This window comes from Acinetobacter yuyunsongii, assembly GCF_041021915.1.
Classification (GTDB): Bacteria; Pseudomonadota; Gammaproteobacteria; order Pseudomonadales; family Moraxellaceae; genus Acinetobacter.
This window is the reverse complement of record NZ_CP157435.1, coordinates 2018498-2133840: the sequence shown is the minus strand read 5'-3', so window position 1 is coordinate 2133840 and position 115343 is coordinate 2018498. Positions and strand designations below refer to the sequence as shown.

The window sequence follows — 115343 nt, the reverse complement described above, 5'->3', positions numbered from 1 at the left end:
CGCAAACAAAAATCAGGTCGGGTGGTATTTATTTCGAGTGTGGCAGGTCTTTTAGGAACCCAATATCGCGCGACTTATTCTGCGGCTAAGGCTGCAATTCACATGTGGGCCAATAGCTTACGTGCGGAAGTCGCCAAAGAGGGAATAGCAGTTTCAGTGGTTTTTCCTGGTTTTGTTAAAACCAATGTTTCATTTAATGCTTTAAATGGTGAGGGCAAACCACAAGGGCATCAAGATGAAGCGATTGAAAATGGTTTAGAAGCGGATGTATTTGCAGAACGTGTTGTTGAATCTTTGATGGCAGGTGAGGAATATGTGGTTGTCGGTGGGAAGAAAGAGCAACTGGGTGTATTGGTGTCCCGTTTGTCGCCAAGCCTGTTGTATAAAATGATTCGTAAAACCAAAGTGAAGTAAAAGGAGTTTTTGCTCCCTTTTACTCATTTAAAATAGCCGTGCCATAAGCAAATACTTCAACCATACCACCTTGCATACCTAATTCTGTGGTGCTGAGACGAACTCCCATAATATGATTTGCGCCTATTCGATCTGCTTCTTGCTTGAGGCGGAGCATGGCTTCACGCCGTGCACGTTCAACCACACTTTCATAACTGGTCAGGCGACCACCGAAAAAGTTTTGAATATTGGCAAGTACGTATTTAAAGTAATCATGTGAGATGACGACATTGCTACTCACCAATTGCCCCTTTGCTGATGTTTCAATAAATCGATTGGTATCAATTCGAATATGGGCAAATTGTTTTTCTTTTTCATCTAGTTCACGTAAATGTTTATGTTCGATATGACGACCAAATCCCCATCCGACTGAAAACAGAATCAAGAAAAGAATAACCTGAAAAATTAATCCACTCATAGACATACCTAAGCACTAAATGGATCAGGAAGTTTTGGTGTGATCGGCTGGACGACGACAGCTGTTCCATAGACAAAGAGTTCAGATGCACCTTGAGCGATATTTGAAGTCGAGAAGCGGATTCCGACAACAGCATTCGCACCCAAACTTCGCGCTTTATCAATCATACGTTGAGTTGCTTCTTGACGAGATTCTTCAAGTAATTCTGTATAACCTGTCAGTTCACCACCCACGATGTTTTTCAAACCAGCCATTAGGTCACGACCAACGTGTTTACTACGAACGGTGCTGCCATAAACAACATCTAACTGACGTAAAATAGTGTGCCCAGGCATAGATTCTAAACTGCTTAATAACATAGTATTTGTCTAAATCATTGATATGCTATCTTTGAAGATAAGAAAAATTTGCATGTGTTGCAATAAAAAAGCTCACCGAAGTGAGCTTTTAAACCGAAAATAATCAAAATTATTGAGCGGCGTGAATTTGTGCGCTAGATGGTTGTGGATTTACAGTTTCACTTGTATTGGCTTTTAAACCACCACCAAGCGTTTTATAGAGTTCCACTTGGCTATTTAAGTTCGCTTGTTGTAACAACAATAAACCTTGCTCAGCCGAATATGCTGAACGTTGCGCATCTAATACAGTTAAGTAACTATCAATACCTGCACGGAAGCGAGCATTAGAAAGTTTATAAGTCGTATTTGTTGCTTCAACTAAACGACGTTGAGCTGTTAAACGATCACCAATATTGGCACGCGTTGCAAGCGCATCATTCACTTCACGGAAAGCCGACTGTACTGACTTTTCATAGTTAGCAAGTGCAATTTTTTGATCCGTTTCAGAAATCTTCACATTCGCTTTGCGTGTACCCCAATCGAAGATTGGCATGTTAATACTTGGTCCAATAGACCATAACGCATTTCCAGACTTGAATAAATCACTCAAGTCAGTTGATGCATAACCTGCCGAACCAGTCAAACTAATGGTTGGGAATAATTGTGCTTTTGCTGCACCAATATTTGCACCAGCAGCACTCAGTTGATATTCGGCAGCTTTCACGTCTGGACGGTTATTTAACAAATCACTTGGTAAGCCTGCACTTAACGCATTTTGCTGGGTAATGCGAGTTACTTGTTGTTGAGGCAGCAAGTTCTGAGGAACAGGCTGACCAACAAGCAAGTTTAACAAGTTCTGCGCTTGAGCAATTTGTGTTTTGTAATTAGCAACGTCATTACGTGCAGTTTCAACTGAAATTTGCGCTTGACGCACAGGAATTTCACTATCAATTCCGACATCGAAACGCTTTTTGTTCAAGTTAAATGACTCTTGCTGTGCTTTGAGTGTTTGCTCTGCAAGTTTGAGTTGTGCACTAGCAAATGAATAATTCAACCAAGCTTGAGTGACTTGGCTGATTAAACTGATTTGCGTTGCATCACGTGAACTTTGAGTTGCTAGATAACTGTCTAATGCAGCATCTTTTAAGCTGCGTACGCGCCCCCAGAAATCAAGCTCATAAGAGGTGAGACCTAAACCAACTTGATAAGTTGAATAAGGATTATTCGGATCACGAGAAGGGCTGACTTGGCGCACAGCACTACCGCTTGCTCCGATTGTTGGCAATTGATTGTTTTCTGAGATTTGATATTGCTGTTGAGCTTTTTGGATATTCAATGCAGCAGTACGTAAATCGCGGTTATTAGCAAGAGCCAAATCAATGACCTGTAATAAACGTTGGTCAGCAAAAAAGTCTTTATAACCTTGTTCAGCAATCGATTTTCCAGAAGCATTACCATAAGACGCGTAGCTTTCAGGAGTATTTGTGCTCACAACAGGCTCTGGCCCGCGCATACTTTGGCAGGCAGCCAAAGAGAGCGCGAGTGCAGAGATTGCAATGCCACGACTGGAAATAGACCAAACAGTTTGCATCACGATCAATGCTCCTGAGTATTTAAAGTTTTAGGTTTGTACTTAAAGATACTACGAATCCACACGAAGAATACAGGGATGAAGAAGATACCTAAAAGTGTTGAAGAAATTACACCACCAAGTACACCATAACCGACTGAGTGCTGACTACCAGCACCTGCACCGCTTGCTAGGGCTAATGGTAAAACACCAAAACCAAAAGCAAGTGTAGTCATGATAATTGGACGTAAACGCATTTTTGCAGCATGTAAGGTTGCATCAAATAAATCTTCACCTTGCTCCTGCAATTCTTTAGCAAATTCTACAATTAAAATTGCATTTTTGGCAGAAAGACCTATGACTGCTACGATCGCGACTTGGAAGTAAATATTAAAGGACAGGTTTGGATCGCCTTTAATGACCATTCCCAACCATGTCAATGTAAAGGCACCGATAATACCTAAAGGTACAACCAATAATACAGAAATCGGAATTGCCCAACTTTCATATAATGCCGATAGACATAGGAATACAATCAATAACGAAAGAATCAGTAAAGGCAGGGTCTGATTACCAGAATCACGTTCTTCTAAAGATAATCCAGTCCATTCATAGTCGAAGCCTTGTAAGCCCATAGACGGTAACTTACCAATGATTTCTTCCATTGCCAACATCGCGTCACCAGAGCTAACACCCGGTGCAGGAGTACCTTGAATGTTGACAGATGATACGCCGTTATAACGTTCTAAACGTGGTGAACCATACGTCCATTCGCCTTTAGCAAATGCTGAGAATGGAACCATTTGACCTTTGTTATTGCGTACATACCATTTGTTGAGGTCTTCTGGCATCATGCGAGTATCCGCTTCACCTTGGACATAAACTTTTTTGACACGACCACGGTCAACGAAATCATTGATATAAGAGCCACCCCAAGCCATGCTCATGGTGCTGTTAATATCACTAATACTGACACCCATTGCACCAGCTTGCGCTTGATCAACAGTGATTTTGTATTGAGGTGTATCTTCTTGACCATTCGGACGAACACCTGCAAGACGTTTGTCTTGTGATGCCATACCTAAAATAGCGTTACGAGCAGCAATCAGTTTTTCATGACCTTGACCACTTACATCTTTCAACTGAATATTAAAACCAGACGATACGCCCAATTCTGGCATTGCAGGAAGCTGTAATGGCATGATGTAAGATGCATCTTTTACGATCATGTTCAATGCCATACCTCGTTGAATGATGGCACCAATTTGTGATTCAGGTGTTGTACGCTCGCTCCAGTCTTTCAATTTGATAAAAGCAAGACCAGCATTTTGACCAACCCCTGTAAATGAGAAGCCAGACACAGTAAAGATTGACTCTACATGTTCTTTTTCCTTATTTAAGAAGTAATCAGTCATAGTGGTGATGACTTTATCTGTTCTTTCAAGGCTTGCACTCGGTGGTAATTGAACAAGTGTCATAACTACACCTTGGTCTTCTTCAGGTAAGAAAGAAGAAGGCAACATCTTGTATAAACCAACTAAAGCAGCAATAACAACGATATAAATGACTCCAGAGAACAACTTATGATGGGTCATACGGTTGACACCACCTTGATATTTCTCTGAAAGTTTTTCGAACCCACTATTAAAACCACGGAAGAAACGCGCAAAGATACTGTTGCTTTGTTCTTTGTTTGGATCGTGTTGTTTTAATAACGTTGCACAAAGGGCAGGGGTAAACGTTAACGCAACGATCAAAGATAAAATCATTGCCGTTACTAAAGTGATAGAGAATTGACGGTAAATTACACCAGTTGTCCCCCCGAAGAAGGCCATTGGTACGAATACCGCCGTTAATACACTAGTGATACCAATCAAAGCACCAGAAATTTGACCCATCGACTTTTCAGTAGCAGGTACAGGTTCAAGGTGTTCTTCTTGCATAACACGTTCGACGTTCTCGACGACTACAATCGCATCATCGACCAACAGACCAATCGCAAGCACCATCGCAAACATGGTGAGCGTATTGATTGAGAAGCCGAAAATATTGATTACCGCAAAAGTTCCCAATACAACTACAGGGACTGCAAGTGTCGGAATGATCGTCGCACGCCAGTTCTGTAAGAACAGGAACATGACGATAAATACAAGAACAACAGCTTCAATCAGTGTGTGTACTACACTTTCAATCGAAAGCTTAATGAATGGTGTCGTATCGTAAGCAAGTTTATCTTTTAAACCACTTGGATAGTTAACACGTAATTCTGATAAACGTTTTTCAACTGCAGCAGCTGTATCTAGCGCATTTGCACCCGTCGCAAGTTTAATCGCGACACCACCTGCAGGATTACCATTGAACTTAGAGTCAAACTGATAGTTGTCTGAACCTAACTCAACACGTGCAACATCACTTAAACGCACTTGTGCGCCATTAGCAGCATTTTTTAGGAAAATGTTTTTAAACTGCTCTGGAGTCTGCAACATACTTTGTGCATTAACTGTCGCATTTAAAACTTGTCCCTGAACTGCTGGGGCACCACCTAATTGACCTACCGCAACTTGAGCATTTTGTGAACGTATAGCTGCTGCAACATCTGAAGGTGTGAGATTAAAACTAGTAAGTTTTGCTGGATCTAACCAAATACGCATTGCATAAGAACCACCAAAGACAGTCACTTCACCTACACCTGCAACACGACTTAGTGGCTCAGAGATGTTTGAATTGACGTAATCTTTAATATCTGATGCTGACAAGCTGCCGTCAGGTGAGTAGAAAGCAACGACCTGCATAAAGCTTGCACCAGACTTGGTCACTCTCACACCTTGACGTTGAACGTCTTCTGGTAAAAGAGCAGTTGCTGATTGCAATTTATTTTGAACCTGAACTTGAGCGATATCAGGATCAATGCCTTGTTCGAAGTTTAAGTTGATCGATGCTTGACCATTACCCGCACTGTTTGAAGAGATATAACGCAAACCATCCAAACCATTCATTTGCTGTTCAATGATTTGAGTAACCGTATTCTCAACAGTCTGAGCTGAAGCACCTGGATATGTTGCAGAAATTGTCACCGTGGGCGGTGCAATTGTTGGGTATTGCGCAACTGGCATTTTGGTGAGGGTGAGAATACCCGCCAACATAATGACCAGCGCAATCACCCATGCAAAAATTGGGCGATGGATAAAAAATTGAGCCATGCAATCTACCCCTTAAGCTTGTGAAGTAGCTTTTTGTTCAGCTTTTGGTGAATTGACTTGCTTTTGTTCGCTTGCCTGAGGAGCAGCATTCTGACCTTGTGGTTCTTTTGCTTGTGGTTGATAAGGCTTAGCAGAAACTTCTTGCCCTTCTTTGACCTTAGCAACGCCATCGACTACAACTTTATCACCAACTTTTAAGCCTTCAGTCACAATCCAATCTTGACCTTTTACGCCGACTGTTGTGATAGGGCGAGTTTCAATTGCACCTTTCGCATTTACGATCAGTGCGATTGCTTGACCTGTTGGTAAACGTGTTACAGCCGCTTGAGGAATCAAGTAAGCATTCGGTAAAACTGCTTGAGAAATTTTTGCAGTTGCATACATACCTGGTAATAACAGATGATTTGGGTTTGGGAATACCGCACGTAAAGTCACTGTACCAGTTTCTGGATTAACGCTAGCGCCAGAGAATGCAAGTTGTCCTTCTAATGGATAATCTGAACCATCTTCAAGTGTAATTTTGACCCGAGTATTGTTGCTATTGTCTAAACTACCTTTGCTGAGTTGCTGACGCAGACGTAATAGTTCAGCACTTGACTGATTGATATCAACATAGATTGGGTCAAGTTGTTGAATTGTCACTAATGGATCTGCTTGATTTGCTGTAACTAAAGCACCAGAGGTAACTGATGAACGACTCGATTGTCCTGAAATAGGTGCTCGAACAGTTGAGTAACCTAAATTAATTTCAGCATTTTTAAGCGCTGCTCGTGATGCTGCGACATCTGCTTCAGCGAGTTGGACTTGAGCATTGATATCATCATATTCTTGTTTAGAAACAGCATTAGTTCCAACCAATTGACGATAACGACCTTCTTTCACACGCAGCGCATTTAAATTTGCTTGCTGACGCAATAAGGTTGCACGAGCACTATCAGCAGTTGCACGATTTGTATTCGCATCAATTTCATAGAGTGCTTGACCTGCTTGTACATAACTGCCTTCAGCAAATAAACGCTTTAAAATGACGCCGCCTGTTTGTGGACGAACTTCTGAAATTTGATATGCAGACGTTCGACCCGAAAGTTCTACGTTTTGTTCAACGCTTTGTGGTTGTGCAACGATGACACCGACTTCTGGAGGTGGCATTTTTTGTGCAGCAGCGGTTTGCTGTGCATTTTTAGGATCTTTGCTACAACCAACAAGCGCAATGCTTGTTGCTAATGCGCAAGCAGTCAGGGCAGGTGCCCAAAGCTTAGCCGACATCATTATTCCACCTCAATTTAGATTTGTTATCTAAAAACAAATTGTTGCTGAAATTGCTTTGATACAGCCAAAACCAAAGCAATGAAGTCCAAATCAACCCAATTCCCCAACCTGTGAGTACGTCAGTCGGAAAGTGAACCCCTGCGTAAACTCTAGATATCCCCATGAAAATAAACCATAACGTAGATACTAAAATGACACTAATGCGATATTTATGTTGCTGAAGCAATAACATCATTAAACTCGCAAGGGTTGCTGCATAAAGGCTATGGGCACTTGGGAATGATGCGCCATAGCTTTTAACCAAGTGATAAAACTCCAAGGGTCTTGGTCGATGAATACTCCATTTCAGAAGCCAACCAATCACAATACTTCCACCCATACTCAAAGTGATAAAAATCACATTCTTATAGTTTTTAATCCAAGTTTGATAAAGACACAAAAAAGTGGTTAAAAATAATAAAAATGGCATCCCACCTAACAGAGAAAGTAGAATTGTCACCTGGTTAAGCGTCAATGAACGGTGTTCAAAAAAAGCTTGAACACTCAAAAGGTCTAAATTTGATGTGTTTGGAAAAATGAACCCAATCACACCCAATCCTAAAAAAAAGCAACCAATACAAAGCAGTACGTACGGCATGCGAACCTCATTTTTTGCTTAACCATTGTTCAGGGTTGTCGAGTGTTTTGAAGTGTACTTGCGAGTACACTTTTGGTCAAGTCTTGAAATTTTATGATAATTTCATTTTTATATTTTTATAAGATTCATTAAAAAAACATAACAAAATTCGATTAATGTCTCACTTTTTGCTCAGTTTTATTTTGTTCTTCTAACTGTAGAGGTTGGCTAGGGGGCCAAAAAAAGTCACTTGGTCGAGTTAAGAAATGAGTCATCACTAATTTTGCGAGTGGTTTCCATTGAGCGAAGCGGACGCGACGGGCACGAAGTGCAACAATAATTGTCAAGGTAAAGCTGACAAATAAGTTAGTCAGACCAATTAGCATAACCCCTAAAAAAGACACGATGATTAAACCAATATCAGGGCTACCGATGGTCATAAGACCTTGAATAAAATTGGCAGAGGCAAAGGCAATATGTCGAATATCTAAAGGTAAGCCAAGAATAAAACCAATCGTCCCCATACTTCCAAGCATGATGCCAAAAAGAAAATTACCAGCTAAAGCACCAAGATTCGTTTCAATATAATTGGCAAATTTATCTAAACGCTGTTGTCCCATCCAACGTTTCAAACGATGGTGTTGTTTTAAACGAGGACCAACCTTTCGGTAGACGGCCAAATTATCGAAGTAGCCTGCAAGTAGTCCTGAGAAAAATAAGCATATTCCAGCAATTGCAGCATGGGGTACAGCTAACGAAGTAAACGGATTTAGATCATGTAAGGTTTTGGTTGCTTTTGTTGATGAAAGCAAAGGTTCGTGTAGATTGTATTGCCATAAAAAAGTAATTAAAGCTGCTACTGGTATAGCAATCGAAATGTTACCGAGGATTGCAATAAATTGAGTTCGAATAATGTTGATAATCAGAGCAGCCAATTCAGCAATTTGAGCTGTTTTACTGCCTTTTTGATGTTGTACTGTTGCGGCAAGTGCTGCCGCTGTCATCGCAGGTTGTTTAGTCGCTACGGTAAAGTGTAAGACATGGATAAGCATGAAGCCTAATGCATAATTCATACTATATAAAAATGCATGTGTAAAAGGTGCGAGCACTAAACGAGCAGTCAAAATCTTTAAAGTGGCCATCGTTGCGATAATTGCACCAGCACCTGCTGCTGCTTTATACATACCAAAAAAGCCAGCTTTATCAGTGCTTACATAATGTTCACCTGTTTTACTCGCATTTTCAGTGACCTGTAATGCAATCAGCTCACTGGTTGAACTAAGTAAATGACGAACACTTTTTTCATCATAATGTGCCTTAGTTAGGTCGGTGAGTAATTCACCTAATGCAAGATAGCGTATCTCATTTTTACTTGCCAATAAGCTCAATAAAAGTTCAATACGATCAATTGCCTGCTCAAGTAAAGACAATAAATAGGTTAAGCTAACACTCACACCAATACGTTTAGTTGCACGGCGAATCTTTAGCACGACTTCACGGCATTGATCTAGCATCACGAATGCCTGAGATGCATCAGGTGGTGGCATTACAACAACAGCATCTTGATCATCAATTTGTTTTTTATATTTCTCGATGAATTCAACAATTTCTCGATTTTGAACTAAGAAGGGAGATTCATATTCAATAATATCTGGCTGAGCATTAATAAATTCAGGATATAAACCTATACCACTGATTCGATAAGACAAAACGGTAATCGCCTTGATGAGCTCATTTTTAGAAATTTGTTTTTCAACCGTATTACTTTGGCTTTCGGCTAACAGATTAAATAAAGTAATCCAGTCTTGATTCTCAATCAGATCAAGCCATTGGCTATCTGTTTCTTGGTAAAATACTTTTCCAATAAGAGTCTTTAACTGCTGACCGTCTTCAACCAATGGAAGAAAGTGTGCACCAAGGCGTTGACTCAGTTGATTCCAAAAACCATCTAATGAAAGAATACCACTATCAGCATATAAGCTAATCTGTTTGTACTGGCTAATCAGTTTGAGTAAGAAATTTTGTAATAGGAGCGCAGACGCCGGCGTCAATAATAATATTTTGATGAAGCCCTGAATCTGTTGTTTAACTTCGTCCGCGTCCTTTGGATTTTTTGGCCGTATGCGGTTAATTAATTCGATGATAATATTTTCATCTAAAACAGCTTGGTTTTGATCAAGCTGTTCCTGCATTTTTAAAAATAAATCAGATAAAGTTAAATGCATAGGCACTCATAAAGTTATTGAAGTCGATGTAAGGCCATTAAGGTCAAATTAATTAGTGCTTGGCGATATTCATTATCTGGTAGCGCTTTCAGCGCTTCTAAAGCTGCATCCGTTTCTTGTTTGGCACGTTTTTGACAGTAGTCTAAGCCGCCTGAGTTGTGAACAATTTCAATGACTTTGTCCAAATGCTCGATACCACCTGTCGCGATACTGCGACGAATAATCGCATGATCATCTCCAGTTGAATGAGCTAATGCTGAAATTAACGGTAAAGTCGGTTTACCTTCCATTAAATCATCACCAATATTTTTACCTAATGTGTCGGCATCAGAGGTGTAGTCCAAAATATCATCAATAATCTGAAAGGCATTGCCAAAATGGCCAGCAAAACGGCGTAGTGGCTCACGATATTCTTCTCTGCCCGCCAGAATTGCCGCGCCTTCAGTTGCCAGTTCAAACAGGCGTGAGGTTTTACCATGAATAATTCTGAGATAGGTTTCTTCAGTGGTGTCTGGCTGGTGCTGGGCCTGAAGCTGTAAAACCTCGCCTTCCGCAATCTCACAGGTTCCTGTTGAGAAGTCCTTGAGCAAAGTGATGTTGTTTAAATCCACCAGCAAATCAAAGGACCGTGCTATCAGGAAGTCACCCACCAGAACGGCGGTCTGATTGTTCCATGTTGCATTTGCGGTTGGACGACCACGGCGTAAGTTGGATTCATCAACGACATCATCATGCACCAATGTTGCAGTGTGTAGCATTTCGATAATTGCCGCTAAATGTTGGGCATGTTGCATGTTTGCGACGCCGCAAGCACGAGCAGCAAGTAAACACATGATTGGGCGCATACGTTTACCGCCAGCTTCAACAACATGTTTACTCACCGACATAACAAGACCAACTTTAGAACTTATACCTTCATTGATCAGGTGATCCATCGCAGCAAAATCTGTCGCAACAGGGGAGAGAATGTCTTGCTTGAAATCGATAACCATATGAAGGAAAACCTCGTATAGGTGGATAATGTTGCCAAGTGTATCAATTAATTTATTGCTAAACAGTTATACAAGTCATGTAATCTGTGATTTACAACAAGACGGTGAGTTTTTTGGTCTTAATTTAGTCAAATAAAGGCAATTCTCTATAAACCGATATCACTCTACTTATGACTTGATAAAAACACAGTTTGTTATTGTCGCAATTTGTTTTTAAAAATGTATTTCAAATTTTGATCAGAATCAATCAAAACAAGCCGACATCAATCTAATTGATTTCATTAAAAAATCCAAGCAACTTATCAATATCTCTGCATTTGTGCAAAATGACTTGTTGTTTGATCAATTTTCACTTAAAATTTGTCCCCTTGTATAACCCCAGTGGCGTTCGTTTTAAGCTCGGTATATCCCTTTATCGACACGACGACACGGGCATGTTGGAGTACATTATGTACGCAGTAATCCAAAGCGGTGGTAAACAGCACCGTGTTGTTGAGGGTGAAACCCTTAAAGTAGAATTGTTGAAAGCAGAAACTGGTTCAACTATTACGTTTGATGACGTATTAATGGTTGTTAACGGTGACAGCATTCAAATCGGTGCTCCAGTAGTAGCTGGCGCAAAAGTAACTGCAGAAGTAGTTGGCCATGGTCGTCACGACAAAATCCGCATCATCAAAATGCGTCGTCGTAAACACTACCGTAAGCAACAAGGTCACCGTCAATGGTTTACCGAGTTGAAAATTACTGGTATCGCAGGCTAACTCAGGAGTAAATAGACATGGCAACTAAAAAAGCCGGTGGATCGACGAAGAACGGTCGTGATTCGAATCCTAAGATGTTAGGTGTTAAAGTTTACGGTGGTCAAACTGTAACTGCTGGTAACATCATCGTTCGTCAACGTGGTACAGAATTCCACGCTGGTGCAAATGTTGGTATGGGTCGTGACCATACTTTATTTGCTACTGCTGACGGCGTAGTAAAATTTGAAGTGAAAGGTCAGTTTGGCCGTCGCTATGTAACTGTTGAAGCTTAAGCTTTAATGGTTCAGAAAAACCCGCTTTTAGCGGGTTTTTTTATATTTACAATTTCTACATAAAGGCTGTAACTTCATACATAATGTAGACCTTTGCGACACGAATTACACAAAACCAATGCTTTTCTTCATTTTTTAAATGATCAAAAACAGTAAGATGTCGTCATAACAGTAAAAATCTGATAGAAGGTTCATTTTATGAATTTCGTAAAAAAAATCGCTTATGCAACAACTTTAAGTGTAGCTACACTTGCTCCTGTTGTGAGTAGTCAGGTATTTGCTGCACCCGTGGCTGCATCGACTCAGCAGGCGACGAATAGTTTGGTTCAACAACTCTCTGGCTTACAAAGATTCACAGCAGATTTTGAACAAAGTACCAAAGTAGCTGCGAGTAATAAAGCAGTTCAGAAAAAAGGTTTAACTGCACAACATATGAACCAGACTTTTAAAGGTTCAATGAAAGTTGAACGACCTGGAAAGTTTTATTGGGAAACCACAAGTCCTGCTAAACAAACGATTGTGACTACAGGTAAAGTCGTCTGGATTTATGATCCTGATCTTCAACAAGCAGTACGTCAAAGCTTGGATGATCAAATTGCCAATACCCCAGCGCTTTTACTGTCAGGGAATACCAATCAGATTATGCAATCTTATCGCGTAACGCAGCCTAATCGTAGTAAGCTTTATTATACTTTGTATCCAAAACAAGAGGATGGAGCATTTCAAAGTTTAACGATTAGCTTTGGTGCAAATAAGGCACCTAACTTGATGGTCTTACAAGATTCTTTAGGTCAAACAACGAATGTTCGCTTTACTAATGTAAAAGTTAATCCAACTATTCCTGCATCAGTATTTAATTTCAAGCCACCGAAAGGTACGGATATTATTGATCAGTAATATTCTAAATACTCAAAGAGCTGCAATTACTGTGGCTCTTTGAGGTGAAATGTAGATACATTTCTTAATTTCATCTATAGGCAAGGCTTTGTATAGTGAAGAAAAACATCAGAGACTTGCATGACGATGAACTGTACACAATTATCAAAAATTATTCCGCTTCTTCCTATCCTGACAGTTATTGCATTAACAGGTTGCCAACCTAAAAAAGATACAACTAATGAAAAGGACAAAGTAGATATTCCACTCATTCAAGCGAAAGTTATTGCAGTCAAAATACCCAAACAAAAAGTCTGTTTAGAAGATGGTTGTACCAAGTATGATTTACAAAATGTTGAAACCAATCAAAAATGGATTGATGAATATTTTCTTAATCGTATGAAAAAAGCAGAGCCGAATGCCTTTGCCAATATCGCCGACCAGAAAGTCAAGCTGCCAGCCGATGAACCATCACTCAGTGAAAGTAGTACCTATGTACGTTTTGTAGGGCAAAATTATAATTTGGCGACTTTCGCAATTCAGACTTATTCATATTCAGCTGGTGCTGCGCATGGTATGTCACATCAAGAATTTGTGAATTTTGATTTGTCGAATAAGAAACATATTACTGTTGCAGAGTTGTTGAAACCCGAAATGAATCAAAAACTTCGTGATGAGTTATATGCTGCTAATCAAAACTGGTTAGATGATCACCAAATTAGGAAAGATCAATTGCAGGTCAGTGACAACTATTATTATGGAGTCAATGGGATCGTGTTCGTCTATCCATTGTATGAGTTGGCTTCTTATGCAGAAGGGATGAGCGAATTAATTTTACCGTATTATTCAGCCAAAAAATTTATCAAGTCTGAATATTTGCCAAGCTTACCTAAAGAGCCAAATTAGTTGTTAGTCAGCATCTAAACATTGTTTATAGATGTTGATAGTTTATTGCCAATCGCTGTATTTTTTTAGGTTAAAGCCTTACACTATAGCCAGTTTTTTCTCTATTCATGATTGATTATGATCGACCCAAAATTACTCAGAAATAATATTGAAGCAGTGAATGCTGCTTTAGCAAAACGTGGTATTCAGCTTAATGTACAAGAATGGGCTGACTTAGAAGTTCGCCGTAAAGATTTACAATCCAAAGCTGAAAATTTACAGGCTGAACGTAACGCTGGTGCAAAACAAGTTGGTCAAATCAAAAAATCGGGCGGAGATGCATCTGAAATTATGGCACGTATGGCTGCCATTGGTGATGAAATCAAAGCTGCTGAAGTTGCGCTTGCTGAGTTGCAAACTGAACTAGAGCAAAAATCACTGGCGATTCCTAACTTACCTGATGAATCTGTTCCAGAAGGGAAAGATGAAAGCGATAATGTTGAGATCTTAAAGTGGGGCACACCACGCCAATTTGATTTTGAGATCAAAGATCATACCGATCTTGGTGAGTGGATGGGTGGGCTTGAGTTTGAAACAGCAACCAAATTAACAGGTTCACGTTTCAGCGTACTCAAAGGTCCTTTGGCACGTCTACAACGCGCTTTGACGCAGTTTATGTTAGATACGCATACGCTCAAAAATGGTTATACCGAAGCGTATGTACCTTATTTAGTCAACGCAGATAGTTTGCGTGGTACAGGTCAGCTGCCTAAATTTGAAGAAGATTTATTCAAATTACAAGGTGAAAAAGAATATTACCTGATCCCGACCGCAGAAGTGCCAGTAACAAACTTTGTGCGTGATGAAATCTTAGATGCAGATCGTTTACCACTTAAATACGCAGCACATACACCATGTTTCCGTAGTGAAGCAGGTTCTTATGGTCGTGATACCCGTGGTTTGATTCGTCAACATCAGTTCGATAAGGTCGAAATGGTGCAAATTTCAAAACCAGAGCACTCAATGCAGGCGCTTGAAGAACTAACTGCACATGCAGAGGGCATTTTGCAAGCATTAGGCTTACCATATCGTAAAATTTTGCTCTGTGGTGGTGATATGGGTTTTGGTGCAACCAAAACTTATGATTTAGAAGTATGGGTGCCAAGCCAAAATACCTATCGTGAAATCTCAAGTTGCTCAAACATGGGCGATTTCCAAGCACGACGAATGAAAGCACGCTACCGCGTAGATCAGAAGAAGATCGAATTGGTGCATACGTTGAATGGTTCAGGTTTAGCCGTAGGTCGTACTTTGCTTGCAGTGATGGAAAACTATCAACGTGCGGATGGTTCGATTGAGATTCCTGAAGTTTTACGTCCATATATGGGCGGTATTAGTTATATAGACTAAAATGCATCGAATTTGTGCATAGTTTTTGCTTTAGCTCAATCAGATCTAAAAAATATAGAGGCGTATCGTGGAAATTTTCCCAATCTCTTTAAAGTTGCAGCAGCAACGTTGCCTGATTGTGGGTGGTGGGCATATTGCCTACCGCAAAGCAAACTTGTTAGTCAAAGCTGGTGCGATTGTTGATGTGATTGCACCAGAGATTGAGCCTGATTTGCAACAATTAGTTGAGAAGTCACAGGGTCAATATATCCAAGCCCCTTTTTCTGTAAATATTTTAGCAACGCCTTATCGCCTAGTGATTGCAGCGACAGATCAGCCTGATGTGAATAAAGCTGTCTTTGAGCAATGTGAGATACGTAATCTTCTCGTCAATAGCGTAGATGATATTCCAAATTGTCGTTTTATGGTGCCTGCAATTATTGATCGGTCACCACTCGTTATTTCTGTGGCTTCAAATGGAGCTTCGCCTGTTTTATCACGTCAAATTCGTACACAGTTAGAAAGTTCTATTCCACATGGTATGGGTAAATTAGCTGAGTTTTCTGGTCAATGGCGTAAACAGGTGAAAGAAAAAATTGCCAATCCAGATGAGCGTCGTATTTTTTGGGAAAACTTATACGCAAGTCCACTAAAAGAGCAAGTCTTTAATGACAATCTTGAGGTGGCAAATAATTTAATTGAACAAGCCTTAACAGAATGGACTGCACCGAAAGGTGAAGTCTATTTAGTGGGTGCGGGTCCTGGTGATCCAGAGTTGCTGACTTTAAAAGCATTACGCTTGATGCAACAAGCTGATGTGGTGATTTATGATCGTTTGGTCTCTGCACCAATCTTAGAATTGTGCCGCCGTGATGCTGAAAAGATTTATGTCGGTAAAGCACGTTCTAATCATTCAGTCCCACAAGATGGTATTAATGCTTTGTTGGTTGAATATGCACAAAAGGGTAAGCGTGTTTGCCGCTTAAAAGGCGGTGATCCATTTATTTTTGGGCGTGGTGGCGAAGAGATTCAAGAATTAGTTGAAGCTGATGTTACGTTTCAAGTTGTGCCAGGTATTACAGCGGCATCAGGGTGTTCTGCTTATGCAGGTATTCCACTCACGCATCGTGATTATGCGCAAAGTGTACGTTTTTTAACAGGACACCTTAAGGAGGGATCACCAGAACTTCCTTGGAATGAGCTAGTGTATGAAAACCAAACTTTGGTGTTATACATGGGCTTAGTCGGTTTAGAACGCATTTGTGAGCAATTGATTGCTCACGGCCAGCGTCCAAATATGCCAGTTGCACTTATTTCCAAAGGTACTACGCCAGATCAAAATGTGGTGGTTGGAACTTTAGCTGATATAGCGACCAAAGTATCTGAGCATCATATCGTAGCACCGACTTTAACCATTATTGGTGAAGTAGTCAGTCTGCGTGAACAGTTAAAATGGCAATAAAATTTCCTTTATGGCGTTGTCGTCATTCCAGATCTATTGAATAAATAGATCTGGAGAATTTGAATAGTAGAGAAAATTTGTGATTCATGTTGTCCTATACGAACCAGAAATACCTGCAAACACAGGTAATATTATTCGTTTGTGTGCTAATACAGGTGCTCAATTGCATTTAGTGAGACCTTTAGGTTTTGAACTAGATGATAAGAAATTGAAGCGAGCAGGTTTGGATTACCACGAATGGGCAAGAATGCAAATTTGGGACAATATTGAACTCTGTCTTGCCGATTTAAAAACCAAAGGTGTTGAGCATGTTTTTCCACTGACCACTAAAGGTACAGCGACACCGCATACAGTCGATCTTAATCGTCCAGTGGCTTTGTTGATGGGACCTGAAACAAGGGGTTTGCCTGAGCAAGTGCGTTTAATGTTCCCACAAGAGCAATGGATTCGTCTGCCAATGGCTGAAAATTCAAGAAGTTTAAACCTCTCTAACGCAACCGCCGTGATTGTCTATGAAGCGTGGAGACAACAGGGTTTTAAACAACTTTAGTTCCTTGGGTTAGAGATCACCATAGGGGCTTGCAACAACCAAGGTTATGGTTCACGCGTGGTTGGCAAGATAAAGTTTTTGCAGGCTTTACAAACAGTGCGAGTTTAAATGGTGATAAACAAGTGACGTTGATTCAATTACAAACCTTAGCTTCTCAGCATGGTGGTATTTGGGTGAGTTTAGGTTTACTTCCAGCCAATACCAAAGCCGCAAAACGCGAAGATGTGAATAATTTAGGCGGTTCTGTTGGTTTACTGGTTCAATCACCTTCTGATGCGAGTGTAGATGAGATTTCAACAGGGGACTTAGAAACAGCGAAGCTGTATGCGGAACGTGTTAAATCAATTGTTGAAAAACTGCATAGCTAAGTTTTTGAGTTAATAAAAAGGCGCATTTAGCGCCTTTTTAGATTTAGATGATTTTATTCGTGTTCATTGTGTTGAGGTGCATTATATTTAAAGCCTTTGGTTTTATAGCCTAAATATAAAATACCAAACATTGCCCACCATAAACCATATTTTAATGCTGTATCTTCAATTTCTAGCCACATAGCGAAGACGCTGAGGAAGCCACAAAGAGGAATGATGACAAAGTTTAAAATATCTTTGAAATTCTTTGTACGGCCATCACGTAAGGCATAACGTGAAATTACGGACAGGTTCACGAAAGTGAACGCAATCAGGGCACCAAAACTGATCATGGAAATCACCACATCCAGACTCATGAAACCTGCACTTAATGCCACCAATCCAACAATCAGAATGTTATAGGATGGCGTAAAGGTTTTCGGGCTGATATGGCCAAAGATTTTCTTGTTAATCACACCGTCCCGACCCATCACATACATCAGACGTGATACGCCTGCATGGGCAGAAATCCCTGATGCCATGACCGTCACAATCGCAAAGGCAAGCACATAGGACTGGAATAACGAACCACCCACCAGCAACAGGATGTCAGGCTGGGTTGCGGCGACGTCCTCAAAATAAGTTTTAGGATCATTCGGAAAGTAAATTTGCATAAAGTAGGTGCTGATAATAAAAATTACACCTGCGAATAATGCAGTCAAGAAAATCGCTTTTGGTAAGGTCTTTTCAGTATCTTTGGTTTCTTCTGCTAGAGAGCTTAGCGAGTCAAAACCTGTAAATGAAAAGCACAGTAAAGTCGCACCTGTAATTAACGCGCCAATAGAGGTTAGCTCATTCCAGAACGGTTGTAAGCTCCAAAGTTGATAGCGTGTTTCTGCAGTAATTGGACCTTCTGCGTTATACCCCATTTGTAGTTTGTTATAAACCAAATAGGTGAATACACCGATGACGATCAGTTGAACTAAAACAATCAAGCTATTAAAGTTTGCAACAAAACGAGCGCCACGCAGGTTGATGCCAGTCATAAAGGCAGTCAGGATAATCACCCAGACCCAGTGGTTTACATTTGGAAATAAGGCATCCAGATAGATTCCCGCCAAGATGATATTGACCATTGGTGATAGTAAATAATCGAGCCAAGAAGACCACCCCACCATAAAGCCAACATTTGGGTGGATTGATTTTTGAGCGTAAGTATAAGCCGATCCAGAAGATGGATAACGGCGAATCATGTGCCCATAGCTTAGCGATGTAAACAAAATCGCAATCAATGCCACAATGTAAGAGGTAGGAACGTGGTGATGACTTTCTTCTGATACCAGACCGAAGGTGTCAAACAAGGTCATCGGTTGAATATAAGCCAAACCAATAATGATAATGTGCCAGAGACCTAGCGTTTTTTGCAGTTTAGCTACCGATGGAGTCCCAGAAATATTTGTCAACGGCGTTATCCTCATAATCGTTGATCAAAGATCAGCTATGGTTTTAAGGGTCATTTGAGACAAAAATAACCCCTGCTACAAAAAAAAGAAGTGCGCCAATTTATCGTAATTTATTATAAATTGTCAGTACTTTTATGCTTCTTTTAGCAATTTTTTTGCCAATTCGCCAAAGAAATAGATGAATAAAGATTCATTTAAAATGGCAAAGCCCCGATAACGAGATTATATCGGGGCTTTGAAAGTTAAATTATTTATTTAACTTAATGAATTACCATGCTTTTTGCAATATTGCACGAAGATCTTCTAAATTCGCTTCTTTTGGGTTGTAAATGATTGAACCATCATTTAAGGCTTTTTCAGCAACTTCGTCTAACTGCGCTTCTGTCACTTTACCCGTTTCACGTAAAGTACGTGGAAGTTTAGTAAGCGTGAATAAACGATCACGCATGGTTAAAATAGTTGCAATGGCTTTTTCGGCTCGCAGATGAGCAGGTGTCTGTGCATAAATATCTGCACCTGCAAGTGGAAGCAATAATTCACCAATCTTAGCACCATTGACTTCTTTGTTGTATTCAAGCACATATGGCAAGAATAAGTTCATGCAAAGACCATGGGGTAGGTGAGCCACCGCACCCAGAGCATGGCCAAGTGAGTGAACCAGACCAACCATTGAATTAGAGAATGCGATTCCCGCCATAGTTGATGCTTGAGCAAGCTCTAAACGACCTTGTGCATCACTTGGATTGTCTAAAACTTTGAATAAGTTTTCACTAATTTTCTTGATGCCAGCACTTGCATAAGCATCGCTTAAAGGATTCGCTGCTAAGCATGTATAAGCTTCAACACAGTGAGTGAGTGCATCCATACCTGTCATTGCGGTTAGGTGTGGTGGCAATGTTTGTGTCATGCGCGGATCAAGAATCGCTGCATGTGGCATGAGATAGTAAGAAGCAAATGCAAGTTTGACATTTTTTTGCGTATCAGAAACGACAGCAACCATAGTTGCTTCAGAACCTGTACCAGACGTTGTCGGAATCACGAAGAATGGTTTTAATGGTTTTGGTAGGTTATGCGCACCTGAGTATTGCAATAAATCATCGCCACCTTCTGAAACTAAAATATTAGTTGCTTTCGATGTATCAATAACCGAACCACCGCCAATCGCAATAATCGCATCACATTTTTTTTCACGATACAGTTGTGCTGCTGCACGTACTACTTCCAAGCTTGAATCAGGTGGAACGTCATCAAAAATTGCACCAATTACAGCATCTGTTGTGCTAAAAGCAGCTTCAATTGGGCTGAGTAGACCATTTGCACGTACGCCTTTATCGGTAATGATCATTGGGCGTTTTGAACCAAGAGTCGCAAGTTCAAAAGGGATGTGCTCTAACGCAGCATTACCAGCAATTACCTTTACAGGACAAAAAAATTCGTAATAAGGCTTAGCCATGTTATACGCTCCGTTTGAAATATGATTGTGCGACTTTGAGGTAGATATTTTTTGCGCCAGTGAATTTTTCTTTGAATGTTAATTCAGCTGGATAACGTTTCACAGCAAGTGAAGCAATTAATTTAGGTAGAATTAACGCTTCCATTTTATTTAAACAACGCACTAAGCGAATGGCACTTGAAACATCACCATCAGCAATCATACGGTCATTGGCAAATGCTTGAGCAGTACTTTCTTGGAAAGAAAATACCAGAAAAGCATGAGTTAAATGTTTGAAGGTAATTGTTAAATCAGGTTTGCCTTTATAGTTGGATAAAAGCTCTAATTGTTTTTCTTCGGTCACTCGTGCAATAAATGCAGGACCATTTGGGAAAACATTCATTGAAAGTATAAAGCCAACTGGAAATTTAGAGACTTCCTGTTGTACTTCGTCATCCACTTGGCTTGCCATTACTAAACCACGACCGACGACATCCATCATGAGTTTTACGTAGGCAAATTGCAAAGTGGGCTTCACTGCTTTGGTCGAAATCACTCGCGTATCCCTTGTTAAAATTATGCAAAAGCAAATTTAGAGTAATTACTCTAATTTATTTCTTTGGAATTTAAAAGTAGTTTATTCAGATTTGACTACAAGGTCATAAAAGAAATTCGTATTTTGTAAATAGCGAATAAAATCATGACAAAGTTGCTCAAAGCTTGGGTAATCTTCAAGCAAGTCTTGCAAGCGTACCATTTCTAAACCTGCGTATCCACAAGGATTAATGGTTTGAAAGCCTGTTAAATCACAATCAATATTTAAGGCTAAACCGTGGTAACTACGACCACGGCGAATTTTAAAACCTAAAGACCCGATTTTACGACCATCAACATAGACTCCTGGCGCATCGGGCTTAGCGTAAGCGTCAATATTGTATTGTTTCAGCAAGTCAATCATGGCTTGTTCAGCAAAGCTGACTAGAGTTCGAACATGCCATTTCAAACGGTTTAAATCTAATAGGAAATAAGCAACGAGTTGACCCTTACCATGCCAAGTGACCTGTCCTCCGCGATCAGTATGGACAACTGGAAGGCTGCTGTGCGTAAGGATATGTTCAGCTTTGCCTGCTTGCCCTTGAGTCAAAACATCTTGATGTTGTAATAACCAAACTTCATCGGGTGTGGTTTCATCACGATGAGTTGTGAAGTCTTTCATTGCTTCAAAACGAGCTGTGTAGTCTTGTAGATCATTGAAACAACGAATGATTAAAGTAGGTTTTACAGAGCTCATTACAATAAAATTTCCTTTGCAGCTTTAAAGAGATAAGTAGTTGAATTATATAATTATTTAAGTCGGATAAATAGGGGCGATCTAAAAGTCGTACGTTATTTTTTATTAAAAAAAATCCAAAACACTTTCGTATTTTGGATTTCTTATTTAAAGCGCTGTCTTAATTAAAGGGCAGGCTGCAAGATCAGCATATAGCGCATGAACTTGTTCTAACTCTTCAAAGCGTAATTGTGCGGTTAAAGAGTGGTATTTACCTGTACGTGAAGGTTGTACTTTTACTGTACCACCATCGAATTCAGGGAAGTGCTTCTGCAAAATATCAACAACAGCCACTCGAAGTTCATCCCCTGCATTACCAATCAATTTGATTGGATAGTCCATCGGGAAAACCCAAAGATGTTCTTGTAATTCACGAGAAGGAGTGCGGTCTAACATGAGCAACCTCTTTAATTTGAAACGCCTGCATCAGTGCAGGCGCTTATGATCTAATCACTAGATGGGGATGAAGTGTTGAACTTCAAGTCCTGCGCTAAACCAATACCATGCATTGGTCTAGCACAAGATTTCTCAAAGATTAGTCGTTTTCCAAGAATGAACGTAAATGTTCAGAGCGAGAAGGGTGGCGAAGTTTACGTAACGCTTTCGCTTCAATCTGACGGATACGTTCACGTGTTACGTCAAACTGTTTACCCACTTCTTCTAAAGTATGGTCGGTTGGCATATCGATACCAAAACGCATTTTTAAGACTTTAGCTTCACGTTCTGTTAAGTTTTCAAGCACTTCACGTGTCGCTTCTTTTAAACCTTCTGAGGTCGCAGCATCGACTGGAGATGTGATGTTTGAGTCCTCAATGAAGTCACCAAGATGCGAATCTTCATCATCACCGATCGGTGTTTCCATCGAAATCGGTTCTTTTGCGATTTTAAGTACTTTACGAACTTTAACCTCGTCCATTTCAAGACGCTCACCTAATTCTTCAGGTGTCGGTTCACGTCCCATTTCTTGAAGAAGTTGACGTGATACACGATTGATCTTGTTAATCGTTTCAATCATGTGGACTGGGATACGAATAGTACGCGCTTGATCGGCAATTGAACGAGTAATCGCCTGACGAATCCACCAAGTTGCATACGTCGAGAATTTATAACCACGACGATATTCAAACTTGTCTACAGCCTTCATCAAACCGATGTTACCTTCTTGAATCAAATCAAGGAATTGTAAGCCACGGTTAGTGTATTTCTTCGCAATTGAAATAACCAAACGTAAGTTTGCTTCAACCATTTCTTTCTTGGCGCGGCGTGCTTTCGCTTCACCAACTGCCATACGTTTAGAGATATCTTTGATATCTTTTACGTTCAAACCAAGGTCTTTCTCAATATCGGCAATTTTCTGTTGGAATGCCAATACGTCAGGGCGCACTTTTTCTAAATGTGCTTTGGTTTGAGCAGGGGCTTTCGCGATTTGTTCATCTAACCAAGCTGGATTTGACTCTTGTTCAGGGAAGGTTGTACGGAATTGATTACGATCCATACGACCACGACGCACTGCATAACGCATGATTTCACGTTCGTTGGTACGAATTTGCTCATGTGTGCCACGAATCATTTCTGAAATGATGTCAAATAAACGTGGTGTGAATTTGAACATCATAAAGACAGCAGCTAAAGCTTCTAGTGCAGCTTTTGCTTCGTCACTATTGCGACCATGTTTTGCTACAATTGCTTTTGTATCATTCCAAGCAGCTTCTAGTTCAGAAAAACGAACTTTGGCAATTTCAGGGTCTGGACCTGAATCACCTTCAGAATCATCATCGCCCTCAGACTCTTCCTCTTCGTCATCATCATCAAGCTTGACTTCCTTGGTGGTGGAAGTCGCGCTTTCAGCTTCTTCAAGTTCTGCTTCTTCTTCCAGTACTTCTGGAATGTCATCATCAGTTTCTGGGTCTAAATAGCCAGAAAGAATATCGGCAAGACGACGCTCACCTGTTAAAAAGTCATTATATTCTTGTAAAACGACTTCAACAGCATTTGGCCAATAAGCAATTGAATGTAAAACGTCACGAATACCTTCTTCGATACGTTTTGCAATGCTAATTTCGCCTTCACGTGTTAAAAGTTCAACTGTCCCCATTTCACGCATGTACATACGTACAGGGTCAGTTGTACGACCAGGCTCACTTTCAACAGATGCTAATACGGCAGCAGCTTCTTCTTCAGCGACTTCGTCCGCAGCTTCAGTAGATTCACCAAACATGGTGTCATCAGTTTCTGGCGCACGTTCATGCACTGGAATACCAACGTCTTGAAGCATCTGGATGATGTCTTCAATCTGCTCACTTTCCGTAATTGAGTCTGGTAGATGATCGTTAACCTCAGCGTAAGTTAAGTAACCTTGTTCTTTGCCTCGGCTAATCAGAGCCGCTACTTGAGAAGTAGGGGAATTCATATCGCTCATCTTTGCTTACTCTTTTGTTGAATCTGTGGCGGTGAAAAACCGTGCATGATAGCACAATTCACGAGGAATGTTTTGGATTTGATCCGCTAACTTTAAATAAAAAATAGGTTGGATTGAACTGTAGTTCCTTAAATATGGGGGTGTGTCATAATTTTTCAAGCAGAGAATTCCTATTCAAGAATTTTTTCATTTGTACAATTGTGAGAATATAAATACACAAAAAAACGATGAAAAAAAGTACAAAACACCATTTTATAGTGAAAAAAACAAATAAAACTTGACAAGGTTTGATAAGACCGATAAATAGCGGCTAGACCCATTTATATTTTTTCATTTAGAGGTGCTGTTAGTGTCTTCTACAGATTTCGAATTAGATGATGATAACTACGGTGAGGATGATGTTGGTTTTGATGAGTCATCAGGCAAAATCAGTGCCAAAGAATCATTAGAAAAGCGCCGTTTGATTGATGATCTACTCGCTCAACGCCGTTTAGAACGAGAATTAAAAGATTTCGATTATGATTTCGACGACGATGATTTGGATGACTAAAGTGAAGCAAAATTGCTAAGACTTTATGTTTGAAAATGTTATGCTGTTGCCGTGTATTTAAAATTTGGATCATAAAATGAGCACATTAGATTTAGACTTATTGAGTAATTTTCTTGACGGTGATCAAAATGAGCACGGTTTAGATTTTGCAGCGACTCATGGCTTTTTGTGTGCTATTGCGGTTGGTCCAAAATTTGATCGTTGGTTGGATGAGCTTTTTGAGAGTAATCAAAAGAAAGTTCCTAGTGAAATCATTGAACAAATCAAAGCTTGGTTAGAGTCTATTCGCCAAGATTTAGCCAATGAAAACGGAATTGAATTCCCTTTTGAAATTGAAGAAGCAGATGTTGATTCAAGTTTAGGTGATTGGAGCGTTGGTTTTGTTGATGCAATGTTCTTAAATGAAGAGGCATGGTTTGCTCCAGAGTTTGAAGAACAATTGGTTGATTTAACTTTACCAATTATGGTGTTTAGTGGCATTGATGAAGAAGATCCACAAATGGAATCTTTCCGCCGCAACGGTCAATTGATGGATGAATTAGCAGAAGAAATTCCTGATAATTTGAACGAAATTTATCTTATGTATCACACGCCAGCGTGATGCTACATCTTATGTAGTTATAAAAGTAATGCATAATTTGACACCAAATTAAATAGAAAAACGTCCTTTAGAGGACGTTTTTTATATCTCCTTTGGGAGTTAATGTTTTTGTGATTGAGGAAGCATCAAGTGGAGATCACTATTCAATGCTTTTATATTTCTCTTCGCTATTTAATCTATTTGGGATGATTTGCCCAGAGACCAAACATTTTCATAGGCGATTACTTTACCCTTAAGATTCTCTGTTATCGTTTCCAATAATTTAATTTGATAATGCGTTGCATAATGCTCAGTTAATTCATGTTCAGGAACGGAGAATGGTGGTCCTTTAAGTGAGTTTTGATCATATTCAAGGCTGATTAATAGCTGAGGTGCTTGTTTTGTAATGTCTAACAAATGTTGTGTGTATTGGCTTCGCATTTGCGGTGGAAGAGCGATTAGGGCAGCTCGATCATAAACAGCATCTACATCACCAAGTTGTTGTGCTGTTAACTGGAAAAAATCACCAACGAATAATTCAATTTGAGGATGTTGATAGTGCGTCAATTCACCTGATTGTGTCTCTTTAAAGCTCAATCCTAAATTTGAAATAAGATCTTGGATTGCAATAGGGCTAAGATCAATACCAACTATTTGATAACCCTGATTTATTAGCCAGTTTATATCTAACTTTTACCACAAAGTGGAACAAAAATACGAGCATGAGGCTTTAAATCTAATGATCTAAAATATTGGGTGAGTAGGGTGTGAGGTTGGTCTTGATGAAAACCAATATTATTGTTTTGCCATTTGTCATGCCAAAAATCATGTTGCATTATTTGAACCTCGGTATCCATTTAAATAGAGTTGAAAATGTCATTTACTATTTTTTTGATAAATAGAATTTTTTGATTAAGAACCAAAGGACGTATGCTATTGCAATAGCTAAAATAATAGTGCCAATACGCTGTGTAATAGCACTCATCAATGCTGGATTTTCACTAAAATGATAACCAACATAGGCAAGTAGGGTGGTCCAAAGGATTGTACCTGCAGCACTGTAAGCTATGAACTTACTAAAAGGCATTTTGCTCATACCTGCTGGGATACTAATTAAAGAGCGAACTGCAGGTACCATACGACCAAAAAAAACGATCCTATGCCCATATTTTTCAAACCAAGCCAATGATTTTTCAAGATCAGCAACACTAATACGTAGGTATTTTCCGTAGCGTTCGACAAGAGTAAAAAGGTGGTGTTGCGGAATTTTTCTACCAATCCAATACAGTAATGCCGCGGCTAGGAGTGAGCCGATACTACCAGCAATAATAACGCCAATTAAGCTCAAGTCTCCCTTAGAAGCGGTATAACCCGCAGAGGGCATAATGATTTCGGATGGAATTGGTGGGAAAATATTATCAAGAAACATTAAAAATGCGATACCCAAGTATCCTAGTTTCTCCATGATGGATAATACCCAGCCTTCCAGTCCCATAGCGCCTAAATGTGATTTGTGAGTTAAGGTTTAGAATAATGCTTGTCTAAATAACTCTCAATGATGTATTGGTTAATAATTTTGATGATTAAAATAAAAAAGCCTTAGTTTGAGCTAAGGCTTTTTATTAAATCTTTATACTTATTTATAGGCGTTTGCGTTTTGCCGCTGCAATTTGTGACTGACGCATACGGAAGCCAGCTTTTTGTTTATCCGTAGTTTTATCAATACAGTAAACACAAGACACACCGTGTTCATAGCTTGGTAATTCAGCTTCAACCTTAGTAAGTGGCCATCCACAAGCGTGACACTTAATATTTTCACCTTCTTCAACGCCGTGAGTCACCGCAGTACGACCATCAAATACGAAGCATTCACCTTCCCACATACTTTCTTCGGCAGGGGTTTCTTCTAGATATTTTAAAATACCGCCTTTGAGATGATAAACTTCCTTAAAGCCTTCTTGAAGAAGGAGAGAAGTTGATTTCTCGCAACGAATACCACCCGTACAGAACATCGCAATTTTTTTGTCTTTATGTTGTTCAAGGTTTTGTTTTACATATTCAGGAAATTCACGGAATGTTTCCGTTTTGGGATCGATTGCACCCTTGAATGTACCAGCTTTGTATTCATAGTCATTACGAGTGTCGATCAGGATCACGTCATCACGGCTAATCAGCTCATTCCATTCCTTTGGATCAAGATAGTGGCCAACCAGGTCACGTGGCTTAACGTCGACACCTAAAGTGACAATTTCATTTTTAAGTTTAATTTTCATTTTACGGAATGGTTTTTCAGAGCTTTCAGACTCTTTATATTCCATTGCATTGAAACCTTCGTTTAAAAGGAATTGATGAACGCTATCAATCGCGGCACGGTCGCCAGCAACAGTTCCATTAATTCCTTCAGACGCTACAATCAGAGTTCCACATAAATTGATGCTCTTCACTAAGTTCAAAAGACGTTGTTGCAGGTCTGCTGCATCTGAAACTTCTTTAAATTGATATAGTGCCGCAACAACCCAATTATTGGTCGCTTGCTGTTCTACAGGTGCAAGCTGTTCTACAGTAGCGTTCATGGATAACTCCAAATGTATTAAGATAGAAAAATAAGGCGCACATTTTAGCGCGAAATCTGAAAATAAGCGAGAAAGCCATAAAACAAATATGGTTTTAAAGGAGTTGGTTTTGAGTAACGATCGTCGAATTCCATCATTGACCCCCTGTGCAGGACGTTGCTCAACGGTATTTGGTGATCTGGTTTGTCGTGGTTGTCGACGTTTTAATCATGAAGTGATTCAGTGGAACACCTATACGCCTGAACAGCGGTTGGTGGTCTGGAAGCGTTTGGATGCACAACTGGACCAGATTCTGGTGCCATTGCTGCCCAATGCCAGTCTCCAGCATGTCGAGGGCTTTATCCACGGCAAGCACATTCGTATTCTGGAAAGCGCAAGTGCTGGGCGTAAGCTGTATCATGCTTTAAAAGTCTGTGAGAAAAATAAGCATTTGGCACATGATAGTGGGCTTGGTATTACAGATTCACAGGTTAAACCAATTTGGGATGAGTTTGAGCGACGTGTGCTGGCTTTGGCGAAGGCGAGTTATGAATTGGCATGGTTACGTGCAGATGGTATCAGTGCAACCTTGTTACGCGCCTTAGAAGATGATGAGATCTAAAAAGCTTTTTTACGAAAAGTTCGCCAATAAATAACCATTTCAGCAATTAATACATTGATCGTCCAGCCCAGCCATGCTTCAAGCTGATAAATGTGGATTGGTGTAAGCCAATCCCAATAGGGTTGAATTTGGTAAAGTGCAAGTTTCCATGTTCTTAAGCTTAATGCAGATAATGTTAAAGCAAAACTTCGAATCATCCAGTTACGATGTGCAATCCATTTTTTTTGAAAAGCATAATAAAGTGCAAATAGGGTACTTGTTCCCCATAATAATCCAAGAATAACAAAGCAGATTTGAGTACTTAGACCTCCATTTGCTGAGATTGCAAGAATGAAGCCGCTAGGCAAGGCGGCTCCAAGTGTTGAAATAATATAAAGCCAGCCCGCATAGCGATGTAAACGTGGTGTGTTGTTACGAATTGAATGTGAGAATTGGGTAAAACCCGCCAATAATACCAAGCTGCTAGTGATAACATGAGTTTGAAATGCAAAGCGCCAAGGCTGAGAGTGTACGACATCTTGCTTAAGAACTAAAAAATTGGTGCTATCCGACCAAGGGAAATAATTCAGGCAGATTTTAAGCATTAACCAAGATAGATAGCCGAAAACTAATATGATGATCAATTGAGAGAATCGGTTGAGTATTTTCCACATAAATATTGATCACTGATATGCTGTGCAAGCAAAATAATTTAAATAGTCTTTTTAGATGAGAACATTAAAATGAATAAGCCTAAACAATTATTAATTGCGATTGCTATTTTATCAAGCACTCCGCTGACTTTAGCACAGCCCCCTCAAATAGCACCTTCATGGACAGGGTTATATAACGATGAACAAAAAATTTCTTTGTTTATGCAGCAAAAAGGTAATGATGTTAATGGTTATAGTGTTTTGAATGGTAAGAAACTAAATTTTAAAGGGAAAATTAAGCAAACTAATTCAAATTATACATTAACCTTGAATGAGGTTGGGCAAGGTGTGGATGTTGGTCGATTCGTATTGAATTATAAAGGGAATACTTCACCGATTGAAGCGCAATGGTTGTCTGTAAGTCAAACGGTAAAACCTAAATTTTTTAGTTTAAATGCACAGCAATGTAAATATGCAAAAGGGCAAGGTGAATTTCCTGATGCTTCGGTGCGTTTGTTGAAAGATGCTGATTTACAAGTGCCTTTAGGGCAGTTGCAATATATGCGTAATGAAATTTATGCACGTCATGGTTATGCTTTTCAGAATAAAAATTGGGCAACTACATTTTCGCAATATGATTGGTATATGCCTTGCTATACTAATGTGGATACACGTCTAACTCAACTTGAAAAAGAAAATATCAAGCGGATTAAAATGGTCGAACCTTATGCAAAAGATATAAATTGGGGGCGTTAAGATATTTCTATTTTTTGTGCATAAAAAAGCTGCCATTAGGCAGCTTTTTTAACATTAATTTTAAAAATAAAATTAACGTTTGATGTCGCGTTGAGTCGAGCCTGTGTAAAGCTGACGTGGACGACCGATCTTGTAAGGACCGCTGTGCATTTCTAACCAGTGGCTGATCCAACCAACAGTACGTGCAAGAGCGAAAATTACAGTAAACATTTCTGTTGGGATACCAATCGCTTTTAATATGATACCTGAGTAGAAGTCTACGTTCGGGTAAAGCTTACGCTCTACGAAGTACGGGTCGTTCAATGCAATACGCTCAAGTTCCATAGCAAGCTGCAATTGTGGATCGTTGATGCCTAATGCTTCAAGAACTTCGTCACAAGTTTGCTTCATTACTTTAGCGCGAGGGTCAAAGTTTTTGTAAACGCGGTGACCGAAGCCCATAAGCTTCACTTCTTTACGTTTTACTTTTTCCATGAATTCAGCAACGTTTTCAACGCTACCAATTTCATCTAACATTTTAAGTACAGCTTCGTTTGCACCACCGTGAGCAGGTCCCCAAAGTGCAGAGATACCAGCAGAGATACATGCATATGGGTTCGCACCAGTAGAACCAGCAAGACGAACTGTAGACGTAGATGCATTTTGCTCGTGGTCAGCATGAAGCGTAAAGATACGATCCATTGCACGTGCAAGAACAGGATTTACTTTGTAGTCACGATCAGCAGGAGTAGCAAACATCATGTGTAAGAAGTTTTCTGCATAACCTAAGTCATTACGTGGGTAAATGAATGGTTGACCTACAGTGTACTTGTAGCTCCACGCTGCAAGCGTAGGGATTTTCGCGATTAAGCGAATTGCAGTAATTTCACGATGGTTAACATCTTCGATGTCTAAACCGTTGTGATAAAACGCAGATAATGCACCTACTACACCAACCATGATTGCCATAGGGTGAGCATCACGACGGAAACCATTGAAGAAACGGCTTACTTGGTCATGAACCATAGTGTGGTTGCGAACTTTAGCATCAAATTCTGCTTTCTGTTCAGCATTTGGAAGCTCGCCATTTAATAATAAGTAGCAAGTTTCTAAATAGTCTGCTTGAGTCGCTAATTGATCAATCGGATAGCCACGGTGTAATAACACACCTTTGTCACCATCAATGAATGTGATCTTAGATTCGCAAGCAGCTGTCGCCATAAAACCAGGATCGAAAGTAAAATGACCAGATGCTAATACATCTTTAACGTCAATTACATCTGGGCCCAATGTGCCGCTGTAAATTGGTAATTCAATTTCTTTGCCATCAAGCTGTAATACGGCTTTTTTGCCAGTTGCTGCAGACATTCAATAGATCTCCTGTCCTGGTGAATGATTATCTGACTCGAAATCCTAATCTTGTCATGTGCGAATCAGACGGTGTCAAAATTTGCTATAAGATTAGTGGCTACTAAAATTTTGTCAATTATACTTAGGGATAAAAAATAACGTTATTGCAGTCAACTAGTCATTTAGTATCAAAGAAAAAATTGAGTAAAATCACAGCATCGGTCGAGTATAATATGTCAAATCAGGTTTGAGGTGCATAAAAAAAATGAAGCACCAGTACAATTGTAAGTAAATTTTTATCCGAGTTATATTTTGGTGCTTAAAAAATAAATACTTACCACAATTCAAAAGCCTATATATCTCAGGGTTTAGAATTAACTATCCATTAAAAAATAGATTAAAAGTTTTATATATTGAGTCATAATTGATTCATTATGGTGCGATTAACTGTATAAAAAATAGCTTATTTTTTGTGGCTAATTGGTGTGAGGAAACAGATTATTGATCCCTGATATTTAATATATAAATGAGGGGTATTATTTTCGCCTATATTTAAGATTGTATTTTTTGATTAATTTTTAGACATTAAGTGGAGTGTTATTGAAATATATTAGAAATAATTTTGACAAAAAATTTAGTAAACTAAAAAATAATAACTTATATTTTATTTTTATATAACAGTAATATATTGGGTTTTATTGCTGTTTCCAACGCAGCTTAAACACGCATTAAATGTGAATGATTCTTATTTCATTGGATTTTCGACTAAAGCGAAAACTGATTGTTTGTATTTTGATATTTCACGTTTTATAATTCGTTGTCGTTATATAGGTTAGGCGTGCATTATGCTTGCCTGACTATGCCAGCTTTCCTTTGAATTAATTCAAACAAACTCCAGATGGAGTTTCTACCTACAGGATGCCCGCTGTGAAAAGCAACAGACCTGTCAATTTGTCCATGGGTCAGGTGTTAGCGGTAAATTTACGCTCACCCGTGGCTATTGCATCAATTCTACACCGTTTATCAGGTGTAATCGTTTTCTTATTAGTCGCTGTTCTTTTGTGGATTTTGGATAAATCTTTATCTTCACCAGAAGGATTTGACTACGTTAAAAATGTCGTTTTCGGAAATATCATTGTACGTTTCATCGTATGGGTATTTGTAGCTGGGTTAATTTTCCACTTTATTGCAGGAATCAAGCACTTGCTTGCTGACATGGGTTTTGCGGAAGAATTACAAAGCGGTCGTATCGCAGCTACTATTTCATTGATCTTGTCTGCGCTTGGAATTATCGCAGCTTTCGTATGGATTATGTTCTGATGAAAAGTGCTACAGGTTTAACAGGTTCAGGTTCTCGCGATTGGTATATCCAGCGTGTGAGTGCGGTTGTATTGGCTGCCTATACTGTTGTTCTGTTTGGCTGGATTCTCTGCAACAGCGGATTTGGCTATGAACAGTGGGCTGGCTTTATGTTGACTCTGCCAATGAAGATTTTTTCTTTGCTGGCCGTATTATCGCTCGTTGCACATGCCTGGATTGGGATGTGGCAAGTCTTTACTGATTATGTAACGACTCGTCAAATGGGTTCTTCGGCTTCAGGTTTACGCCTTGTACTCACTACAGCTGTCATTATTTCAGTGTTCGTGTACGCAATCTGGGGTATCCAGATTTTCTGGGCAAATTGATAGGAAGAGATCATGGGCGCAATTAACCCTAAAGAAGATTATTCAAATATTCAAAACCTCACTTTCGATGCAGTTATTGTTGGTGGTGGTGGTTCTGGTATGCGTGCTTCTTACCAACTTGCTCAAGCTGGTTTAAAAGTTGCAGTATTGACCAAAGTATTCCCGACACGTTCGCATACTGTTGCTGCTCAAGGCGGTATTGGTGCATCGTTAGGTAACATGCAAGAAGATAACTGGCATTATCACTTCTATGACACGGTTAAAGGTTCGGATTGGTTAGGCGATCAGGACGCAATCGAGTTCATGACACGTGAAGCGCCAAAAGTTGTTTATGAGCTTGAACACTTAGGTATGCCGTTTGACCGTAACGAAGATGGTACGATCTATCAGCGTCCATTTGGTGGTCACTCTGCAAACTACGGTGAAAAAGCTGTACCACGTGCGTGTGCTGCTGCTGACCGTACAGGTCATGCATTACTTCATACTTTGTATCAAAGTAACGTAAAAATGGGTACTCAGTTTTACGTTGAATGGATTGCATTAGATTTAATCCGTAACGAAGCAGGTGATGTTCTTGGTGTAACCGCAATCGACCAAGAAACAGGTAATATTGCAGTATTCCAAGCGAAAGCGACTTTATTTGCTACTGGTGGTGCTGGTCGTGTTTATCGTGCATCAACCAATGCTTATATCAACACTGGTGATGGTCTTGGTATGGCTGCTCGTGCAGGTATTCCATTACAAGATATGGAATTCTGGCAATTCCACCCAACGGGTGTTGCGGGTGCGGGCGTATTGTTAACTGAAGGTTGTCGTGGTGAAGGTGGTATCCTTCGTAACAAAGACGGCGAACCATTCATGGAACGTTATGCTCCAACTTTAAAAGACTTGGCGCCACGTGACTTCGTATCACGCTCTATGGACCAAGAAATTAAAGAAGGCCGTGGTTGTGGTCCTAAGGCGGATTATATCTTATTAGATATGACGCATTTGGGTGCTGAAACGATTATGAAACGTCTACCATCTGTATTTGAGATTGGTAAGAAGTTCGCAAACGTTGACTGTACCAAAGAGCCAATTCCAGTTGTACCAACAATCCATTATCAAATGGGTGGTATTCCTACGAATATTCATGGTCAAGTGGTTGTACCACACGGTGTTGAAGAGGGTGAATTCTCTGCGCACTATGATAAAGATACCAAAGAGTATTCTTATAAAGGTACACGTGACTATGTGAAACCAGTAAAAGGTTTCTATGCGATCGGTGAATGTTCTTGCGTATCAGTACATGGTGCAAACCGTTTAGGTACAAACTCATTGCTTGACCTTGTAGTATTTGGTAAAGCAGCGGGTGAACACATCATTGACTACGTGACTAAACATCATGGTGATGAATATCAACCGCTTCCGACTGATGTGTTGGAAAACACATTAAAGCGTATTCGTAAGTTAGATGATTCAACGACGGGTGAAAACGCGCAAGAAGTTGCTGATGCAATCCGTGATATCGTACAAGATCACGCAGGTGTATTCCGTACTCAAGCATTGCTTGATAAAGGCGTAAAAGAAATTCTTGCGATTGAGCCACGTGTTCGTAACATTCATTTGAAAGACAAATCTAAAGTATTTAACACTGCACGTGTTGAAGCATTGGAAGTTGAAAACTTGTATGAAGTTGCGAAAGCGACTCTAATTTCTGCTGCTGCACGTAAAGAATGTCGTGGTGCGCATACAGTTGTTGACTATGAGTTAGCACCTGATCACCCAACTTATTCATACGGTCGCCGTGATGATGAGTGGATGAAGCATACTTTATGGTATTCATCAGACAACCGTCTTGAATACAAGCCGGTACGTTTCAGCCCATTAACGGTTGAAGCAATTGAACCTAAGCCACGTACATTCTAATCGGGAGAACAAAGATGAGTAGAGGTACTCGTACATTCGAAATCTACCGCTATGATCCTGATAAGGATAAAGCGCCGTACATGCAAACTTTCAAACTTGAGTTAACCGATAAGCACCGTATGTTGCTTGATGCGTTACTTGCGTTGAAAGTGCAAGATGAGTCATTAACATTCCGTCGCTCTTGCCGTGAAGGTATTTGTGGTTCGGATGGTGTCAACATCAATGGTAAAAATGGTTTAGCGTGCTTGTGGAACTTGAACGATTTACCAGAGAAGATTGTGATCCGTCCTTTACCTGGTTTACCAGTGGTAAAAGATTTGGTTGTAGACATGAACCAGTTCTATGATCAATATGACAAGATTCAACCGTTCTTGATTAACAATCAGCCTGCACCAGCAAAAGAGCGTTTACAGTCTCAAGCAGACCGTGAACACTTAGATGGTCTATATGAATGTATTCTTTGTGCATGTTGTTCAACATCATGCCCATCATTCTGGTGGAACCCTGATAAGTTCCTCGGACCATCTGCATTGTTAAATGCATATCGCTTTATCATTGACTCTCGTGATACGGCAACACAAGAGCGTTTGGCTCGTTTAGACGACCCATTCTCTTTGTTCCGTTGTAAAGGGATCATGAACTGTGTATCAGTTTGTCCTAAAGGTTTAAACCCGACGAAGGCAATTGGTCACATTCGTAATATGTTGTTAGACCAAGCTGGTTAATACAGTTTTCTGACATGTGAAAAGGGAACTTTTTAAAAGTTCCCTTTTTTATTTTGTTTAAATCCTTTTTTGTGTTGGGAGGTGCAAGGCTTATTATCGAGTCCTTAAAAAATATTATTGAGTGTTGAAATTTATAAATTTTGAGCTTAAGAAAAATGAATGATCTATTTTTAGGCGCTCTGCATAATGTTTGTGCAAGAATTGTAGAAAATCTTTAACTTTGGTCGATAAGGGTGCAACAATTATAAAAAGGGCGGTATATTAGAATATAATGAAGAATGTGTATTTCGCTGCTTTATAGATGGTATGTGTCAAAAAAATCAATTCGTACATGAGAACATGTTACGATTTCTGCCACGACCTGAAGCAAAAATTAAGCATATTCCTGATGTTATATCGCTCTAATGCTTACCAATTGTATGGATGTAGTTTGAGTTAAAGTCAATTTAGAAAAGTTAATATTTTTGTTAATTTTTCTAAAATGGTTTGCAAAAAATTGCTCGATTTCATCGAGTATAAGGATGAGTTATGTGCTTTGAATTGAAAGTGCATAGCTCATTTATTACATCAAAAGGAATACTCCTGATGTGTAGTGATAATGTCTCAAGGTTGGATGATCTTGAGTAGTAGTGTCATGTTACCAATTTGATACTATGAATCATGGGTGTGCTTAAAAGGCAACCTGTATTATTTTTTGCAATAGGAAATGGGTCCAAAAATGCAAGAAGTTGCTGACGCACTGCGTCTTGACACTGAACTTTCCGCTGATAGTGCAGCGTATATTGAAGAGCTTTACGAACAGTACCTAACTTCTCCAACCTCAGTGTCAGAGGATTGGCGTGAATATTTCGATAAATACCCTAAAGGTGATCAACCACACGGCAGTGTGCGCGAGCAATTCCTCCTTTTGGGTCGTAATTCAAACCGAGTTCAACCTGTTGTACAAAGCACTGTAAGTACAGAACATGAGCGTCGTCAAATTGGTGTATTACAACTGATTGCTGCTTATCGTAACCGTGGTCATCAAAAAGCCAAACTTGATCCATTAGGCCTTGCGAAACGCGAAGAAGTTCCAGATCTTGATTTATCTGCACACGGTTTAACCAAATCTGATTTAGATACTGTATTTAATACAGGTAACCTCGCGATTGGTAAAGCAGAAGCGACATTGTCTGAAATGGTTGAGTCCATGGAAGCAATTTACTGCTCTTCAATCGGTGCAGAATATATGCATATCGTTGATACCAAAGAAAAGCGTTGGATTCAACAACGTTTGGAAGGTGCTCGCGGTAAATTCAATTACACCAATGATCAGAAAAAAGGTTTTCTTGAGCGTTTAACCGCTGCGGAAGGCTTAGAGAAATATCTTGGTAATAAATTCGTTGGTGCGAAACGTTTTGGTGTAGAAGGCGGTGAGTCTTTTATTCCAATGATGAATGAAATCATTCAACGTGCAGGCAGCGTCGGTTGTAAAGAAGTTGTGATTGGGATGCCACACCGTGGTCGTCTCAACCTTCTTGTGAACATCATGGGTAAAAACCCAGCGGATCTTTTTGGTGAATTTGAAGGCAAGAGCCTACATAAAAAAGGTTCTGGTGACGTTAAGTATCACCAAGGTTTCTCTTCAAACGTAATGACTCCGGGTGGCGAAGTTCACTTAGCATTGGCGTTTAACCCATCGCACTTAGAGATCGTTGGTCCGGTTGTCGAAGGTTCGGTTCGTGCACGTCAAGTTCGTCGTAAAGATATTGGCGGCGATGACGTTCTTCCAGTGATTGTACATGGTGATGCTGCATTTGCGGGTCAAGGTGTAAACCAAGAAACCTTCCAAATGTCACAAACACGTGGTTACACAGTGGGCGGTACCGTTCACATCGTGATCAATAACCAAGTGGGCTTCACAACTTCTGATCCGCGTGATACACGTTCTACAGAGTATTGTACTGACGTTGCGAAGATGATTCAGGCGCCGATTTTCCATGTGAATGGTGATGATCCTGAAGCTGTGATTTTCGTAACTCAGCTTGCACATGATTTCCGTCATACTTTCCGTAAAGATGTCATCTTAGACTTGTTCTGCTACCGTCGTCGTGGTCATAACGAAGCAGATGAACCATCTGCAACTCAACCATTGATGTATCAAGTGATCAACAAGAAAGCAACAACACGTACGTTGTATGCTGATCAATTGGTTCAAGAAAAAGTGCTTGATCGTGCAAGTGCTGATGCTATGGTTGAAGGTTATCGCTCTGACTTAGAAGCAGGTAATCATGTTGCCAATGCTTTAGTTCGTGAACCAAACAAAAAAATGTTTGTAGATTGGTCGCCATATTTAGGTCATGAATACACAGATATTTGGGATACAACTTTTAGCATCGATCGTCTAAAAGAACTTGGTTTGAAAATGAATACATTACCAGAAGGTTTTGTATTACAACGTCAAGTTCAGAAAGTGATCGAAGATCGCGTGAAGATGCAAACAGGTGAAATGCCACTGAACTGGGGTGCCGCTGAAACTTTAGCTTATGCATCTTTGCTTGACGATGGCTTCCTTGTGCGTATCACGGGTGAAGATGTGGGTCGTGGTACATTCTCGCACCGTCATGCCAAATTACATAACCAAGTCGATGGTTCGGTTTATATTCCACTTTGTCATATCAAAGAAAATCAGCCACGTACTGCGGTCTATGACTCTTTGTTGTCAGAAGAAGCAGTGCTTGCATTTGAATATGGTTATTCAACGACATTGCCAAAAAGCTTAATCGTTTGGGAAGCACAATTTGGTGACTTCGCAAACTGTGCGCAAGTTGTTATTGACCAATTTATCGCTTCGGGTGAAACCAAGTGGGAGCGTGTGTGTGGTCTAACCATGTTGTTGCCACATGGTTATGAAGGCCAAGGTCCAGAACATTCATCTGCACGTTTAGAGCGTTTCTTACAGCTTTGCGCTGAAGATAATATGCAAGTGATGACACCGACAACACCAGCGCAGATTTTCCATGCATTGCGTCGTCAAGCGGTTCGTCCGATTCGTAAGCCAATGATTGTAATGTCACCAAAATCATTACTCCGTCATAAACTTGCGACTTCAACTTTAGATGAATTAGCAAACGGTTCATTCCAAACTGTGATTGATGAAGTTGATCAAATCAATAAAGCTGATGTGACTCGTTTAGTTCTTTGTGGTGGTAAGGTTTATTACGATTTACTCGAAAAACGTCGTGAGCTTGGTCTAAACCATATTGCGATCGTTCGTATCGAACAATTGTATCCATACCCAGAACAACGCTTAGCTGAGGTTATGGCTCAGTATCCAAACATTCAAGAACTTGTTTGGGCACAAGAAGAGCCGAAGAACCAAGGTGCTTGGTTATTTATCGTTCCTCGTTTATATGAAGACGTTCTTAAATCAGGTAAACAAATTCGTATTAGCTATGCTGGTCGTGACGCATCTGCCGCACCTGCTTGTGGCTCGCCATACTTGCATGCAAAACAACAAGCTCAGCTTATCAATGACGCACTTGCGATTGAAGTTGAACAATCAGGAGATTCTAAATAATGGCAACCGAAATTAAAGCACCGGTATTTCCAGAGTCAGTTGCTGACGGTACGATCGCAACTTGGCACAAGAAAGTAGGTGAACCTGTATCACGTGATGAAGTGATCTGTGACATTGAAACCGATAAAGTTGTTTTAGAAGTGGTTGCTCCAGCTGATGGTAGCTTAGTTGCAATCATCAAAGGTGAAGGCGATACAGTTCTTTCTGACGAAGTGATTGCTCAATTCGAAACTGGTGCTGTTGCTGCCGCTGCTCCTGAAGCTGCTGCACCAGCCGCGGCTGCTCCAGTTGCATCTGCGCCAGCAGCTGCATCAACTCAAGCAGTTGATCAAAACCAAGCGCCTGCAGTTCGTAAAGCATTATCTGAAACTGGTATCAATGCTGCTGACGTTCAAGGTACAGGCCGTGGTGGTCGCATCACTAAAGAAGATGTTGCTAGCCATCAAGCTAAACCTGCTGCATCAGTTCAACCATTAAGCGTTGCTGTCGGCGAGCGTATCGAGAAACGTGTTCCAATGACACGTTTACGTAAGCGTGTTGCTGAGCGTTTATTGGCTGCGACACAACAAACTGCAATGTTAACCACGTTCAACGAAGTGAACATGAAGCCAATCATGGAAATGCGTAAGCAATATAAAGATGCTTTCGAAAAACGTCACGGTGCACGTTTAGGCTTTATGTCTTTCTTCGTTAAAGCGGCAACTGAAGCGTTAAAACGCTACCCAGCTGTAAACGCTTCTATCGATGGCGACGATATCGTATATCACGGTTTCTATGACATTGGTGTAGCTGTTTCTTCTGACCGTGGTCTAGTTGTGCCAATCCTTCGTGATACAGATCGTATGAACTACGCTGAAGTTGAAGGTGGTATTGCTGCATATGCTGGTAAAGCACGTGAAGGCAAATTATCGATCGAAGAAATGACGGGTGGTACGTTCACGATCACGAACGGCGGTACTTTCGGTTCATTGCTTTCAACACCTATTTTAAACCAGCCACAAACTGCAATCTTGGGTATGCATAAAATCCAAGAACGTCCTATGGCGGTAAATGGTCAAGTTGAAATCTTGCCAATGATGTACTTAGCACTTTCTTATGACCACCGTTTAATCGATGGTAAAGAAGCTGTAGGTTTCCTTGTAACAATCAAAGAATTGTTAGAAGAGCCAGCTAAACTCATTCTTGATCTTTAACATATTTAAATCCCCCTAAATCCCCCTTTGATAAAGGGGGACTACCAGTCACGGTATTTCCCCTCTTTGCAAAGAGGGGGTTAGGGGGAGATTTAAGGAATAGAAAAATGTCTCAACAGTTTGATCTTGTTGTCATTGGCGGTGGTCCTGGTGGTTATGAAGCAGCGATTCGTGCAGCTCAACTTGGTTTCAAAGTCGCTTGTATCGAAAAACGTATTCACAACGGTAAGCCATCTTTGGGTGGTACATGTTTAAATGTGGGTTGTATCCCTTCTAAAGCATTGCTTGATTCTTCTCACCGTTACGAAGCAACAATTCATGAGCTTGCTGAACACGGTATCACGACTGGCGAAGTTAAATTTGATTTAGATACTTTGTTGGCACGTAAAGACAAAGTTGTAGATCAATTGACGGGTGGTGTTGCTCAATTACTGAAAGGTAATGGTATCGAGTGGTTACAAGGTACGGGTAAATTACTTGCAGGTAAAAAAGTAGAATTCACACCGTTTGAAGGTGAAGTACAGGTTTTAGAACCTAAATATGTCATTCTTGCGACTGGTTCTGTACCTGTAAATATTCCAGTCGCTCCAGTGGATGAAGACTTAATCGTTGATTCTACTGGTGCATTAAAATTCCCAGAAGTTCCTAAACGTCTTGGTGTGATTGGTGCAGGTGTTATTGGTTTAGAACTTGGTTCTGTATGGCGTCGCCTTGGTTCAGAAGTTGTTGTGTTTGAAGCATTAGATGCTTTCTTACCAATGGCAGACAAAGCATTGGCGAAGGAATATCAAAAAATCTTGAAAAAACAAGGTTTAGATATCCGTATCGGTGCAAAAGTTTCTAGTGCTGAAACCAATGGCCGCGAAGTAACGGTTAAATATAACCAAGCTGGCGAAGACAAAGAACAAGTTTTTGACAAGTTAATCGTATGTGTAGGTCGTAAGGCATATGCAGAAGGTTTATTGGCAGAAGATTCTGGCATTAAATTGACTGAACGTGGTTTGGTTGATGTGAATGATCAGTGCCAAACATCTGTTGAAGGTGTTTACGCGATTGGTGACTTGGTACGCGGTCCAATGCTTGCTCATAAAGCAATGGAAGAGGGCGTAATGGCAGTTGAACGTATACACGGTCATGCTGCTCAAGTGAACTATGACACGATCATTAGCGTTATTTACACACACCCAGAAGCAGCTTGGGTCGGTTTAACTGAAGAACAAGCCGCTGAAAAAGGTCACGAAGTTAAAGCAGGTCAATTCCCGTTTGCGGTGAATGGTCGTGCGTTGGCTGCTGGTGATACTGCTGGTTTTGTGAAGTTCGTTGCTGATGCAAAAACTGACCGTTTATTAGGTATGCACGTTGTGGGACCAAATGCATCTGATATCGTACATCAAGGTATGATCGCACTTGAGTTTGTATCTTCAATTGAAGACCTACAATTAATGACTTTTGGTCATCCAACTTTCTCAGAAGTTGTACATGAAGCCGCGCTTGCTGTTGATGGTCGTGCCATCCACGCGATTCAACGTAAACGTAAATAACAAAATAAGTGTGGTTCGCCACACTTTTTAATTAATGATGGTTGAAATAAAAACAATCATTTACTCAACTTGTAACAGTCTATAATTTATAATATATCTAGACTGTATGACAATAAACTACATAGTAGGTAACTGAATGAACTTACATGAATATCAAGCTAAAGCATTATTGAAAAAATATGGTATGCCAGTACAGGAAGGTATCTTGGCAACAAATGCAGATGAAGCCGTTGCTGCGTTTGAACAGCTTGGTGGTAAATTTGCTGTAATGAAAGCACAAGTTCATGCTGGTGGTCGTGGTAAGGCTGGCGGTGTAAAAGTTGCGAAATCAAAAGAAGATGTTATCGAATTTGCAAACAATATTATTGGTACGCGTCTTGTAACCTATCAAACAGATGCAAATGGCCAACCAGTAAATAGTATTATTGTTGCTGAAGATGTATATCCAGTTGAGCGTGAGCTTTATTTGGGTGCGGTTGTCGACCGTTCTAGCCGTCGTATTACTTTCATGGCTTCTACCGAAGGTGGTGTAGAAATCGAGAAAGTTGCAGAAGAAACACCTGAAAAAATTATTAAAGTTGAAGTCGATCCACTTGTTGGCTTACAACCATTCCAAGCACGTGAAGTTGCATTTAAATTAGCATTAAAAGATAAACAAGTTGGTCAATTTGTTAAAATCATGACAGCTGCATATCAAGCATTTGTAGAAAATGATTTTGCTTTATTTGAAATTAACCCACTTTCAGTACGTGAAAATGGTGAAATTTTGTGTGTTGATGCAAAAGTAGGCATTGACTCAAATGCGTTATACCGTTTACCAGAAGTTGCTGCTTTACGTGATAAATCTCAAGAAAATGAGCGTGAATTAAAAGCATCTGAATTTGATCTTAACTATGTTGCTCTAGAAGGTAATATCGGTTGTATGGTGAATGGTGCTGGTCTTGCAATGGCAACGATGGACATTATCAAACTTTATGGTGGTCAACCTGCAAACTTCCTTGACGTTGGTGGCGGTGCAACCAAAGAGCGCGTAATCGAAGCGTTCAAAATCATTCTTGCTGATACGTCTGTTCAAGGTGTTTTAATCAACATCTTCGGTGGAATCGTACGTTGTGACATGATTGCGGAAGCAATTATTGCAGCGGTTCAAGAAGTAAATGTCACTGTACCCGTTGTTGTTCGTTTAGAAGGTAACAACGCTGAGTTAGGTGCTAAATTACTTGATGAATCTGGTTTGAAATTAATTTCTGCGAATGGTTTATCCGATGCCGCAGAAAAAGTTGTAGCTGCAGTGAAAGCGTAAGGAGTATCAATCATGAGCGTATTAATTAATAAAGACACTAAAGTATTGGTACAAGGTTTTACTGGTAAAAACGGTACTTTCCACTCTGCACAAGCTTTAGACTACGGCACAAAAGTTGTTGGTGGTGTCACTCCGGGTAAGGGTGGTACAACTCATCTTGAACTGCCTGTATTCAACACGATGAAAGAAGCGGTACGTGAAACAAATGCGGATGCATCTGTTATTTATGTACCAGCACCATTCGTTTTAGACTCAATCGTTGAAGCGGTTGACTCAGGTGTTGGTTTAATCGTTGTGATCACTGAAGGTGTTCCAACCATCGACATGCTGAAAGCGAAACGCTACTTAGAAACTAACGGTAACGGTACTCGTTTAGTTGGTCCTAACTGCCCAGGCGTGATCACTCCGGGTGAATGTAAGATCGGTATTATGCCTGGTCACATCCACCAACCAGGTCGTATTGGTATTATTTCACGTTCAGGTACATTGACTTATGAAGCTGTTGCTCAAACAACTAAGCTTGGTTTAGGTCAGTCGACTTGTATCGGTATTGGTGGTGACCCAATTCCAGGTATGAACCAGATCGAAGCGCTTCAATTGTTCCAAGATGATCCAGATACTGATGCAATCATCATGATTGGTGAGATCGGTGGTACAGCGGAAGAAGAAGCTGCTGAATTCATCAAATCTAACGTGACTAAGCCTGTAGTCGGTTACATCGCTGGTGTAACTGCGCCTAAAGGTAAGCGTATGGGGCATGCTGGTGCGATCATTTCTGGTGGTCAAGGTACTGCTGAAGAGAAATTCGCTGCATTTGAACGTGCGGGAATGGCTTACACGCGTAGCCCAGCTGAGCTAGGTTCTACTATGTTGCAAGTGTTAAAAGAGAAAGGTTTGGCGTAATACGTTAGATTTTAATCTTGAAAAAAAACCCCAATAGAAATATTGGGGTTTTTTATTGATCAAGTTTTTGATTTTCATAAAAAAGAGCCTTATGGCTAAGACTCTTTTTAGATCAACAACACTTAGTCTGCTTTTGGTTTCAACCCTTGAGTTAAACCATTGATATCACCGCCTTGTAAACCCAATTCACTCATTAAGCTATCAATCAGTGGCGCTTGTGAACGGTAGCGTAGGGCGCTATTCACAACCTGATCAGACAAAGAGGTTTGGGTATTTTCAACTGTTTCACCTGATACAGAACCACCTGCGAAATTACTTAAACCATTTACTTGTAAAATCTTGATGTCATCAATGTTTTCCATTGGTTTAACACTTTCACGAATGATCTCTGGTAAATGCTTTAATAGTGCCAAACGAACTTGCATTTCCACTTGCTCAGCAGAAAGAGTATTGGCGGCTTCATTCACTGCACGAGCACCTTCTGCATCAACCTGATATTGTTTCTCTAAAGCTTGGGCAAGCAATATTTTAGCATCGGCTTCACCTTTCGCTTTTAAGCGAATTTTTTCAGCATCTGCTTCAGCAGCAATACGCACAGCTTCCGCTTCATCAGCAGCGGCTTTTTTACCTGCATCTGCTGCGACAGTGATAGCAATTGCTTCTTTTTCAGCAGTCTGTTTGGCTGCAACTAGTTCAACCGCTTTTTGACGTTCAGCACGTTGTGTTTCACGTACCGTTACAACTTCTTCTTCGGCTTTTACGGCTTCGGCACGGGCTTTATCTGCTTGGGCTTTGGCTTCTGATTCTGCACGAGATTTTTCAGCAATCGCAATGGCACGATCCTGTTCAGCCAATTCAATGGTTTTCTTTTGCTCAACTTGTGCTTTTTGAATCAATTGTGCTTTTTGAATATTTTCATTTTCTACATCACGAGCCGAAGCAATACGTTTGATTTCAACTTCACGTTCAGCAGCAATACGGGCTTCTTCTGCTTCACGCTTTTTAGCCGCTTCCTGAGCAGCAATTTCAGCACTTTGTTCGGCCTTACGAATTGAAATTTCACGTTCCTGCTGTAGCTTGGCATATTCCTCTTCACGAGAAATTTGTAGTCTTGCCTGTTCAGCTTGCAGATTTTTCGCACGAATCGCCAAGTCCGCATCTTGTTCAATATCGTTACGTTTTTTACGACGATCTTCGATGGTTTCAGTTAGTTTGGTTAAACCTTCTGCATCGAAGGCATTTTGTGGATTAAAAAATTTAAAACTGGTCTGGTCTAAACCAGTCAATGACACTGTTTCAAGTTCTAAACCATTTTTAGATAAATCTTCAGAAACGACTTGCTGAACTTTTTGTACAAAGTCCACACGTTTTTCATGCAGTTCTTCCATTGCCATCTCAGCAGCAACAGCACGTAAAGAGTCAACAAATTTGCCTTCAACCAAGTCTTTCAACTCTTGAGGTGACATGGTTTTTCGACCTAATGTTTGAGCTGCCGTTGCAATTGATTCACCAGTAGGTTTGACTCGAACATAGAATTCAGCCATGACATCGACACGCATACGATCACGAGTGATCAGTGCTTGATCTGCTGCCCGTTTAACTTCGAGGCGCAGCGTATTCATATTCACAGGAATAATTTCATGTAAAACAGGGAGGACAATTGCTCCTCCGTTCAGAATAACTTTTTCACCTCCAAAACCTGTTCGTACAAACGACACTTCTTTGCTGGAACGGGTATATAGGCGAGCAATCACAACACCGATAAAAATGAGTGCTGCAAAAATAATACCGGTGATGATTAAAATTTCAGTCAATGCTGAACTCAACATTTAAAATCCCTCATTAAATTAATATATAAATTAAGCAGTAATTGCTTGGAATCCAATTTTTGTTCTTTGGGTTAAAATCACATCTTGCCCTTGATAAAAAATAATATCTAACTCAGGTTCAACCAAGACATAATGGGTTTGACCGAATTGATCTTTTACTTTAGCTTGAGCAGGGGAGTTTTGTGTGGCTTGTCCTAAAATAATTTGTGCTGTACGACCAATCAGTTCATCACTATGAATGGCTGTGGTTTCATCTTTTGGAATAATTTTACTGATCAATGCTGCACTTGTTCTCACTAGTGGCATACATAAAAATAAACACATAGGAGCAATGATCCAAGCAGATAAATAATGCTCGGTTAAGTGGAAAAAAATATCCTGAATAATGAGACCTGTGAGTGAGTAGACCGTTAAAAAGATAATTAACCAAATGAGAAGAGGAACTTTTCCTAGATAAAGCCACTCTAAAAGCTGAGTAAAAATACCGTTAGTATGTTCAATAGAAATATCGGCATGATCAACATCAACTAGACTGTCTGGTAAAAATTGATCAATGAAACTACTACTACCGCCAAATAATAATAAAATTAATTCTAGAGAACCTATAAATAGGCATAGCATTAATGAAATGCTAAAAACAATATTTGATGGATGGATTAATAAGTCCCATATCATTTGCATTACTCTTATATCTTTTTGAGATAATTAATAAAATTTTTATAAAAATAAAACAGTTATAAGAGTAAAGCGAACGGGGGGGAATTTCAACTTAAATCGTTCTGATTGCTATGCTCTGGCAGATTAATAAAAGATGATTTTATAATCTGTTTGATCATTTTGGATGATCAAATATTGTCGACATTGTCACTATAAAAAAATCCCCAAACGGGGATTTTTAAAAGATAAAATCTTTTTATTCAACAAGGAAACTAATTTTTAAATTCACGCGATATTCATTAATTTTATTGTCTTTGATCACTACTTTCTGCTCGTTGATCCAAGCACCTTGAACATTTTTGACCGTTTCAGTGACTTTAGCAATCCCAGTTTGAATTGCATCTTCAAAGCTTTTGTTGCTGCTAGAATTAACTTCGACGACTTTAGCAATGGACATAATAATCTCTCAGTGTGTGGTAGTTATTGAAAAATTATCATAGATCAAAAAATCAGCTAGACCGCTATAATTAACTTTTTATTGCTAAAAACTTACATGTTTTCACAATCGAGAAATAGGCATAAAAAAACGCAATGATTGGGGTAGTCATTGCGTGAACAACGAATCTGCAGAAACAGTTTCGGTTGAAAGGAGAAATGTCATGAGATTAGTGTTTACTAATCTACTTGGCTACAGTACAAAAAAACCTGACAGAGTTCATCGGTATTCATGTAAATTAGTGTTAATGGATGTTAATATGTGACAAAAATTATTAGTTATCGGGTTGTTACCGAGGTCTAAAACTAAATTTAAATAAGATATTTACATGAAAAAAGCCTAAATATTAGGCTTTTTTGCGATAAAAGTAACGTAAATTAGAATTTAAATAAACCTAATCCACTTTTTACTTCATCTAATGTTTGCTGAGTAATGTCACGGCATTTATCTGTACCATGTTTTAAAATGTCCATAATATAATCAGGATCTTTTTCAAGTTCAGCTCTGCGTTCACGAATCGGCAGGATCAATTCTTTGAGTACACCTTCTAGGCGTTTTTTCACCGTACCATCACCTAAACCACCACGACGATAATGCGCTTTCAGTTCTTCGATTTCTTCTTTATTTGGATCAAAGGCATCAAGGTAAGTAAATACAATATTACCTTCGACTTGACCTGGATCCTCAATTCTTAAGTGATTTGGATCGGTATACATTGCGTTGACTGCTTTTTTAATGTCTTTATCAGAAGCATTCAGCACAATAGTATTGCCTAAAGATTTAGACATTTTTGCTTTACCATCAAAACCAGGTAAGCGTCCCATATTCGATAATAATGCTTTACACTCAGGTAATAAGTCATGACCAATTTGGCGGTTAACGCGACGTACAACCTCATTGGTTTGTTCAATCATTGGGATTTGATCTTCGCCAACAGGTACTACAGTCGCTTTAAATGCGGTAATGTCTGCTGCTTGAGCCACTGGATAACATAAAAAGCCAGCAGGAATATCTCGTTCAAAACCACGCATTTGAATTTCTGACTTAATGGTTGGATTGCGTTCTAAACGAGCAACCGTCACAAAATTCAGATAGAGCATGGTCAGTTCATTGAGAGCAGGCAAGCATGATTGGACACAGATCGTTGTTTTGGTTGGATCAATACCAACTGCCAAATAATCTAATGCAACTTGAAGAATATTGTTACGGACTTTATCTGGATTATCAGCATTATCAGTGAGTGCTTGAGCATCTGCTAATAAAAGGTGTTGATGATGACTGTCTTGTAAACCAACACGAGAGCGTAATGAGCCAACAAAGTGTCCAAGATGAAGTTGTCCAGTAGGGCGGTCGCCTGTCAAGATGATTGGACGTTGATCAGCATTACTCATGATATATTCCAAGATTCAGTAGTTTCATAAATATAAAGATTGATATTATTGTACGGGAAATAAAAATTTTTCGTCAGCGATTGCTTAAACTTTTTCTTAAAATAATGTTGTGAATTTATTGAGGAATTCTACAATAGCGAAATAAATACAAACTGGGAAATAAAAATGGCGAGTGGATTATTGTTATTACTCGATGATATTGCAACGATTTTAGATGATGTTGCGGTAATGAGTAAGATGGCTGCAAAAAAAACAGCAGGGGTGTTGGGTGATGATTTAGCCCTAAACGCGCAGCAAGTCAGTGGTGTACGCGCAGATCGAGAGTTGCCTGTGGTATGGGGGGTTGCTAAGGGTTCTTTCATTAATAAACTTATCTTGGTTCCATTAGCATTGCTGATTAGTGTAGTTGCACCTTGGTTAATCAATCCTTTATTAATGATTGGTGGTTTATTTCTATGTTATGAAGGAGTAGAAAAAGTTGTACACATGCTCCAGCATAAAAACGCAAAAACGGCTGAGGAAGCCAATGAAAGCTTGGAACAGATCGAAATAGATTTAGACAAGTTTGAAAAAGAAAAAGTAAAAGGTGCGATACGTACCGATTTTATTTTATCTGCTGAAATTGTTGTGATTTCGTTAGGTACAGTTGCAACAGCAGCATTTATGACTAAAGTGACTGTATTAAGTGTGATTGCAATCGTAATGACCGTAGGTGTTTACGGTTTTGTTGCAATGATTGTGAAAATTGATGATTTAGGCTTATATTTAACACAACAAGCATCTGCTTTTAAAAATAAAATAGGTCGTGGTCTACTCGCATTTGCTCCTATTCTAATGAAAACATTATCTATTGTTGGAACGGTTGCAATGTTTTTGGTAGGTGGTGGAATTATTTCACATACAGTTCCTTTATTACATCATTTTACTGAAGAAACCGTAGACCATTTAGAGCTGATTCCAAGTTTTGGTTCAATTATCGGTGCCTTTACACCAACTTTGATTAATCTAGGAATCGGCTTTATTGCAGGTGCTATTGTATTAATGGTTGTTATGCTTATTCAAAAATTTTGGTCAAAAGCATCTGCATAAATAAAATGCTCAATCACCATCATTATCATATGTGAGGTTAATATGCGTTGGAAAGGTCGTCGTGTCAGTACCAATGTTGAAGATCGTCGTGGTGGTGGCGGAGCAAAAGCAGGTGGTATCAGTATTATAGGTTTGATCGTTGCATTTGTTGCGTGGAAGTTTTTTGGAGTAGACCCACAACAAGCCTATCAAGCAACTCAAGCGGTTACCAGTGCTCAGTCTTCGCAAGAGGGTGTTGCACCACAAAATTTAACTGCTGAACAGAAAGAGGCAAGTGATTTTGTTGGAACTATTCTTGCGGATACAGAAGATACTTGGACTCCTATTTTTCAAAAACTTGGCATGACTTACACACCACCACGCTTAGTTTTGTTTAGCGGTGTCGATAAATCCGCTTGTGGTAGGGCACAAGCAGCAATGGGGCCGTTTTATTGTCCTGCGGATCAAAAAGTTTATATCGATACTGCTTTCTTTAAAGATATGCGGCAGCAAATGGGTATTTCTGGTGAGCAAAATCAGACAGAACTTTCTCGTCAAGATCAAGCAGGGGATTTTGCGCAGGCTTATGTCATTGCACATGAAGTTGGGCATCATATTCAAAATCTATTAGGCATCTCTGGTCAAGTACAGCAAGCACGTGCACAAGCTAGCCAAACACAAGGAAATCAGCTTTCTGTCCGTTTAGAATTACAGGCGGATTGTTTTGCTGGTATTTGGGCGCATCAGAATCAACAACGCACTCAATTTTTAGAACAGGGTGATATTGAAGAAGCAATGGATGCTGCCGAGAAAATTGGCGATGATTATTTGCAACGTAGAGCTACAGGTCAGGTTGTTCCCGATAGTTTTACACATGGCAGTAGTGAACAACGAATGCACTGGTTTCAGCAAGGTCTGAAATCTGGAGATATCAATCAATGTGATACTTTTAAGTAATAACGATGAATATTTGTTCTTGATTTTTATACGGAAGATATACGATTTATAAGAAAAATTAACGTAAAATTAAATGGTATATACTGATTTGAGGATGATGAGTTTATTACTGCATTCAAGTTATCTCTTTTGAAACACCCACATGATCTTAAGAAAGAAAATATTCAAGCAAATACGCAGTCACTGACGATCGTTTCTACGACTGAGTTACTAAAAGAAGTTCTACAAAAAGCAAAACCTATTGAATTAAAAACTCAATAATTAAAATAACCCGCTTGAAACTTAAGGTTTCAGGCGGGTTACGATGTTATATTAAAATAAAACTTAGAAGATTTAACGTACAACCAAAACGGGGATATGGCTTTCACCTAATACTTTTTGAGCTACGCTGCCTAAGATAAATTTTTTGAAACCAGTTCGACCATGTGATCCCATAATAATCAGATCAGCACCTAAGTTCTGTGCAGCACTGATAATTTCCCCATTTACAGAGAAGCCTTCCAGCACTTGAGTTGCGACTGTTAATCCTAATGCTTCAAATTTCTTTTCCGCTTTGGTTAAATTTTCTTGAACGTAGCTACGAACACGTTCTATCAATTCATTACTTTGACCGAGTCTAAGGTATGCATCTGCCAAATATGGGTCTAAGGTCATCACCTCAACCACAGTGATTTCACTATTAAGGGCTTTTGCAAGTTGAGCCGCTTGTTGAATGACATTATCGGAGATTTCAGAGTCATCAATTGCAACCAAGATTTTTTGATAGGCCATGTTTATTACTCCTTATTATTGCACTTTGAGTTGTTTCTAAATTTTTGTTTAAAATAAGATTCATGTTTTCATATTAAACTTATTAGTAGCATAATAAAACCTAGTAATTTTATAAGAATAATTAAATGTTAAAGCAGTTTTTAATTATTCAATCCATTGAAAAAATAATCTTTTTTTAAAAATTAAGGTGAATATTAGATTTGGAAAGATTATAGACTTTGGTCTAAATATGCACATAAATCTACGATTTGATCCGTCTGCAATTGTTCACGCATTTTTAAAATCTGCTTTTCGTCTAGGTCGTAGAGTTTAAGTGCGAGTAACTTTTCAATATCTTGTTCAGGAAAACGATATTTAATCACTTTAGCAGGTACGCCGCCAACAATCGCATAAGGTGGCACATCTTGGGTAACCACAGCACCAGTGGCAATCACAGCACCTTCACCCAATTTCACGCCCTGCATAATCATGGCGCGGCTACCAATCCAGCAACCATCAGCAATCACAGTATCACCGGCAGGCAAGAAACTACGGGTATCAAAAGGGAAGGTCGAAATCCAATCAGGACGGTGTAATTGATTGCCACCCATCATGATCACGCATTCAGCACCAAAGCAGACAAAATTGCCAATATACAGTTGATCAATTGGTTTTTCAGGTGTAGCAGGTTTGTCATGTAGATAACGGACTACACAACGTTCAAAGCCCTGATCCCAATAAGCAGAATAATAAGAATAATTACCTTTGATATGGATATTTGGATTTTTTACTGTTTTGGAAATAAATTCGAATTCACACCAATGTTTAACAGGGGAGTTGATCAATGAATCCATAACTAAGACAAAATACTAAAAGAAATCGGCGCTATTATAGCTTTTATATCAGGAGAGAGCGTTAGTTGAAGAAGAATTTCCAAAACCAAATCAACAAACATTGAATTTGATTCGGAAAATACAAAGTCTAGAATAGCATACAGCGTACTGCATTGGTCATAAGAATGATATGGAAAGCTCATACGATTACAACAGCAATCCATAGGATTATTCCAGTAATCTCATACATAATGCTACTGATCAGTCGATCTTGCATTACTTTATTTCATTTTTATTGTATTTAGAAATAGGATGCTCTTGAAACAAAAGAACCATTCAATCGGTTAAAAATTCATTTTAGATATAGTTGAGTAAATTTTGCATATTTAATTTAATCGACGTTATTGGTAATAAAATTATGGGCTTAAAGGAAAATAATAAAAAAATATTGAACTGAATTCATTTATAAATACATAATATCTGAATTATAACAAAAGGATAAATATTAATGATTGAACCAATAAATGAAAGTTCAATTTTAAAAATTATTGGTGAAAAACTTTTATATATACATGATTTAATTGATTTAGCATTTGAAATTAAAAGAAAATTGAGAAGTAGGGAGTTAGATTTCTCTGTATTAATTCAGCCATATAGTGGTTCTGAATGGGAAAATCTGACAATGATGATTCCATATCTTCCTCGAGAAATCGTAGAAGAAAACTTAGATCAGTTATTAGAAGGTTTTATGGATTTAAATTGGCCAGGCTCTAGAATTTTGTATGGATACTTAGCTGAGATAGATATTCATAAGCTAAAAAATTCTTTTGATCGAGTCATTGATAAGGCAATAGAAAAGGATGATACCGAATGGGTATATTTTCTTTGCGTCTTCATGAATGATGAAAGAGTTGGCATGAAAGATTCTTTTATTCCAGAGATTGAAAAGAGTCGTTCATTTCTAAAATCTCGCAATATAGATTATGATTGAAACTCTTAGGAGTGAAAATGAATACTAAGCTTTTAAAAGCTAATAAAAGAAAAACAACTGAGAAGAAAAACCCCTCAAATAGAGGGGCTAATTCAGTTTAGAATATTAAAGATATTCCACACTGACGATTTCGTATTCAACTTCACCTTGCGGTGTTTGAATTTTTGCTTCGTCGCCTTCGCTTTTACCTAAAAGACCACGGGCAATCGGTGAGTTCACTGAGATTTTATTGATTTTAAAATCTGCTTCATCATCACCTACGATTTTATAAGTTTTACGTTCTTCAGTGTCTAGGTTTTCGATGGTTACTGTAACTCCAAACACAACACGACCGTTTTGTTCAAGTGTTTTGACATCAATCTCTTGAGCTGCACCCAGTTTGCCTTCGATATCCTGAATACGACCTTCACAAAAACCTTGCTGTTCACGTGCAGCGTGATATTCAGCATTTTCCTTTAAATCACCGTGCTCACGAGCTTCCGCGATCGCTTGGATAATACGTGGGCGATCCACTGTTTTTAGCTGTTGTAATTCTTTCTCTAAGGCAACCTTGCCTTCAGGAGTCATAGGATAACGTTGCATTTCAGTCCCTCTAAATTGGTTGGGAAAATACAGGATTAAAAAAAGAAAAAGCCCGCCACCGATAAGGTGACGGGACTTATCAGTAAAGAATTAACCTACAGTTTGTAAATCTTGCAAGCGGTATACATCCATTGGCAATTTCACAGAAAATGCTTGGCAAACAGCCTCAGCACCATTAATTGTCGTAGTGTAATACACTTTACCTTGTAGGGCAGCACGACGAATCATGGCAGAGTCGTATTGAGCTTGTTTGCCTTCAGTTGTGTTGACAATAAGATGAATCTCACCATTTTTCAAGCGGTCTACAATATGTGGACGACCTTCAGTGACTTTATTGACAGCTTCACACTCAATGCCTGCTTCTTTCAGAACACGATGTGTGCCATTAGTCGCAACAAGTTTGAAGCCATATTCGATTAATTGTTTAGCAATATTGGCAATGTATTTCTTATCTGATTCACGAACTGATAAGAACGCATGCTTCACTTCGCCTTCTGTTGGCAAGCCTGGTAAACGTTCGTTTGAACCAAGTACTGCTTTGTAGAATGCTTCACCGAAAGTTTGACCTACACCCATTACTTCGCCTGTAGATTTCATCTCAGGCCCAAGCATTGGATCAACGCCTTGGAATTTAGCAAATGGGAATACAGCTTCTTTTACTGCAAAGTGAGTCGGGATGATCTCTTTGGTGAATCCTTGAGATTCTAAAGATTGACCAGCCATACAACGTGCAGCAACTTTTGCTAATGACTCACCAATACATTTAGAAACGAAAGGAACAGTACGTGATGCACGTGGGTTCACTTCGAGTACATAAATGTCGTTGCCTTTTACTGCAAACTGAACGTTCATCAAGCCGATTACGCCAAGTTCTTTTGCCATTGCAACAGTTTGGCGACGCATTTCATCCTGAACTTCTTGTGAAAGTGAGTAAGGAGGAATTGAACATGCTGAGTCACCTGAGTGAATCCCTGCTTGTTCGATGTGCTGCATGATACCGCCAATCACAACGTCTTTACCATCAGATACGCAGTCTACGTCCACTTCAGTTGCATCATCAAGGAAACGGTCTAACAGGACAGGGGCTTCATTTGAAGCTTGAACTGCTTCACGAAGGTAGCGTTTTAGCTCATCTTCGTTATATACGATTTCCATTGCGCGACCACCTAACACATAAGATGGGCGAACAACTAGCGGATAACCAACTTTTGCAGCTTCAGAGATACCTTCTTCAGCAGATTTAACGATGCTGTTGTTTGGTTGACGAAGCTGTAGACGTTGAATCATTTGCTGGAAACGTTCACGGTCTTCTGCACGGTCAATCGCATCAGGAGATGTACCAATGATTGGTGTACCTGCTTCTTCTAAAGCACGCGCCAATTTTAATGGTGTTTGACCACCGTACTGTACGATCACGCCTTTAGGCTTCTCTGTACGTACGATTTCAAGTACATCTTCAAGTGTTACAGGTTCGAAGTACAAACGATCTGAAGTGTCATAGTCAGTTGAAACTGTTTCAGGGTTACAGTTCACCATGATGGTTTCATAACCGTCATCACGCATCGCTAGCGCAGCGTGTACACAGCAGTAATCAAACTCGATCCCTTGACCAATACGGTTTGGACCACCACCAATGACCATGATTTTGTCACGGTTCGATGGATTTGCTTCACATTCTTCGTCGTAAGTTGAGTACATGTAAGCTGTGCCAGATTCGAATTCGGCAGCACAAGTATCAACACGTTTATAAACTGGATAGACACCCAAGTTCCAACGTTGTTTACGGAATTGTTTTTGTGAAATACCCATCAAGTCAGCAATACGAAGGTCAGATAAACCTTTGCGCTTGAATGAACGGATATTATCAGCGTTTAAATCACCAAAACCTAAAGTTTTTACTTGAGCTTCAGTTTTAACGATATCTTCAATTTGGATCAAGAACCAACGGTCAATCTTTGTTGCTTCGAATACGTCATCTAATGAGAAACCGTGACGGAATGCGTCAGCTACATACCAAATACGCTCAGGGCCTGGAACTTTAAGTTCTTTTAAGATGATGTCTTTGGCATTAGCCGTACCAACTTCGATTTTTTCATCAAAGCCGCTGACACCTACTTCAAGACCACGAAGCGCTTTTTGAACAGATTCTTGGAAGTTACGACCAATTGCCATCACTTCGCCCACAGATTTCATCTGAGTCGTCAATACAGGCTCAGCTTGCGGGAATTTTTCGAAGTTGAAGCGAGGAATCTTGGTTACAACATAGTCAATCGCTGGTTCAAAGCTTGCAGGCGTGATACCACCAGTGATGTCATTTTTCAATTCATCAAGGGTATAACCAACAGCAAGTTTTGCTGCGATTTTCGCAATTGGGAAACCTGTTGCTTTAGAGGCAAGCGCAGATGAACGAGAAACACGAGGGTTCATCTCGATCACAACCATACGACCATCTTTCGGGTTAATACCGAACTGAACGTTTGAACCACCTGTTTCAACACCGATTTCACGAAGAACAGCAACCGATGCATTACGCATGATTTGATATTCTTTATCTGTCAATGTTTGCGCAGGGGCAACAGTGATTGAGTCACCTGTGTGTACGCCCATTGGGTCAAAGTTTTCAATCGCACATACGATAATACAGTTGTCGTTTTTGTCACGAACAACTTCCATTTCGTACTCTTTCCAGCCAATCAGTGATTCATCAATCAATAATTGTTTGGTTGGAGAAAGATCGAAACCACGTTCACAGATTTCAATAAATTCTTCTTTATTGTACGCAATACCGCCACCAGAACCACCCATCGTGAATGACGGACGAATGATCACTGGGAAACCGAAACGCGACTGAATTTCCAGTGCATGTTCCATACTTTCTGCAACATCGGCACGAGGACACTCTAAGCCGATTTTACGCATGGCGATGTCAAATAGTTTACGATCTTCTGCTTTTTCAATCGCTTCTTTTGATGCACCAATCAACTCAACATTGTATTTCTCTAAAACACCGTTGGCATCTAATGCAAGTGCACAGTTCAATGCAGTTTGACCGCCCATCGTTGGGAGGACTGCATCTGGGCGTTCTTTTTCAATAATTTGAGCAACAGTCTGCCAAGTGATTGGCTCGATATAAGTTGCATCAGCCATTGAAGGGTCAGTCATAATGGTTGCTGGGTTAGAGTTCACCAAAATAACACGATAGCCTTCTTCGCGAAGTGCTTTACATGCTTGCGCACCTGAGTAGTCAAACTCACATGCTTGACCGATCACAATTGGACCTGCACCAATAATTAAGATGCTTTTAATATCCGTACGTTTAGGCATTATTCGCTCCTTAATTACTTCTTAGATGCTTCAATAAGTTCGATGAAATGATCGAACAATGGAGCACAGTCATGTGGACCAGGGCTTGCTTCAGGGTGACCTTGGAAGCTGAATGCTGGTTTGTCAGTGCGATGAATACCTTGGTTTGTACCATCAAACAGAGAGCGATGTGTCACTTTTAAGTTTGCAGGTAAAGTACTCTCATCGACAGCAAAGCCGTGGTTTTGAGAAGTAATCATCACTGTACCGTGATGTTCGCTGAGAGGGTCAAGATTTTGTACAGGATGGTTTGCACCGTGATGACCATGATTCATTTTCATGGTCTTCGCGCCAGAAGCAAGTGCTAAAATTTGGTGACCTAAACAAATACCAAATACAGGTAAAGTCGTAGTTTCAACAATCGTTTTTACTGCTTCAATCGCATAATCACATGCTGCTGGATCACCAGGACCATTTGACAAGAACACGCCATCTGGATTTAAAGCGAGAACTTTCTCAGCAGGGGTCTGTGCAGGCACAACAGTGAGTTTACAACCACGGTCTGCAAGCATACGTAAGATGTTGGTTTTGACACCATAATCGTATGCAACAACATGAAATTTAAATTCTGGTTGGCTAAAACCTTGACCTAAAGTCCAAGAACCTTCAGTCCATTCAAAGCCTTCAGGATCACAGCATTCTTTTGCAAGGTCTAAACCATTTAAACCACCGAATGCACGTGCTTTTGCAATTGCTTCTTCTTCAGTGATATTTTCACCAGCAAGGATGCAACCATTTTGCGCACCTTTGTCACGTAAAATACGTGTCAATTTACGCGTATCAATATCAGCGATTGCAACAACATTATGTTGTTCCAAGTATTCACTGAGTGATTGTTCTGCACGGAAATTACTATGTAATAAAGGAAGATCACGAATAATTAAACCGTTCGCCCATACTTTATGGATGCGACCAGATTCAACGTCTTCGCTATTACAGCCTGTATTTCCAATATGGGGATAAGTCAGCGTCACAATTTGTTGCGCATAACTTGGGTCAGTCAAAATTTCTTGGTAGCCAGTCATGGCTGTATTAAAAACGACTTCACCAGTCGTACTTCCCGATGCACCGATAGACGTTCCTTTAAAGATCGTTCCATCTGCGAGGGCTAAAATGGCGGGGGTGCTCAAACCAAAGCTCCTGAACTAAAACCACAAAAATAGGGCTGTAAAAAAGCGAGAAGACATAAAAAAAGGTAGGCTGTCTTTAAAAACATGCCCCTCCTTCCAGTCTGCTCGCTTGTAACTTAACAGCGCATTATACGCATGAGTAGTTCAAAAGTCTATCTGTTTTATTGGTTAAAGCGAGTAATTGTAGTTTTTCTTTTATAAGTTTGGCTGTTGTTATGTCTATTGCCAAATCAATCATTCTTCTATCTATATCATGAGATATTATGCAAATTGTCTAACAATTTTTTCATAGTCTAAAAGTAAAGCGTTTTATCTTATATTTAGCCAAAAAATCAACTAACAATATAGAGGGGAAACACAATGGCTGATAATCAAACGACACCAGCAACTGAAGAAGTTAAAGAAGTTGTGGTTGAAAAAACAGCGAAGGCGAAAGAAGTTGTTGCAGAGAAAACCACTGAAGTTAAAGAAGCTGTTGCTGAAAAGACGGCAGAAGTGAAAGAGGTGGTTGCTGAGAAAACTGCAAAAGCGAAAGAAGTTGTAGCTGAAAAAACAGCGAAGGCGAAAGAAGTGATTGCTGAGACTCAGGAACAAGCGAAAGAAGTGATTGCTGAGACTCAAGAGCAAGTGAAAGAAGTATTAGCTGAAACTCAAGAAAAAATTGAGGCGGAAGCGAAAGAACTTAACCAAAATATCCAAAATCAGCTTGCACAAATTAAGCAAGATATTTTGCAGCGTATTGATGTTATTAAAACTCAACTGAATTCATCACAAGGCAATTTAGTTGAATTAACGAATGCATTAAAAACTGAGTTAAATGCTTTAATTGAAGATTTAACGAAGGTCAGCAAAGAGTTGAAAGATGATATTGGTCAAATTTCAGTGAAGCATAAAGATACTTTGGTTGGTAGCTTTAAGCGCACTAAAGAGCAAGCAGTAGAAGCTTGGAATAAAGTTCGCGCTAGCTAACATGTATTTAAATAAAAAAGCGAGATCATTCTCGCTTTTTTATTTTTTAGAATTGATGTAACCAATCGCGTTTATTATGAAAGTCAGCTTGTGGGCTACTATGTTGCATTGCAAAATAGTGATTACCTTGAGTGGTATTAAAAACCGCACTTAAACCTAGATATAAGTCAGACCATTTCAATTTATTCTGTTGCATAAATTTAGATAAATCTAGACTGACATTTAAACCATAATGTGTGCGTTGCAAATGGTTCAACTCAATGTCATATGCAGCAACGGGCGGCATATCCTCTGGGAAGCGATATTCTTCAAATTGATAGGCTTGCCAAGCTTGAGAGGGAGAAAGATTGATTTCACGATAAAAATCTTCATCTTTCACACCAATAAAAATCTCAAAACAAGTCTGCTCCCATAAAAAGTCTTGGCGAGGATGAGCCTTGACTTGATCGGGGTAAATCAGAAACTGATTGGGATCACGAACCCAAAAACCAACATTTAATGTCGCTGGTGTTTGTTGCTCAATTGCTCCAACGACAGTAATAGCATTAAAGCGATCGAAAGCAGAAAGTTCATAACTTGCCATTTCGATTACTTGTTACTTAAGTGAGCAAAACGAACTAAATTAGAAAGATGCTGGTTTTGTTTTGCTGCTTTTTTATAAAGCAAAACAATTTTACCAATTTTCTGTACAGATTCAGCACCTGTTGCTTCAACAAGCGCATCAATTACTGCGGCACGTGCATCACGATCTTCACCTGCAATTTTCACTTTAATCAGTTCATGATCATTTAGTGCGCGATGAGTTTCTTCAATGACGTTTTCTGTAAGACCTTGGCCACCAATCATTACAACTGGATTAAGCGCATGGCCAATTTGACGTAAACGCTTACGTTCATGGATAGATAAAGCCGCCATTAAAAATACCTGATTGGGAAAACGACCTAGTATAACTTGCATCCCGTTTCTAAGATAGATTTAGCAGACAGGCACTCGAAACAAATATGTGAAAATTAGGCAAATAGCCAATCATGACAATCGGAAAAAATCTGTAAAAGTTCGTGTGAATGAACTACAACCGTACTGTAATGAGAGTAATTTTAACGTACAATGACCAATCAGAAGTTTTTTGAAATTTAGTGAGTTATGGCGACACGCATTACCAATCAAAAATTGTCTAAAAGCAGTCGTGCATGGATGAGAGAGCACTTAGATGACCCTTTTGTAAAGAAAGCACAGAAGGAAGGTTATCGCGCACGTGCAGCATATAAATTACTTGAAATCCAAGAAAAATATAAAATGATCAAGCCGGGTATGACCGTTGTCGATCTTGGTGCAGCACCAGGCAGTTGGTCACAAATTGCAGGTAAATTAGTCGGCGCAAATGGTTTAGTGATTGCTTCAGATATTCTCGCAATGGACGCTCTTCCAGATGTGACTTTCTTACAAGGTGACTTCCGAGAAGAAGAAGTTTTCGAAAAATTGTTAAATATTTTAAATGGACGTCAAGTAGACGTTGTAATTTCAGATATGGCCCCCAATACATCAGGTAATAGGGCTGTCGATCAACCACGCCAGATTTACTTATGTGAGTTAGCATTGGATTTTGCTCAAAAAGTTTTAGGCCCAAATGGACAGTTTATTGTTAAGGTGTTCCAAGGTTCAGGATTTGATGAGTTCAGAAAACAAGTTGTTGATAGTTTTGATGTGTTAAAAACAGCCAAACCTGCGGCATCTCGTGCTCGATCAAAAGAAGTTTTTTTGATTGGTCAAGGTCGTAAAAAGGCATTGCAATAAAAGTGTACTTGCCAAGTTGTTAAAAATTGTGCATTTTGTACCTTTTAAGTTTTTTGCAACGCAAATTTATTGCTGTTTTTGTGAAGGTCAGCCAAGATTAGGTATGATCAAATTAGATTGATATGGGAATAAAGCCTTGAGCGATTACTTCAAGAATGCCGTATTGTGGCTCATCATACTCGGTGTTCTGATTTTGATTTTTAGCAACGTCAGTGACCGCAATAAGCCTGCAGCGATGAAATATTCTGATTTCGTTGCAGCGGTGAATGCTGGGCAAATTAAACAAGTCACAATTGACGGTTTAAACATTAGTGGTGAAAAAACCAATGGTTCTTCTTTTGAAACGGTTCGTCCACAAGTAGAAGACACTGAATTGCTTCCAAGCTTGAATAAACAGAATGTAGTCGTTGAAGGTACTGCACCACAACGTCAAGGCATTTTGATGCAACTTCTCATTGCGAGCTTCCCTGTATTACTGATCATCTTATTATTCATGTTCTTTATGCGTAATATGGGTGGGGGCGCTGGTGGCAAAAACAGCCCAATGAGTTTTGGCAAGTCAAAAGCGAAAATGTTATCTGAAGATCAGATTAAGATTACGTTTACCGATGTTGCAGGTTGTGATGAAGCAAAACAAGAAGTGGTTGAAATTGTTGACTTCTTGAAAGATCCTTCTAAGTTCAAACGTCTCGGTGCAACCATTCCTCGTGGTGTATTGATGGTGGGTCCTCCAGGTACGGGTAAAACATTACTTGCGAAAGCCATTGCAGGTGAAGCTAAAGTTCCATTCTTTAGTATCTCTGGTTCTGACTTCGTTGAAATGTTTGTTGGTGTCGGTGCATCACGTGTTCGTGACATGTTTGAACAAGCTAAACGTCATGCTCCATGTATCATTTTCATCGATGAAATTGATGCTGTTGGTCGCCATCGTGGTTCTGGTACAGGAGGTGGTCATGATGAGCGTGAACAAACCCTGAACCAAATGCTTGTTGAGATGGATGGTTTTGAAGGTAATGAGGGTGTGATCGTCATTGCAGCAACTAACCGTGTAGACGTACTTGATAAAGCATTGCTTCGTCCAGGTCGTTTTGATCGCCAAGTGATGGTGGGTTTACCAGACATCCGTGGTCGTGAGCAAATCTTGAATGTTCATTTGAAGAAACTTCCTTCGGTTACAGGCGTGGATGTTAAAGTTCTTGCTCGTGGTACGCCAGGATTCTCAGGTGCGCAACTTGCGAACTTAGTCAACGAAGCTGCGTTGTTTGCTGCTCGCCGTAATAAAAACACGGTCGATATGCATGACTTTGAAGATGCAAAAGACAAGATCTACATGGGTCCAGAACGTAAATCGATGGTGATTCGTGAAGAAGAACGTCGTGCGACGGCTTACCATGAAGCTGGACATGCCATTGTTGCTGAAATTTTGCCAGGTACAGACCCTGTGCATAAAGTGACAATCATGCCACGTGGTTGGGCACTAGGTGTAACTTGGCAGTTGCCTGAGCAAGACCAAACCAGCCATTACAAAGATAAGATGTTGAATGAGCTTTCAATCTTATTTGGTGGTCGTATTGCCGAAGAAGTGTTCATTAATCAAATGTCGACAGGTGCATCAAACGACTTTGAACGTGCAACTAAAATGGCGCGTGCAATGGTGACCAAGTATGGTATGTCTGATGCTCTTGGTGTAATGGTTTATGAAGATGAAAACCAAAGTGGTTTCTTTGGTAATGTGGGTAGCCGTACAATTTCAGAAGCAACTCAGCAAAAAGTTGATGAAGAAGTACGTCGTATCTTAGATGAACAATATAAAGTTGCTCGTGATATCTTGGAAAATAACAAAGATATCGCACATGCAATGGTGAAAGCGTTGATGGAGTGGGAAACCATCGATCGTGACCAAATCCGTGACATTATGGAAGGTCGTGAACCACAACCACCTAAAGTTTATATTCCTGAAAATCCAGTGGCTGCATTTGAACCACCAAAAGATGGTCCATCTACACCACCACCATTACCAGCAATGGGTTAATTAGAATTAAATAAATCAGAGCGACTTAGGTCGCTCTTTTTTGTCTGTATTTTGGTATAAGCTGAGAATAAATCATCAACCTTCAAACGACAGTCTTGTTAAAATAACCGTACTAAAGTGCGGAGAGTTTTGATGCAGTTGATGCCATTACCACAATGTCAGTTGCAGTGTGGTCGTTTTACATTGGATTTATCTCAACCTCAAATGATGGGCATCTTAAATGTTACCCCTGATTCATTCAGTGATGGCGGGCAGCATCATCAAAAAGACCTCGCCATTCAACATGCTTTGCAGATGATTGAAGAGGGTGCAAGCATTATTGATATTGGTGGAGAGTCAACTCGCCCAAATGCATCACCTGTTGGATTGGAAGAAGAAATTCAACGGGTTATTCCAGTGGTTGAAGCATTGGCAAAATATGATGTGATCATATCGATTGATACCAGTCAGCCTGAGGTGATTCGAGCTGCCGTGAAAGCAGGTGCGCATATCTGGAATGATGTTCGTGCTTTAACTCGTCCACAAGCTTTAGAAACGGCGGCCGAATTAAATATTCCTGTGGTGTTGATGCATATGCGTGGTGAACCGACCAATATGAATCAGTTGGATCAATATCAGGATGTGACTGAAGATGTGATTCATGAATTACAGCAGCGGCTTAATCAAGCAATTGCAGTCGGAGTAAGCAAAGAAAATATTATTATCGACCCAGGTTTCGGTTTTGCCAAGAACGCACAACAGAATTTTCAATTACTCAATGAGTTTTGGAAGCTGAATCGGATGGGGTATCCGATCTTGTCTGGCTTGTCACGTAAACGTTTCATTGGTGAGGCATTGAATGGTATACCTGCACAGGAACGTGCGCTTGGAAGTGTCATGGGGCATCTACTGAGTATTCAGCAGGGCGCTAGTATTGTTCGAGTGCACGATGTTAAAGCCACAAGCGATGCGATAAAAGTTTGGAATGCGATGCGTTTAGCTCAATAATTACAGAGAAATAATGAAGATAAAAATACATTCCAATACGATGTATCTTTATCTTTTTGCATACAATCACTGCAATCTCGTCATTCATTTAAAAGACATAAAAATTGGGGGATTTTATTATGCATCAATCTACAAAAATACTGACCTTAACCTTGCTAAGTTCCATGATGATCGCCTGTGGTAATCCCGTAAAGGAACGTAGCCATGTAGTCGCTCCTGCATCTTTGGTTATGTCTAATATGGCAGCGGATAGTACCCGAAAGATGATTGCTCCTGCTGCGTACATGGCGGCAATGCCTAGTCCAGAAAGCGTGCGGCTAGAACAGAATACTGAAAAATATCAAAAGAATGAGGTCAATCCTATTTATCGGGTTGCAGATCAGGCAGTTTCAACTTTTAGCATTGATGTCGATACAGGCAGTTATAGCAATACCCGCCGTTTCCTGAATGATGGGCGTTTACCACCTGTTGACGCCGTTCGTGCTGAGGAAATGATTAATTATTTTGATTATCAGTATCCGCGGCCAAATAATGTACATCCATTTTCAGTCAGTACTGAAACTGTCGACTCGCCGTGGAAAGAAAATGCCAAGCTGATCAAAATTGGGATTCAAGCCAAAGACTTGGCAACCAAACAGTTACCATCTGCCAATCTGGTTTTCCTTGTTGATGTCTCAGGCAGTATGGATGCCCCAGATAAATTGCCCTTGGTTAAGCAAACTCTACGTTTATTGACTGAGCAACTACGTCCGCAAGATAAGGTCACGATTATTACCTATGCTAGTGGTGAAAAACTGGTTTTGGAACCCACTTCGGGCGATCAAAAAGACAAGATTTTGCGTGTGATTGATGCTTTGCAGGCGAGTGGTGCAACCGCAGGCGAGCAGGCGATTCAACTGGCCTATCAACAGGCAGAAAAAGCCATGCTGAAAAATGGCATCAATCGCATTTTGCTTGCCACAGATGGCGACTTTAATGTCGGGATCACCGATTTTAGTACCCTAAAAGGCATGGTGGCGAAAAAACGAAAAAGTGGTATTTCGCTCACGACATTGGGCTTTGGCACAGGGAACTACAATGAGCAGTTGATGGAGCAACTGGCAGATGCAGGCGATGGCAATTACAGCTATATCGATAATAAAAATGAAGCAAAAAAAGTCGTAGAACGACAGCTTTCATCGACACTTGCAACGGTTGCTCAGGATGTCAAAATTCAGGTTGAATTTAACCCCGCGACGGTGAAGGAGTATCGTTTGGTGGGGTATGAAAATCGGATGCTAAAACAGGAAGATTTTAATAATGATAAAGTCGATGCAGGAGATATTGGGGCAGGGCATAACGTAACAGCAATTTATGAAATCGTTCCAGTTGGACAACAAGGCTGGCTCAATGATTCACGTTATCAGGCATCGACAAAAACAGATACAACGAAAAAATCTGAATATGCATTTGTAAATTTGCGCTATAAATTACCAAATCAAGAGAAGAGCATTCTTTTAAACCAAGCTGTAAAAGCTGAAAGTAAGTCCCTTGCTCAGGCCAATAGCGATACTCGTTTTGCCATTGCAGTGGCTTCCTATGCCCAGCAGCTAAAAGGCGGGCAATACAATGCTGCTATGGGGTGGGATCAAATTATTCAGTTAGCCCAGCAATCTGCAAAACCAGATCCTTACCAAATGCGTGAGGAATTTATAGAGCTTGCCAAGATCGCAAAAAGTTTAAGCGCTAAAAAAGACTAAATAATCTTTTTTAAAAGCGGTCGGAAAGATCGCTTTTTTTATGTCTAAATATCGTGATTTTTATGAGATTATGTTATAAGCATGGCGTTTTATTGGCATATTATTTTATTTATGTTTGAAGATCTCCTTCTCCCCATGTTTGATGATGAATATTATCCTGACATTCTCGTCGCCGAAGTTAAACAACAGATCAAACACTTTTCCAAAAAGGTGGGTCGTTCTGGTTTAACTGAAGCAGAAATATATCATTTTGCTCATCATACAATGATCGCAATTAATGAGATGAAACCCCAGTTTGAAGACCTAGATTCAAGTTTAGATGATACGGCTGCTGATTACATTGCTGAAGCTATGATGATGATTGTGCAAGAAGCAGGTTATTTTGAGATTGAAATGGAACAATTGATTGCAAATCGAGAGTGGTAAAATTCACTCTCGATATTTAGAAATTATGATCATTTCTTATTTGAAATCTCACTCCAAAATTTAGGTAAAGTAATTTGACCTGAAATCCATGCTTCAATTTTAGGTTGTTTAATTTTTTGATAATAAATACTTTCGGTCTGAATCAGTAAGCCTAAAGTATCGCCTTTATTTAAAAGTCCATTAATACTAGGTAATTCAATAGTTTGATTTTTGTTCGATGCTGAATCTTTATTAGAAATAACTTGATCAAAAGTATGTTTTTTGCTTGGATTTAATGCTGTTGTTTGATCATTTAAAATAGCATATTTACCCGTTTTTCCAGATTTAATGGCCATAGAAATAAATAGTGTTGGTTCTATTTTATTATTTGGCGTTTCGATCTTTAAAGTGAGTTGTGGTGTACCTGTGAGATGTGCCAATTCAGTTATTGTATGGATCGGAACAAACACAGCTTGCGAATTCTGAGGTTCAATCCAAGTTTTATTTAACGTGTATTGTGTTTTTGCATCCAAATCTTTGAACTTATAGACCGGACTTTTGTCGACACATAATTCTGGTAAATCAATTGTTGCAGTTTGGTCTTTGAGTTTTTGATCAAACCATCCCATGATCGTGTCTTGTAATTTATATTGCTTTTGATTCCCACAGGCAACAGATTTCCCAATATACCAAAAAGGAGTATCACCCAATGGAGAACGCTGTGCAAATGGTTGTAAATGTCCGCCTTGTACGCCGATTAAATGGACTTCATGCTGCGATTTCTGAATACATTGAGCCGCTTTAACGCCTTCATTAAAAGGAAATAATACATCTCTAAAGCCTTGGATAATGAGCGCATCTGCTTTTGGCGCTTGAGCATTTTCACAAAACCAACTAGCTTGATGTGTCTTTAGAAAATCATAAGTTAATTGTTTCAACTGACCTTGTTGGATATCTTGATAAGCTTGTTTAAGTTCGGGATCAAATTTGTTCCAGTTCCACCAGTCACCAATCAAATTCAAGAAACTTAGCCAATCTCCTTTTGGAATGCCATTGGGTACAAGGCTATCGACGATATCATACCAAGTTGTGATTGGTACAATTGCTTGTAGGCGAGGGTCTAAAGCAGAAGCAATGTATTGCACACCGCCTGCATAAGATTCGCCAATCATACCTGTACGAACACCATTTTGATTTTGCGCCAGTTGTGGCAAGTTTTTTTCAGCCCAGTTCATGAAGCTAATGACATCTTGAGCTTCTTTTTCAGGATCGGTTAAGCGAATTTTACCCTGAGTATTTCCATGACCACGTTGATCATAGCTGATGACCCAATAGCCATTTTTCCACGCTGTTTTGGCTACTTGACCCGTCGGAAGTAAAAAACCATACAAGCTTAATTCTGGTCTTTTCATTCGAGATAAACCAAAACCATGGGTATGTAGCAGCAAAGGAGCAGTTTGTCCTGCTTTTAAATGTGGTTGATACACTGTAAACGCAATGATTGTTCCATCTGATGCGATTGTTTTTGCTTGAAAATAACGTTGTTTTAATTCTGTTGGTTGAGATTGAATTTTTTGAGGTTGAATTGTCGCATTGACACAACCTTGTAATAGCAAAAAAATGCCAAAGCAAAGCCATAAAATATTTGAACGCATAGATTCTTTCATCCTTGAGCAAATCTGTGGGAAATTCTAATTGGATGGTATGTAGTTTACAGTGTGAAACGGATTGAGACTATAAAGGATAGGTCATTTTATTGACCTATCAGTTTTATACTATTTAATTCGATGTGGGCTTGAGCGATAAGCATATAAAAACAATCCCGCACATAAAAAGATTAAGCCTAAAATCAAATGTGAATTAAGCGGCTCATGATTGAAAAATATCCCTCAAAAACTTGCTAATACAGGCGTCATAATCGTAATCAGCATCACTCTCACTGTGTCATGGAAATGCTACCGTTGTCGTTGTGATTGCAACGCTATATTTGAGTAATTAAAAATGAAGGCAATAAAAAAGGTCGCAATTGAGGCAACCTCAATTTTTCAAATGATGAGCTTGTTAAATTGTCATCGGATGAAAGAGATGTGCAAAGTCCCCTCGCATAAAAATGCAGACGCTTCGCCACATTGCATTGGCGGGAATGCAATCCTTAATGTGAATAAGACGAGTGGCTGAAACCTTGTGAATCAACATGTGAGAAATTTTAAAATAAGCTTTACATTTTTATAGCATAAGGCTTGAGTGAAAAATAACCTTTGGCGTTAAAGCTTTAAAAATATGGCGAATAGAAGCGCATCAGATCAAGATTTTTTGGCTTGCTTAAATAAAGAATATTTCCATAATGTTGTCATTCGGATTTTCAAAGTAGTTTGCTCTTGTCTTCTTTAGAAATTATTGCCGTTATTATTAGTGTGATCGGTGTTGCGCTCACGATAAAACGGAATATGTGGTGTTGGTGGTTTAATTTTTTGGCATTTATTTTATATGCTTACCTTTTTTTCACCTTTAAATTATACGGCGAAACAATTTTACAATTCTTATTTATGCTGATTAATTTCTATGGTTTTTATTATTGGCTGAAAGGTAAACGCCAAGACCATGAGATTCGGATCGAACCAATTGCAGCCAAAATGGTATTGATGCAAATGTGTTTAGCAGCAATCGGTGGATTATTGTTTGGTTTAACGCTTAAACATTTTACCGATGCTGCTGTACCGTTATTAGATGCGCAGCTCGCTGCTTTTAGTTTACTGGCAACCTATTGGACAAGTCGTAAACATATCGCAACTTGGGTACTTTGGGTATTTGTCGATATTGTCTATGTCGGTATGTTTATTTATAAAGAATTATTTTTAACCGCAGGATTGTATGCCGCTTTTGTGTTGTTGGCTGCATATGGTTGGTGGCAATGGGAACAAGTCAAACACAAGCAACTTGCGAATTCAATTTAGATAGGTTTCTATCCAAATCGATAAGCTGCTTCGTTGATTGGTAATCCTCCCATAAATAACTGAATTTAAAAGTAGAGGTTAAGCAGCCATCAAAGGTGGTTTGCCTCCGTTAGCTTGATGTGGTCGTTCATGATTGTAGTGCCACAACCACTGTGTTGCATAATCTTGTACTTGCTCCAATGTATCGAACAAATGTTTGCTCACCCAACTATAACGCATTGTACGATTGTATCGTTCGATATAAGCATTTTGTTGTGGCTTGCCTGGTTGAATATATTCAATACGGATACCATGCTCAGCTGCCCAACGTACGAATTCGTGGCTGATAAATTCAGGTCCATTGTCGCAGCGAATCACAAGCGGTTTGTCTCTCCATTCGAGCAATTGGTTAAGTGTACGAATGACGCGCAGTGCAGGCAGTGAAAAACCTGCTTCAATCACTAAACCCTCACGTCGATAGTCGTCAATTACGTTAAGCAAACGGTAACTTCGTCCATCACTTAACTGATCATGCATAAAATCCAATGACCATACTTGATTTGGATGAGTTGGTTCCTTCAATGGTTCAGGTACATGTCGTTTTAATCGTCTTCTTGGTTTGATCCGCAGATTCAATGCCAGCTCACAGTAAATACGGTAAACACGCTTATGATTCCAACCACACTTCTCAACATGGCGTAGATAAGAGAAGCATAGCCCGAAGCCCCAATCTGTATTTTCTTCGGTGAGTTCAATCAATTGTTCTGCAATCAGTGCATTGTCATCGTTCAATTTGGACTGATAACGGTAGCAGGTTTCACTGATACTAAATGCACGGCAGGCCAAACGAATACTGACGGCATGATCACCAACGGCTTGTTGTGCCATCTGACGACGACAAGATGGCTTTACCACTTTTTTGACATGGCTTCCTGAATGATTTCAGCTTTAAGCCGCTCTTCAGCATACATCTTTTTTAGCTTGGCATTTTCGGCTTCTAGTTCTTTCAATCGAGTAATTAATGAGGCATCCATGCCGCCATATTTAGCCCGCCATTTGTAAAAAGTCGCATTACTCATACCATGTTCACGGCAAAGGGTGGCAACAGGCGTGCCAGACTCCGCTTGTTTCAAAATAGACATAATCTGACTGTCAGTAAATTTAGATGTTTTCATGCAGAATCTCCTGCTTTGATCTTAAGAGAAAATTCTACTTTTACATCCTTTTATTTTTAGGGGGGATTACCGATTGAGTCAAATTTCTAACAGGATTTAAATGATGGGCATTCTCTAGATTAAATTTTTAAGACTTATTTTGCCAATAAGGCCAATTTACTTCAGGCGTAAAACGATAATCACGATCTAACCAATAAGATTGCGGTGAAGCAGTTTTATTTTTAAGACCCATGATATGCATTAAATTGTTATCAAGTTCTGCTGTATTAAGCATTTTTTCTTTATTGACACCCGTGACTTGCATATTGTCATGCCACATAATCACAGGAACTTGGTATCCCGCTTTTGTATTCGGGCTGTGACCAGCATAGTCAATTTCATGACCAACTTCATTTCCGTGATCTGAAACGACCATAAAAGATCTAAAATCAGAATTATTATCAGCCTTTAGATCATCTAAAAATCTAGCAAGCAACGAGTCTTCATATAATACTGCATTATCATAATCATTGCGTAGTGAACGAACCCAAGGATCAATATTACGATTCTTGAGGTCGAGTTCGACAGCATCATTACTGTCTCCAGTAAATTTATTAAACGCTAATGGGTAACGTTCTTGGTAATTTGGATGTGCGCCAATCAAATGAAGAATAATCAGTTTTTTAGGATCCGGATCTGCAAGAGCTTGTTGATAAACGGGAATAAGCTTTTCATCTAATGAATGACTACTTCTTCCTGATCGTGTATTTTTATAAACAGCCGTATCTGCATAAGAACCAAATAATGAAGATAAATAACTATCATCTTGATTGCTTAACCAATAAATCTTATAGCCTGCTGCCCGAGCGTAAGCTAAAACACTTTCTGAAGAATATTGATCATGCGCAGATGCAGGACTTTCAGTCAATAAAACACGTAGCGCATTGATCGTTGAAGGTGACGGTGAAAATGCATTACAAAAGATTTTTAACTCATCAAGTTTTTTTGCTAATTCTGGAGTCGTCTCGCGTTGATAACCACAAACACCTAAATTTAAACTTGTTAAGCTCTCTGAGAGAACTAACACATGTGTTTGTTTCTCATCCTGTTTTTTTGTTAGAGTTAAATTTTGCTTTGCACTGATGTCCCATTGTCGGTGTACATTTTGATGTTGCTTAATTCTATTTTTAAAATCCTGAAGTTTTGTTTGATAGTCTGACCAAAAAATGATGGGATGAACTTTACGTGATGGCTTCATTAAATAGCTTGTTATTGTTAATAGAACAAGTAAAACGATACAACTACGATAAATTCGACTCTGCCACATCTGATCAAGATGGTGAGCTTTAATTACTTTGAAAGTAGAAATACTGTAAAGAATAAGCAAGCAAAGTAGACTAAAAATCACACTTAAGATTGTGCTTAAGTGTAGTTGTATGAATTCCCACGTTTCCTGCTGACTGGTATTGGCAATAGCTTCAATAATAAAATAGGCTTCATTATCACTATTAAATAAAAACCACGTACTCGAACGTAGTAGTACATCAAGCCAAGTCGCAAACCACCATAAAACTGTAAGTCCATACCAATATTTTTTTTGTGTTTTAATGGCAAGCCAAATTAAACCTACACCTGGCAAAGAAAGAAATCCCAGTCTTAAACCATCAGACAAATTGCCAGCAATACTGAGTAATCCCCCAGTAATTAATGCGGGCAATAGAATTAGGAGCAGAATATTAAAATGTTTAAAACTGGCCTTCATATATGCCTAGAAAAATAAGGGAGCAACGGAGAGCGTGCTACTATCGGTTTAAGTGAGTGGAGTGTCAATCTAAAATTAAGAAGTATTTGATTGGATAGTAAATTAAATTTTTGACCTGATTTGTTTTCGATGAAATATGCTGATGATCAATAAAAAATTCATTATTTCTCCGTAATTTTCGCTTTTTGCAATGATATGTTAATAAGGATGGTGTTTCCTTGAAAGCTCGGTAATGATCGTAGATTGAAAGTCCCTCTATTTTCCTATCTTTTTGAAAAAATTGACTGTTTCCACGATGGAATGAGCAGCCATGCTATCTAAATTTTTTATTGAGCGTCCAATTTTCGCAGGTGTGCTTGCCATTATTGTTATGGCATTAGGAATACTGGCAATTCTGAATTTGCCAGTTGAACGTTATCCTGATATTGCTCCACCGAAAATTACAGTATCGACCAACTATAGTGGTGCTGATGCCAAAACAGTTGAACAAAGTGTAACTCAAGTTTTAGAGCAACAAATCCAAGGGCTTGATCATTTACTGTACTTTAGTTCAACCAGCGATGCAGCTGGTCGTAGCCGTATTACGATTAGTTTTGAAAATGGCTCAAATCCCGATACAGCACAGGTTCAAGTACAAAATAAAATTAGTGGTGTGATACGCCGTCTCCCAGATGCGGTACAACGGCAGGGAGTTAATGTCACTAAGTCCTTGGGTGATACCTTTATGGTGATTGGACTGTATGACAGTACAGGGCAAGCAAATAATATTGCGTTGTCTGATTATCTATCTACACATGTCCTTGATAATTTAAATCGGATTGATGGCGTCGGTGAAACAGATATTTTTGGATCGCAGTATGCAATGCGAATTTGGCTAGATCCAAATAAATTGACTCAATATAATTTAATTCCAAATGATGTCGTTACCGCGATTACTACTCAAAATACACAGGTGGCAGCAGGTGCGATCGGCGATTTGCCCGTTGTTCAAGGTCAATACTTGAATGCAAAAGTAACAGCAGGTTCTCGCTTAAAGACCATTCAAGACTTTGAACAAATTATTGTGAAATCAGATGTATCTGGAAGTTTTGTTCAATTAAAAGATATTGCTCGGATTGAATTAGGGGCAGAAAATTATCAATCATTTAATACGATCAATGGTTACCCAGCTGCAGGTCTTGGTATTTCTTTATCTTCTGGTGCCAACGCAATTCAAACATCTAAACTTATTCATCAGACTTTAGATGAACTCTCTAGCAAGCTTCCAACAGGGTATAAGATCGTTTATCCAAGAGATAATACTCCCTTTGTGCAAGAATCTATTAAAGAGGTGATTAAAACACTTGTCGAAGCAATTGGTTTAGTTATTTTAGTCATGTTTCTTTTTCTTCAAAGTTGGCGTGCAACGCTTATTCCAACTATTACTGTACCGATCGTGATTTTAGGGACTTTTGCCGTACTTGAATTACTTGGATTTAGTATTAATACCTTAACTCTCTTTGCATTGGTGCTTGCGATTGGTTTGTTGGTTGATGATGCAATTGTTGTGGTGGAAAATGTTGAACGGCTTATGCATGAGCAGCATTTATCACCCAAACAAGCAGCTGTTGAATCTATGCAAGAAATTAGTGGTGCATTGATTGGAATTACCATGGTGTTAACAGCCGTTTTTATTCCAATGTCTTTCTTTGCTGGTTCTATCGGGGTTATCTATCGTCAGTTTTCAATCACTTTGGTTGCTGCGATGGTCTTATCTTTAGTAGTGGCTTTGGTGCTTACACCCGCTTTATGTGCTTTGATTTTAAAGCCAAACCATCAACCTAAGTCATGGGCGATTCGGTTCAACAACGGGATAGACACACTTAAAAATAAGTTTTTATCTCTACTGCAAACCATGCTTCGTTATAAAATCTCTGTATCTGTGATTTTTATTGCATTAATTGCCGTATTTGCTTTGTTCTATAGCAGTCTACAAAGTAGTTTTTTACCAAAAGAAGACCAAGGGATATTAAGTGTTCAATTTAAATTAGTGGATAGTGCGCCACTTTCAAAAAGTCAGGAGGTCGGTGAGGCAATTCGTCAGTATTTTCTTCAGAATGAAAAAGCAAATGTCAATTTAGTGCTTATTCGTTACGGACGAAATAATTCTGGAACGGGGCAAAATCTTGGACAAGGCTTTGTTTCATTAAATCATTGGGACGACCGTATTGGGAAGAAAAACTCTGCTGAAGCTATACGCAAGAGAGCACTTAAATATTTTAGCCAATTTCCCGATGCACAGATCAATGTGACGTTGCCTGCTTCGGTAAATGGATTAGGCGCAACTGATGGAATGGATTTATGGATTCAGGATATTAATGGGCAAGGTGAGCAATTCCTCGATCAAAGTTTTAAACAGTTGCAACAGTTGGGACAAAAATATTCAAGTTTTGAAAACTTAGATAAACAATCTACTGATAGTAAAGCTACTTTGAATGTGAAGATTGACCATAAGCAAGCGATGGCAAATGGTTTAAATCTAAATGAAATTAATAGTACTTTGTCGACCGCATGGGGTGGGACATATGTGAATGACTTTATTGACCGTGGTCGAATTAAACAAGTTATTTTACAAGGTGATGCACCATTCCGTTCTAAGCCTGAAGACTTATATAGCTGGTCAGTACGCAATAATCAAAATCAAATGGTTCCTTTTAGTTCATTTTCAACGACATCATGGGGAGGGACACCAAGCATTGTGCAACGCTATATGGGATACAGTGCTTTGCAATTACAAGCTAACGTTGTCAATGGTCAATCTTCAGGCCAAGCCATGAAAGATATTGAACAGTTGGTGGGTCAACAAGAAGGCTTAGGTTTACTATGGACTGGGCTTTCTTATCAAGAGCAGCAATCGACTAATCAAGCAATTTGGCTATATCTAATTTCTATTGCATTTATTTTTCTATGTTTAGCCGCGTTGTATGAAAGTCTGCGTATTCCTATGGCTGTGATGACCGCAATTCCTTTAGGGATTGGCGGTAGTATTATTTTTGCCCATATTTTTGCTTTACCAAATGATGTTTACTTTCAGATCGCTTTACTTACAACAATTGGCTTATCCTGTAAAAATGCAATTTTGATTGTTGAATTTGCAGCGATGGCACAAACACAAGGAAAAAATGCCATTCAAGCAGCACTACAAGGTGCAGGGCTGCGTTTGCGTCCTATTCTAATGACGTCTTTTGCATTTGGCGCGGGAGTCATTCCACTGGTTTTTGCATTTGGAGCAGGGGCTGTAAGCCGTCAAGAAATTGGTATCAGTGTTTTAGGTGGTGTGATATTCGGGACAATATTGGTACTGATATTTATTCCATTTATGTTTGTACTGGTTGCCAGTATGTTCCAGCCTAAACATAAACTGGAAACCACTGAATAAGACAATCTTTAAAATTCAGTGCAAATGAATGATCAGGTCTATGAGTTAAGCTCATAGACCTGAATTATTAATTGCTTCAATGATTTTATTCTGATTGATAATAATAATTGTACCGACAAAGCCTAAAAACTACTTTATTCTCAAGCATAAACAACGTTTTTAGGTTGAGTGAATGACTGCTCCAACAGAACAAAAAAAATTAACTCAGCAGCAAGCGATTGCTGTTGAACGTGATTTAGCAAAATTTGCCAATACCATGGACAGTTTGGTTCGAATTCCTTTTACCAAACAGGGAGTCGGGGCAGATGCTGCATTGAGTACCATGCCGTTTGCGGGCGATATCGCAGGTTTTGTTTTAACACTATATGCTTTTAAAAAAGCCAGAGAAGTGGGCGTACCACAGCATAAATTGAAGGGTGTGGTCAAATTGGCGATTATGGATATGTTGGTGGGTTTTGTACCGATTGTCGGTACCTTATTTGATGTATTTATTCGTCCAAGTCGTAAGACACTGGAAATCGTTCATGACTATATCCGTGAGGAATATCAAGTGCATAGTGATATTCATGTGGTGCATCCATTCTTGCATGAATCCCTAGAACAAAAGCAGAAAACTTCAGCTTTCTGGCGTAATCCGATCGTAAGTTGGATTTGGTTACGTATCCCAGATTTATTGGGTATTGCAGTACTCATTTTATTGCTTGTTGCAGTTTGGGCAGGTTTGAGTTATCTGTGGCAGTTTTATCAATCTTTCCAAGCACACTAGATTTTAAGCAAAAATAAAGCCTCCATAACGGAGGCTTTATCATTTATCTGATACTGATTATTGAACATTTAATTGCTGTAAAGCGGCAACACGTTGTTCAATGGTTGGGTGAGTTTGGAATAAAGCCGCTAAGCTAAAGCCTTGTTCCTTACCTTCCGCAATTGCAAATGCTTTCATTTCTTTTGGCATTTGATCTGGCATTTCTGACTCTGCCTGTAAACGAAGTAGAGCAGAAATCATTGCTTGTTTGCCTGCTAAACGTGCACCAGCTTCGTCTGCGCGATATTCACGTTGACGAGAGAACCACATTACAATCGCAGAGGCCAAAATACCAAATACGATGTCCAGTACAATCGTAATAGCAAAATAAGCAAGACCAGGTGCTTCACCATCTTCACGACCGAACACATTACGGTCAATAAAGTCACCTGCAATACGTGCAAAGAACATCACAAAGGCGTTCACTACACCTTGAATCAATGCAAGAGTGACCATATCGCCGTTGGCAACGTGACCGATCTCGTGCGCAAGTACAGCACGAAGTTCATCTTTGTTCATACGCTCAAGTAAGCCTGTCGAGACAGAGACTAAAGCATCATTTTTATTCCAACCTGTCGCAAATGCATTGGACTGGTAAGAAGGGAAAATACCAACTTCAGGCATTTTAATACCTGCACGTTGAGAAAGTTGTGCCACTTCTTGTAGTAACCAAGCTTCTGCTTGACTACGAGGAGCATTTGGGTCAATTAATTCAGTTCCAGTGGTTTTTTTCGCCATCCACTTCGACATGAATAAGGAAATTAAAGAACCCACCATACCAAAGACAAAACAGACGACTAAAAGGTTGCCTAGATTCAAGCCACCCGCGCCATGGTAACTACCGACACCGAAGAGTGACAAGATAATGCCAGCTACAACCAGTACCGCGAGGTTGGTCAGCAAGAACAAACCAATCCGCATCATTGAGAAAATCCTCTTATAAATAAAAACTGATCTGATTTATAAATTATAAATCATAACGCTAATATGCAGGGCGAACCCTAAAAATTCAAGCAAAAAATGAGCGTAGATACATTAAGCTAATAAAACAATAGAAGTGTTTTAAGAAGGGGAAAACGACTAATTTATTTGAAAAAAACAAATAAAATCATGATGTGAGAATAAGTGATTTCTTTGTTTAATCACTTACTCGTATTCGTGCAGATGCAGTTGCATTCGCTGTGGTATATATGCCTGGTGCATCTGTAAAAGTACCATCGGCCAATGTGATAATTTGACGACTATATTGTTTAGGTGCGGACACAGCTTCTGAATTTGAAGATGTATAATTTGCCGATTGAGCAATCACTTGAGTATTTGCATTATTAGAACTCGAAGTTGAACTTAGACCTGATGAATAGAGATTTTGAAAACGACTTGTGACACGACGGACATAATCTTGTGTTTCACGAAATGGCGGTATTCCACCATATTTATCAATATTACCTTCACCAGCATTATAAGCAGCAATAGCAAGTTGCGTATTGCCATTAAAACGTTTTAACAACCAACTTAGATATCTCGCACCACCAAAAATATTTTGTTGAGGGTCGTAAGCATTATTCACGTTAAAACGCCGTGCAGTTGCAGGCATCAGTTGCATTAATCCTTGAGCACCGACAGGGGATCGCGCATTAATATTAAAACCTGACTCAGTATGCATAACGGCTTTAATAAGACCTTCTGAAACGCCATGCTGTTGCGCTGCTTGACGGATCATTTGATCAAAAGCATTTTTATTACGACTATAACTTGGTAGAACAGAGGCTTCACTTGCCCCCCAGTTACTATAGCTGTGAATATTGCTATCAGGATAATAGGTCGCTTTAATCACTTTTAGGTGATTATATTCAGCTTTCTTTTTATTGGTAAGCAAAGTTGTACCATTATCATCTTTAAATTGATAAATGGTTTGACCAGCATAACCAGGTACAGTCGTATTTAAAAAACCGATTGTCCCCAAAAAAAGGACGAAAATATATTTTGTTTTGTCCATCATTATAATATTCACAAAAGATGAGCATGAGTTCTTCACAGCAGTGTAACAAAAAAAAGCATAAAAAAAACTTTAGCTACAATTTTTTTATTTCCACTGTCTTACAAAAAGCAAGTCGATTTGTGCGAATGTTCAGCAAAAAAAATTAAATTATTTTTTTTAAAATCTAAGTCTTGACATATTTAAAGCATTGTTTTTATTAAATAAAAATCATTGGTTAAAAAATGATCAATTTGATTGTAAGCCTTGTTCTCACATAAAAATACTTTGTCAATAGCGAAGAAATCCACAATTTTATCCACAGCTTTTGTGGAAAACTGTGGAAAAGTTTGAAATATAAGCAATCCAGACCGTTTTGACATAATTTGGTCAGAATTTTACTAGTATGAAACTGAAATATGACGATTGCACGAAATTGAAAAATTCTTTAGGTGCGCATCTTTTCGGAATCGGATAAAATCTTGCGGTATTTTTGTTTATGAGTAAATCACGTCTATGTACGCGCCAGTGGAGTCCAACCAAGGATTTAATTTTAAGCCTGAGCTTCCGACGAGTTCGGCATATTATCGCCTGTTGAAAAAGCTTCGTCGTCAAGTAGGGCATGCAATTCGTGATTACAACATGATCGAAGATGGCGACAAAGTCATGGTCTGTGTGTCTGGTGGTAAAGACAGTTACACGTTGCTTGATATTTTATTGCAGTTTAAACGTATCGCGCCGATTAACTTTGATGTTGTGGCGGTGAATCTTGATCAAAAACAACCAGGGTTTCCTGAAGATGTTTTACCACGTTATATGGAAGAAAATAACATTCCATATTACATTCTTGAAAAAGACACTTATACGATTACTAAACGCCTAACGCCTGAAGGTAAAACCTACTGTGCGGTATGTTCACGCTTACGCCGTGGTTCGTTATATGGCTTCGCACAAGAAATCGGTGCAACCAAAGTTGCATTAGGTCATCATCGCGATGACATTATGGCGACTTTCTTTTTAAATTTATTCCATGGCGGTAGCTTAAAGGCAATGCCACCAAAACTTCTTTCTTCAGATAAAAAGAATATCTTGATTCGTCCTTTGGCTTATGTCGAAGAAAAAGACATTATTAAATATGCTGATTTACGAAAGTTCCCAATCATTCCATGTAACTTATGTGGTTCACAAGAAAACTTACAACGTGCAATTATTAATGACATGCTACGTGAATGGGATAAACAACATCCAAAACGTTTACATAGCATCTTTGGTGCCTTACAGAATGTATCGCCTTCACAATTGGCTGACCGTGAATTGTTTGATTTCGAAGCCTTAGATGGGCAACGTGAATTTGATATGAAAGACCCTGAAGAGATGAAAAATCGTCTCGATGTGGTGAACTTGAGTTTCGCTGCTGAATAAAATGTAAAACTTTTTGAAAAGGCACTTATTTAAGTGTCTTTTTTTTATAAAAAAGAGCTAAAAAGTGAATTCTTCGTACAAAAAGCCATAGCCTAAAATAAAAATTACGTGCTATAACAGGGCACAAGCAAATTGCTTCATTTAATGTTATCTGGATAGATGACACAAGAAATTGAACAAATATATTTGAGGAATAATCATGGCTGCATTTTTAACTGATGATTGGTTTGCAACTGTTGAAAAACTTACTGCTGAAGCGGGTGATTTAAATTTACCACCAGCACTTGCGAATTTAGCGATTAACTTAGTTGTAACAGATGCGGCTGGTAATACCGAATTGGCTTTAGATGCTGGTAAAATCCAAAAAGGTTTGTCTGCAAATGCTAAAACAACTTTAAATATGGATGCTGAAACATTACGTAAAGTATTCTTAGAGTTTGATATGGCTGCTGCGATGCAAGCGTTTATGACTGGTAAAATCAAAGTACAAGGCGATATGTCTCAACTTATGGCTTTACAAACGGCGAAGCCAAGCCAAGAACAAAAAGATTTATTCAAGAAAGTACTTGAGCAAACTGCTTAAGTCCTTTTCTCATAAAAAAGCTTACCGAGAGGTAAGCTTTTTTATTTTCAACTTAGACATCAATACGACTGTTGGTCTTTAAATGTTCTAAGTAAGTTCGAATACGTGTCACGTATTGAACTGCTTGTTTATATCGACTATTTCGCGCTTGGTTACGCTGTAAATAATCATATAAATTTACCCATTGATTTGGGTTTTTTCCTTGAGTTTTGATTCGGTTTTGAATCTGATTGACTGCACCTGGTCCCATGTTATAGGCGACCAAAGCATACCAATTACGGTCTGGATAAGGGACATTCGAAAATTGATCTAGCATTAGATCAAAATATTTTGCACCACCTTGAATACTTTGTATCGGATCAGATCGGTTGCTCACACCCATTGCTTGAGCGGTATTATTGGTCAACATCATCAAACCGCGTACACCAGTGGGAGAAACCGATGTAGGTTTAAGATAAGATTCTTGATAGCCAATAGCAGCGAGCAAATGCCAATCTAAATTATATTTAGAGGCACTTTGTTTAAAGCTTGCTTTATAAATTGGCAAACGCTGGTTCAGGTCTTTTTGAATCGTAGACCATGCTTCAGGTTTAACCACATTGCGATTATAAAAGGAAGCTAGTTGTTGGGTTGTACCAAGCTGTTTGCTTTGACAAACAAATCCACTTGCAGTGAGCGTTAACGGATCATCAGCTTGCTTAAGCACCCAATTGAGTTGAGGATTCAATCCATTTTTACTTAAAGTAGCTTGATCACCACAACTTGCAGAAAAAGAGACAAGTTGTTTACTTTCAATGGCTGCTAAATTTGCAGTTGTCATAGCAAGATTAGCTTTACCTTGAGCAATCCATTTTAACGCAGTTGCATTATCAGGAACCGTTTTAAAATCGAGTTTGACATTTAAACTCTGTGCATAATTTCTTGCTAAATCATAGCCAAAACCATGCAAAAATTGCCCGTCTTTAAATACAGTTGTCGGGTTTTCAACAGCAACTACCGTTAATGTATTGGTGGTTACAACTGTCTTGTATTGATGTGATTTTTCTGCGTTCAAACTATTAAATGGAAGGATTGCAATTCCTAATACCATCGTTTGAAATGAAAGTTTAGAAGATAAAGAGTTAAGGCTAGGCCTTGACCCAGAACTTGAATTACTGTGCATGTTGTCTCCGCTACAGGTAATTTATGCCCAAAAAGTTCAGCAAAACAAAGCCTTAACTTTTAAAAGTTGATAAATTCAATAAGGGTGGGCAAGTCATGACGCCATTCAAAATGACATAGGATTAATGGGAGGAATGATGTACGTGTTACACATCATTCACAAGGTGTACAAAAAACAAACAAAATTAACTTAGGGGCGCATATTAAGCGCCAAAAAAAGTATTGTCAAATTTTGATCAATAAAAAAATGAGAAATACCTCACAAATGCATGATTTGAAAAAGAATAAAATTTATACACTGTTGTCATGCTAAAATAAGGAATACAATGCAAAAACTTGTAAATAGAATGTTGTTTTAACGTATTTGAATCCATGAAATCGAACTTAATTACGCGAACTGGACATGATTTATTGGTTGCCGAGTTGAAAAGACTATGGCATGACGAACGACCAGAAATTACTAAAAAAGTAAATTGGGCTGCAAGTTTGGGGGATCGTTCAGAAAATGCAGATTACCAATACAATAAACAAATACTTAGAAAAATAGATCGTCGTGTCCGGTATTTAGGAAAACGTTTAGAAGAATTAAAAATTGTCGATTATATGCCTGAGCAAGAGGGCAAAGTTTATTTTGGAGCTTGGGTAGAGATTGAAAATGATGACGGGGAGCAAAAGAAATTACGGATTGTGGGGATAGATGAAATTTATGATCATCATCCCCAGCATATTTCGATTGAGTCTCCAATGGCACGTGCATTATTGAGCAAAGAGGTGGATGATGAGGTGGAAGTCATTACTCCATTAGGAAAAAAAGTGTGGTATATCAACTCAATTTGCTATGAAAAATCTGAAAATGCTTAATTTTTTACTGTTTTGATTTTATTTTGAGCATTTGATTGATTATTTTGAATAAAAGATTTGCCAATTCTAATTTTTATTTATATGATAGCCGCCATTGGAAGCGTGGCAGAGCGGTTTAATGCACCGGTCTTGAAAACCGACGAGGGTGTGAGTCCTCCGTGAGTTCGAATCTCACCGCTTCCGCCAAATATTTAAATAAGCCCTTGTTTTTACAAGGGCTTGTTTTTTATCTATGATTTTACCCCTCAACCTACCCCTCATCAAACATTGGATTAGGTGATATCTAAAGAGACATCTTTTTACTTATTTGGACATCATATTAGTTGAAAGAAAATTTCTAGTAGAATTCCAAACTGATTTTAAGGTGGGGAATTTTGCAAATATCCACTTTGGTCTTATGCTTGAATGGTCTGTTGTATTTGGTTTTTTACTGTTGCTTATCTTTACTTTCATCTTGGATGAGTTTTCTTGATCTTATACATTCTGTTTATGAGATTTTATCGATTCATAATTATGGGCAGACTGTAAAAAAATAAATCTACCCATATTCTTTAGATGCTTGTAAGTGATGTTAAACCCATAAATTTGATGATACTGGTATATCATACGGACTGTTAAGTTGTCTGCATCCTTACAGATTGATGATCTCATATAAATTTTCTGGTGATAAATTTTTCACCATATCATTTAGACCTTTACTTAGACTTGCTTTACTAAATGTATGTTCATAAAGTATGTCCCTCATACCACAAGTGATAAATATTGTTGCTTTTTTAGGCTTTATGGTTTTTATATCTTTATCATTTTCAAGTAATTCATAAAGCGTTTGGAACAAATCGGAAAAATAATCCATGCCTGTATGATTGATTGAGTTGCGACGATCTTGATTGATAGCATTCTCAATTATAGTTTGGTTTGCAGAGCCGTGAATTTCACTTAGCATAAATTTAGAATAATTCGCTGATTCAAACTGCTGGATGTTACCCTTGTTGATCTTTGTTTCAAAAATTTTATCGTAGTAAATCAGGCTGATTAGCGCAGTAAGAATTGCATCAGCTCTTTTGAGTACTTCAAGTGAATTTGCACAATCATCTAAAATGATGCTCAAGCTATGAATTTTTTCAGAAACCTTATTGTCAATAATAGGCTGGGCATCTGTCCCATTTCTCTGATTATCTAATCTTGTAGCCATAAATTCATGTATAAATTTACTTAAAAGCACAGGCAGATTGCTAACATCCTCTTCTAGATTTAGATGAAGATTTATGAACTTTGAAGGTGGCAAATTGGCATCTAACGGAGAGCATCCAATAAATGATTTTGTGGACTTCTGTAGTGGTGTACCATAAATTTTCAATCCTTTAATTGCATTCCTAACTTCGTGATATGAAGGGACTTGAGTTATATTTGTGCCTTTTATATCTTTGCTATTCTTAAAATTATGATATTCAATATAAATTTTAAGATAATCCAAAAATAGAGATTTAATATCCCAGAATGGTAACAAGTCAGGTAAGAAATACTTTTCGTTCAAAATACGTTTGAGGTTTGTCGAAAAATTGGGGAATTGTGTCCATTCTTCATAACTTTTGATGTTTTCCCAAAATATGCAATAAAGTTCTTCAAATATTGATGTTAGTTCATCTGGTTGAAGTAAATGGTTTAACAAAAATATATCTTCATCCACTAATTGCCTTGTTTGACAATATCCCATTACATGGTTGAGTAACTGTCTGCCAAAGACAATTATCTCTACTTCAATCTTGATTTGCTCAATAGGTAGTGACTTTCTTTCTTTATATTTTTCAGTTAGCAGGTTGACCAGTTGCCTCAATATTACATCCCTAATACGTATTAACTCGTTATACAGATTTGGGAAAGTTGCTTGAAACTCTCTTGCTTTTACAGCTTGCTTTACTAATTTTTGCATTACAGGGTGAGCTATTCTGTAAATTTCATGATCGAAGACGGGATTACTCATTTAAATACGCTACTTAACAATTGTGAATCTTGTTTTGCTGATGTTTCTGAGGATTCTAGAGCATATTTATATCCGAAGACATCCACATCAGGTTTAAATCGGAGTAAACAATGCAAACCTCAGAAACCAAAAAAAATCAGATTCTTAGAATGAAAGGAGTAACAGAATTAGTCTGTTTAAGTAAATCAAGTCTGTATGACAAAATGAACCCGAAATCCAAGAGATATGATTCGTCTTTTCCTCGTCCGATTAGATTGGGACTATCAGCCGTTGGTTGGTTAGAGCAGGACATAATTGATTGGATCAATTCAAAAAAAAGCTAACCAGATTAGCAAGATATCTTTACAACTCTCACATACCCTATTAACCCTTATAACACTGTAATTCCTTGATTTCGAGGTCATGGGATTACAGTGATTTTTACGCCTGACCATTTGTGTTACTTATATGATCAGTATATCTAATAACATTAATTATTATATAAATTGACTTAATTAACAAATTGTTAGGTGTAATTACGTACAGAGAAGTTCATTATTATGAATCAATCATCCTATCTTATGAGTAATAATCAAACACCTGCTTTAGCACATGAATACTTAACACAAGTACCTGAACACTTTCTAAATCAGCAGACTGAAATAACTGATACTGATTCATCTAATCAGCCCATTCAGATTACAGCACCATTGGAAGAGCAACAGTCTTTACTCAATTCAATGTATGAAGAATGCTTCAATGCAGCAGACGATCAGCATTCAAGCTCATTGGCATTGGATTACTTATTAGATTTCAACACTGAATATAACCAATATGAAATTCGATCAAATCCTGAAGCTGAGAAAATATTCTCAGAAATTGAATTAGTAAAACAAATCTTAAAACACAACTATGTGCAGGCTTATCGTAAGATCAAAGGCACTCTGTATCATGGATGGTATGAGCCTATTGATAAAAAATTCATTGAATTATTAAAGCAAATACTCATCCAAGGGTTTGATCCCCTAGAGCATTATGATTGTGAGCATCATAGGATTGTTATGCAAGCGTATAACGAAACTCTAAAGGGGTATTTTCATGCTGATTTTTATCTACATTATCCCAATGATCTTGTTCAGCTAAGAAATACTGATGGAACAATAACTTCAATTTGTTATGCAGAATTAATTAATCTATTCATTGAACGTTTGTATTTGCTAACTCAAGAAAAGGAATTCAAATACCAACAGAAAAAACGAATGGAACGTTCCCAATATCAGCAAAAGGTCGCTACAGAATGTGTAGATACGATACTGGCTAAACATTCGAGAATTGTCATTGCTCGTGTCGATTTTCGTTATGGAAAAACACAAAACCCTGAACTTGCCCAAGTCAAAGCAGATTTAATCACATGCCTTCGTTATTTAAAGCGGACTTCAAATTTACATATATTGGGTTATCTATGGAAATTGGAATTTGCCGAAAAAACTGGTTATCACTACCACTGTTTTTTCTTTCTCGATGGTCGTAAACACTCACAGGACATTAAGCTAGCACAACAGATTGGTGAGGTCTGGAAAAGGGTGATTGGTATTGAGGGGGCTTACCATAATTGTAATCTTGATGCCCACAATGGCAAATATCGAGATGTAGGTATTGGCATCTTGCATCGCAAAGATAAACAAAAATACGAATATTTGATTGAAGCCATTCGTTATATCACCAAAAGAGACCAATTCATTGTGCATAAAAGGATTAAGCGGGATGAGGAAAATGAACAAAACCTTAGAAATGATAAAGCCTACTTCATACGTGTTTTTGGTAAAAATATTGCTAAGGATGTTGCAATAAAAATGGGGAAATCTGTTGGAAATACTGGAAAAAAGGAGGCTTGAAATGACCCATTATGCAATGACTCCTCAAGTACAACATATATTACAGACACCAATGCTCCCATTCATGCTAGATGTTAATACCCATTTATTTTTACGAGAGAGTATTCAAAATGCAGCCCAAATTGAAAATGGGAAACTAGCAGTTATGGATAAACGTGCGCCCAAGTGTATAGATAAGAATTATCGTATATTCTTAAATTCCCTACAGTGGCTGCATTACCATCGTATGGCATTACATGGATTCCAATTAAACCCTTATTGGGTTGCAATGCTTGATACGGCAGGTTTTTCTCATTACGGTAATATCAATTACCTTATAGCGAATGCAGAGGGTATTCATGGTCAATTTAAATATAAGTTCTTGAAACGACGGATTGCACTGGAATATACAAAATTTATTGAACCTATGAATGAAAGTATTAAATTTCAAAAGGCACTGTTTAAACGCTGTCTAGACAAACATAAGCAGATCAATTGTATGTTCTATGATTTGCCTTGTATTTTTACCATTCCTTTACAATTCGACGCTGAAGTTAAATTACCAAAACTTACTCGTAAATGGCTGGAAAGATTACACCGATCGGAAGTATTGTCTGATAAGTTGTATGATGTGCAATGGCGTATTGTTAAGTCACTGAATGGGTTTTACTCAGTCCAAGCAATTATTTATGTAATTGGTGATGAGACCCCATATTCCGATTTTATCTTGCAGGAATGGAAAGGGACTTGTTTAAATAAGGGGTATGAGATTAAGCAAGAAGCTCAATATTTACTTGAAGAAAAACACTGTTACTTTGCGGACAACGATATGCGTAGCTACTGGCGTAAACAGATTGAGTTTCTAAATGAACCACTCAAGATTTACCGCTATATGAGTCAGCATATTTCCTATTTGTGGCAAAGCTATACAGGGAACATCCCAACTCATTAAGTTTCTAAAATACAAGGCGCTCTGATTAGAACGCCTTTTTGCCATAGTAAATTTCCGTGATTAAATCTCTAAAAATTATAGGTATAGGTCAAACCACTATTGGTGGTAACCGTCACTTCACGCACATATTCAGCCGAACAACCAAGATAGACCTTTGCCACAGAACCATAGCGCATATTTTGGTAATCATAAGTACCTTTGCTTCTACAATTGCCACGGTTGATTAACACACCTGTAATGGTGGTTGGTGCATCGTTTAAAGACATAATGTTTAATAAATCGGTATAGCCTGTCATGGAGTATTGTGATTCTTCACGACGAACACGGACTTCAAACTGTTCTTGTACAGTGGGTTCAGTCACTTCCTCGGCATTATATGTTTCATCTTCTAAAAAGGATTTATCTACGGGTGGAAAATCATCTTCGGATTGAGGGGGAGTTTCAGTCGTATCAGCAGTGCTATTCTCACTTGTTTGAGTTTGGACATCTTTGGATTTTGGTACATCGTTGCCCGAATTACATGCGCTTAAAGTCAGCAGCAACACACTGGATAAAACAATCGATGGAATAAAATTCATTACACATGCCTATATTTAATCGAATATTGTGATCTACAGGGTTGGGTGAAAGCCCAACTCTGTGTATTTAATTGTTTGGTCAATCAAACTTTTACTTTTTATAAAAGTGGGAATTACTCATCGATCTTTTTGAATACCTTTTCGATCGGCATGTAGTTTTTCAAGCTAAAATCAAAAGGAATTGGCTTTTTCAGCGACACATCAAATTTCTTTAATGGCGCATTTTCTATGCCGTTGAAATGTTTACGTTGAAAGGACATGGTGCTCGGTTCAAGGATTGCGATCGGTTCATTTAGTGAATCAACTTGAGTGTTGTTGGCTTGATAAATGACTAAGCTATCTAATTCCAACTTATGGTTATTGAAGTTAAAAATGTAACCGACATACTTTTGTCCACCAGCCGTAATGATATTTTGTGCTAACTCTGGCGTGGATGGGGCGGTGAAATTCACAATAAGATCAGATGCGAAATTCATATTCTCAAAATGTAATTGTTTCGAGTCAGCATCGTAGTAAACAAAATTATCAATAGGACCCTTTGGTCGGTCACTCGGTGTATAGCTGCTCGGCATGAACTGACTTTGTGCAGACGTGGCATTTAAACTGAGCTCTAAAAGTTTTAAGTCATAATTTAGATGGGCATTTTTACTGTCCAGTTCTTTTTGAAGTGTCTGAATACGTTGTTGATATTGTGCTGTACTTTCAAATTGATCTTTTAGTGGTGGAATGACCTGCATCGTCGACCTTATATAATTGATGGCTGTATCATGAGCGGCACGTAAGGAGTAGTCATCACCTAAAGCAAATGTGAATGCAGGAAATTGTTGACCTGTATGTCCAATCACCAAAACTTGATTGTTTTTTAAAGCCAGTACATTTCTTAAATCATTGAGAACAGTTTGGAAGTTTACACAGTTTGCACAATAGTCCGCTACATCCGAATTCTCAGCAAACATCTGTAATCCAGAGATGGTTTTATACGGTGGATAAAAAGAAAAATATCCCTCATCTTTGATGAGTTCCTGAAAGCTTTCACCTGTTTGGGTGAGCGGAGGTGTAATTTGATTTCGAGCGATAATTAAAGGAGAAGAAACAGCCTGTGCAGAGGCAGCATCATTCAATGAAATTTTTTCAATCTTTTGAGATAGTTCTTCTTTCTGTACATCATTTTGTTGTGGTTTTGAGCAGCCGACCAACGTAAGGCTGGTGAGTAGCGCAATTGAAACGTATTTCATCCTATTATTTCCCCATCCAATATTTTTAAAGTTTTTAAAAATGAATTATGAAATTGACTGTAATTTCAAATACATTTTGCTTGGCTGTCACAGACCCTAGCTATGCTGTTACTGAGCACAATAAGGACAATCCGAATAAGCCGTACAGTACGCTCCATGATTTTTATCCAGCACAAAACACCACTGACCAAAATGGATGCAACAGTTAATTGATGCCTTGAATCAATCAGGACGTAGCGAAAGCGTGCGATAAATGAATCGGAATAAAATGTCGAAGAGGCGGGGAAAGTGCAGGGGAATAAAGCACAGTAAATTGCGTCATGGTTGACTATTCCTTTTGTAATGAGAAGTAGTCTTACCAAATTACTGTCAAATAATGGTGGCAAGACTAGAAGGGTTGACAGACTGATACAAAAGGAAATCAGCGCACGCAAGCGTGCCCCTCCTAGCCTCACCATAAAGGCGTGACTTAAGAGAACGCACAAAAACCCATATCGCGTTTGTTGTGCGCCTTTTGTAAACGGTCTGTCAAAACCGACTGACGATGTAGGTCAGCCCTAGCATCATAATCGTTGATAAAAAACAGGTCAATTGATCTGTAGACCGAGTATTCAAAAATCACTAAAAAATGATGATAAAAACGCATTCTAAAAAAATACAAATACATAGCATCTAAATGAGAACGATGCCTCTCCATTCGAGACAGCATCAAATAAACGTTTCACATACACAGCAATCATTTTGCCTGCTTTCCCAGCAGGCTTTTTTATTCATTTACAGGAAATACCACAATGAGTTTGCCATGTCCTTATTGCCAGTCCAGAGAGACGGTACAACTGCAATCACCCCAACATTTACCCAGCACCTCAACTAACAATCCAATTTCTAACAGTGTGATGTCACCGATGGCACTTGCCACATTAGGAGTGAGTGTTTCTAAAAGTCTAAACATTCCTCCGATTGCAGGTGCAATCGTTGGGGTGCTGATCGGAGGTATCTGGATGTTGATCACTGAAGATGAACAGCAACAACCACTACAACCAATCTATTGCAGACAGTATTACTGCAATCACTGTGACCGCAGCTTTAGCCCAAATTTACGCAATTGAGTATTCAGCAAAATTTAAATCTAACGCTTTACCCATTTTAAAATTAATACAGGAATTATTCTTATGGCACATTTAGTTGAAACAATGGCATTTGTAGGACAAACCCCTTGGCATGGTTTAGGCAATGAACTTACCCCAAACCAACCCATCGAGGTCTGGGCACAACAAGCAGGAATGGATTGGCGCATCGAATCCTCGGATGTCAGTTACATGGCTCAGAATGAAAAGGGACAAAGCATCATCATGCCTTTTGAAGAACAGCGTGTACTTTACCGTTCTGATACTCATGCACCGTTATCGGTGGTCAGCCAACGCTTTCAGGAAGTGCAACCGATGGAAATCCTACACTTCTATAAAGACCTGACCGAACAATCAGGCTTTGAACTGGAAACAGCAGGGGTGCTGAAAGGTGGCAAGAAATTCTGGGCATTGGCACGGACAGGACAAAGCTCAGCCTTAAAAGGCAAGGATGTCAGCAATGGCTACATTTTATTGGCAACTGCTTGTGATGGTACACTCGCCACTACTGCACAATTCACCAGTATTCGAGTGGTCTGTAACAACACTTTAGCCATTGCCCTCAAAGGACAGCACACCAGTGCAGGTGTGGTGAAAGTCCCACACAGCACTAAGTTTGATGCCGAGAAAGTCAAACAGCAACTGGGTATTTCAGTTCGCGCATGGGATGAACACATGTATGAAATGAAACAACTGAGCCAACGTAAAGTCACCCAACAGGAAGCAGCAGCTTATTTTGATGCGGTGTTTAACAATACCAGTCTGAGTATGGCTGAACAGGATGAAAGTATTATCCAGTTTTACCGTAATGCTGCAACAGCGACTCAAATAAACCCATCCAAAGCAGACAATAAAACCGAACCAAACGGACGTGCCATGTCGAAAGTCATGACCATGTTTAACGGACATGGGCGTGGGGCAGAACTGAGTTCAGCTAAGGATACCGCTTATGGATTATTGTGCGCGATTACCGAGTTCACCGACCATGAACGCCGCGCCATGAGTACCGATCACCGCCTTGATTCTGCTTGGTTTGGCGCAGGGGCAGCGATTAAACAACGCGGTTTGGAACAGGCACTTCGAATGGTGGGTTAAGAAAACTATACCATTCATTCAGTTTTATTTAAGCCCATTTATTTAGCCTAAGCATACGGTAAAGCAAGCCGTACAAGCACAGCAACACCTTTCGCCACATTCTCCAGATGTGGCTTTTTTTATGCCCGAAATTTAGCTTTTACGATTCTACTCATACAGGAATATTCAATATGCATAGCCATACTCAAATTCAAAACAGTTTAAATCATCCACCTTTACAACCTTATTCACCAAACCTGAATCCACCCACCCAAAACTCACCGACTCAGCAAGTTGAGGTGGGAACTCGAAGCAAACGTGACCGACCGAACAAACAGCCACGAAAAACCAAAGCCCCTGTAGCCAAACGTCTTGCCAATACTAAACAGCTCAATTACCAACAATGGCTTGAAGTTCGCAAACAGGGCATTGGCAGTAGTGATGCAGCAACTGCATGTGGATTGAATCCGTATATGTCGATGCTCGAACTATGGATGATTAAGACAGGACGGATGCAACAAAACATTGAAGATGAAAGTGCAGGCTATGCGCCTTTGTACTGGGGTAAACAGCTTGAGCCGTTGGTGGCAGAATACTACAGCATGCATACCAACCATAAAGTACGTCGAGTCAATGCGGTGCTGCAACATCCTGATGAAGACAAGTATTTTATGCTCGCCAATTTGGATTATGCCGTGGTAGGCAATGGCGAAGTGCAGATTTTGGAATGTAAAACCGTTGGAGAATATGGCTCAAAACTATGGAGAGATGGTGTACCACTGTATGTCCTCTGCCAAGTTCAGCATCAATTAGCCGTGACAGGCAAACAGGCAGCGCATATCTGTGCCTTGATCTGTGGACATGAAACCAAAATCTATAAAGTGACACGCAACGAAACCGTGATCCAGCACATCATTAATGCGGAACGTCACTTCTGGCAATGTGTGGAATCAGATATTCCACCGAGTGTAGATGCGTCAGATTCAGCAGCCAAAGCCTTGCAACAACTCTACCCAGAGCAGATTCCACTATTGGTGGAAGACTTGACCCAAAATGAACAAGCCAACTATCTGTTTAACCAATTGCTTGAGGAGCGACATAAGGTTGAGCAGCATCAACAGTATTTTGATGAACTCAAACATCAACTGCAAATACTGATGAAAGAAGCAGAGCGAGCGGTATTTACAGGTGGCTCTGTCACATGGAAGAAATCGCAGGACTCGATCAGCCTAGACAGTAAGTCCTTATTGAAACAGCATCCTGAATACCTACAGCAGTTTCCGCAAACCAAAGCAGGAACACGACGCTTTCAGATTTATCCGAATGGTGGATAAGACAGCTACGCATATCCCAAATTCAACTAAACCAACTGATCCCATACCTCAAAAGGTGTGGGATTTTTTATGCCCAATTTTTATTTAAAGGAAATGATCATGATTAAAGGTTTAGCAATTACACCACCAGTTTTAGGTCGTATCAGTATCGGAAAGATCATCGAAAAGAATGGTAAACGACTCCCTGAAAAGGATGACCAATTTACCATTACCAGTCAAATTCAAGGAAAAGATGGATGGGTCAAGCATCCACTGGATGAACAACTACGAGCTAAAGCACAAAACCAAAAACTCAGAACCATACCTGTACGGATGATCTTCAATGATCCTGATCTCAACTTAAGAGCAGAGTACAGCCTATTTGACCGCCAAACTGGACGTTTAATTTGCTCAGGCAACGGTGAAAGCTGTCAGCGACTTGGACAACATGGGATTGAGCAACATCCATGTCCATCTCCAGATTTATGCCCATTGGCACAAGGTGGATTGTGCAAGCCCTACGGACGACTTTACGTCAATCTGGATGAATCGGATGAGTTTGGCACATTCATCTTTAGAACCACAGGCTTTAACAGTATCCGCACTTTGGCGGCACGGTTGCGTTATTACCATGCCGCATCGGGTGATTTGCTTTCGTGCCTGCCATTGCAACTCACTTTACGAGGCAAGAGCACCACGCAAAGCTATCGCACGCCGATCTACTACGTGGATTTAACCTTAAGGGATGGCATAAACCTGAAAGATGCAATTAGCTCAGCCAAACAGATAGATGAGCAAAGTAAGGCAGCAGGGTTTTATCAGGAAGCTTTAGATCATGTGGCACGGCAGGGCTATGGCAATGCCAGTTTTGAGGTGGGTGGTGAAGAGGGCTTGGATATTGTTGAGGAGTTTTATACGGATGAAACGAAGCCAGAGCAGCATCAACAATCTTATGATCTCACTCATGTTCAGGATATTCAGAAAGGGTTGCAGCAGTCGGTGCAGGCTTTGAATTGAAATGAATTTAATTAGAAAAGAGTACTCGTACTCTTTTTTTGCAGATTTTGGTCTGTAGATAAGAAGATATTCACTTCTAGAATATCTGAGAGATGGATTTACTTTAATAACGCTTTTTAGTATTTTGTTAGCAAATCAGAAGTATGTCCATCGTCATGCGTTCAAGTAGGTTGTCTAAGCTTATACTCGCATTTATCCTGTTTTTGTTTACGATAACAATTACGGGAGTTCATGCGTGGGCACCTGTTTTACTTGAAAATATTGAACACCAACATGAATTAAGTATTGTTGTGGAAGATGATGCATCAAGTCATTGGTCTTTGCAGCACTCAGGTGATTCTTTTACAAGTATGACTGATCATGATGTAGAAACACACACTTGGAAGAATTTTGATGAGCCAATCTACCATCACTCGGTGAAGCCTATTTCTTCTGATAGTGATCTAAGCATAGACCCTGTGTTTATTCTAAGTTTTATCACTGCTCTTATTTTTCTGTTCCTAAAGTTATCTGAACATCAGATTCGGGTATTTGACTTTAGAAAAAGAATATTTATTTTACGTAATTCTTATACCTATACAAAAGCTCTTATTGTTCTAAGAAATTGATTTTTATATACAAAAAATAATTATTCATTTTTTTGTATAGGTAAAGTCATGTCTAAAATTTATCAGCTATTCCTTAGCTGTGGTTTTGTAGTAACGGCAGCAAACGCATTTGCGGAAACGAATTATGCTGAACTACAAAAGCAGGTTATCGCAAGTGATGCTGTACTCAATAGCCTACAGCAGTCCGAGCAAGCTTATGAAATCAACCAAAAGTTTGCTGGCAGATTAAATAATCCTACTTTCAATGTGGAGTTGGATAATCTTGGTAATTCCAAATTGAAGGGTTTGGATGGCTCAACAACCTTGTTAGGGTTGTCACAAGAGATTCCTCTTAGTAATAAACTCTCCTTGAGAAAGCAAATTGCGAGTTTTCAAGGTGATCGTAATCAGTTCGAAATAGCAAAGCGTCAGGCTGAACTCAAAGCAGATTTAAGAATCTGTATGGCGAACTGGTATGTGGCAACTCAACGTGCTGAAGTTTATTCAACAGAAAGCAAGTTTAATGCAAGACAAGCCAATGTTCTTTCGGAAAGGCTCAAGTTTGGGCGAGTCATTCCTTCGGATGCTCAGCTCAGTGCAGCACTTTCATCTGAATCAAAACTACGTTATCAAAATGAAGTGAAAAAGGGGCAGTTTCAGAAGAATCTGTGCTCTAAGTTCACATCGAATCTACCAAGTAACGCTTTAGAAGTTCCTCTAAGTTTTAATTTCACAGACAAAATTAGTTTGGCTGAGCAAGAAGCGTTTCTGAGTTCAAAATTGAAAAAGACACAATTTGAACTCGCTCGTAAAGAAGCAATACCTGATATCACTTTGGGTGTTGGGGTCAAAAACTATCAAGAAACCAATGACAAGGTATTCCAAGTTTCAACCTCAATACCACTCAATATCTTCAACCGAAATAAAGGCAATATTGCGATTGCCCAAGCGGAACAGATGAAAGCTGAAACGCAGTCTGTATGGGTTAGCCGTAATTCTAAAATTGAACTGGAAAACAAGTCCATTGAGGTTTCTAACTTAATCGATGTGATCCACCAATATGATCAAACCGTTTTGCCCGCAACCAATGAAAGTCTTCGCATTGCAGAGATGGGATACCAAGCAGGGAAAAACTCGTTACTTGAGTTCAATAGCATTAAGCAAATTTGGTTAGACAAACATCTTGCTCGATTCGATTTGTGGTTGGCTTTGCAGACAGAAATTGCAGAAGTCGAGCGCAACTACATTACTCATTTAGATCAAGAATAAGGGCAAGAATATGAATAAACCAACCAATACTTTAATGGCTACGGGCATTATTGCCTTGCTTGTCGTGTTATGTGCTGTGGCATGGTACAAGACAGGTCAAAAGACTCAGTCTTCTTCAGCACATGGGGAAGCAACAGAAGTAAAAGTTGCAGTAGCAGGTGACGAGAAAGGACCTCATGGTGGACGTTTATATCGTGATGGCGATTTCTCAGCGGAAGTGAAAATCTTTGAGCAGGGCGTAGAACCACATCTCCGTGTTTATGGGTATTTCAAAGATAAACCGCTTAAACCTGAAGCATTAACGGCAAATGTCTACATCAAACGTTTGGATGCAGAGCAAAATATTCAATTTAAACCAGAGAGTGATTACTTGATCGGTAATGAAATTGTCTATGAACCACATTCATTTTTAATGATTGTCAACGTTGATTATCAAGGTAAAAAACATACGTGGAAATGGGACACCAAAGAAGGTCGTGTCACCATGTTGGACAGTAGTATCAAGAGCAGTGGTTTAGAGCTCCTAAAAGTTGAATCCATGATGTTTGAAAATGCTTTAGAGTTAAAGGGAGAATTGAAGTTCCCTGATAATTTTGAAAGTTTTATCACACCGAAAGCAAGTGGAACACTCATCAAAACATATCGCACGATTGGCGATAAAGTAAGTCAAGGTGATTTATTAGCTACAGTACAAAGCCAAGACTTGATCCGCTTAAATGCTGAGCGTTCTATTGCAGTAGATAATTTGCAATTTGCACGTAAAAAGATGGAGCAAGAGCGAACGTTATTTCAAAAACGAGTATCGCCTGAAATTGACTACATTAATGCAAAGCGTGAATTTGATAATGCTCAGATTCGTGCCAATGAACTGAACAATTTAATCAGCTCTTATGGTGGTTCAGGCAACGGTACAATTGAAGTTCGGGCTGCGATGTCTGGCACAGTCTTACAAGTGCTAGGGGCAGTTGGATCAAATGTCACACCAGCTTCGCCAATATTTAAAATTGCCAATACATCTCAGTTACTTGCAGTAGTCAATGTTCCTGCGGATAAGCTGAATACAATTAACCCGAATGCTAAGGTGACTGTAAAACCTCAAATTCAATCAGGCACAGAAGAAGCATTGGGGACGATCAAATACATCAGTGATATCATTGATCCAAAAACACGTACTGCTCAAGTCTTTGTTGAAATTGCCAACCAATTTAAATGGCGTTCAGGTCAATTGATCACCGCACATATTTTTGAAAATCAAAGCTTGAAGCCTATGGTGGTTCGTGAAGATGCTTTACAAAACTTCCGTGATTGGGATGTGGTGTTCATTCGTGTAGGCAATGATTTTGAAGCACGTCCATTAGAGTTGGGTGAAAAATATAACGGGTTTGTTGAAGTTAAGTCAGGCTTAAAAGCAGGTCAGGTTTATGCGGCAGGCAATTCTTATTTATTAAAAGCAGAGCTAGGTAAATCTGGCGCTACTCATGATCATTAAGGGGTAGTACTATGTTTGACCAAATTGTTAAGCTTTCGATTAAGAATCGTTGGCTTGTACTGATCGTCTTCCTATTCGTAGCTGCATTGGGTGTTTATAACTATTTTAAACTACCTATTGATGCTGTTCCTGATATCACAAATGTACAAGTCCAAATCAACAGTGAAGCACAAGGCTTGTCTCCTATGGAGATGGAGTCACAAGTCACTTACCCGATTGAAACAGCTTTGGCAGGTATCCCTAATCTTGAATATACACGTTCTGTGTCGAGATACGGTTTATCTCAGGTCACGGCGATATTCAAGGAGGGGACGGACATCTATTTTGCCCGTCAAATTGTCAATGAAAAATTGCAAGGCGTGACACCAACACTACCAAGCGGCATATCGACTTCAATGGGACCTGTTTCTACAGGGCTTGGCGAGATCTTCATGTATACAGTTGAGAATGCCAAGAATAGTCTAAACCCACTTTCACCCACTGAATTAAGAACCTTGCAAGATTGGGTCATTAAACCTCAGCTTCGAAATGTAGAGGGTGTGAATGAAATCAATACTATTGGTGGCTATCTAAAACAATTTGTTGTTCAACCTGATTATGCTTATTTGCGTAGTATAGGGCTGGATCAGAAAGCTATTTTAGAGGCGATCTCTAAGAACAGCATGAACAAAGGTTCAGGGTACATTGAGAAAAATGGTGAGCAGTATTTAATCCGTTCTGATTCTCAAATTAACTCGATTGAACAAATCCAAAATATTCCGATCACGACGAGCAATGGTTATATCCTCAGATTGAAAGACGTTGCAAAAATATCGATTGGTCATGAATTACGGACAGGTGCTGCGACCAAAGATGGGCAAGAAATTGTACTGGGTACAGCGTTCATGCTTATTGGCGAAAACTCTCGAAATGTTGCTCATGCTGTAGATCAAAAGCTACAACAGGTTCAAAAGTCGCTACCTGAAGGTGTTGAAGCGAAAGCAGTCTACAACCGAACAACTTTAGTTGATGCAACGATTCAGACAGTGAAGAAGAATTTACTTGAAGGTGCAATTCTGGTCATTGTGGTACTTTTTCTTTTTCTTGGACATTTCCGAGCAGCCTTGATTACGGCGATGGTGATTCCATTATCCATGTTGATGACAATTACAGGCATGGTTAACCAAAAGATCAGTGCCAATTTAATGAGTTTAGGTGCACTCGATTTCGGAATTATTGTTGATGGTGCGGTGGTTATTGTCGAGGCATCTCTCGCTAAATTAGCCATGAAGCAAAAAGAGTTAGGACGTATTCTGACTCAAAAAGAACGTTTTACGACTGTGTTTGAAGCAACAAAGGAATCTCGAAAAGCGATTCTTTATGGTCAATTGATCATTATTTTGGTTTATCTGCCTGTGATGACTTTGACTGGTGTTGAAGGCAAGATGTTTACACCAATGGCTGCAACGGTAGTTATGGCTTTAGTTGGTGCAATGATTCTGTCAATTACGTTTGTCCCTGCAATGGTGGCATTAGTTACTACAGGTGAAATTAAAGAAGAAGAGTCAAAGATTGTTCATTTTATTAAGAAATTGTATAGCCCAATTTTAGATTGGTCTTTAAATCACAGATATTTACTGATCGCCTTTGTCTCAATATTCTTTATATTCAGTGCAAGTCTTTCAACTCGTTTAGGTTCAGAATTTATACCTTCTTTAGATGAGGGGGATGTGGCATTACATGCTTTGCGTATCCCAGGTACTTCATTAACTCAAGCCGTTGAAATGCAATACACGCTTGAAAAAGAAATTGTGAAAATTTCTGAAGTTCAGACCATGTTTGCCAAAGTTGGAACAGCAGAAATCGCCACTGACCCAGTTCCACCCAATGTGGCTGATAACTTTGTCATGTTGAAGCCACGTAGCGAGTGGCCAAATCCAAAGAAACCAAAAGCGGAAGTCGTTGCAGATATTGAACGAGTAGCTAAAGGTGTTTATGGAAATAATTACGAGTTCACTCAGCCGATTCAAATGCGCTTTAACGAACTTATTTCAGGTGTCCGTACCGATGTTGCTGTGAAAATATATGGTGATGATCTAGGTCAACTACTTGAATCAGCAAACGCTGCCGCTAAAATTTTAGAGGGAGTGAATGGTACTGCTGACTTGAAAGTTGAACAGATGACGGGTTTACCCATGGTATCTGTCGAGCTGAAAAAAGACATGATTGCCAACTATGGGCTTGATGCTGAGGATGTACAGCAACAGGTTTCTAGCCTCATCACTGGTGAGACAGCAGGTAAGGTATTTGAAGGTGATCGAAAGTTCGATATTGTTGTTCGAATGGATCAAAACTCTGTCACAGACTTAGAAAAACTCTATCAAGTTCCTGTGAATCTGCCTGATGGTTCAAGTGTACTTTTATCAGAATTGATCGAGTTAAAAAATGTTCAAGGACCAAACCAAATTTCTCGTGAGAATGGTAAGCGTCGTATCGTCATCACAGCAAATGTCCGTGGTACAGATATTGGTAGTTACATTGCAGAAGCACAATCTAAGCTGAATGCAGATTTTAAATTACCAGAAGGCTACTGGCTGACTTGGGGGGGTACATTTGAACAAATGGAGTCTGCATCGAATCGACTCATGGTTGTTGTTCCAATTGCTTTAATTCTGATCTTTGCCATGATCTACATGGCTTTAGGTAATGTTAGAAACAGTGTCTTGGTATTCACAGGCGTACCATTTGCATTAACAGGTGGTGTGATCGCTTTAGCTTTACGGGATATTCCATTCTCAATTTCTGCTGCCGTCGGCTTTATCGCATTGTCAGGTGTGGCTGTGCTGAATGGCTTAGTTCTTGTTTCTGCCATTCAAAGGCTTCGAGTGCAAGGGGAAAGTGTCATTGATGCGGTGAGACATGGTGCAATGGAACGACTTCGCCCTGTGTTGATTACAGCCTTAGTGGCTTCTCTAGGCTTTATCCCAATGGCTTTAAACGTAGGTATTGGTTCTGAAGTTCAACGTCCAATTGCAACTGTCGTTATTGGTGGGATTATTTCATCAACCTTACTGACTTTGATTATTTTGCCGACCTTATATGTGTGGTTTAACCAAGGTTGGTCAAGAAAATCAAACGATGCTACTGAACAGGTTGTTTAGGGGCATCTTTAATGACAAATATATTGCGAGATAAACAAAGCAAATTTGTGATGATGTGGCTAGTCTGCATGATCAGTCTCGCTTTATGTTTGCACTTTAATGAGCATGTAACTGAAAATGAATTTCAGAGACACGTTTCAATTGACGCAATTCATTCTCATCATCATGAGGTCAGCCAACAACATTCACATGGTCATCAGGATAACTACTATGAACATTTTGTTGGTTATGACGTACTTAAATCGATTGCTTTAGCTCATCTATTAAAGGGGATATCGATTCTAGATTGGTGTAAAGAATATGTTTTTTTGATGATAAGCCGTATTTTTAAACCGCCCAAAAAGTGAATGGATTTTCAATTCATTTTAAATTTTGGAGTTTGATATACATGCAAATTATTGATTCACACATTGTGAAATTAAGTGCTTACATAAAGCGATTACTTACTTTATTCATTACATTGGCAAGTCCTACACTTTTTGCTCATGGTGTAGCAGAAGGTGATAAGGGCTACATTCAAGAAATTTATGGCGTTCATGTGATTCCATTCATCTATTTGGGTGCTAAGCATATGGTCACTGGATATGACCATTTATTATTTCTTGTTGGCATTATCTTCTTTTTATATCGAATGAAAGATATCGGCTTGTACGTCAGCCTATTTGCACTTGGGCATTCGATTACCATGCTCGTGGGTGTTTATTACAATATCTCGATAAATGCTTACATCATTGATGCAATCATTGGTTTTTCAATTGTTTATAAGGCTCTTGATAACTTGGGGGCTTATCAGCGTTGGTTTGGTTTTCAACCAAACACGAAAGTAGCGACTTTAATTTTTGGTCTGATTCATGGTTTTGGACTCGCAGTAAAAATTCAGGAGTATGAAGTTCCGAGTGATGGACTGTTGGCAAATTTAATCTCATTCAATATTGGGGTTGAATTAGGTCAGTTTATGGCTCTGTGCATCATCATGTTATTGATGACGTTTTGGAGAAAGACATCGTATTTCTTTAAAACAGCCTATCAAAGCAATGTCTTCCTCATGTTCCTCGGTTTTTTACTTGTTGGCTATCAACTTACTGGCTTCATTACTCAATAAGGATCTAAATTATGTATAACGCTGAAATTCCAAAAGATATCGAATTACCTTCATCAAGAAAGTTAATTAAATCAACAGCGATAGCTGCCGTTAGTGCTGTGGTCGTGTTGGTTACCTGTGTCATGCCTGCGGAGTATGCGATTGATCCGACGGGTATAGGTAAAGTGCTTGGCTTAACGAAAATGGGTGAAATCAAACAATCACTCGCTCAAGAATCAGTGAATGGTCTCAATGCTCAACAGGTAGTGAATAGTGCTGAAGAAATGTCAGTAGAAACTCCGACTCAAACGGCAATTGATACTGTTCAGATGACCATGCCTGCGATTAATAAAGAGAGCATTAGTATTGAGTTAAAACCTGGGCAGGCAACAGAGGTAAAACTAACAATGCCACAAAGTGCAAGTGTCAACTTTGATTGGAAAGCTGTAGGAGGTGGTCTTAACTATGATACTCATGGTGATCCCGTAAATGCCCCTAAAGGGTTCTATCATGGCTATGGAAAAGGCAAGAATGAGACAACTCAACAAGGTGTCTTAAAAGCAGCTTTTGATGGTAAACATGGTTGGTTCTGGCGTAACCGTACAGAAAATCCAGTGACTGTAACTCTACTTGTAGAAGGACAGTTTAGTGAAATGAAGAAAGTCTTTTAAGCTTTAATCAATCTCCTTGGAATAGTCTTCCAAGGAGATTTAATCGTTATAGATGTCAGATTCTAAAAAGGAATCCATAAAATGCTAGAAGTACTAAAAAATACCACATATCGGCATTTGTTCTTGGCCCAAGTGATTGCACTCATTGGAACAGGGTTAATCACGATCGCCCTAGCTTTACAGGCATACGATATTGCCAAGGGAGAAGCTGCTCAAGTTCTTGGTATTGCTTTGGCAATTAAGATGATTGCTTATATCGGTGTAGCACCTATAGCATCAGCATTTGCAGAGCGCTTACCAAGAAAACAGGTATTGGTTGGATTAGATATTATCCGAGCATTAACAGCTTTGTGCCTACCATTTGTGACACAAATCTGGCAAATCTATATTCTCATTTTTATTCTGCAATCTGCATCTGCTGCATTTACGCCAACATTTCAGGCAATGATTCCAGATGTTCTGCCTGAAGAAAAAGACTATACCAATGCTTTGTCATTGTCTCGACTAGCCTATGATTTAGAAAACATTATCAGCCCAATGTTGGCAGGTTTCTTACTCACTGTCATGAGCTACCATAATCTGTTTTTAGGAACAGTATTAGGTTTTATCGGTTCTGCTTTGTTTGTGGTAAGTGCAAAATTACCAGTCGCCAAAGTGCCTGAGTTTAGAGGTGTTTATAGCCGTATAAAGCAGGGAGCTAAAATTTATTTTAATACGCCGAGACTTAAGGCGTTGCTTGCTTTAAATTTAGCTATTGCTTCGGCGAGTGCTGTTGTGATTGTAAATACTGTTGTATTGGTTCAATCGACATTTAAACTTACCGAAAATGCAACGACATGGGCATTTGGTCTTTTTGGACTTGGGTCAATGTTATCTGCTTTTGTTTTACCAAAGATATTGGATAAATTTCCTGATAGATCAGTCATGTTGACGGGAACAACAATTCTTGTCATTGGACTATTCAGTGGTTCTTTGATTGCATCTTATAATGGTTTGTTAGCACTTTGGTTTGTCCTTGGTATTGGATATTCAGTTTCACAAACACCTACAGGTCGCTTGATTCGTAAGTCTGCATCAAGTGAGAATAGAACATCATTGTTTGCCGCCCAATTTGCTTTCTCTCATGCTTGTTGGCTGATCACTTATCCATTGGTTGGATGGTTGAGTACGAATATAGGCACATTACAGACTTTTATTCCGATGGCTGTTATTGCGATTATTGCTCTCATTCTTGCATTATGCTTATGGACAACTAAAGATGAAGATTTTCTAGCACATAGCCATGATGATTTACCCGCAGACCACGAACATGTGATTCAGCATCAAATTAATGGTGTACATGTGCATGAGTATGTGATTGATGACCATCATCAAAAATGGCCTAAATAATTCTTTTCGACTAATGGCTTAGAAGTAAATCGTTTGTTTGTTGTACAATTTCAAACTTGTTTTATCGTTCAATAAAAAGGGAAACAATATGAAAAAACTAATCTTGGTATGTTTAATGGGGCTTGCGGTAACAAATGCTTTTGCTCATTCAGGTGGTACTGATTCTTCAGGATGCCACACGAATAGTAAAACAGGGGATCGTCACTGCCACTAATGGTATAAAAAAAGGAAGCTAAGCTTCCTTTTTTATTAAAAATTATAAGTTTACGCACCAATGTACAAAATCAAACCACAGAATGCCGAAGCTAAAATGACATACATGACTTTGACTTCAAAATGGAACAAGGCGATGAATGCTGCAATCGCAATAACCATTGCTTCATAGTTGAATGGATGATCGAATCCATTTGGCCATAAAACGTGGTAACTGAAGAAAAGTGCAAGATTTAAAATTACACCAACAACAGCGGCAGTGATTGCCGTCAAAGGTGCAGTAAATTTTAATTCATTGTGGGTTGATTCAATCACTGGAGCACCAGCTAGAATAAAAATGAAAGAAAACAGGAAAGTAAACCAAGTCACAATCACAGCACCCAACGCACCTGCCAAGAACAGATGATCATTGCCTAACAGAGCATGATTAAAGCCACCTAAGAATCCTACAAACGCAACAACCATGATCAGAGGACCTGGGGTGCTTTCTCCAAGGGCTAAACCATCGATCATTTGTGTTGGACTCAACCAACCATAAAAATTAACAGCACCTTGATAAACATAAGGTAATACTGCATAAGCACCACCAAATGTGAGCAAAGCAGCTTTTGTAAAGAACCAAGCCATTTGAGTATAAGCATGATCCCAACCAAGCGTTAAAACCAAACTGAAAATTGGGGCAAGCCATAGGATTGCTCCAATCAAAAGTATCTTAGCTAAATGTTTCCAACTAAATATGGCATGTTCTGGGGTAGGTGTATCATCATCAATTAATGCGGGACCATAATCTTTTTTACCTTGCTGATGTGAACCTCCGCCTGTAAAAACGCTTGGATATTTTTTACTTGCTAAATATCCAATGATCGCAGCCGTTAGAACGATTAAGGGGAATGGCAAGTTAAAGAAAAATATAGAGATGAATGCAAGCGCAGCGATTGCCCATAAAAACTTATTTTTCAACGATCGGCTACCAATCCGATATGTCGCATGAAAAACGATAGCAACAACAGCTGGTTTAATCCCATAAAAAAGACCTGCAATAATAGGAACATCACCAAATTTTACATAGACCCATGACAGACCAATCAGGATAAATAGAGAGGGTAATACAAAAAGGATTCCTGCAACTAATCCACCAACGGTTCTATGCATCAACCAACCGATATAGGTTGCTAATTGTTGTGCTTCAGGCCCAGGCAGTAACATGCAGTAGTTGAGAGCATGTAAAAAACGCTTTTCAGAAATCCAACGTTTTTGTTCAACGAGTTCTTGGTGCATAACAGCGATTTGCCCCGCTGGTCCACCAAAACTAATAAACCCCAATTTAAGCCAAAATAAGAAAGCTTGCCAAAAATGAACTGGCTGTGCTGGTTCTTCATGTACAGCGGCTTGTTCTTGTTCCATGATTATTCTCTTTATAGGTTGGCATATAAGCCATCGAAAATGTGATTTGATAAGGCAAATAGGTGGTCATCGTCACTTATCTGGCTTCTAATTCCTTGAATAACCTTTTCAATACCGATTGCTTCGGGAGGCTCAATTCCACCGACATCTAAGTAATGAACAATTTCAGCAATTTTCTTTAATGCAGGTGTTTCTAAATTAAAACTATGTAAAAGAACTTCGAAGGTCACCCAATGATTGACATGACTGAAAGTTGCACCATCAAAATCGAATCCTAATGCTGCTTCTGGGCAGTCACTTGGCATTTCTAACCAAATGAATGTTGGTGAGGTATCAATAAATGTCTTTATTAGCCATGCAGAGGCTAGACGATCAATCCAAGGTCTTTTACGTGTTGCCCAAATTCTGTTTTGATAACTAGCTTTATCTAGAAGTTGAATATGAGCTTGTATCGCTTGAGGCTCATTCACTTCACCAAGACGTGCAATTGAAAGTTCTAATGAAGATAGCTCATTTAAAACCTGTGCTTGAGTCTCATCGGGGTAGAAGTCAATTTCTACAAGCGCATCGATACTTTTTCTCAGTTTACGAACTTGCTTGAGTAGCTCTTTCTTTTCATCTTTAGTCTGTCGATCTCTTAACTCAGAAAGTTGTTTATAGAGAGTGTCGTATTCTTCTTTTCGATTGAAGAAAGGAGCAAGTTCAAGATTTAAGGGTTGCTCAGCATGAAACACATAAGCAGTTCCTTGTTCTGAAATAACATCATTAGCAATAGGGTCAAACTTTTCACTATGCGAAATAGGGAGTAAGTAGACCCCATCTCTTAGAATTGCTGCGCCACTTGCTTTGAGAGATCGCCAGACTCTCATACGAGTGGTTGTGTTCTGCGTAGGCAATGAGGATATGAGTAAGGATATTTTCATGTAATATACTCAACTTATTTGTTTAATATATTACATATAAAAAATTAAAGGGCAAATACAAAGAAGTGATTTCTTATATCAGAAGAAATATTAAAGTGCGGAAATGACTAAAGAGCAGTTGTTTTTTAAGTTTATGATTTTATATAAATTATTTGGTTATATATTGTTTCAGCACACTTCAATATTTGTGAGTTTAGTACTACTTATCAAAAAAATTGTTTAAATTGCAGGGTGTGCAAAAGTTGACTGAGAATTAGGTTCTTTGTAAATCTCAGTCAAAATTTTAACTCTTAGAAGGTGCTTATCGATTTAAGATGACATCAGCTAATTGATGGGCAATTTCCTCAATACTATTTACAGAAGTATTTAAGGCGACTTTATCAGCTAAATTCGGACTATAATCTAAAACATCATTTTTAGTAATTCTGTGCCAAATCGGTAGAATCATTTTGTGACCATTCATTTCACGGGCTACTAAGCCATCAAGTTCATAGTTGGTCCAGTCTTTTTTTATAAAGTCAGTTGAAAGAACAACGGTACCGTATTTAGAGTTTCGGAGACCACTATCAATTTTACGACGCAAACTATCCCCAACTTTTAACGTGAATTCGTCGTACCAAACTTTTACTCCAAGTTGCTGTAATGTCTCTGCAAGTGGTCTGACAAAATCTTCTTTATCTTCTGAAGCGTGTGAAATAAACAAATCATATTCTGGTTCAATCTCAGGTATTGTATTGTTGTAAGATGGTATTGAAACATCAGTAATGTATTGGGTAGAAGCCTTAATAGCATCAATTTCACGTTTCAGTTTCTTTTGATGTTCAATTTCGTCTTTCTGATGTTTTTTAGTCAGAGCCTCTAATTTTTTTCTTTCCAGTATTTCTTCTTTTATAAGGTTCTGTTTTTCTTTCAGTAGCTTATTGTCAATATCAGTTTTCTTCTTTTGCAAGTCTGAAAGTTTTGATTGTATTCGAGCGTTTTCTTGTTCTTTCCGACTAATTTCTGTTAACTTTGTTTTTAATGTAGAAGGGCTAGTTGTCTTCCCGATAGAATTTTGAATTTGTAAAATTTTAGAAATTATATCAGCTCCCTTTTTCTGTTCTAAGCTCATTCGATGGGTAATATCTGCTAACTCCTTATTTAATCTTGTTATGGTACTGCTTATAGTTTGTATTGACATGTTGGCTCAATGATAAATATTAAAGAATAAGATTATTATTTGGTTGGGTTAAATACAAGGTCTATGTATTACGTCATTGTGTAAGCGTAGAGCAATACTCTGCCCAATCAGCCATTAAACCTTTACGCTTTCCTAGATAATTTCCACGTAGATAAGAAGCTTCAACTTTATCTGGCAATTTATGTGCTAACACATGCTCACAAACTTCCCGTGAATAATCCGTTTTATCGGCTGACCAATCACGGAATGTAGAACGGAAACCGTGTGTTGTAACCACACGATTTTGTTTTGGATCAATATAGCCTAAGCCATCTTCTTTAAGCTTCTGCTCATGCATCCGTTTGATCAATGTGGTTAATGACATATCAGAAAGCATTTCTCCAGAACGTGGGGCAGGGAAAATGAAATCTTGTGCTTGAGTATGATTTTTGATTGATTCAAGCAACGTAATGGCTTCTTCAGACAAAGGTACGCGATGTTCCTTTTCTGCTTTCATCCGTTCTTTAGGAATAATCCAAACCTTATTCTTAAAATCAATTTCCTGCCATTTAGCCCCAAAAATCTCACCAGATCGACATGCAGTTAAAATCGCAAATTCCAGAGCTTTAGGGGAAATCCCTTTTTTCTGTCTTAAATGCTGGATAAACTCAGCAACCTGTTCATAAGGCAGGGATGGATGTGGGCGTGATTCCTGCTTTAAGTTACCTAATATAGGTTCAAGATTGCCTTTCCATTCAGCAGGGTTGTCACCCTCAAAATATCCCATAGCCTTGGCATAATCAAAAATGGTTTCTATACGACCACGAATACGTCTGGCTGTTTCATTTTTTTCAATCCAGATTGGTTTGAGAGCTTCAGCAATATCTACTTTGGTAATGGTGCCAATGGTGAGATCACCCAGCGTTGGATAGATATAGGTTTCCAGTGTTGTTGACCATTGTCCGATATGCTTTTGATTTTTGAGTTCACGGGTTTTATTGGCAATAACAACTTTTGCACATTCCATGAATGTTTTATTCCGTAGTTGCTGGACATGCAGCTTTTCAAGCTGTTCCTGTTTATGCACAATAGGATCAATCCCATTTCGTATTTGTAATTTTAATTCAGCGGCTTTGGCACGGGCTTCTGCCAAGGAAACTTCAGGGTAGGGGCCAATACCAATATCACGGCGATGAGGTTTTAATTTTCCATCTTTATCCAGACGTTTTCCCACAACGGCACGTAAAATCCAGACACGGGAATCTCCCTCGACGTTTAAACAAAGACCATCAATGCCGCCTACGTGGTATCGACCAGTCTCTTTAATTCTTGCTACACTGAGTGCGGAAAGCTCTTTGGATTTCTTTGGCATGTCTTTGATTTACCCCTCAACCTACCCCTCATAAAATACTGGAAATGGTAGGATTGGGCAAGATGGCTTAGGACGATTAAAATATTAACCAATTGAAAAATATATATTTATAATATTGTATTGGACTGCTTAGGACTATTGTTAGACGGACACCGCTTCCGCCAAATATTAAAAAAGCCCTTGTTATTACAAGGGCTTTTTTTATCTGTGGTTTTATCCCTCAACCTATACCTCATCAAACTTTGGATTTAATTACATTTGATAGGAGTCTAGAGGACTACTTGGGAATTTGAAATTCCCAAGTTTGAAATTTCGTTGGTTGACTAGAAACTTGATTTAGTAATTGTTTTCAACTTATAGCAAAGTTGTGGTAAATGATGATTTTATATGCTCTGATTCATAGTAGTAATGATTCAAAGGATAGAGCATATGTTTAAAAAATCCTTTCCATTCCTTGAAATTGATATCAGTACGATTGTTGCTTTTAGCGAATAGTTCAAAGCGTTTATCAAGCAGGTCATCGGCAATGGTGATAAGTTGAATTGAATCCTTTTCGTATCTATCGCGAAATAGACTTAAATCAATATTGAATTAATTTCTGCATTTGGTTTAGCTTAAACAAGAATATTGACGTAACATTGGTCTGTCATTGTTCTTTGAATCCGACTTTGAATACATAAAATTTTATCTAAACCAATGTGATGAATGTGGTAGACAAATTTTTGATATAATCGTTTCGCTGCTTGCTGTAGTAGTTTTATGTTACAGCCTAGGACATTAATCTCACAGTAAATTTTAAAACTAATTCGTGAGACTCGTACTGAATTGTACTGTCTGAATAGCCGACCAAGATGACGAGTGCTTTCTTGGCTTAGTAACCAGTGTCTTTCTTTTTTCTGCTCTAATTTAACCCCATTGCATCCTATATAAAACGTAGATGTCTTATTACTTAATATGATCATTACTGATCAGAGAACTTTCTTGAGTTTGATAAATTCAGTTTGATTTAAGCTAATTCAGTTAACTTAAAAATACGCTAAAGCCGTACAAGTATAGTTACACCTTTCGCCACATTTCCAGATGTGGCTTTTTTTAATCTGGTTAACTTTAATTATCCAATCCTGTAAATATTCTGTTCCGTTTACGATGGTTTGTTTAAGTCAAAAAATTTTGATCTCTGAGTAGCCTAATCAAGGTTACATCCTAAAAAGACTACTCTCGTATAAAACGAATTATATAAAATTGTAGATCAATCACTTATGTTTTAAGGGAGATTAAATTTCTCCCTTATTTAGATCATTTTCTTATACTACTTCATCTTAAAAAATCACAAATTTTTCATCTATAACATCTTAATATCATCCAAATATTTAAATTGTGATAACAGATGATTGATCGTCATCTATTGCATGAATTTTTGAGTTTAATTCTAAAAAGTAAGGATGATTTTGTGATTCAGACAGCTCAATATCTCGATGGTGATATATCTAGAATTATTGAAATGGCTTGGGAAGACAGAACCCCATTTGAAGCGATCTCTCGTGAATATGGTTTGAATGAATCAGCTGTAATCCGACTTATGCGGCTTCATTTACAAACCAATAGCTTTAAGCTTTGGCGGAAGAGAGTAAGTGGACGTAAGACAAAACATTTGCAGTTGCGTTCGCCTGAAGTGTCTCGTGGTTACTGCTCACGCCAATATAAACATCATTGAATAAGATCAGTGACAAATTAGAAGTTTCCGTTCATAACTAATTCTACAGTATAGATTTTATTTATATAGATCAATTGCATATCACTAAGGTAAAGTAATGTCTAATTTATCAATTGCTTATATTTTTCAACAACAGCAGCTTTTAGTGGATCAAGATTTCCAACTTCCTCAAGTCGAAAGATTGCATAACGATCTGGCGTTATCAAGTGATCATAAAGTGATTGCTCGAGATTTGTCTGAAAATGAAACCATTCCTGAAGGATTCGATTTTGTACCGATTCGTCAATTAGTGCAGTTTTGGAATAAGACGCAATTTGAGCAAGCAAGTCGAGCTGTTCAATTACTTGAATGGCGACGTAATCATCAGTTTTGTGGTCGATGTGGAACTAAAACCACCCAGAGCATTGAGCAGTTTGCGATGGTTTGTTCAAGTTGTGGCTATACACAATATCCAAAAGTGAATCCATGTGTCATTACGATTATTACACGTGGGGATAATGAAATTCTCCTCGCAAAAAATGCACGAAATAAAACGAAAATGTATAGTTTGATCGCGGGTTTTGTTGAGGTAGGGGAAACATTAGAAGATGCCGTTCGACGTGAGACACTTGAGGAAGTAGGCCTACATATTAAAAATATAAAATATTTGGCAAGTCAGCCTTGGCCATTTCCAAGTAATTTGATGGTTGCATTTAAAGCAGATTATCACGCGGGTGAAATTGAATTACAGCAAGATGAGCTTAGTGATGCTCAATTTTTTAAATTTGATCAACTTCCAGAAATCCCATTTAAAGGCAGTATTGCCTATGCCATGATCATGCATATCATTCATGGTACAGCAGTCGCCGATGATACGAGTGAATGGTTATAATATTTATTGATTCATTTATTAGTATTATTCGGGCGGATTTAACCAATTTTATAATTCAGATATCCGAGTATTTTATGCTGAATTTTGCATAAAATACTTTCCTATTAAATATGAAAATAATTAGAGTTGTATTTACTCATGAATTTATAATGAATGAAATTGAGAATGATTGCTTTTATTTGGTGTTAAATGATATTTGTTTTTAGTTTTTTGATATTTAAACTATTTTTTAAAAATTAATTTAAATTTAAGATCACTTTTATAATGTAATAGTATGTTTTTATATTTTTTGAAATATGAATTTTAATGTCGGGGTGGTATGAAAAATAAATATCCTTTTCCTGTAATGATTATGCATTGGCTGACGGTTGTCCTTGTCGTAGTTGCTTATATCACTGGTGGAGATCCAACAGTGCATCTAAAAAGTGGAGAACTGCATGTTTTTGCTGGAGTCTCTGTATTTCTGTTATTTTTTATCAGAATTATAATGATTTCTATTTATAGAAAAGATCTCCCACACAATAAGCCGATGAGTAAATATCAGAAAACTTTATTTTTAATGGTGAAACATACGCTTTATTCATTGTTATTTTTAATTCCTGTATTAGGTTGGTTTACTTTATCTGGATTAACCGAAAGTTATCAGTTGTTTGGAATAAATTTACCTTTAATAAGTAACTCATGGGACGTTGAAATAATTGGTGAAACTCATGAATTTCTTGGAAATTTTTTCATGGTGCTTATAGGTTTACATGCATTAGCTGCCTTAATTCATCATTATGTATTTAAAGATAATGTTCTGAAAAGTATGCTTTATTTTAAAAAATGAACCAAGAGCTTAAAAGATTATGATTGAATCAAATATTGATCTTGAGGCGAGAGCAAAAGCTGCTTCCAAATCAACATGGATAAGTGTTGTTGTTAATATCTTTTTGTCGATTGGACAGATATTGATTGGTATTTTTTCAAAATCACAAGGTCTAGTTGCAGATGGTATTCATACTTTAAGTGATTTAGTTGCGGATTTTATTGTATTGATGGCGAACCGTCATAGCCAAAAAGCACCTGACGATGCACATCCATATGGTTATCTTCGTTTTGAAAATGCAGCATCTTTTATACTTGGTCTGATCTTATTCATTGTTGGTATCGGCATGTTATGGACGGCCACGCATAAGATACTGCATCCTGAACAGATTCCCAAAGTTCACAGTATGGCGCTCTGGGTTGCGATAACAGCCCTGATCTGTAAAGAACTTTTATTCCGTTATATGCTCGCTATTGCCAAAAAAGTAAAATCAAGTTTATTGATTGCAAATGCTTGGCATGCACGTTCAGATGCGGCATCTTCTTTTGTTGTTGCCTTAGGGATTTTAGGTAATCTCGCAGGATATCCAATTCTTGACCCAATCGCAGCCTTAATTGTCGGTTTAATGATTGCCAAAATGGGGTTTGAGTTTAGCTGGACGGGTTTACATGATTTGATGGACAAGTCAGCGAACGAAGATGAAATAGCTGCGATCAAAGCAACTTTGTTGAAGAAAGATGGGATATTGGGTCTACATCAACTGAGAACACGTAAAATGGGTGACATGATTATTGTCGATGTTCATTTGGAAGTCAGTGGCGAACAAAGTGTCAAAGAAGGACATAGAATTGCAGTAGAGGCGAGAAATGAAGTCCTTAAAAATCATAATGTCATAGATGTTGTCACTCATATTGATCCAATATAGTGAGGCATTGAAAATGCAAAGGCATCTAGAATAACTGATATTCAAGATGCCTAGATTTGGATGCTGCAATCGAAGGGGCATTAATTGCTAAATATCGCAATGCAGGACAAACCTGTGTTTGTGTGAATCGCTTTCTTGTTCAAGAAGGAATTTACGAAAAATTCATTGCTGCATTAAGTGAAAAGGTCAATGCTTTTGCAATCGGCAATGGTTTGGATGTTGGGAGTGAAATTGGTCCATTAATTAATGCCAATGCAGTGAAAAAGGTTGAAGCTCACGTCGCTGATGCCTTAGCTAAAGCAGGTCGTTGGGTCGCTGGTGGTAAACGTCATAGTGCAGGTGAGTTATTCTATGAACCTACCATTATTGCTGATGTCACCGCTGAGATGGATGTGGCGACACAAGAAACATTTGGTCCATTGGCTGCTGTATTCAAGTTTGAAACTGAACAACAAGCCATTGAAATGGCAAATGCGACGGAATTTGGCTTAGCGGCGTATTGTTATACCAAAGATTTAGGACGCGCTTGGCGGATGAGTGAGCAGCTTGAATACGGTATGGTTGGAATCAACAAGGGCTTAATTTCCAATGAAGTCGCACCATTTGGTGGAATCAAACAGTCGGGCTTAGGTCGTGAAGGTTCAAAATACGGGATCGAAGATTATCTTGAAATCAAATACACCTTAATTGGGGGATTGAATGCATGAGTAATGAAAAATTTGAAAAAGGCTTAGCCATTCGTAAACAAGTGTTGGGTGAAGCTTATGTCAATAATTCGATCAACAATGCTGATGATTTTAACTTGCCTTTACAAGAGTTAGTTACAGAGTATTGCTGGGGGGCAGTTTGGGGGCGAGAGGAACTGAGCAAGCCCGAGAGAAGCTTAATCAATCTTGCCATGATTTCTGCGCTGAATCGTCCACATGAGTTGAAGCTGCATGTCAAAGGTGCTCTGCGTAATGGTGTACCTAAAGAAAAAATTCGTGAGGTGCTGCTACAAGTCGCAATTTATTGTGGTGTACCGGCAGCCGTAGATAGTTTCCGAATTGCTAAAGAAGCGATTCAGGAATATGAACAAGAAAATAACTAATTAAACGATTGAGCAAACATTACACAGCATGCTGGTGATGTTTGCTTAAGTGGTTTCATTTTGGCTCTTCGCTCTTAAAGTGACATACCAATTGTTACGATTGTTGCGGTCAGGATGAATATAATTTAAACAGAGTATTTATTTTCTAAATAACCAATCACCTTTTATATCCTGAGATATATGCAGCTTTAGGTGTCTATTGGTGTAAATTATGCACTTCGTTTTAAGGTGATTTTAATTCCATCTTAAGCAAAGAAAATTTGATATTTGATAGATCATCGAAAGAGTAAGGTATGCCCGCAAATCCTAGTAAAACCCAAAAACCTTTATATATTCCCTATGCTGGGAACGCTCTTTTAGAACTTCCACTCTTGAATAAAGGTTCAGCTTTTTCGACTGAAGAGCGTGAGCAGTTTAACTTGCATGGACTGATACCTAACAATATCGAAAACATCGAAGAACAAACGCAACGCTCTTATCAGCAGTACTTGTCATTTGACAATAACTTGAATAAGCATATTTATTTAAGAAATATTCAAGACACAAATGAAACACTTTTTTATAATTTATTGAGTCAGCATTTAGATGAAATGCTACCCATCATTTATACACCAACCGTCGGCGAAGCTTGCCAGCGTTTTTCTGATATTTATCGTCGTCATCGTGGGATTTTCATCTCATACGCTGAACGTCAATACATCGATCAAATTATTCATAATGTGAATAAGAAAAATGTCAAAGTGATTGTCATTACTGATGGTGAGCGCATCCTTGGTTTAGGTGATCAGGGTATTGGTGGTATGGGAATTCCAATTGGGAAATTATCTCTATATACCGCATGTGGAGGTATTAGTCCTGCTTATACGTTACCGATTACGATAGATGTTGGTACCAATAATCAAGAATTACTCAACGATCCAATTTACATGGGATTGAAACAACCTCGAATCAGAGGGGAGCAATATTACCTATTTGTCGAACAGATTATTTCTGCTGTGCGTGAACGTTGGCCGAATGTGTTGATACAGTTTGAAGATTTTGCCCAAATTAATGCGATGCCATTGTTGACTCAGTATCGAGATAAAATTTGCTGCTTTAATGATGACATTCAAGGAACTGCAGCAGTTACAGTTGCCAGTCTAATTGCTGCATCAAGAGCACTTGGTAAACAACTTAAAGATCAAACCATTACTTTTGTTGGTGCTGGTTCAGCAGGATGTGGTATTGCTGAGCATATCGTTAGACAAATGATGGATGAAGGTCTGAGCGATCATGAAGCCCGTTCACGTATTTTCATGGTTGATCGCTTCGGTTTAATGACTGATCAACAGCCCAATTTACTCGACTTTCAACAAAAACTCGCAACATCTGTGAATACAATTTCAGAATGGGAATATTCAGGACAAGAGATTGCGCTACTTGATGTCGTAAAAAATGCGAAACCAAGTATTCTGATTGGTGTATCAGGGCAAGCAGGTCTATTTAGTGAAGAAGTGATTAAAACTTTGGCTAAATATTATAAGCATCCGATTGTTTTGCCATTATCTAACCCGACTTCTCAAGTAGAAGCTCAGCCAAAAGATATTATTGAATGGACGCAAGGTGCTGCAATCGTTGCGACAGGTAGTCCTTTTGCACCAGTATATTTCCAAGGTAAAACTTATACGATTGCTCAGTGTAATAATTCGTATATTTTCCCAGGAATAGGCTTGGGTGTGATTGCGTGTGGTGCAAATCATATTAGTGATGCAATGTTGATGGCTGCAAGCACAGCATTGGCAGATTGCTCACCGCGTTTAAAAAATCCAGCTGCAGATCTATTGCCAAATATTAATGACATTCATCAAGTCTCCAAATTCATTGCTTTTAAAGTTGCAAAAGCTGCGATGGCAGATGGATTAGCAGTACCCATGAGCAATGATGTGCTGAAAAATGTGATTGAAGATAATTTTTGGA

The 115343-nt window shown here is 38.9% G+C and carries 101 protein-coding genes, 1 tRNA gene and 4 pseudogenes (2 of these 106 running past the window's edge); 62 read left to right on the top strand and 44 right to left on the bottom strand.

Annotation, left to right across the window (positions count from 1 at the left end):
* Positions 1–414 carry the 3' portion of an SDR family NAD(P)-dependent oxidoreductase gene (locus ABLB98_RS10225; RefSeq protein WP_348882223.1) on the top strand. Its footprint begins 393 nt before the window's first position, so only the last 414 of its 807 coding nucleotides appear in the window; the start codon falls outside the window, past its left edge; it ends in the stop codon at positions 412–414.
* 19 nt (positions 415–433) lie between these two features.
* On the opposite strand, the gene ABLB98_RS10220 is transcribed toward ABLB98_RS10225, so the two are convergent.
* The 8 genes from ABLB98_RS10220 to sdsA form a co-directional block, all read right to left on the bottom strand.
* On the bottom strand, positions 434–871 hold the full coding sequence (locus ABLB98_RS10220) for a YbjQ family protein (RefSeq protein WP_348882222.1): 438 nt from the start codon (positions 869–871) through the stop codon (positions 434–436).
* 8 nt (positions 872–879) lie between these two features.
* The gene (locus tag ABLB98_RS10215; protein WP_005161831.1) at positions 880–1230 is read right to left on the bottom strand and encodes a YbjQ family protein; all 351 of its coding nucleotides are present in this window, start codon (positions 1228–1230) and stop codon (positions 880–882) included.
* 109 nt (positions 1231–1339) lie between these two features.
* On the bottom strand, positions 1340–2800 hold the full coding sequence (gene adeK / locus ABLB98_RS10210; protein WP_005161828.1) for a multidrug efflux RND transporter AdeIJK outer membrane channel subunit AdeK: 1461 nt from the start codon (positions 2798–2800) through the stop codon (positions 1340–1342).
* Between the two features lie 5 nt (positions 2801–2805).
* Positions 2806–5979, bottom strand: a complete 3174-nt coding sequence (adeJ, locus tag ABLB98_RS10205) for a multidrug efflux RND transporter permease subunit AdeJ (RefSeq protein WP_348882221.1) — start codon at positions 5977–5979, stop codon at positions 2806–2808.
* A gap of 12 nt (positions 5980–5991) precedes the next feature.
* A complete protein-coding gene (locus tag ABLB98_RS10200; RefSeq protein WP_348882220.1) occupies positions 5992–7248 on the bottom strand; it encodes an efflux RND transporter periplasmic adaptor subunit in 1257 nt (418 codons plus the stop codon).
* A complete protein-coding gene (locus ABLB98_RS10195) occupies positions 7235–7885 on the bottom strand; it encodes a phosphatase PAP2 family protein (protein WP_348882219.1) in 651 nt (216 codons plus the stop codon). Before ABLB98_RS10195 ends, ABLB98_RS10200 begins: the two co-directional genes overlap by 14 nt.
* 152 nt (positions 7886–8037) lie before the next feature.
* Complete coding sequence (locus ABLB98_RS10190; RefSeq protein ID WP_348882218.1) at positions 8038–10089, bottom strand: site-specific recombinase; 2052 nt, start codon at positions 10087–10089, stop codon at positions 8038–8040.
* 14 nt (positions 10090–10103) lie between these two features.
* Entirely contained in the window at positions 10104–11081 is a 978-nt protein-coding gene (sdsA, locus tag ABLB98_RS10185) for an All-trans-nonaprenyl-diphosphate synthase (protein ID WP_348882217.1), read from the bottom strand.
* A gap of 449 nt (positions 11082–11530) precedes the next feature.
* On the opposite strand from sdsA, the gene rplU reads away from it, so the two are divergent.
* The 8 genes and pseudogenes from rplU to ABLB98_RS10145 form a co-directional block, all read left to right on the top strand.
* Entirely contained in the window at positions 11531–11842 is a 312-nt protein-coding gene (rplU, locus tag ABLB98_RS10180) for a 50S ribosomal protein L21 (RefSeq protein WP_004664501.1), read from the top strand.
* 17 nt (positions 11843–11859) lie between these two features.
* Positions 11860–12114 (top strand): 50S ribosomal protein L27, encoded by a 255-nt coding sequence (gene rpmA, locus ABLB98_RS10175; RefSeq protein WP_004640422.1) that lies wholly within the window; start codon positions 11860–11862, stop codon positions 12112–12114.
* A gap of 198 nt (positions 12115–12312) precedes the next feature.
* Entirely contained in the window at positions 12313–13011 is a 699-nt protein-coding gene (gene lolA, locus ABLB98_RS10170; RefSeq protein ID WP_348882214.1) for an outer membrane lipoprotein chaperone LolA, read from the top strand.
* A 120-nt stretch (positions 13012–13131) separates the two neighbouring features.
* Positions 13132–13896, top strand: a complete 765-nt coding sequence (locus ABLB98_RS10165; RefSeq protein ID WP_348882213.1) for an RsiV family protein — start codon at positions 13132–13134, stop codon at positions 13894–13896.
* A gap of 117 nt (positions 13897–14013) precedes the next feature.
* On the top strand, positions 14014–15285 hold the full coding sequence (serS, locus tag ABLB98_RS10160; RefSeq protein ID WP_005161804.1) for a serine--tRNA ligase: 1272 nt from the start codon (positions 14014–14016) through the stop codon (positions 15283–15285).
* 67 nt (positions 15286–15352) lie between these two features.
* Positions 15353–16726, top strand: a complete 1374-nt coding sequence (gene cysG / locus ABLB98_RS10155; RefSeq protein ID WP_348882212.1) for a siroheme synthase CysG — start codon at positions 15353–15355, stop codon at positions 16724–16726.
* Between the two features lie 79 nt (positions 16727–16805).
* Positions 16806–17276 carry a tRNA (cytidine(34)-2'-O)-methyltransferase gene (locus ABLB98_RS10150; protein WP_004664488.1) on the top strand — a complete coding sequence of 157 codons (471 nt, stop codon included), beginning with the start codon at positions 16806–16808 and terminating at the stop codon, positions 17274–17276.
* Positions 17277–17317: 41 nt separating this feature from the next.
* Positions 17318–17644 (top strand): annotated as a pseudogene (locus tag ABLB98_RS10145) (NADPH-dependent FMN reductase); the annotation flags it as partial.
* A 53-nt stretch (positions 17645–17697) separates the two neighbouring features.
* On the opposite strand, the gene ABLB98_RS10140 reads toward ABLB98_RS10145, so the two are convergent.
* The 6 genes from ABLB98_RS10140 to rpoD form a co-directional block, all read right to left on the bottom strand.
* Positions 17698–19101: an APC family permease gene (locus ABLB98_RS10140; protein WP_348882211.1), complete on the bottom strand. Its 1404-nt coding sequence runs from the start codon at positions 19099–19101 to the stop codon at positions 17698–17700.
* Between the two features lie 253 nt (positions 19102–19354).
* On the bottom strand, positions 19355–20539 hold the full coding sequence (locus tag ABLB98_RS10135) for an iron-containing alcohol dehydrogenase (RefSeq protein WP_005161786.1): 1185 nt from the start codon (positions 20537–20539) through the stop codon (positions 19355–19357).
* Position 20540: 1 nt separating this feature from the next.
* Positions 20541–21074 carry a hypothetical protein gene (locus ABLB98_RS10130; RefSeq protein WP_087536954.1) on the bottom strand — a complete coding sequence of 178 codons (534 nt, stop codon included), beginning with the start codon at positions 21072–21074 and terminating at the stop codon, positions 20541–20543.
* 81 nt (positions 21075–21155) lie between these two features.
* Positions 21156–21809: a lipoyl(octanoyl) transferase LipB gene (gene lipB, locus ABLB98_RS10125; RefSeq protein WP_348882210.1), complete on the bottom strand. Its 654-nt coding sequence runs from the start codon at positions 21807–21809 to the stop codon at positions 21156–21158.
* Positions 21810–21956: 147 nt separating this feature from the next.
* Positions 21957–22244 (bottom strand): YbeD family protein, encoded by a 288-nt coding sequence (locus tag ABLB98_RS10120; protein ID WP_004664473.1) that lies wholly within the window; start codon positions 22242–22244, stop codon positions 21957–21959.
* Positions 22245–22383: 139 nt separating this feature from the next.
* Complete coding sequence (rpoD, locus tag ABLB98_RS10115) at positions 22384–24267, bottom strand: RNA polymerase sigma factor RpoD (RefSeq protein ID WP_348882209.1); 1884 nt, start codon at positions 24265–24267, stop codon at positions 22384–22386.
* A gap of 349 nt (positions 24268–24616) precedes the next feature.
* On the opposite strand from rpoD, the gene ABLB98_RS10110 reads away from it, so the two are divergent.
* Positions 24617–24817 (top strand): PA3496 family putative envelope integrity protein, encoded by a 201-nt coding sequence (locus ABLB98_RS10110; protein ID WP_004664469.1) that lies wholly within the window; start codon positions 24617–24619, stop codon positions 24815–24817.
* Positions 24818–24893: 76 nt separating this feature from the next.
* A complete protein-coding gene (locus ABLB98_RS10105) occupies positions 24894–25418 on the top strand; it encodes a YecA family protein (protein ID WP_005161776.1) in 525 nt (174 codons plus the stop codon).
* A gap of 171 nt (positions 25419–25589) precedes the next feature.
* On the opposite strand, the pseudogene tmpT reads toward ABLB98_RS10105, so the two are convergent.
* From tmpT to ABLB98_RS10090, 3 genes and pseudogenes are all read right to left on the bottom strand, one after another.
* Positions 25590–26233: pseudogene (tmpT, locus tag ABLB98_RS10100) on the bottom strand (thiopurine S-methyltransferase).
* Between the two features lie 47 nt (positions 26234–26280).
* Positions 26281–26892, bottom strand: coding sequence for a DedA family protein (locus ABLB98_RS10095; RefSeq protein WP_348882208.1), 612 nt, complete (start codon positions 26890–26892; stop codon positions 26281–26283).
* Positions 26893–27037: 145 nt separating this feature from the next.
* On the bottom strand, positions 27038–27970 hold the full coding sequence (locus ABLB98_RS10090) for a rhodanese-related sulfurtransferase (protein ID WP_348882207.1): 933 nt from the start codon (positions 27968–27970) through the stop codon (positions 27038–27040).
* 109 nt (positions 27971–28079) lie between these two features.
* Between ABLB98_RS10090 and ABLB98_RS10085 the strand changes: the two genes are divergently transcribed.
* The gene (locus ABLB98_RS10085; RefSeq protein WP_348882206.1) at positions 28080–28571 is read left to right on the top strand and encodes a DUF1289 domain-containing protein; all 492 of its coding nucleotides are present in this window, start codon (positions 28080–28082) and stop codon (positions 28569–28571) included.
* Here the strand turns inward: ABLB98_RS10085 and ABLB98_RS10080 are convergent.
* Positions 28568–29224, bottom strand: a complete 657-nt coding sequence (locus ABLB98_RS10080) for a DUF2306 domain-containing protein (protein ID WP_348882205.1) — start codon at positions 29222–29224, stop codon at positions 28568–28570. The two genes, ABLB98_RS10085 and ABLB98_RS10080, sit on opposite strands and share 4 nt — an antisense overlap.
* Before the next feature lie 69 nt (positions 29225–29293).
* On the opposite strand from ABLB98_RS10080, the gene ABLB98_RS10075 reads away from it, so the two are divergent.
* A complete protein-coding gene (locus ABLB98_RS10075) occupies positions 29294–29959 on the top strand; it encodes a YARHG domain-containing protein (protein ID WP_348882204.1) in 666 nt (221 codons plus the stop codon).
* Between the two features lie 72 nt (positions 29960–30031).
* On the opposite strand, the gene gltA is transcribed toward ABLB98_RS10075, so the two are convergent.
* On the bottom strand, positions 30032–31306 hold the full coding sequence (gltA, locus tag ABLB98_RS10070) for a citrate synthase (RefSeq protein WP_005161757.1): 1275 nt from the start codon (positions 31304–31306) through the stop codon (positions 30032–30034).
* A gap of 900 nt (positions 31307–32206) precedes the next feature.
* On the opposite strand from gltA, the gene sdhC reads away from it, so the two are divergent.
* The 9 genes from sdhC to sucD all read left to right on the top strand — a co-directional run bounded on the left by sdhC (position 32207) and on the right by sucD (position 44105).
* The gene (gene sdhC, locus ABLB98_RS10065) at positions 32207–32608 is read left to right on the top strand and encodes a succinate dehydrogenase, cytochrome b556 subunit (RefSeq protein WP_087536948.1); all 402 of its coding nucleotides are present in this window, start codon (positions 32207–32209) and stop codon (positions 32606–32608) included.
* Positions 32608–32973, top strand: coding sequence for a succinate dehydrogenase, hydrophobic membrane anchor protein (gene sdhD / locus ABLB98_RS10060; protein ID WP_087536947.1), 366 nt, complete (start codon positions 32608–32610; stop codon positions 32971–32973). Before sdhC ends, sdhD begins: the two co-directional genes overlap by 1 nt.
* Positions 32974–32985: 12 nt before the next feature.
* Positions 32986–34881, top strand: coding sequence for a succinate dehydrogenase flavoprotein subunit (gene sdhA, locus ABLB98_RS10055; RefSeq protein WP_348882202.1), 1896 nt, complete (start codon positions 32986–32988; stop codon positions 34879–34881).
* 14 nt (positions 34882–34895) lie between these two features.
* Entirely contained in the window at positions 34896–35606 is a 711-nt protein-coding gene (locus ABLB98_RS10050; RefSeq protein ID WP_005161752.1) for a succinate dehydrogenase iron-sulfur subunit, read from the top strand.
* Positions 35607–36324: 718 nt separating this feature from the next.
* Complete coding sequence (locus ABLB98_RS10045) at positions 36325–39165, top strand: 2-oxoglutarate dehydrogenase E1 component (protein WP_005161748.1); 2841 nt, start codon at positions 36325–36327, stop codon at positions 39163–39165.
* A complete protein-coding gene (gene odhB / locus ABLB98_RS10040) occupies positions 39165–40358 on the top strand; it encodes a 2-oxoglutarate dehydrogenase complex dihydrolipoyllysine-residue succinyltransferase (protein ID WP_348882201.1) in 1194 nt (397 codons plus the stop codon). The genes ABLB98_RS10045 and odhB overlap by 1 nt, the downstream gene beginning before the upstream one ends.
* 107 nt (positions 40359–40465) lie before the next feature.
* The gene (gene lpdA / locus ABLB98_RS10035; RefSeq protein ID WP_348882199.1) at positions 40466–41899 is read left to right on the top strand and encodes a dihydrolipoyl dehydrogenase; all 1434 of its coding nucleotides are present in this window, start codon (positions 40466–40468) and stop codon (positions 41897–41899) included.
* 136 nt (positions 41900–42035) lie between these two features.
* Positions 42036–43202, top strand: a complete 1167-nt coding sequence (sucC, locus tag ABLB98_RS10030) for an ADP-forming succinate--CoA ligase subunit beta (protein WP_004664440.1) — start codon at positions 42036–42038, stop codon at positions 43200–43202.
* Between the two features lie 12 nt (positions 43203–43214).
* Entirely contained in the window at positions 43215–44105 is an 891-nt protein-coding gene (sucD, locus tag ABLB98_RS10025) for a succinate--CoA ligase subunit alpha (RefSeq protein ID WP_004664438.1), read from the top strand.
* A 122-nt stretch (positions 44106–44227) separates the two neighbouring features.
* Here sucD and ABLB98_RS10020 read toward each other — a convergent pair whose 3' ends face one another.
* From ABLB98_RS10020 to trpS, 4 genes are all read right to left on the bottom strand, one after another.
* Positions 44228–45934, bottom strand: coding sequence for a flotillin domain-containing protein (locus ABLB98_RS10020; RefSeq protein ID WP_348882196.1), 1707 nt, complete (start codon positions 45932–45934; stop codon positions 44228–44230).
* Between the two features lie 30 nt (positions 45935–45964).
* Entirely contained in the window at positions 45965–46609 is a 645-nt protein-coding gene (locus ABLB98_RS10015) for a YqiJ family protein (RefSeq protein ID WP_348882300.1), read from the bottom strand.
* A 238-nt stretch (positions 46610–46847) separates the two neighbouring features.
* The gene (locus ABLB98_RS10010) at positions 46848–47048 is read right to left on the bottom strand and encodes a dodecin family protein (protein WP_348882194.1); all 201 of its coding nucleotides are present in this window, start codon (positions 47046–47048) and stop codon (positions 46848–46850) included.
* Positions 47049–47464: 416 nt separating this feature from the next.
* Positions 47465–48478 carry a tryptophan--tRNA ligase gene (gene trpS, locus ABLB98_RS10005; protein WP_004664430.1) on the bottom strand — a complete coding sequence of 338 codons (1014 nt, stop codon included), beginning with the start codon at positions 48476–48478 and terminating at the stop codon, positions 47465–47467.
* A 165-nt stretch (positions 48479–48643) separates the two neighbouring features.
* Between trpS and ABLB98_RS10000 the strand changes: the two genes are divergently transcribed.
* The 3 genes from ABLB98_RS10000 (at position 48644) to ABLB98_RS09990 (ending at position 50764) form a co-directional block, all read left to right on the top strand.
* A complete protein-coding gene (locus ABLB98_RS10000; protein ID WP_348882193.1) occupies positions 48644–49567 on the top strand; it encodes a DUF808 domain-containing protein in 924 nt (307 codons plus the stop codon).
* Positions 49568–49609: 42 nt separating this feature from the next.
* Entirely contained in the window at positions 49610–50503 is an 894-nt protein-coding gene (locus tag ABLB98_RS09995; protein ID WP_348882192.1) for a neutral zinc metallopeptidase, read from the top strand.
* Between the two features lie 129 nt (positions 50504–50632).
* On the top strand, positions 50633–50764 hold the full coding sequence (locus ABLB98_RS09990) for a hypothetical protein (protein ID WP_348882307.1): 132 nt from the start codon (positions 50633–50635) through the stop codon (positions 50762–50764).
* A gap of 72 nt (positions 50765–50836) precedes the next feature.
* Here the strand turns inward: ABLB98_RS09990 and ABLB98_RS09985 are convergent, their stop codons facing one another.
* The gene (locus ABLB98_RS09985; protein ID WP_004660790.1) at positions 50837–51274 is read right to left on the bottom strand and encodes a universal stress protein; all 438 of its coding nucleotides are present in this window, start codon (positions 51272–51274) and stop codon (positions 50837–50839) included.
* Between the two features lie 209 nt (positions 51275–51483).
* Positions 51484–52107: a CatB-related O-acetyltransferase gene (locus tag ABLB98_RS09980; protein WP_348882191.1), complete on the bottom strand. Its 624-nt coding sequence runs from the start codon at positions 52105–52107 to the stop codon at positions 51484–51486.
* 487 nt (positions 52108–52594) lie between these two features.
* On the opposite strand from ABLB98_RS09980, the gene ABLB98_RS09975 reads away from it, so the two are divergent.
* Entirely contained in the window at positions 52595–53077 is a 483-nt protein-coding gene (locus ABLB98_RS09975) for a DUF5071 domain-containing protein (protein ID WP_348882190.1), read from the top strand.
* 105 nt (positions 53078–53182) lie between these two features.
* On the opposite strand, the gene greA is transcribed toward ABLB98_RS09975, so the two are convergent.
* The 3 genes from greA to carA all read right to left on the bottom strand — a co-directional run bounded on the left by greA (position 53183) and on the right by carA (position 58152).
* Positions 53183–53659: a transcription elongation factor GreA gene (greA, locus tag ABLB98_RS09970; RefSeq protein WP_018676937.1), complete on the bottom strand. Its 477-nt coding sequence runs from the start codon at positions 53657–53659 to the stop codon at positions 53183–53185.
* A 90-nt stretch (positions 53660–53749) separates the two neighbouring features.
* Positions 53750–56983: a carbamoyl-phosphate synthase large subunit gene (gene carB / locus ABLB98_RS09965; RefSeq protein WP_249570584.1), complete on the bottom strand. Its 3234-nt coding sequence runs from the start codon at positions 56981–56983 to the stop codon at positions 53750–53752.
* Between the two features lie 14 nt (positions 56984–56997).
* Positions 56998–58152 (bottom strand): glutamine-hydrolyzing carbamoyl-phosphate synthase small subunit, encoded by a 1155-nt coding sequence (gene carA, locus ABLB98_RS09960; RefSeq protein WP_348882188.1) that lies wholly within the window; start codon positions 58150–58152, stop codon positions 56998–57000.
* A gap of 360 nt (positions 58153–58512) precedes the next feature.
* On the opposite strand from carA, the gene ABLB98_RS09955 reads away from it, so the two are divergent.
* On the top strand, positions 58513–59121 hold the full coding sequence (locus tag ABLB98_RS09955; protein ID WP_005161718.1) for a hypothetical protein: 609 nt from the start codon (positions 58513–58515) through the stop codon (positions 59119–59121).
* A 46-nt stretch (positions 59122–59167) separates the two neighbouring features.
* Here ABLB98_RS09955 and ABLB98_RS09950 read toward each other — a convergent pair whose 3' ends face one another.
* Both ABLB98_RS09950 and yhbY read right to left on the bottom strand, forming a co-directional pair.
* A complete protein-coding gene (locus ABLB98_RS09950) occupies positions 59168–59704 on the bottom strand; it encodes a DOMON-like domain-containing protein (protein ID WP_087536935.1) in 537 nt (178 codons plus the stop codon).
* 5 nt (positions 59705–59709) lie between these two features.
* Complete coding sequence (yhbY, locus tag ABLB98_RS09945; protein ID WP_004660805.1) at positions 59710–60036, bottom strand: ribosome assembly RNA-binding protein YhbY; 327 nt, start codon at positions 60034–60036, stop codon at positions 59710–59712.
* A gap of 228 nt (positions 60037–60264) precedes the next feature.
* Between yhbY and rlmE the strand changes: the two genes are divergently transcribed.
* The 5 genes from rlmE (at position 60265) to ABLB98_RS09920 (ending at position 66099) form a co-directional block, all read left to right on the top strand.
* Positions 60265–60915: a 23S rRNA (uridine(2552)-2'-O)-methyltransferase RlmE gene (rlmE, locus tag ABLB98_RS09940; protein WP_004660807.1), complete on the top strand. Its 651-nt coding sequence runs from the start codon at positions 60265–60267 to the stop codon at positions 60913–60915.
* Positions 60916–61051: 136 nt separating this feature from the next.
* Entirely contained in the window at positions 61052–62947 is a 1896-nt protein-coding gene (ftsH, locus tag ABLB98_RS09935; RefSeq protein ID WP_087536934.1) for an ATP-dependent zinc metalloprotease FtsH, read from the top strand.
* Between the two features lie 132 nt (positions 62948–63079).
* The gene (gene folP, locus ABLB98_RS09930) at positions 63080–63934 is read left to right on the top strand and encodes a dihydropteroate synthase (RefSeq protein WP_348882187.1); all 855 of its coding nucleotides are present in this window, start codon (positions 63080–63082) and stop codon (positions 63932–63934) included.
* A 119-nt stretch (positions 63935–64053) separates the two neighbouring features.
* A complete protein-coding gene (locus tag ABLB98_RS09925; protein ID WP_348882186.1) occupies positions 64054–65673 on the top strand; it encodes a VWA domain-containing protein in 1620 nt (539 codons plus the stop codon).
* 111 nt (positions 65674–65784) lie between these two features.
* Positions 65785–66099 carry a DUF5713 family protein gene (locus tag ABLB98_RS09920; RefSeq protein WP_034602853.1) on the top strand — a complete coding sequence of 105 codons (315 nt, stop codon included), beginning with the start codon at positions 65785–65787 and terminating at the stop codon, positions 66097–66099.
* 29 nt (positions 66100–66128) lie between these two features.
* Here the strand turns inward: ABLB98_RS09920 and ABLB98_RS09915 are convergent, their stop codons facing one another.
* Both ABLB98_RS09915 and ABLB98_RS09910 read right to left on the bottom strand, forming a co-directional pair.
* Positions 66129–67733, bottom strand: coding sequence for a CocE/NonD family hydrolase (locus ABLB98_RS09915; RefSeq protein WP_348882185.1), 1605 nt, complete (start codon positions 67731–67733; stop codon positions 66129–66131).
* A gap of 120 nt (positions 67734–67853) precedes the next feature.
* Positions 67854–68012 (bottom strand): annotated as a pseudogene (locus tag ABLB98_RS09910) (EamA/RhaT family transporter); the annotation flags it as partial.
* 444 nt (positions 68013–68456) lie between these two features.
* Between ABLB98_RS09910 and pnuC the strand changes: the two are divergent.
* Positions 68457–69032, top strand: a complete 576-nt coding sequence (gene pnuC, locus ABLB98_RS09905; RefSeq protein ID WP_348882184.1) for a nicotinamide riboside transporter PnuC — start codon at positions 68457–68459, stop codon at positions 69030–69032.
* 78 nt (positions 69033–69110) lie between these two features.
* Here the strand turns inward: pnuC and ABLB98_RS09900 are convergent.
* A protein-coding gene (locus tag ABLB98_RS09900) for an IS3 family transposase (protein ID WP_087548153.1) occupies positions 69111–70186 on the bottom strand; the annotation gives its coding sequence in 2 pieces (ribosomal slippage) (positions 69111–69934 and positions 69934–70186; 1077 coding nt in all).
* A 127-nt stretch (positions 70187–70313) separates the two neighbouring features.
* Positions 70314–71927 carry a phosphoethanolamine transferase gene (locus ABLB98_RS09895; protein WP_348882182.1) on the bottom strand — a complete coding sequence of 538 codons (1614 nt, stop codon included), beginning with the start codon at positions 71925–71927 and terminating at the stop codon, positions 70314–70316.
* 310 nt (positions 71928–72237) lie between these two features.
* Here ABLB98_RS09895 and ABLB98_RS09890 point away from each other — a divergent pair, with 310 nt between their 5' ends.
* On the top strand, positions 72238–75345 hold the full coding sequence (locus tag ABLB98_RS09890; RefSeq protein WP_348882181.1) for a multidrug efflux RND transporter permease subunit: 3108 nt from the start codon (positions 72238–72240) through the stop codon (positions 75343–75345).
* 172 nt (positions 75346–75517) lie between these two features.
* On the top strand, positions 75518–76111 hold the full coding sequence (locus tag ABLB98_RS09885) for a DUF4112 domain-containing protein (protein ID WP_348882179.1): 594 nt from the start codon (positions 75518–75520) through the stop codon (positions 76109–76111).
* 57 nt (positions 76112–76168) lie between these two features.
* Here ABLB98_RS09885 and htpX read toward each other — a convergent pair whose 3' ends face one another.
* Complete coding sequence (htpX, locus tag ABLB98_RS09880) at positions 76169–77074, bottom strand: protease HtpX (protein WP_004660837.1); 906 nt, start codon at positions 77072–77074, stop codon at positions 76169–76171.
* A 214-nt stretch (positions 77075–77288) separates the two neighbouring features.
* Positions 77289–78149, bottom strand: coding sequence for a lytic transglycosylase domain-containing protein (locus tag ABLB98_RS09875; protein WP_348882177.1), 861 nt, complete (start codon positions 78147–78149; stop codon positions 77289–77291).
* A 492-nt stretch (positions 78150–78641) separates the two neighbouring features.
* Between ABLB98_RS09875 and ttcA the strand changes: the two genes are divergently transcribed.
* Positions 78642–79547 (top strand): tRNA 2-thiocytidine(32) synthetase TtcA, encoded by a 906-nt coding sequence (gene ttcA / locus ABLB98_RS09870; protein WP_004660841.1) that lies wholly within the window; start codon positions 78642–78644, stop codon positions 79545–79547.
* 199 nt (positions 79548–79746) lie between these two features.
* Positions 79747–80130, top strand: a complete 384-nt coding sequence (locus ABLB98_RS09865; RefSeq protein ID WP_004660844.1) for an SCP2 sterol-binding domain-containing protein — start codon at positions 79747–79749, stop codon at positions 80128–80130.
* Positions 80131–80182: 52 nt separating this feature from the next.
* Here ABLB98_RS09865 and ABLB98_RS09860 read toward each other — a convergent pair whose 3' ends face one another.
* Positions 80183–81292: a transglycosylase SLT domain-containing protein gene (locus ABLB98_RS09860; protein WP_348882175.1), complete on the bottom strand. Its 1110-nt coding sequence runs from the start codon at positions 81290–81292 to the stop codon at positions 80183–80185.
* A 371-nt stretch (positions 81293–81663) separates the two neighbouring features.
* Between ABLB98_RS09860 and greB the strand changes: the two genes are divergently transcribed.
* Positions 81664–82152, top strand: coding sequence for a transcription elongation factor GreB (gene greB, locus ABLB98_RS09855; protein WP_348882173.1), 489 nt, complete (start codon positions 81664–81666; stop codon positions 82150–82152).
* 96 nt (positions 82153–82248) lie between these two features.
* Positions 82249–82338: transfer RNA gene (locus tag ABLB98_RS09850), tRNA-Ser, on the top strand.
* A gap of 445 nt (positions 82339–82783) precedes the next feature.
* On the opposite strand, the gene ABLB98_RS09845 is transcribed toward ABLB98_RS09850, so the two are convergent.
* On the bottom strand, positions 82784–84133 hold the full coding sequence (locus ABLB98_RS09845; protein ID WP_004801557.1) for a hypothetical protein: 1350 nt from the start codon (positions 84131–84133) through the stop codon (positions 82784–82786).
* A gap of 110 nt (positions 84134–84243) precedes the next feature.
* On the opposite strand from ABLB98_RS09845, the gene ABLB98_RS09840 reads away from it, so the two are divergent.
* From ABLB98_RS09840 to ABLB98_RS09830, 3 genes are all read left to right on the top strand, one after another.
* Positions 84244–84456, top strand: coding sequence for an AlpA family transcriptional regulator (locus tag ABLB98_RS09840; RefSeq protein WP_004699696.1), 213 nt, complete (start codon positions 84244–84246; stop codon positions 84454–84456).
* A 216-nt stretch (positions 84457–84672) separates the two neighbouring features.
* Positions 84673–86007: an inovirus-type Gp2 protein gene (locus tag ABLB98_RS09835; protein WP_019383896.1), complete on the top strand. Its 1335-nt coding sequence runs from the start codon at positions 84673–84675 to the stop codon at positions 86005–86007.
* Position 86008: 1 nt separating this feature from the next.
* Positions 86009–86938 carry a hypothetical protein gene (locus tag ABLB98_RS09830; RefSeq protein WP_005058232.1) on the top strand — a complete coding sequence of 310 codons (930 nt, stop codon included), beginning with the start codon at positions 86009–86011 and terminating at the stop codon, positions 86936–86938.
* A 68-nt stretch (positions 86939–87006) separates the two neighbouring features.
* Here ABLB98_RS09830 and ABLB98_RS09825 read toward each other — a convergent pair whose 3' ends face one another.
* Positions 87007–87516, bottom strand: a complete 510-nt coding sequence (locus ABLB98_RS09825; RefSeq protein ID WP_151742567.1) for a hypothetical protein — start codon at positions 87514–87516, stop codon at positions 87007–87009.
* Between the two features lie 113 nt (positions 87517–87629).
* On the bottom strand, positions 87630–88751 hold the full coding sequence (locus tag ABLB98_RS09820; protein ID WP_348882171.1) for a hypothetical protein: 1122 nt from the start codon (positions 88749–88751) through the stop codon (positions 87630–87632).
* 791 nt (positions 88752–89542) lie between these two features.
* Between ABLB98_RS09820 and ABLB98_RS09815 the strand changes: the two genes are divergently transcribed.
* The 13 genes from ABLB98_RS09815 to ABLB98_RS09755 all read left to right on the top strand — a co-directional run bounded on the left by ABLB98_RS09815 (position 89543) and on the right by ABLB98_RS09755 (position 103122).
* A complete protein-coding gene (locus tag ABLB98_RS09815; RefSeq protein ID WP_005058237.1) occupies positions 89543–89860 on the top strand; it encodes a hypothetical protein in 318 nt (105 codons plus the stop codon).
* Positions 89861–89923: 63 nt separating this feature from the next.
* Positions 89924–90973 carry a DUF932 domain-containing protein gene (locus tag ABLB98_RS09810; RefSeq protein WP_005058238.1) on the top strand — a complete coding sequence of 350 codons (1050 nt, stop codon included), beginning with the start codon at positions 89924–89926 and terminating at the stop codon, positions 90971–90973.
* 170 nt (positions 90974–91143) lie between these two features.
* Positions 91144–92286 carry a YqaJ viral recombinase family protein gene (locus ABLB98_RS09805; RefSeq protein WP_005058240.1) on the top strand — a complete coding sequence of 381 codons (1143 nt, stop codon included), beginning with the start codon at positions 91144–91146 and terminating at the stop codon, positions 92284–92286.
* A gap of 99 nt (positions 92287–92385) precedes the next feature.
* Entirely contained in the window at positions 92386–93282 is an 897-nt protein-coding gene (locus tag ABLB98_RS09800) for a hypothetical protein (RefSeq protein WP_005058241.1), read from the top strand.
* A gap of 155 nt (positions 93283–93437) precedes the next feature.
* Complete coding sequence (locus ABLB98_RS09795) at positions 93438–93890, top strand: hypothetical protein (protein ID WP_005058242.1); 453 nt, start codon at positions 93438–93440, stop codon at positions 93888–93890.
* 48 nt (positions 93891–93938) lie between these two features.
* Positions 93939–95138, top strand: a complete 1200-nt coding sequence (locus tag ABLB98_RS09790) for a TolC family protein (protein ID WP_005150543.1) — start codon at positions 93939–93941, stop codon at positions 95136–95138.
* 10 nt (positions 95139–95148) lie between these two features.
* Positions 95149–96627 carry an efflux RND transporter periplasmic adaptor subunit gene (locus ABLB98_RS09785; RefSeq protein ID WP_005058244.1) on the top strand — a complete coding sequence of 493 codons (1479 nt, stop codon included), beginning with the start codon at positions 95149–95151 and terminating at the stop codon, positions 96625–96627.
* Between the two features lie 11 nt (positions 96628–96638).
* Positions 96639–99767, top strand: coding sequence for an efflux RND transporter permease subunit (locus ABLB98_RS09780; protein WP_005058246.1), 3129 nt, complete (start codon positions 96639–96641; stop codon positions 99765–99767).
* Positions 99768–99778: 11 nt separating this feature from the next.
* Complete coding sequence (locus ABLB98_RS09775) at positions 99779–100114, top strand: hypothetical protein (RefSeq protein ID WP_005058248.1); 336 nt, start codon at positions 99779–99781, stop codon at positions 100112–100114.
* Positions 100115–100155: 41 nt separating this feature from the next.
* A complete protein-coding gene (locus ABLB98_RS09770) occupies positions 100156–100869 on the top strand; it encodes a HupE/UreJ family protein (protein ID WP_005058251.1) in 714 nt (237 codons plus the stop codon).
* Between the two features lie 11 nt (positions 100870–100880).
* Positions 100881–101519 carry a hypothetical protein gene (locus tag ABLB98_RS09765; protein ID WP_005058253.1) on the top strand — a complete coding sequence of 213 codons (639 nt, stop codon included), beginning with the start codon at positions 100881–100883 and terminating at the stop codon, positions 101517–101519.
* Between the two features lie 81 nt (positions 101520–101600).
* Positions 101601–102908 (top strand): MFS transporter, encoded by a 1308-nt coding sequence (locus tag ABLB98_RS09760; protein ID WP_005058254.1) that lies wholly within the window; start codon positions 101601–101603, stop codon positions 102906–102908.
* A gap of 88 nt (positions 102909–102996) precedes the next feature.
* Positions 102997–103122 (top strand): YHYH domain-containing protein, encoded by a 126-nt coding sequence (locus ABLB98_RS09755; RefSeq protein WP_000733641.1) that lies wholly within the window; start codon positions 102997–102999, stop codon positions 103120–103122.
* Positions 103123–103172: 50 nt separating this feature from the next.
* Here the strand turns inward: ABLB98_RS09755 and chrA are convergent, their stop codons facing one another.
* The 4 genes from chrA to ABLB98_RS09735 form a co-directional block, all read right to left on the bottom strand.
* Entirely contained in the window at positions 103173–104525 is a 1353-nt protein-coding gene (chrA, locus tag ABLB98_RS09750) for a chromate efflux transporter (protein WP_005058256.1), read from the bottom strand.
* Between the two features lie 11 nt (positions 104526–104536).
* On the bottom strand, positions 104537–105448 hold the full coding sequence (locus ABLB98_RS09745) for a chromate resistance protein ChrB domain-containing protein (protein ID WP_005150545.1): 912 nt from the start codon (positions 105446–105448) through the stop codon (positions 104537–104539).
* Between the two features lie 301 nt (positions 105449–105749).
* The gene (locus ABLB98_RS09740; protein ID WP_005058259.1) at positions 105750–106628 is read right to left on the bottom strand and encodes a toll/interleukin-1 receptor domain-containing protein; all 879 of its coding nucleotides are present in this window, start codon (positions 106626–106628) and stop codon (positions 105750–105752) included.
* A 73-nt stretch (positions 106629–106701) separates the two neighbouring features.
* On the bottom strand, positions 106702–107979 hold the full coding sequence (locus tag ABLB98_RS09735) for a tyrosine-type recombinase/integrase (RefSeq protein WP_348882169.1): 1278 nt from the start codon (positions 107977–107979) through the stop codon (positions 106702–106704).
* 1501 nt (positions 107980–109480) lie between these two features.
* Between ABLB98_RS09735 and ABLB98_RS09730 the strand changes: the two genes are divergently transcribed.
* From ABLB98_RS09730 to ABLB98_RS09700, 7 genes and pseudogenes are all read left to right on the top strand, one after another.
* Positions 109481–109693 carry a TIGR03643 family protein gene (locus tag ABLB98_RS09730; protein WP_046738190.1) on the top strand — a complete coding sequence of 71 codons (213 nt, stop codon included), beginning with the start codon at positions 109481–109483 and terminating at the stop codon, positions 109691–109693.
* A gap of 97 nt (positions 109694–109790) precedes the next feature.
* The gene (nudC, locus tag ABLB98_RS09725) at positions 109791–110564 is read left to right on the top strand and encodes an NAD(+) diphosphatase (RefSeq protein ID WP_348882167.1); all 774 of its coding nucleotides are present in this window, start codon (positions 109791–109793) and stop codon (positions 110562–110564) included.
* Positions 110565–110883: 319 nt separating this feature from the next.
* Entirely contained in the window at positions 110884–111393 is a 510-nt protein-coding gene (locus tag ABLB98_RS09720; protein WP_348882166.1) for a cytochrome b/b6 domain-containing protein, read from the top strand.
* Positions 111394–111412: 19 nt separating this feature from the next.
* Positions 111413–112297, top strand: coding sequence for a cation diffusion facilitator family transporter (locus ABLB98_RS09715; protein ID WP_348882165.1), 885 nt, complete (start codon positions 111413–111415; stop codon positions 112295–112297).
* A gap of 53 nt (positions 112298–112350) precedes the next feature.
* A pseudogene (locus ABLB98_RS09710) lies at positions 112351–113004 on the top strand (aldehyde dehydrogenase family protein); the annotation flags it as partial.
* Positions 113001–113387, top strand: coding sequence for a carboxymuconolactone decarboxylase family protein (locus ABLB98_RS09705; RefSeq protein ID WP_004660972.1), 387 nt, complete (start codon positions 113001–113003; stop codon positions 113385–113387). The pseudogene ABLB98_RS09710 and the gene ABLB98_RS09705, both read left to right, overlap by 4 nt.
* A 293-nt stretch (positions 113388–113680) precedes the next feature.
* On the top strand, positions 113681–115343 hold the 5' portion of the coding sequence (locus tag ABLB98_RS09700; protein WP_348882164.1) for an NAD-dependent malic enzyme. The gene runs 38 nt beyond the window's last position; 1663 of the gene's 1701 nt are visible here — the first part of the coding sequence; it begins with the start codon at positions 113681–113683; its stop codon lies beyond the right edge, outside the window.

What these genes read in the sequence shown, in the direction of transcription:
- ABLB98_RS10220 (WP_348882222.1), bottom strand. Translation starts at nt 871, where the DNA reads ATGAGTGGATTAATTTTTCAGGTTATTCTTTTCTTGATTCTGTTTTCA.
- ABLB98_RS10215 (WP_005161831.1), bottom strand. Translation starts at nt 1,230, where the DNA reads ATGTTATTAAGCAGTTTAGAATCTATGCCTGGGCACACTATTTTACGT.
- adeK (WP_005161828.1), bottom strand. Translation starts at nt 2,800, where the DNA reads ATGCAAACTGTTTGGTCTATTTCCAGTCGTGGCATTGCAATCTCTGCA.
- adeJ (WP_348882221.1), bottom strand. Translation starts at nt 5,979, where the DNA reads ATGGCTCAATTTTTTATCCATCGCCCAATTTTTGCATGGGTGATTGCG.
- ABLB98_RS10200 (WP_348882220.1), bottom strand. Translation starts at nt 7,248, where the DNA reads ATGATGTCGGCTAAGCTTTGGGCACCTGCCCTGACTGCTTGCGCATTA.
- ABLB98_RS10195 (WP_348882219.1), bottom strand. Translation starts at nt 7,885, where the DNA reads ATGCCGTACGTACTGCTTTGTATTGGTTGCTTTTTTTTAGGATTGGGT.
- ABLB98_RS10190 (WP_348882218.1), bottom strand. Translation starts at nt 10,089, where the DNA reads ATGCATTTAACTTTATCTGATTTATTTTTAAAAATGCAGGAACAGCTT.
- sdsA (WP_348882217.1), bottom strand. Translation starts at nt 11,081, where the DNA reads ATGGTTATCGATTTCAAGCAAGACATTCTCTCCCCTGTTGCGACAGAT.
- rplU (WP_004664501.1), top strand. Translation starts at nt 11,531, where the DNA reads ATGTACGCAGTAATCCAAAGCGGTGGTAAACAGCACCGTGTTGTTGAG.
- rpmA (WP_004640422.1), top strand. Translation starts at nt 11,860, where the DNA reads ATGGCAACTAAAAAAGCCGGTGGATCGACGAAGAACGGTCGTGATTCG.
- lolA (WP_348882214.1), top strand. Translation starts at nt 12,313, where the DNA reads ATGAATTTCGTAAAAAAAATCGCTTATGCAACAACTTTAAGTGTAGCT.
- ABLB98_RS10165 (WP_348882213.1), top strand. Translation starts at nt 13,132, where the DNA reads ATGACGATGAACTGTACACAATTATCAAAAATTATTCCGCTTCTTCCT.
- serS (WP_005161804.1), top strand. Translation starts at nt 14,014, where the DNA reads ATGATCGACCCAAAATTACTCAGAAATAATATTGAAGCAGTGAATGCT.
- ABLB98_RS10140 (WP_348882211.1), bottom strand. Translation starts at nt 19,101, where the DNA reads ATGAGGATAACGCCGTTGACAAATATTTCTGGGACTCCATCGGTAGCT.
- ABLB98_RS10135 (WP_005161786.1), bottom strand. Translation starts at nt 20,539, where the DNA reads ATGGCTAAGCCTTATTACGAATTTTTTTGTCCTGTAAAGGTAATTGCT.
- lipB (WP_348882210.1), bottom strand. Translation starts at nt 21,809, where the DNA reads ATGAGCTCTGTAAAACCTACTTTAATCATTCGTTGTTTCAATGATCTA.
- ABLB98_RS10120 (WP_004664473.1), bottom strand. Translation starts at nt 22,244, where the DNA reads ATGTTAGACCGCACTCCTTCTCGTGAATTACAAGAACATCTTTGGGTT.
- rpoD (WP_348882209.1), bottom strand. Translation starts at nt 24,267, where the DNA reads ATGAGCGATATGAATTCCCCTACTTCTCAAGTAGCGGCTCTGATTAGC.
- ABLB98_RS10105 (WP_005161776.1), top strand. Translation starts at nt 24,894, where the DNA reads ATGAGCACATTAGATTTAGACTTATTGAGTAATTTTCTTGACGGTGAT.
- ABLB98_RS10095 (WP_348882208.1), bottom strand. Translation starts at nt 26,892, where the DNA reads ATGGGACTGGAAGGCTGGGTATTATCCATCATGGAGAAACTAGGATAC.
- ABLB98_RS10090 (WP_348882207.1), bottom strand. Translation starts at nt 27,970, where the DNA reads ATGAACGCTACTGTAGAACAGCTTGCACCTGTAGAACAGCAAGCGACC.
- ABLB98_RS10080 (WP_348882205.1), bottom strand. Translation starts at nt 29,224, where the DNA reads ATGTGGAAAATACTCAACCGATTCTCTCAATTGATCATCATATTAGTT.
- ABLB98_RS10075 (WP_348882204.1), top strand. Translation starts at nt 29,294, where the DNA reads ATGAATAAGCCTAAACAATTATTAATTGCGATTGCTATTTTATCAAGC.
- gltA (WP_005161757.1), bottom strand. Translation starts at nt 31,306, where the DNA reads ATGTCTGCAGCAACTGGCAAAAAAGCCGTATTACAGCTTGATGGCAAA.
- sdhC (WP_087536948.1), top strand. Translation starts at nt 32,207, where the DNA reads ATGCCCGCTGTGAAAAGCAACAGACCTGTCAATTTGTCCATGGGTCAG.
- sdhD (WP_087536947.1), top strand. Translation starts at nt 32,608, where the DNA reads ATGAAAAGTGCTACAGGTTTAACAGGTTCAGGTTCTCGCGATTGGTAT.
- sdhA (WP_348882202.1), top strand. Translation starts at nt 32,986, where the DNA reads ATGGGCGCAATTAACCCTAAAGAAGATTATTCAAATATTCAAAACCTC.
- ABLB98_RS10050 (WP_005161752.1), top strand. Translation starts at nt 34,896, where the DNA reads ATGAGTAGAGGTACTCGTACATTCGAAATCTACCGCTATGATCCTGAT.
- ABLB98_RS10045 (WP_005161748.1), top strand. Translation starts at nt 36,325, where the DNA reads ATGCAAGAAGTTGCTGACGCACTGCGTCTTGACACTGAACTTTCCGCT.
- odhB (WP_348882201.1), top strand. Translation starts at nt 39,165, where the DNA reads ATGGCAACCGAAATTAAAGCACCGGTATTTCCAGAGTCAGTTGCTGAC.
- lpdA (WP_348882199.1), top strand. Translation starts at nt 40,466, where the DNA reads ATGTCTCAACAGTTTGATCTTGTTGTCATTGGCGGTGGTCCTGGTGGT.
- sucC (WP_004664440.1), top strand. Translation starts at nt 42,036, where the DNA reads ATGAACTTACATGAATATCAAGCTAAAGCATTATTGAAAAAATATGGT.
- sucD (WP_004664438.1), top strand. Translation starts at nt 43,215, where the DNA reads ATGAGCGTATTAATTAATAAAGACACTAAAGTATTGGTACAAGGTTTT.
- ABLB98_RS10020 (WP_348882196.1), bottom strand. Translation starts at nt 45,934, where the DNA reads ATGTTGAGTTCAGCATTGACTGAAATTTTAATCATCACCGGTATTATT.
- ABLB98_RS10015 (WP_348882300.1), bottom strand. Translation starts at nt 46,609, where the DNA reads ATGATATGGGACTTATTAATCCATCCATCAAATATTGTTTTTAGCATT.
- ABLB98_RS10010 (WP_348882194.1), bottom strand. Translation starts at nt 47,048, where the DNA reads ATGTCCATTGCTAAAGTCGTCGAAGTTAATTCTAGCAGCAACAAAAGC.
- trpS (WP_004664430.1), bottom strand. Translation starts at nt 48,478, where the DNA reads ATGAGTAATGCTGATCAACGTCCAATCATCTTGACAGGCGACCGCCCT.
- ABLB98_RS10000 (WP_348882193.1), top strand. Translation starts at nt 48,644, where the DNA reads ATGGCGAGTGGATTATTGTTATTACTCGATGATATTGCAACGATTTTA.
- ABLB98_RS09995 (WP_348882192.1), top strand. Translation starts at nt 49,610, where the DNA reads ATGCGTTGGAAAGGTCGTCGTGTCAGTACCAATGTTGAAGATCGTCGT.
- ABLB98_RS09985 (WP_004660790.1), bottom strand. Translation starts at nt 51,274, where the DNA reads ATGGCCTATCAAAAAATCTTGGTTGCAATTGATGACTCTGAAATCTCC.
- ABLB98_RS09980 (WP_348882191.1), bottom strand. Translation starts at nt 52,107, where the DNA reads ATGGATTCATTGATCAACTCCCCTGTTAAACATTGGTGTGAATTCGAA.
- ABLB98_RS09975 (WP_348882190.1), top strand. Translation starts at nt 52,595, where the DNA reads ATGATTGAACCAATAAATGAAAGTTCAATTTTAAAAATTATTGGTGAA.
- greA (WP_018676937.1), bottom strand. Translation starts at nt 53,659, where the DNA reads ATGCAACGTTATCCTATGACTCCTGAAGGCAAGGTTGCCTTAGAGAAA.
- carB (WP_249570584.1), bottom strand. Translation starts at nt 56,983, where the DNA reads ATGCCTAAACGTACGGATATTAAAAGCATCTTAATTATTGGTGCAGGT.
- ABLB98_RS09955 (WP_005161718.1), top strand. Translation starts at nt 58,513, where the DNA reads ATGGCTGATAATCAAACGACACCAGCAACTGAAGAAGTTAAAGAAGTT.
- ABLB98_RS09950 (WP_087536935.1), bottom strand. Translation starts at nt 59,704, where the DNA reads ATGGCAAGTTATGAACTTTCTGCTTTCGATCGCTTTAATGCTATTACT.
- yhbY (WP_004660805.1), bottom strand. Translation starts at nt 60,036, where the DNA reads ATGGCGGCTTTATCTATCCATGAACGTAAGCGTTTACGTCAAATTGGC.
- rlmE (WP_004660807.1), top strand. Translation starts at nt 60,265, where the DNA reads ATGGCGACACGCATTACCAATCAAAAATTGTCTAAAAGCAGTCGTGCA.
- folP (WP_348882187.1), top strand. Translation starts at nt 63,080, where the DNA reads ATGCAGTTGATGCCATTACCACAATGTCAGTTGCAGTGTGGTCGTTTT.
- ABLB98_RS09925 (WP_348882186.1), top strand. Translation starts at nt 64,054, where the DNA reads ATGCATCAATCTACAAAAATACTGACCTTAACCTTGCTAAGTTCCATG.
- ABLB98_RS09920 (WP_034602853.1), top strand. Translation starts at nt 65,785, where the DNA reads ATGTTTGAAGATCTCCTTCTCCCCATGTTTGATGATGAATATTATCCT.
- ABLB98_RS09915 (WP_348882185.1), bottom strand. Translation starts at nt 67,733, where the DNA reads ATGCGTTCAAATATTTTATGGCTTTGCTTTGGCATTTTTTTGCTATTA.
- ABLB98_RS09895 (WP_348882182.1), bottom strand. Translation starts at nt 71,927, where the DNA reads ATGAAGGCCAGTTTTAAACATTTTAATATTCTGCTCCTAATTCTATTG.
- ABLB98_RS09890 (WP_348882181.1), top strand. Translation starts at nt 72,238, where the DNA reads ATGCTATCTAAATTTTTTATTGAGCGTCCAATTTTCGCAGGTGTGCTT.
- ABLB98_RS09885 (WP_348882179.1), top strand. Translation starts at nt 75,518, where the DNA reads ATGACTGCTCCAACAGAACAAAAAAAATTAACTCAGCAGCAAGCGATT.
- htpX (WP_004660837.1), bottom strand. Translation starts at nt 77,074, where the DNA reads ATGATGCGGATTGGTTTGTTCTTGCTGACCAACCTCGCGGTACTGGTT.
- ABLB98_RS09875 (WP_348882177.1), bottom strand. Translation starts at nt 78,149, where the DNA reads ATGATGGACAAAACAAAATATATTTTCGTCCTTTTTTTGGGGACAATC.
- ttcA (WP_004660841.1), top strand. Translation starts at nt 78,642, where the DNA reads ATGTACGCGCCAGTGGAGTCCAACCAAGGATTTAATTTTAAGCCTGAG.
- ABLB98_RS09865 (WP_004660844.1), top strand. Translation starts at nt 79,747, where the DNA reads ATGGCTGCATTTTTAACTGATGATTGGTTTGCAACTGTTGAAAAACTT.
- ABLB98_RS09860 (WP_348882175.1), bottom strand. Translation starts at nt 81,292, where the DNA reads ATGCACAGTAATTCAAGTTCTGGGTCAAGGCCTAGCCTTAACTCTTTA.
- greB (WP_348882173.1), top strand. Translation starts at nt 81,664, where the DNA reads ATGAAATCGAACTTAATTACGCGAACTGGACATGATTTATTGGTTGCC.
- ABLB98_RS09845 (WP_004801557.1), bottom strand. Translation starts at nt 84,133, where the DNA reads ATGAGTAATCCCGTCTTCGATCATGAAATTTACAGAATAGCTCACCCT.
- ABLB98_RS09840 (WP_004699696.1), top strand. Translation starts at nt 84,244, where the DNA reads ATGCAAACCTCAGAAACCAAAAAAAATCAGATTCTTAGAATGAAAGGA.
- ABLB98_RS09835 (WP_019383896.1), top strand. Translation starts at nt 84,673, where the DNA reads ATGAATCAATCATCCTATCTTATGAGTAATAATCAAACACCTGCTTTA.
- ABLB98_RS09830 (WP_005058232.1), top strand. Translation starts at nt 86,009, where the DNA reads ATGACCCATTATGCAATGACTCCTCAAGTACAACATATATTACAGACA.
- ABLB98_RS09825 (WP_151742567.1), bottom strand. Translation starts at nt 87,516, where the DNA reads ATGAATTTTATTCCATCGATTGTTTTATCCAGTGTGTTGCTGCTGACT.
- ABLB98_RS09820 (WP_348882171.1), bottom strand. Translation starts at nt 88,751, where the DNA reads ATGAAATACGTTTCAATTGCGCTACTCACCAGCCTTACGTTGGTCGGC.
- ABLB98_RS09815 (WP_005058237.1), top strand. Translation starts at nt 89,543, where the DNA reads ATGAGTTTGCCATGTCCTTATTGCCAGTCCAGAGAGACGGTACAACTG.
- ABLB98_RS09810 (WP_005058238.1), top strand. Translation starts at nt 89,924, where the DNA reads ATGGCACATTTAGTTGAAACAATGGCATTTGTAGGACAAACCCCTTGG.
- ABLB98_RS09805 (WP_005058240.1), top strand. Translation starts at nt 91,144, where the DNA reads ATGCATAGCCATACTCAAATTCAAAACAGTTTAAATCATCCACCTTTA.
- ABLB98_RS09800 (WP_005058241.1), top strand. Translation starts at nt 92,386, where the DNA reads ATGATTAAAGGTTTAGCAATTACACCACCAGTTTTAGGTCGTATCAGT.
- ABLB98_RS09795 (WP_005058242.1), top strand. Translation starts at nt 93,438, where the DNA reads ATGCGTTCAAGTAGGTTGTCTAAGCTTATACTCGCATTTATCCTGTTT.
- ABLB98_RS09790 (WP_005150543.1), top strand. Translation starts at nt 93,939, where the DNA reads ATGTCTAAAATTTATCAGCTATTCCTTAGCTGTGGTTTTGTAGTAACG.
- ABLB98_RS09785 (WP_005058244.1), top strand. Translation starts at nt 95,149, where the DNA reads ATGAATAAACCAACCAATACTTTAATGGCTACGGGCATTATTGCCTTG.
- ABLB98_RS09780 (WP_005058246.1), top strand. Translation starts at nt 96,639, where the DNA reads ATGTTTGACCAAATTGTTAAGCTTTCGATTAAGAATCGTTGGCTTGTA.
- ABLB98_RS09775 (WP_005058248.1), top strand. Translation starts at nt 99,779, where the DNA reads ATGACAAATATATTGCGAGATAAACAAAGCAAATTTGTGATGATGTGG.
- ABLB98_RS09770 (WP_005058251.1), top strand. Translation starts at nt 100,156, where the DNA reads ATGCAAATTATTGATTCACACATTGTGAAATTAAGTGCTTACATAAAG.
- ABLB98_RS09765 (WP_005058253.1), top strand. Translation starts at nt 100,881, where the DNA reads ATGTATAACGCTGAAATTCCAAAAGATATCGAATTACCTTCATCAAGA.
- ABLB98_RS09760 (WP_005058254.1), top strand. Translation starts at nt 101,601, where the DNA reads ATGCTAGAAGTACTAAAAAATACCACATATCGGCATTTGTTCTTGGCC.
- ABLB98_RS09755 (WP_000733641.1), top strand. Translation starts at nt 102,997, where the DNA reads ATGAAAAAACTAATCTTGGTATGTTTAATGGGGCTTGCGGTAACAAAT.
- chrA (WP_005058256.1), bottom strand. Translation starts at nt 104,525, where the DNA reads ATGGAACAAGAACAAGCCGCTGTACATGAAGAACCAGCACAGCCAGTT.
- ABLB98_RS09745 (WP_005150545.1), bottom strand. Translation starts at nt 105,448, where the DNA reads ATGAAAATATCCTTACTCATATCCTCATTGCCTACGCAGAACACAACC.
- ABLB98_RS09740 (WP_005058259.1), bottom strand. Translation starts at nt 106,628, where the DNA reads ATGTCAATACAAACTATAAGCAGTACCATAACAAGATTAAATAAGGAG.
- ABLB98_RS09735 (WP_348882169.1), bottom strand. Translation starts at nt 107,979, where the DNA reads ATGCCAAAGAAATCCAAAGAGCTTTCCGCACTCAGTGTAGCAAGAATT.
- ABLB98_RS09730 (WP_046738190.1), top strand. Translation starts at nt 109,481, where the DNA reads ATGGCTTGGGAAGACAGAACCCCATTTGAAGCGATCTCTCGTGAATAT.
- nudC (WP_348882167.1), top strand. Translation starts at nt 109,791, where the DNA reads ATGTCTAATTTATCAATTGCTTATATTTTTCAACAACAGCAGCTTTTA.
- ABLB98_RS09720 (WP_348882166.1), top strand. Translation starts at nt 110,884, where the DNA reads ATGAAAAATAAATATCCTTTTCCTGTAATGATTATGCATTGGCTGACG.
- ABLB98_RS09715 (WP_348882165.1), top strand. Translation starts at nt 111,413, where the DNA reads ATGATTGAATCAAATATTGATCTTGAGGCGAGAGCAAAAGCTGCTTCC.
- ABLB98_RS09705 (WP_004660972.1), top strand. Translation starts at nt 113,001, where the DNA reads ATGAGTAATGAAAAATTTGAAAAAGGCTTAGCCATTCGTAAACAAGTG.